At 44.4% G+C, this 115,343-nt stretch carries 96 protein-coding genes and 1 pseudogene (1 of these 97 only partly in view); 43 read left to right on the top strand and 54 right to left on the bottom strand.

Going from position 1 to position 115,343, the window contains the following annotated elements; translation table 11 throughout:
- Positions 1-256: 256 nt before the first annotated feature.
- From BLU80_RS08850 to BLU80_RS08760, 19 genes are all read right to left on the bottom strand, one after another.
- The gene (locus BLU80_RS08850; RefSeq protein ID WP_091396780.1) at positions 257-1,321 is read right to left on the bottom strand and encodes a phosphotransferase enzyme family protein; all 1,065 of its coding nucleotides are present in this window, start codon (positions 1,319-1,321) and stop codon (positions 257-259) included.
- A gap of 105 nt (positions 1,322-1,426) precedes the next feature.
- Positions 1,427-2,785 carry a Gfo/Idh/MocA family protein gene (locus BLU80_RS08845; RefSeq protein ID WP_091396777.1) on the bottom strand — a complete coding sequence of 453 codons (1,359 nt, stop codon included), beginning with the start codon at positions 2,783-2,785 and terminating at the stop codon, positions 1,427-1,429.
- A gap of 398 nt (positions 2,786-3,183) precedes the next feature.
- Complete coding sequence (locus BLU80_RS08840; RefSeq protein ID WP_091396775.1) at positions 3,184-3,588, bottom strand: hypothetical protein; 405 nt, start codon at positions 3,586-3,588, stop codon at positions 3,184-3,186.
- Between the two features lie 72 nt (positions 3,589-3,660).
- On the bottom strand, positions 3,661-4,452 hold the full coding sequence (locus BLU80_RS08835) for a hypothetical protein (RefSeq protein ID WP_091396772.1): 792 nt from the start codon (positions 4,450-4,452) through the stop codon (positions 3,661-3,663).
- 43 nt (positions 4,453-4,495) lie between these two features.
- On the bottom strand, positions 4,496-5,044 hold the full coding sequence (locus tag BLU80_RS08830; protein WP_091396770.1) for an RNA polymerase sigma factor: 549 nt from the start codon (positions 5,042-5,044) through the stop codon (positions 4,496-4,498).
- A gap of 104 nt (positions 5,045-5,148) precedes the next feature.
- Entirely contained in the window at positions 5,149-6,117 is a 969-nt protein-coding gene (locus BLU80_RS08825) for a transketolase family protein (protein ID WP_091396767.1), read from the bottom strand.
- Positions 6,118-6,185: 68 nt separating this feature from the next.
- A complete protein-coding gene (gene galE, locus BLU80_RS08820; RefSeq protein WP_091396889.1) occupies positions 6,186-7,247 on the bottom strand; it encodes a UDP-glucose 4-epimerase GalE in 1,062 nt (353 codons plus the stop codon).
- Positions 7,248-7,467: 220 nt separating this feature from the next.
- On the bottom strand, positions 7,468-8,802 hold the full coding sequence (locus tag BLU80_RS08815; RefSeq protein WP_091396766.1) for a Gfo/Idh/MocA family protein: 1,335 nt from the start codon (positions 8,800-8,802) through the stop codon (positions 7,468-7,470).
- A 61-nt stretch (positions 8,803-8,863) separates the two neighbouring features.
- On the bottom strand, positions 8,864-10,204 hold the full coding sequence (locus BLU80_RS08810) for a Gfo/Idh/MocA family protein (RefSeq protein WP_091396763.1): 1,341 nt from the start codon (positions 10,202-10,204) through the stop codon (positions 8,864-8,866).
- A gap of 6 nt (positions 10,205-10,210) precedes the next feature.
- Positions 10,211-11,572, bottom strand: coding sequence for a 3-keto-disaccharide hydrolase (locus tag BLU80_RS08805; protein WP_091396760.1), 1,362 nt, complete (start codon positions 11,570-11,572; stop codon positions 10,211-10,213).
- Between the two features lie 553 nt (positions 11,573-12,125).
- Positions 12,126-13,055, bottom strand: a complete 930-nt coding sequence (locus BLU80_RS08800; protein WP_091396758.1) for a DUF6624 domain-containing protein — start codon at positions 13,053-13,055, stop codon at positions 12,126-12,128.
- Between the two features lie 386 nt (positions 13,056-13,441).
- Positions 13,442-15,184 carry a glycoside hydrolase family 30 protein gene (locus BLU80_RS08795; protein WP_244518833.1) on the bottom strand — a complete coding sequence of 581 codons (1,743 nt, stop codon included), beginning with the start codon at positions 15,182-15,184 and terminating at the stop codon, positions 13,442-13,444.
- Between the two features lie 114 nt (positions 15,185-15,298).
- The gene (locus BLU80_RS08790) at positions 15,299-16,393 is read right to left on the bottom strand and encodes a glycoside hydrolase family 16 protein (RefSeq protein ID WP_091396755.1); all 1,095 of its coding nucleotides are present in this window, start codon (positions 16,391-16,393) and stop codon (positions 15,299-15,301) included.
- A gap of 112 nt (positions 16,394-16,505) precedes the next feature.
- Entirely contained in the window at positions 16,506-17,567 is a 1,062-nt protein-coding gene (locus BLU80_RS08785) for a hypothetical protein (protein WP_091396752.1), read from the bottom strand.
- A gap of 34 nt (positions 17,568-17,601) precedes the next feature.
- Complete coding sequence (locus BLU80_RS08780) at positions 17,602-19,155, bottom strand: RagB/SusD family nutrient uptake outer membrane protein (RefSeq protein ID WP_091396750.1); 1,554 nt, start codon at positions 19,153-19,155, stop codon at positions 17,602-17,604.
- A gap of 35 nt (positions 19,156-19,190) precedes the next feature.
- Positions 19,191-22,424, bottom strand: a complete 3,234-nt coding sequence (locus BLU80_RS08775; RefSeq protein WP_091396748.1) for a SusC/RagA family TonB-linked outer membrane protein — start codon at positions 22,422-22,424, stop codon at positions 19,191-19,193.
- 906 nt (positions 22,425-23,330) lie between these two features.
- Entirely contained in the window at positions 23,331-24,374 is a 1,044-nt protein-coding gene (locus BLU80_RS08770) for an inorganic phosphate transporter (RefSeq protein WP_091396745.1), read from the bottom strand.
- 35 nt (positions 24,375-24,409) lie between these two features.
- Entirely contained in the window at positions 24,410-25,027 is a 618-nt protein-coding gene (locus tag BLU80_RS08765; protein WP_244518831.1) for a DUF47 domain-containing protein, read from the bottom strand.
- Positions 25,028-25,320: 293 nt separating this feature from the next.
- Positions 25,321-25,923: an L-threonylcarbamoyladenylate synthase gene (locus BLU80_RS08760; RefSeq protein ID WP_091396738.1), complete on the bottom strand. Its 603-nt coding sequence runs from the start codon at positions 25,921-25,923 to the stop codon at positions 25,321-25,323.
- 63 nt (positions 25,924-25,986) lie between these two features.
- Between BLU80_RS08760 and BLU80_RS08755 the strand changes: the two genes are divergently transcribed.
- The 4 genes from BLU80_RS08755 (at position 25,987) to rfaE2 (ending at position 28,692) form a co-directional block, all read left to right on the top strand.
- Positions 25,987-26,793: a 2,3,4,5-tetrahydropyridine-2,6-dicarboxylate N-succinyltransferase gene (locus tag BLU80_RS08755; protein ID WP_091396735.1), complete on the top strand. Its 807-nt coding sequence runs from the start codon at positions 25,987-25,989 to the stop codon at positions 26,791-26,793.
- A gap of 10 nt (positions 26,794-26,803) precedes the next feature.
- On the top strand, positions 26,804-27,154 hold the full coding sequence (panD, locus tag BLU80_RS08750) for an aspartate 1-decarboxylase (RefSeq protein WP_091396733.1): 351 nt from the start codon (positions 26,804-26,806) through the stop codon (positions 27,152-27,154).
- A 163-nt stretch (positions 27,155-27,317) separates the two neighbouring features.
- A complete protein-coding gene (locus BLU80_RS08745; protein ID WP_091396731.1) occupies positions 27,318-27,764 on the top strand; it encodes a GNAT family N-acetyltransferase in 447 nt (148 codons plus the stop codon).
- Positions 27,765-28,191: 427 nt separating this feature from the next.
- Entirely contained in the window at positions 28,192-28,692 is a 501-nt protein-coding gene (rfaE2, locus tag BLU80_RS08740) for a D-glycero-beta-D-manno-heptose 1-phosphate adenylyltransferase (protein WP_091396728.1), read from the top strand.
- Between the two features lie 120 nt (positions 28,693-28,812).
- Here rfaE2 and BLU80_RS08735 read toward each other — a convergent pair whose 3' ends face one another.
- Positions 28,813-29,283, bottom strand: coding sequence for an SMI1/KNR4 family protein (locus tag BLU80_RS08735; RefSeq protein WP_091396726.1), 471 nt, complete (start codon positions 29,281-29,283; stop codon positions 28,813-28,815).
- Between the two features lie 227 nt (positions 29,284-29,510).
- Here BLU80_RS08735 and ppk1 point away from each other — a divergent pair, with 227 nt between their 5' ends.
- Entirely contained in the window at positions 29,511-31,637 is a 2,127-nt protein-coding gene (gene ppk1, locus BLU80_RS08730; protein WP_091396723.1) for a polyphosphate kinase 1, read from the top strand.
- 109 nt (positions 31,638-31,746) lie between these two features.
- Positions 31,747-32,625 (top strand): Ppx/GppA phosphatase family protein, encoded by an 879-nt coding sequence (locus BLU80_RS08725; RefSeq protein WP_091396720.1) that lies wholly within the window; start codon positions 31,747-31,749, stop codon positions 32,623-32,625.
- Positions 32,626-32,713: 88 nt separating this feature from the next.
- Here BLU80_RS08725 and BLU80_RS08720 read toward each other — a convergent pair whose 3' ends face one another.
- Both BLU80_RS08720 and serA read right to left on the bottom strand, forming a co-directional pair.
- A complete protein-coding gene (locus tag BLU80_RS08720; RefSeq protein ID WP_091396718.1) occupies positions 32,714-33,820 on the bottom strand; it encodes an NAD(P)/FAD-dependent oxidoreductase in 1,107 nt (368 codons plus the stop codon).
- Positions 33,821-34,000: 180 nt separating this feature from the next.
- Complete coding sequence (serA, locus tag BLU80_RS08715) at positions 34,001-35,233, bottom strand: phosphoglycerate dehydrogenase (protein ID WP_091396715.1); 1,233 nt, start codon at positions 35,231-35,233, stop codon at positions 34,001-34,003.
- Positions 35,234-35,724: 491 nt separating this feature from the next.
- Between serA and pckA the strand changes: the two genes are divergently transcribed.
- Complete coding sequence (gene pckA / locus BLU80_RS08710) at positions 35,725-37,344, top strand: phosphoenolpyruvate carboxykinase (ATP) (RefSeq protein WP_091396712.1); 1,620 nt, start codon at positions 35,725-35,727, stop codon at positions 37,342-37,344.
- 188 nt (positions 37,345-37,532) lie between these two features.
- Here the strand turns inward: pckA and BLU80_RS08705 are convergent, their stop codons facing one another.
- A complete protein-coding gene (locus BLU80_RS08705) occupies positions 37,533-38,060 on the bottom strand; it encodes a c-type cytochrome (RefSeq protein ID WP_211481800.1) in 528 nt (175 codons plus the stop codon).
- 353 nt (positions 38,061-38,413) lie between these two features.
- Positions 38,414-38,719 (bottom strand): YtxH domain-containing protein, encoded by a 306-nt coding sequence (locus tag BLU80_RS08700; RefSeq protein WP_091396710.1) that lies wholly within the window; start codon positions 38,717-38,719, stop codon positions 38,414-38,416.
- Between the two features lie 284 nt (positions 38,720-39,003).
- On the opposite strand from BLU80_RS08700, the gene BLU80_RS08695 reads away from it, so the two are divergent.
- The 4 genes from BLU80_RS08695 (at position 39,004) to BLU80_RS08680 (ending at position 43,906) form a co-directional block, all read left to right on the top strand.
- Positions 39,004-40,164, top strand: coding sequence for a sigma-54-dependent transcriptional regulator (locus BLU80_RS08695; RefSeq protein WP_091396708.1), 1,161 nt, complete (start codon positions 39,004-39,006; stop codon positions 40,162-40,164).
- 68 nt (positions 40,165-40,232) lie between these two features.
- Entirely contained in the window at positions 40,233-41,189 is a 957-nt protein-coding gene (miaA, locus tag BLU80_RS08690) for a tRNA (adenosine(37)-N6)-dimethylallyltransferase MiaA (protein ID WP_091396705.1), read from the top strand.
- 4 nt (positions 41,190-41,193) lie between these two features.
- A complete protein-coding gene (locus BLU80_RS08685) occupies positions 41,194-42,447 on the top strand; it encodes a 3-deoxy-D-manno-octulosonic acid transferase (RefSeq protein WP_091396703.1) in 1,254 nt (417 codons plus the stop codon).
- Between the two features lie 13 nt (positions 42,448-42,460).
- Positions 42,461-43,906 carry an APC family permease gene (locus BLU80_RS08680; protein WP_091396700.1) on the top strand — a complete coding sequence of 482 codons (1,446 nt, stop codon included), beginning with the start codon at positions 42,461-42,463 and terminating at the stop codon, positions 43,904-43,906.
- Positions 43,907-44,017: 111 nt separating this feature from the next.
- Here the strand turns inward: BLU80_RS08680 and BLU80_RS08675 are convergent, their stop codons facing one another.
- The 4 genes from BLU80_RS08675 to BLU80_RS08660 all read right to left on the bottom strand — a co-directional run bounded on the left by BLU80_RS08675 (position 44,018) and on the right by BLU80_RS08660 (position 46,773).
- On the bottom strand, positions 44,018-44,593 hold the full coding sequence (locus tag BLU80_RS08675) for an AAA family ATPase (RefSeq protein ID WP_091396697.1): 576 nt from the start codon (positions 44,591-44,593) through the stop codon (positions 44,018-44,020).
- A gap of 26 nt (positions 44,594-44,619) precedes the next feature.
- Positions 44,620-45,219 carry an NUDIX hydrolase gene (locus BLU80_RS08670; protein ID WP_091396694.1) on the bottom strand — a complete coding sequence of 200 codons (600 nt, stop codon included), beginning with the start codon at positions 45,217-45,219 and terminating at the stop codon, positions 44,620-44,622.
- A gap of 65 nt (positions 45,220-45,284) precedes the next feature.
- Entirely contained in the window at positions 45,285-45,866 is a 582-nt protein-coding gene (locus tag BLU80_RS08665) for a YfiT family bacillithiol transferase (protein ID WP_244518829.1), read from the bottom strand.
- Between the two features lie 145 nt (positions 45,867-46,011).
- The gene (locus tag BLU80_RS08660) at positions 46,012-46,773 is read right to left on the bottom strand and encodes an ABC transporter ATP-binding protein (RefSeq protein ID WP_091396691.1); all 762 of its coding nucleotides are present in this window, start codon (positions 46,771-46,773) and stop codon (positions 46,012-46,014) included.
- 178 nt (positions 46,774-46,951) lie between these two features.
- On the opposite strand from BLU80_RS08660, the gene BLU80_RS08655 reads away from it, so the two are divergent.
- Together BLU80_RS08655 and BLU80_RS08650 are read left to right on the top strand one after the other, a co-directional pair.
- Complete coding sequence (locus tag BLU80_RS08655) at positions 46,952-48,214, top strand: aspartate kinase (RefSeq protein WP_091396688.1); 1,263 nt, start codon at positions 46,952-46,954, stop codon at positions 48,212-48,214.
- Positions 48,215-48,356: 142 nt separating this feature from the next.
- Positions 48,357-48,716: a DUF4870 domain-containing protein gene (locus BLU80_RS08650; protein ID WP_091396686.1), complete on the top strand. Its 360-nt coding sequence runs from the start codon at positions 48,357-48,359 to the stop codon at positions 48,714-48,716.
- A 188-nt stretch (positions 48,717-48,904) separates the two neighbouring features.
- On the opposite strand, the gene BLU80_RS08645 is transcribed toward BLU80_RS08650, so the two are convergent.
- Complete coding sequence (locus tag BLU80_RS08645; RefSeq protein WP_091396683.1) at positions 48,905-49,861, bottom strand: hypothetical protein; 957 nt, start codon at positions 49,859-49,861, stop codon at positions 48,905-48,907.
- A gap of 307 nt (positions 49,862-50,168) precedes the next feature.
- On the opposite strand from BLU80_RS08645, the gene proS reads away from it, so the two are divergent.
- From proS to BLU80_RS08610, 6 genes are all read left to right on the top strand, one after another.
- Positions 50,169-51,647 (top strand): proline--tRNA ligase, encoded by a 1,479-nt coding sequence (gene proS, locus BLU80_RS08640; protein ID WP_091396680.1) that lies wholly within the window; start codon positions 50,169-50,171, stop codon positions 51,645-51,647.
- 150 nt (positions 51,648-51,797) lie between these two features.
- Positions 51,798-52,838 carry a Smr/MutS family protein gene (locus BLU80_RS08635; protein ID WP_091396679.1) on the top strand — a complete coding sequence of 347 codons (1,041 nt, stop codon included), beginning with the start codon at positions 51,798-51,800 and terminating at the stop codon, positions 52,836-52,838.
- 284 nt (positions 52,839-53,122) lie between these two features.
- Positions 53,123-54,379, top strand: coding sequence for an MFS transporter (locus BLU80_RS08625; RefSeq protein WP_091396673.1), 1,257 nt, complete (start codon positions 53,123-53,125; stop codon positions 54,377-54,379).
- A gap of 167 nt (positions 54,380-54,546) precedes the next feature.
- Entirely contained in the window at positions 54,547-55,815 is a 1,269-nt protein-coding gene (locus BLU80_RS08620) for a competence/damage-inducible protein A (protein WP_091396670.1), read from the top strand.
- Between the two features lie 70 nt (positions 55,816-55,885).
- Positions 55,886-57,280: a dihydrolipoamide acetyltransferase family protein gene (locus BLU80_RS08615; protein WP_091396878.1), complete on the top strand. Its 1,395-nt coding sequence runs from the start codon at positions 55,886-55,888 to the stop codon at positions 57,278-57,280.
- 107 nt (positions 57,281-57,387) lie between these two features.
- The gene (locus tag BLU80_RS08610; RefSeq protein ID WP_139188112.1) at positions 57,388-58,065 is read left to right on the top strand and encodes a DUF922 domain-containing protein; all 678 of its coding nucleotides are present in this window, start codon (positions 57,388-57,390) and stop codon (positions 58,063-58,065) included.
- A 213-nt stretch (positions 58,066-58,278) separates the two neighbouring features.
- On the opposite strand, the gene BLU80_RS08605 is transcribed toward BLU80_RS08610, so the two are convergent.
- Positions 58,279-59,469, bottom strand: a complete 1,191-nt coding sequence (locus BLU80_RS08605; protein ID WP_091396663.1) for an RNA-guided endonuclease TnpB family protein — start codon at positions 59,467-59,469, stop codon at positions 58,279-58,281.
- Between the two features lie 482 nt (positions 59,470-59,951).
- Between BLU80_RS08605 and BLU80_RS08600 the strand changes: the two genes are divergently transcribed.
- The 3 genes and pseudogenes from BLU80_RS08600 to BLU80_RS20210 all read left to right on the top strand — a co-directional run.
- Positions 59,952-60,236, top strand: coding sequence for a hypothetical protein (locus tag BLU80_RS08600; RefSeq protein WP_091396660.1), 285 nt, complete (start codon positions 59,952-59,954; stop codon positions 60,234-60,236).
- Positions 60,237-60,398: 162 nt separating this feature from the next.
- A complete protein-coding gene (locus BLU80_RS20090) occupies positions 60,399-60,881 on the top strand; it encodes a tyrosine-type recombinase/integrase (protein WP_139188111.1) in 483 nt (160 codons plus the stop codon).
- Positions 60,881-61,609: pseudogene (locus BLU80_RS20210) on the top strand (IS91 family transposase); the annotation flags it as partial. The gene BLU80_RS20090 and the pseudogene BLU80_RS20210, both read left to right, overlap by 1 nt.
- Positions 61,610-61,690: 81 nt before the next feature.
- On the opposite strand, the gene BLU80_RS08580 reads toward BLU80_RS20210, so the two are convergent.
- From BLU80_RS08580 to pyrF, 5 genes are all read right to left on the bottom strand, one after another.
- On the bottom strand, positions 61,691-62,359 hold the full coding sequence (locus BLU80_RS08580) for a type 1 glutamine amidotransferase (RefSeq protein ID WP_091396647.1): 669 nt from the start codon (positions 62,357-62,359) through the stop codon (positions 61,691-61,693).
- A 75-nt stretch (positions 62,360-62,434) separates the two neighbouring features.
- The gene (locus BLU80_RS08575) at positions 62,435-63,031 is read right to left on the bottom strand and encodes a hypothetical protein (RefSeq protein WP_091396644.1); all 597 of its coding nucleotides are present in this window, start codon (positions 63,029-63,031) and stop codon (positions 62,435-62,437) included.
- Between the two features lie 167 nt (positions 63,032-63,198).
- Positions 63,199-65,865 carry a S9 family peptidase gene (locus BLU80_RS08570; protein ID WP_211481799.1) on the bottom strand — a complete coding sequence of 889 codons (2,667 nt, stop codon included), beginning with the start codon at positions 65,863-65,865 and terminating at the stop codon, positions 63,199-63,201.
- 117 nt (positions 65,866-65,982) lie between these two features.
- The gene (locus BLU80_RS08565) at positions 65,983-66,528 is read right to left on the bottom strand and encodes a hypothetical protein (RefSeq protein WP_091396640.1); all 546 of its coding nucleotides are present in this window, start codon (positions 66,526-66,528) and stop codon (positions 65,983-65,985) included.
- Positions 66,529-66,705: 177 nt separating this feature from the next.
- A complete protein-coding gene (gene pyrF / locus BLU80_RS08560; RefSeq protein ID WP_091396636.1) occupies positions 66,706-67,512 on the bottom strand; it encodes an orotidine-5'-phosphate decarboxylase in 807 nt (268 codons plus the stop codon).
- Between the two features lie 207 nt (positions 67,513-67,719).
- Here pyrF and BLU80_RS08555 point away from each other — a divergent pair, with 207 nt between their 5' ends.
- Positions 67,720-68,988 (top strand): Lnb N-terminal periplasmic domain-containing protein, encoded by a 1,269-nt coding sequence (locus tag BLU80_RS08555; protein WP_170831186.1) that lies wholly within the window; start codon positions 67,720-67,722, stop codon positions 68,986-68,988.
- Positions 68,989-68,999: 11 nt separating this feature from the next.
- Positions 69,000-69,830 (top strand): alpha/beta fold hydrolase, encoded by an 831-nt coding sequence (locus tag BLU80_RS08550; protein WP_091396630.1) that lies wholly within the window; start codon positions 69,000-69,002, stop codon positions 69,828-69,830.
- A 35-nt stretch (positions 69,831-69,865) separates the two neighbouring features.
- Here the strand turns inward: BLU80_RS08550 and BLU80_RS08545 are convergent, their stop codons facing one another.
- Together BLU80_RS08545 and BLU80_RS08540 are read right to left on the bottom strand one after the other, a co-directional pair.
- Positions 69,866-71,128, bottom strand: coding sequence for a PQQ-dependent sugar dehydrogenase (locus tag BLU80_RS08545; RefSeq protein WP_244518827.1), 1,263 nt, complete (start codon positions 71,126-71,128; stop codon positions 69,866-69,868).
- 152 nt (positions 71,129-71,280) lie between these two features.
- A complete protein-coding gene (locus BLU80_RS08540; RefSeq protein ID WP_091396627.1) occupies positions 71,281-71,853 on the bottom strand; it encodes a DUF1572 family protein in 573 nt (190 codons plus the stop codon).
- Between the two features lie 254 nt (positions 71,854-72,107).
- On the opposite strand from BLU80_RS08540, the gene murA reads away from it, so the two are divergent.
- The 3 genes from murA to gmk all read left to right on the top strand — a co-directional run bounded on the left by murA (position 72,108) and on the right by gmk (position 74,772).
- Positions 72,108-73,424, top strand: coding sequence for a UDP-N-acetylglucosamine 1-carboxyvinyltransferase (murA, locus tag BLU80_RS08535; protein ID WP_091396871.1), 1,317 nt, complete (start codon positions 72,108-72,110; stop codon positions 73,422-73,424).
- A gap of 84 nt (positions 73,425-73,508) precedes the next feature.
- Positions 73,509-74,126, top strand: coding sequence for a nitroreductase family protein (locus BLU80_RS08530; RefSeq protein ID WP_091396624.1), 618 nt, complete (start codon positions 73,509-73,511; stop codon positions 74,124-74,126).
- Positions 74,127-74,178: 52 nt separating this feature from the next.
- On the top strand, positions 74,179-74,772 hold the full coding sequence (gene gmk, locus BLU80_RS08525) for a guanylate kinase (RefSeq protein WP_091396621.1): 594 nt from the start codon (positions 74,179-74,181) through the stop codon (positions 74,770-74,772).
- Between the two features lie 906 nt (positions 74,773-75,678).
- On the opposite strand, the gene BLU80_RS08520 is transcribed toward gmk, so the two are convergent.
- The 6 genes from BLU80_RS08520 to pth all read right to left on the bottom strand — a co-directional run bounded on the left by BLU80_RS08520 (position 75,679) and on the right by pth (position 80,404).
- Complete coding sequence (locus BLU80_RS08520) at positions 75,679-76,236, bottom strand: hypothetical protein (protein WP_091396618.1); 558 nt, start codon at positions 76,234-76,236, stop codon at positions 75,679-75,681.
- A 20-nt stretch (positions 76,237-76,256) separates the two neighbouring features.
- The gene (locus tag BLU80_RS08515) at positions 76,257-76,691 is read right to left on the bottom strand and encodes a hypothetical protein (protein WP_091396615.1); all 435 of its coding nucleotides are present in this window, start codon (positions 76,689-76,691) and stop codon (positions 76,257-76,259) included.
- A 3-nt stretch (positions 76,692-76,694) separates the two neighbouring features.
- Positions 76,695-76,898: a hypothetical protein gene (locus BLU80_RS19520; RefSeq protein WP_211481798.1), complete on the bottom strand. Its 204-nt coding sequence runs from the start codon at positions 76,896-76,898 to the stop codon at positions 76,695-76,697.
- Between the two features lie 87 nt (positions 76,899-76,985).
- The gene (locus tag BLU80_RS08505) at positions 76,986-77,228 is read right to left on the bottom strand and encodes a hypothetical protein (protein WP_091396610.1); all 243 of its coding nucleotides are present in this window, start codon (positions 77,226-77,228) and stop codon (positions 76,986-76,988) included.
- Between the two features lie 308 nt (positions 77,229-77,536).
- The gene (locus BLU80_RS08500; RefSeq protein WP_091396607.1) at positions 77,537-79,804 is read right to left on the bottom strand and encodes an FUSC family membrane protein; all 2,268 of its coding nucleotides are present in this window, start codon (positions 79,802-79,804) and stop codon (positions 77,537-77,539) included.
- Positions 79,805-79,816: 12 nt separating this feature from the next.
- Positions 79,817-80,404, bottom strand: coding sequence for an aminoacyl-tRNA hydrolase (gene pth / locus BLU80_RS08495; protein ID WP_091396604.1), 588 nt, complete (start codon positions 80,402-80,404; stop codon positions 79,817-79,819).
- A gap of 476 nt (positions 80,405-80,880) precedes the next feature.
- Here pth and BLU80_RS08490 point away from each other — a divergent pair, with 476 nt between their 5' ends.
- From BLU80_RS08490 to BLU80_RS08480, 3 genes are all read left to right on the top strand, one after another.
- Positions 80,881-81,687, top strand: coding sequence for a metallophosphoesterase (locus BLU80_RS08490; RefSeq protein ID WP_091396602.1), 807 nt, complete (start codon positions 80,881-80,883; stop codon positions 81,685-81,687).
- 222 nt (positions 81,688-81,909) lie between these two features.
- The gene (ypfJ, locus tag BLU80_RS08485) at positions 81,910-82,779 is read left to right on the top strand and encodes a KPN_02809 family neutral zinc metallopeptidase (protein WP_091396599.1); all 870 of its coding nucleotides are present in this window, start codon (positions 81,910-81,912) and stop codon (positions 82,777-82,779) included.
- 40 nt (positions 82,780-82,819) lie between these two features.
- The gene (locus BLU80_RS08480) at positions 82,820-83,584 is read left to right on the top strand and encodes a ThuA domain-containing protein (protein WP_091396596.1); all 765 of its coding nucleotides are present in this window, start codon (positions 82,820-82,822) and stop codon (positions 83,582-83,584) included.
- Between the two features lie 148 nt (positions 83,585-83,732).
- Here BLU80_RS08480 and BLU80_RS08475 read toward each other — a convergent pair whose 3' ends face one another.
- Positions 83,733-84,500, bottom strand: coding sequence for an SDR family NAD(P)-dependent oxidoreductase (locus BLU80_RS08475; RefSeq protein WP_091396594.1), 768 nt, complete (start codon positions 84,498-84,500; stop codon positions 83,733-83,735).
- Between the two features lie 123 nt (positions 84,501-84,623).
- On the opposite strand from BLU80_RS08475, the gene BLU80_RS08470 reads away from it, so the two are divergent.
- Complete coding sequence (locus BLU80_RS08470) at positions 84,624-86,387, top strand: ABC transporter ATP-binding protein (protein ID WP_091396591.1); 1,764 nt, start codon at positions 84,624-84,626, stop codon at positions 86,385-86,387.
- Between the two features lie 167 nt (positions 86,388-86,554).
- Complete coding sequence (locus tag BLU80_RS08465) at positions 86,555-87,067, top strand: TlpA family protein disulfide reductase (RefSeq protein WP_091396588.1); 513 nt, start codon at positions 86,555-86,557, stop codon at positions 87,065-87,067.
- A 175-nt stretch (positions 87,068-87,242) separates the two neighbouring features.
- Here the strand turns inward: BLU80_RS08465 and BLU80_RS08460 are convergent, their stop codons facing one another.
- The 3 genes from BLU80_RS08460 to ubiE form a co-directional block, all read right to left on the bottom strand.
- The gene (locus BLU80_RS08460; RefSeq protein ID WP_091396586.1) at positions 87,243-88,160 is read right to left on the bottom strand and encodes a sterol desaturase family protein; all 918 of its coding nucleotides are present in this window, start codon (positions 88,158-88,160) and stop codon (positions 87,243-87,245) included.
- A 226-nt stretch (positions 88,161-88,386) separates the two neighbouring features.
- A complete protein-coding gene (locus BLU80_RS08455; protein WP_091396583.1) occupies positions 88,387-88,731 on the bottom strand; it encodes a DMT family protein in 345 nt (114 codons plus the stop codon).
- A gap of 50 nt (positions 88,732-88,781) precedes the next feature.
- Positions 88,782-89,525, bottom strand: a complete 744-nt coding sequence (ubiE, locus tag BLU80_RS08450; RefSeq protein WP_091396580.1) for a bifunctional demethylmenaquinone methyltransferase/2-methoxy-6-polyprenyl-1,4-benzoquinol methylase UbiE — start codon at positions 89,523-89,525, stop codon at positions 88,782-88,784.
- 180 nt (positions 89,526-89,705) lie between these two features.
- Between ubiE and BLU80_RS08445 the strand changes: the two genes are divergently transcribed.
- From BLU80_RS08445 to BLU80_RS08430, 4 genes are all read left to right on the top strand, one after another.
- Positions 89,706-90,707, top strand: a complete 1,002-nt coding sequence (locus BLU80_RS08445) for an AAA family ATPase (protein ID WP_091396577.1) — start codon at positions 89,706-89,708, stop codon at positions 90,705-90,707.
- Between the two features lie 106 nt (positions 90,708-90,813).
- Positions 90,814-91,758 (top strand): DUF58 domain-containing protein, encoded by a 945-nt coding sequence (locus BLU80_RS08440; RefSeq protein ID WP_244518826.1) that lies wholly within the window; start codon positions 90,814-90,816, stop codon positions 91,756-91,758.
- 39 nt (positions 91,759-91,797) lie between these two features.
- Positions 91,798-92,820, top strand: coding sequence for a hypothetical protein (locus tag BLU80_RS08435; RefSeq protein ID WP_091396574.1), 1,023 nt, complete (start codon positions 91,798-91,800; stop codon positions 92,818-92,820).
- Positions 92,817-93,812: a vWA domain-containing protein gene (locus tag BLU80_RS08430; RefSeq protein ID WP_091396571.1), complete on the top strand. Its 996-nt coding sequence runs from the start codon at positions 92,817-92,819 to the stop codon at positions 93,810-93,812. The genes BLU80_RS08435 and BLU80_RS08430 overlap by 4 nt, the downstream gene beginning before the upstream one ends.
- A gap of 54 nt (positions 93,813-93,866) precedes the next feature.
- Here the strand turns inward: BLU80_RS08430 and nhaA are convergent, their stop codons facing one another.
- The 4 genes from nhaA to BLU80_RS08410 form a co-directional block, all read right to left on the bottom strand.
- On the bottom strand, positions 93,867-95,138 hold the full coding sequence (nhaA, locus tag BLU80_RS08425) for a Na+/H+ antiporter NhaA (protein ID WP_244518825.1): 1,272 nt from the start codon (positions 95,136-95,138) through the stop codon (positions 93,867-93,869).
- A gap of 107 nt (positions 95,139-95,245) precedes the next feature.
- Complete coding sequence (locus BLU80_RS08420; RefSeq protein WP_170831184.1) at positions 95,246-97,471, bottom strand: OstA-like protein; 2,226 nt, start codon at positions 97,469-97,471, stop codon at positions 95,246-95,248.
- A gap of 42 nt (positions 97,472-97,513) precedes the next feature.
- The gene (locus BLU80_RS08415; RefSeq protein WP_091396566.1) at positions 97,514-98,530 is read right to left on the bottom strand and encodes an MlaD family protein; all 1,017 of its coding nucleotides are present in this window, start codon (positions 98,528-98,530) and stop codon (positions 97,514-97,516) included.
- A 342-nt stretch (positions 98,531-98,872) separates the two neighbouring features.
- Positions 98,873-99,799 carry an N-acetylmuramoyl-L-alanine amidase family protein gene (locus BLU80_RS08410; protein ID WP_091396563.1) on the bottom strand — a complete coding sequence of 309 codons (927 nt, stop codon included), beginning with the start codon at positions 99,797-99,799 and terminating at the stop codon, positions 98,873-98,875.
- Positions 99,800-100,039: 240 nt separating this feature from the next.
- Here BLU80_RS08410 and BLU80_RS08405 point away from each other — a divergent pair, with 240 nt between their 5' ends.
- Positions 100,040-102,859 (top strand): putative LPS assembly protein LptD, encoded by a 2,820-nt coding sequence (locus BLU80_RS08405; RefSeq protein ID WP_091396561.1) that lies wholly within the window; start codon positions 100,040-100,042, stop codon positions 102,857-102,859.
- A 158-nt stretch (positions 102,860-103,017) separates the two neighbouring features.
- Positions 103,018-103,422 carry an RrF2 family transcriptional regulator gene (locus BLU80_RS08400; protein ID WP_091396559.1) on the top strand — a complete coding sequence of 135 codons (405 nt, stop codon included), beginning with the start codon at positions 103,018-103,020 and terminating at the stop codon, positions 103,420-103,422.
- A gap of 262 nt (positions 103,423-103,684) precedes the next feature.
- Here BLU80_RS08400 and infC read toward each other — a convergent pair whose 3' ends face one another.
- The gene (infC, locus tag BLU80_RS08395) at positions 103,685-104,356 is read right to left on the bottom strand and encodes a translation initiation factor IF-3 (RefSeq protein WP_091396557.1); all 672 of its coding nucleotides are present in this window, start codon (positions 104,354-104,356) and stop codon (positions 103,685-103,687) included.
- A 216-nt stretch (positions 104,357-104,572) separates the two neighbouring features.
- Positions 104,573-105,979 carry a D-alanyl-D-alanine carboxypeptidase/D-alanyl-D-alanine endopeptidase gene (gene dacB, locus BLU80_RS08390; protein WP_091396554.1) on the bottom strand — a complete coding sequence of 469 codons (1,407 nt, stop codon included), beginning with the start codon at positions 105,977-105,979 and terminating at the stop codon, positions 104,573-104,575.
- Between the two features lie 318 nt (positions 105,980-106,297).
- On the opposite strand from dacB, the gene BLU80_RS08385 reads away from it, so the two are divergent.
- Positions 106,298-106,669 (top strand): hypothetical protein, encoded by a 372-nt coding sequence (locus BLU80_RS08385; RefSeq protein ID WP_091396552.1) that lies wholly within the window; start codon positions 106,298-106,300, stop codon positions 106,667-106,669.
- Positions 106,670-106,688: 19 nt separating this feature from the next.
- Positions 106,689-107,534 carry an MBL fold metallo-hydrolase gene (locus BLU80_RS08380; RefSeq protein ID WP_244518823.1) on the top strand — a complete coding sequence of 282 codons (846 nt, stop codon included), beginning with the start codon at positions 106,689-106,691 and terminating at the stop codon, positions 107,532-107,534.
- Positions 107,535-107,569: 35 nt separating this feature from the next.
- On the opposite strand, the gene BLU80_RS08375 is transcribed toward BLU80_RS08380, so the two are convergent.
- Positions 107,570-110,716, bottom strand: coding sequence for a triple tyrosine motif-containing protein (locus BLU80_RS08375; RefSeq protein WP_139188110.1), 3,147 nt, complete (start codon positions 110,714-110,716; stop codon positions 107,570-107,572).
- Positions 110,717-110,995: 279 nt separating this feature from the next.
- On the opposite strand from BLU80_RS08375, the gene BLU80_RS08370 reads away from it, so the two are divergent.
- From BLU80_RS08370 to BLU80_RS08360, 3 genes are all read left to right on the top strand, one after another.
- A complete protein-coding gene (locus tag BLU80_RS08370) occupies positions 110,996-112,585 on the top strand; it encodes a glycoside hydrolase family 30 protein (protein WP_091396547.1) in 1,590 nt (529 codons plus the stop codon).
- 308 nt (positions 112,586-112,893) lie between these two features.
- Positions 112,894-114,300: a glycoside hydrolase family 30 protein gene (locus BLU80_RS08365; protein WP_091396545.1), complete on the top strand. Its 1,407-nt coding sequence runs from the start codon at positions 112,894-112,896 to the stop codon at positions 114,298-114,300.
- Between the two features lie 77 nt (positions 114,301-114,377).
- Positions 114,378-115,343 carry the 5' portion of a glycerophosphodiester phosphodiesterase family protein gene (locus BLU80_RS08360; protein WP_091396857.1) on the top strand. 567 nt of this gene lie beyond the right edge of the window, so the window shows 966 of its 1,533 coding nt (coding positions 1-966); its start codon is at positions 114,378-114,380; its stop codon lies beyond the right edge, outside the window.

The raw sequence follows: 115,343 nt of genomic DNA, 5'->3' as shown, positions 1-115,343 counted from the left end.
GTGGTGGCAGTAAAAGTATGTCATTAATTTTCCCGTCAGTTCCTGGTCAAATAAAAAATAATCATTGCTCATTTACTAAAAATGCAAAAAAAAGGCCCGAACCTAAACAGGCACGGACCTCCGCTCTCATTAAACAAAAAAAATGTATAATAAAGGATAATTCCTATCCCCTCTTTTCAATACTTTATTGTACTTTTCTTAGACCTTGTTCGTCCGGAAAAGTTTGAAGCGACTGGCAGATATTGGCTACGACCGCTTAACCCGGGACGTAGATTTTTGCCCGTTGACTTTGTCCTTCAACATAATCTATGATGAGCTCCAGCAACCTAAACTGGTTAGCTGCCCGGTCCAGATTCTGCTCGCTATAACTGATCTGATAATAGATATCGTCATTCAGATAGTCTGTCAAAAACCGCAGCGCCTGCATATACACGATCAGTTTACCGGACATATCTATTTGAGCCAGTTCCTCACTACTTAAATAGGCATGCATGGATTCCAGATAACCGGCCTTAATGGCCTCATAAAAGTCTCCCCGAATATCCAGGTCTTTCACATCCTGGTGATCTTCCGGCAAATTGGGTACCATGGAGCGTATCATATCTCCTATATCCGAAATAAACAACCCCGGCTGGGTGGTATCCAGATCAATGGGGCAATAAATCTTATCATCTTCGTTTTTAAAGAGGATATTGGCGATCTTGCAGTCATGATGCAGGATATGCAGCGGAAACAACCTTGGACTGGACTGAACTTTTGCGAAAAATCCGACTAACGCCTCATGATCAGCCGCTTTTTTAATCAAATCAGCAGCCGCCTTTTTTCGGGTATCTGACGCTCCGGCCAGCGCATCGGTAAATTGAATAAAACGTAGCCCCAGATCATGAAACCCGGGCAGTACGGTCTGGATATTTAAGGGATCCATATTATCCAATTTTGCGGAGAAATTCCCAAAACAGGCGGATACCAGGTAAGCCTGATCCGGAGTGGAAGACACTACCGGACTGTATGTATCCAGAATATATTCAAAACATCTCCAGACATGATCCGGTCCTTTAAATAATAGGCCTCCATCATGGGTTTTTAATATACCGGGTAACCGGTATGCATTTTCCTGCAGAAAATGGCGCTGGATTTTCAGATAATTGCGTTGCAATTTATCCGGGTCATCAAATACCTTGGTATTGATACTTTGTAATAAAAACACCTGCCCGTCCGGGAAAGTGGTTTTATAGGTATGATTAATAAGACCAGTAGAGAGTTTTTCCATCTCTAAAGGCTCCGGAAAATTAAATGCCTCCTTTACCGATGATTCTATCATTGGGTTTTAATTCTGTATTTTGTATGTCGGTCGCTCACACGGGTTCATGCAAACAGGTTGACAACCGATAATTAATATTTTTTTACATTGTATTGCGGCGCCAGATTAATAACTGTCATCTAAAGCAAAATCCTGTTTACGCAGCATCCATTTCCCACCGGTAAAATCAGGGAATTCCACGGTCTGATTACCCAGTTCAATGGAACGTTCGCTCAGTGGCGTAATAGCACTCCAGGCCGCTGCATCATAAACATCCAAAGGTGTCGGTGCCGCTCTTTTTATAGCTTCCACAAAGGCGTGGATGACGAAAAAGTCCATACCGCCATGACCGGCTCCTTTGGAATCTTCCCCATATTTTTTCCAGAGTGGATGATCATATTTTGCAAGCCAGCTATCTGCTTTATCCCAGCTATCATAATTAGGAGATACCCCGTTCACATAAATGGTATTACTTACATCCATCCAGAGTCCTTCTGTTCCCTGCACCCGGAAACCAAGGGAATAAGGTCTGGCCACAAAGGTATCATGCTGCAATAAGATGGTCTCCCCGTTCGCACATTTTATATTGGTGGTAATCATATCACCGCATTTAAAACGAACATTGGTACCTGTCCCGTGTTCACCGTTCACATCGGCGGTATATTTATGCAGCCCTCTGGCCTTGGAATCAAAGCTGGATAAAGACAGAAAACGGTTACCCCGGTTAATATCAACCATCATGGCACAGGGCCCGATACCGTGGGTGGGATATAAATCGCCGTTTCGGTGCACAGAGTGTGCTGTGCGCCACTGCGCTTCAGAAAATGCTTTTTCCCCGAATATATAATCGCCGCTTTGTTTATCTTTTGTAAACAGTACAGAGCGCAGATTATGCTGATATCCGCCTTGCAAATGCACGAGTTCACCAAAAACATTCTGACGCACCATATTCATGACGGCCATTACATCTCTGCGGTAACAGACATTTTCCAGCATCATTACATGAGCACCACTGGCCTCTGCTGCTCTGACGACCTTCCAATGATCTTCCAGCGTGATACCCAGCATTACTTCGGTTCCGACATATTTAATTCCGGCAGCGATGGCATCCAGAATCATCGGGCAATGCCATTCCCAGGGCGTTGCAATAATAACACCGTCCAGATCCTTTATTTCAAATACTTTTTTATAAGCCGTATTGTCCCCCAATATAATCTGAGGCATGGCTCTGCCAGCTTTTTTGATAATGCCCTTAGCCCGGTCCATCATCTGACTGTTAATATCAGATAAGGCAACAATTTCTACATCGTCCCTGTTACAGGCGAGCGCCACATGACTCTCCCCTCTTAGTCCGACACCAATAAAGGCCAACCTTACTTTCTCATTCGCTTTTTTAGGTCGGGCAAATAAATGACCCGGTAATACGGCAGCTCCGGCAGTTGTCACAGCGACAGCCTTCACAAAGTCTCTTCTGGTTGTGTTCATTTGCTAAATTTTGCTCGTTAATAAAGTGAAAGTTAAAGATGCGCATTTTTTTTGGCAAATGAACACACAATCGTTTGCCCTAGTTTTGATTCTGTTAACGTCAACGATCTCACCTATACACAAAAAAAAACAGCCATACGTAGAAACGAGCGGCTGTTGCTAACCTATGAAAAACACCTAAAAGTTGAAGTACGCTAAAACGTGTTGATTTTACGCACTTATAATAAGGTATATAATTTTAATCTTTTTAAAAACTGATGTAAAACAGTTATATACAAGTTCTTTTTACAAATATTCAAAGAATTGCACCCGAGCGCTGATGTGAATTGCTTTGTGTTTTCCGGGTTCAGTTGTTGTATGTCAGTTTTAAAGTTCTTTCGGCTTGGACCTTTTGCTTATTAATTTTTAGTCTTAGCCGGTGGTTGTTGTTTTCTGTTTTTGAGTTCCTCTTTCAGCATTTTCCGATACGCTTTTTCTGCCTTAAAAACATCCTCCGCTCTTTCATGGGAATGAAGTATGTGGACAAAATTATCTCTGTACTGATCCTTTAAAGCAGAAGCCTTCTCATCAAAAGCCGGACGGTTACCTATATTAGAATGCCATGCATTTTTTAATTTTAAAAAATAACTGTTATATACAGGCCAAAACTCTTTAGATTCTGATGCAGTTAAATTAAGCTGTTGGGTAAAAAAAGCAATTTTTACCTTCTCAACTTTGTCGCCGTTTCGGGATCCGTTAGTCTGTGCAAGGCAAATATAACTATGAAAAAACAAAATCCCTAAAAAAAATATAATTTTTTTCATTCCTCTTTCATTTTTTATACCCCAAAAAATCAAAAAATTTAAGATATAAACGATAATATATTATAATTTACCTTAATAAGTAGCCGGCGTTCTGTCCAAATAATTCTCCAATTCCTCATTTGTCATGTTACTGATTGCTTTTTGCGTTTCCTCATCAGCTTGCTGACTCATAGAATCTTTTTGTGCAGGATCCGGTGTACTTAAATACCCCATAATTTCTTCATCAGACAATTCAGAAAGTCCTGCTGCAAAACTGTCATTATTTGTAGAAATCTTGGAGGCAAATTGATTATTGCTTACCGGAAGTACCTTAGCATCATGGTGATTGGTAAAAAACCGTTGTCCGCTAAACAATACCACTACCACAGCAGCAGCTGCTACTGCGGTGCGCCAGATACGCTTTCTGGGCGTCAGCGCAATTACTTTTCCACCCTGAGCATCTGCAGTAGTCTGTATCTGTAGGTCCTGTTCTTTATAACCCAGTGGACTTAATCTTTCAAAATACCCGGCTGGAACCCTATAAACATTCTGATTACCAATTTGTAATAAAAAAGGCGCAATTTCATTTAGTTCTGAGGCTACAGCGGCATTCTGAAAGGAATTCAGGGACTGCCTGCCACCGGCGTCCGTATGTTGCTCGCTTAAAATCCGGTGCATAATCTGATCCGCCAGTCCGGCAAAATACCCTTCCGGCACCTGAAAACCCAGATGTCCGGACAGATTACCCAGTCTGATTTTAGTCATGATTTCCTCTGCCAACCCTTCAAAATAGGCAACCGGCACTTGATAGAGCCGTTCCATTTTGTTGATGGTCTCCAGTAAAGGGGTACCTTCGGGGCCAGTATATCTCAAATTCTTTTCCATTTTAGTATTAACTTATCATTCGACAGGCTGAGAAGCCTTTCGTTTAATCATTATTTCTGATAAATTCCTCTATTTTTTTGGCCGCATGGTGATAACTGGCCTTTAATGCGCCTTCGCTGGTATCCAGCACCCGGCTCATTTGCTCGTAGGGCATCTCATCATAATAACGTAAATTAAATACAAGTCTTTGTTTCTCTGGTAGTTGCTGAATTGCCAACTGCAATTTCCATTCCAATTTTTTCGCATCAAAACCGTCATCCGCCTTGATTTTATTGGAAAGTCCGCTTTCTACGTCATCAAAACTGACGGAACTTTTTCTTTTCTGTTGTTCTAGAAAAGTCAGGGATTCATTTGTAGCAATCCGGTAAAGCCAGGTATAAAGCTGGCTATCTTCACGGAACCCTTCCAGTGCTTTCCAGACTTTGATAAATACATTTTGCAAAACATCATTGGCGTCTTCATGGCTGACTACCATTCTGCGAATATGCCAATAGAGTTTTTCCTGATACTTTTTAATAATATCAGTAAATGCTTTTTCTCGGGTTTTTTCTTCCCGGAAAAGCCGTAGAAGCTCCTGGTCGTCTAAAATCATAGATTAATGCGGCTAATGTCCTTAAATTCAAAACTCCGGTAAAAATAGGAAAACCTGCCTTAATCCAAGCAGGTTCCTATTTTTTTCTGTAAATGGTTCACACTTTAAGCTTTTTTACGTGCAACGGCTTTTTCAGCGGCTGCTACGATAAAGCGAGGTGTCAATCCGTATTTATCTAATAAATCAACTGGTTTACCACTTTCTCCAAAGGTATCTTTGGTGCCGATAAACTCAATAGGTACCGGGTTATGCTGAGCTGCCACATGTGCAACGGATTCACCCAGGCCACCCCAGATATTATGTTCTTCACAAGTTACCGCACAACCTGTTTTATTGATGGAACGGATAACTGCTTCTTCGTCAAGTGGCTTAATGGTATGTAAATTAATAACTTCTGCACTGATTCCTTTTTCTTTTAATGCGCGGGCGGCTTCAATCGCGTACCAAACCAGGTGTCCGCAGGCAAATAAAGAGACATCAGCACCTTCAGCCATCAGCTGTGCTTTGCCAATCACAAAATCACTGCCGTCTTCGGCAGTAAAGTTTGCCCATTTTGGACGGTGGAAACGCAGATAAACCGGACCGTTATGGCTGGCGATAGCCTTGGTAGCCGCCTTGGTCTGGTTATAATCACAAGGATTGATCACCGTCATGCCCGGCAGCATTTTCATCATGCCGATATCCTCCAGAATCTGGTGCGTTGCACCATCCTCACCCAGGGTTAAACCTGCATGGCTCGCACAGATCTTTACATTTTTACCGCTATAGGCGATACTTTGACGAATCTGGTCATAAACACGTCCTGTGCTGAAGTTCGCAAAGGTGGTGGTATATGGAATCTTTCCGCCGATGGTCAGACCAGCTGCAGTACCCATCATATTGGCCTCTGCGATCCCCATTTCATAATAGCGGTCAGAAAATTCTTTAATAAAGGGGCCTAATTTGAAGGAACCGGCCAGATCTGCTGTCAATACGACAACATCTTTATTCTCTTTTGCGATCTCATAGATGCCGTCTCCAAATCCCGCACGGGTTTCTTTTTCGTTTTGAAGCTTGATATCCTCTAATTGCATAATACGTTTTTAATAATTTTGTTTAAAATGAGATAAGCTGCAAGATAAACAAATACATTGATTTATTTTTAATTTAATACAGATTTCTGCTGATTGGTATACCCGCCGTCTACCGCCATTTTCTTTTCCCAGGCCCAGGCCGTACGCATCATTTCATCCAGATCATATCGGATATCCCATTTCAGGCTGTCAACGGCATGCTGGTTATTGGCATAAATAGCGACAATATCTCCCGGGCGGTTAGGTCCGACAACATAATTAAGCTTCTCTCCACTCACTTTTTCAAAAGCCTTAATGGCTTCCAGCACCGTTACACCGTTACCTGTGCCTAGATTAAATACATCACAAAGCGATTGATTTTTACCTTCCAACAGGTAATTCAGGGCCAGTGTATGGGCATGGGCGATATCGGAAACATGGATAAAATCACGCAGGCAGCTACCGTCTCTTGTATCGTAGTTTGCGCCGAACACGGTCATTTGCGGTAATTTACCGATGGCTGTCTGTGTAATGGCAGGCACCAGGTTCTGCGGTTTACCCAGTGGAATTTCTCCGATTTCAATAGACGGATGGGCTCCGACAGGATTAAAATATCTGAGTAATATCGTCTTTGTGTCATGAACTTTGGCAAAATCCTGAATAATCCGCTCTCCCATTTGCTTGGTGGCTCCATAAGGAGATTCGGCGTCCTTGATGGGCGAGGCTTCTGTAACCGGCATGCTGTCCGGGCTGCCATAAACGGTACAGGATGAAGAAAATACGAACTGCGCCACTTTAAATTCAGCAACACATTTTAGCACGTTTATCAGCGATTCCAGGTTATTTTCATAATACTCCAGTGGCTGACTAACGGATTCACCTACAGCTTTATAAGCTGCAAAATGTATCACTCCTTCGATATCAGGATTCTCCTGAAAAACGGCGCGGGTATCCTGCCAGTTTTTAAGATCCACCTTATAGTTTTTAAGCGTTTTACCTGTAATCCTTTCAATACCATCCAGTAACAAGGTGGTAGATTTTGAGTTATCATCAATGGAAATCACTTCAAAATCATTGTCCATCAGGTCGACTACTGTGTGAGCACCAATATATCCGCATCCGCCTGTAACCAGAATCTTCTTTTTTGCCATATGCCAGTTTTTTAATTTGAGCCGTAAAAATAACCCAGTTTTTACAATTATCCGTTCGCTTATCGGCCTAAACTGCGCAAACGATTTAAATTCCATCAGCAATAGACCTTTTTCCTTATTTGACAGGCCGGCAGCTATAGACCTGTAAGCCCTCTGCCCTACCCCCAAAATAAAAGACAGCAAATGCTGTCTTTTATTCATTAGTATGGTACATACCGACTTATACTTTTGGAAAACTGATGCCGTTATGATATTCACTTTTCAGATACCCATTACTTTCTTTATCCGTAAACTGAAGGGCTTTACTGTCCCAATGAATGGTTTTACTGACCCGTTGGGCAATATTACCCATACAGCAGTTCATGGCTACCTGGCAACCATCCTGAATCGGCGTTTTTAAATCCGCCAGGTTCCTAGACTTAATAACCTCCACAAAGTTTTTGGTATGCAGGTCCAGTCCGTTATCCACTGACTTTTGCATAGGCACTGCTTCCATCAGCGGCCCTTTGCTCTTTTTTTCTGCAATCACTTCCCAGCCGCTTCTATCCAGCACCAGGGTGCCGTTATTGCCGATAAAAGCTACCCCATGACCTCTGCCATAAGGGCCACCTCCGATGCCCATGGCCTGTTCCCAGACCATATTAAAATCCCCGAAATCATAAATCGCACTCATCGTATCGGGCCACTGCTGGGCATCATCAGGGTACCCGGTCTTGCCGCCAATGGCAGAAATAGCCAGGGGAAAGCGGTCTTTGGCCTTCATGCCTAACATGGCGTAATCAATCATATGCACCCCCCAGTCGGTCATCAGGCCACCGGCATAATCGTAAAACCAACGAAAGCTAAAATGAAAACGGTTAATATTAAAAGGGCGTTTGGTAGCAGGCCCCAGCCACTGGTCATAATGGACTCCGGGAGGTACGGGACTGTCCGGTTCCACTGGAATGGAATCCTTCCACCCAATATAAGCCCAGGTTTTCACAAGCCTTACCTTGCCCAGTTTGCCGGAATGGACAAAATCCACCGCATCCTGAAAATGCTTTTGCGAGCGTTGCCACTGCCCGACCTGTACCACATTACCATACCTTTTTTGCGCAGCCATCATTGCCTGACACTCTGCAATACTGTGACCGGTTGGTTTTTCACAATAAATATGTTTACCAGCCGAGGAGGCATCCACCATCATTTTTGCGTGCCAGTGATCCGGAGTGCCGATAATCACCGCGTCAATATCTTTATCCTCCAGTACTTTTCTATAATCCGTCAGTGTCGTCACTTTATGACCCTGAGCTGCCAGCTCCGAGGCTCTTTTGGATAAGACCCGCTCATCCACATCCACAATACTTTTGACCTCGACATCCGGATTTTTAAGAATGGAATTTAAATCAGAAAAACCCATTCCGTTAACGCCAATGGCCGCTACCCGAATCTTATCGGAGGCCGCTATTTTCCTGCGCGCAGCCATCAGACCACCTGGCATAAGCGCCGCCACACCGGCACCAGCCGCCAAAAGGGATCCATTCTTTATAAATGTTCGTCTGCTATGATTTGTCATGATATCTTTTTCTTTTAAAGTGTCCTAATCTGGTAACAAAGCGATTACTGTCCGAGGCCGTTTACAGCTTCGGTTGCCAGCCGCTGGCATACTGTCTGCCCCATAGCTTTTGAACCTCAGGATCCTTTACATGACCGGTTGTAGGATCTACGGCAAAGCCTTTGTTTGTTCTGAAGGCCATATTGGTATAATGTACCATGGCCATAGAAATAGACGCATCGGCAATAGGTGCATGTAAGGAGTCTTTGCCCCGGATGGTGTTTAAGAAATTAATCATATGACCGGTAGTGGTATCTCCGCCGCCGCCCAGTGTATTACCCGCTTCATGGGAGTTGCTGTCAAAATTCTTGATGAGTTTACCGGAACGGTCCATCAGGCGGTATTTATTTCTGTCTACATACACTGTCCCTTCAGAACCAAATATAATGGTACCTCTGTCAGAACCATAAGTATTATAACCGTTACGGCTCTTGCCATCCCACTGAATAATCTTATTGTCCGGAAACCGGAAAGTGGATAAGATGGTATCATACATTTCCCAGCCATCATTCAGGAAATGTCTTTTAGCCCCTTCCACTTCGGCAAACTCAGGATAATCCACTCCCAGGGCCCAGCGCGCTACGTCCAGTTCATGGGTGGCGTTATTGCCGGCCTCTGCCGTACCATAATTCCAACCATACCAATGCCAGTTATAATCCCAGGTATTATCCGTGTAGTCTCTTCTTACGGCAGGCCCCTGCCAGAGCTCCCAGTCCAGCCCTGCCGGCGGCTGTGCCGCTTTCTGCTTAGGCACTTCACCCCTTGCATTGGAATAGAAGGCAACAGCCTTATAAGCCGTTCCTATAACACCCTTATGGATCTGGTCAATAATATCAATCGTGTGTGCAGAGGATCTTTGCTGGTTACCCATCTGAACGATTTTTTTGTACTTTTTGGCTGCCTGCACCAGCCACTCATTTTCCTGCATATCGTGGCTGCAAGGTTTTTCTACATAGACATTTTTACCGGCCTGCATGGCCAGGATAGAGCCCGGGGTATGCCAGTGATCGGGGGTAGCATTGACCAGGACATCTACATTTTTGTCTGCCAGTACTTTTCTGATGTCATTTTCCAGCGTCGGCGTATTGCTGATATGTTTAGATATTTCTTTAAGACAGCGCTCCCTTTGGCTTTTCATGACATCACACAAATAGACCACTTCTACATTTGCTTCCTTCTTACCCATGGGGTCGTAATAAGCGCCTACCCTTCTGCCAAGCCCGGCCAGGGCTACATGAATACGGTCGTTAGCACCGATAATTCGGTTATAACTTCGGGCAGACATACTCATCACTGATTTTCCCAGCATAAGTCCGGCACTGCTTAAAACGGTCTTCGTGATAAAATCTCTTCTGGTTGTCATAAGGATTTAATTTAAGGCTTTGATTTTGATGTTTCTGAAATAGACTTTGTTTCCATGGTCCTGTAAGAGGATATACCCTCTTTTAGCCAGTCCAAAGTTTGGCCATACCTTATATTTACTTTCTTTGACCAGACGTTCAAATTCTTTGCTGCCTCTTTCATATTCCAGCACTTTAACTCCGTTAAGCCAGTGTTCCACATGATTATTTTTACTGACGATATAAGCTGTATTCCACTCACCGACCGGATTAATGGGCTTGTCGGGGTTGGCCCGGATCATATCGTATAAAGAACAGACCGTTCTACTGCCCGGCTGAGCACCCAGTTTGGCATCGGGGTGGTTTTCATCATCCAGAATCTGGTATTCCAGGCCAATGGCGGAACCTGATCCTTTATTGAGCTCAGGATCCACATAATATTTAACGCCACTGTTGGCTCCTTTAGTCAGTTTAAAATCAACTCTGAGTTCAAAATCTCCGTATTGGTCATCCGTTATAATATCGCCGCCATCAGCAGATTCCTTCCCATCGGCCGCATTGACGATAAGTTCTCCATTATCGATAGTCCAGCCTTTATCAGGAAAATGATCCAGTTTAGCGCCTTTCCATCCGTTGGTCGTTTTACCGTCCCAGAGCAGTTTCCAGCCATTTTTCGCTTCTTCTGCAGTCAGGGTATTTTTGGTATAAGTCGGTTTTGCGGTTGTAGCCGTACTATACTTAGCCACGTCTTTAGTGATAATGCGTACGTTTTTCCACATAATCTGTCTACCTGCGGAATCTTTATCTCCAATCTGGTGCACCTGCAAGGCTATGAATCCGTTTGGAGATTTATCATCAATCAGATTAGATGCCGCCACTCCGTTTATCCAGGTTTTGATCGTATCGCCTATCGCCTCAATGCGGTAATGGTTCCAGTCATTTTGTTTAAAAGCATGTCCTGCAGTTGGATTATCGGTTAAAGGAACCAGCCATCCGCGCTGTGCCTCTTCATATATACCAGCACTCCAGGCGCGATCAGAAGGATCTATCTCCACCTGATAGCCGTGTACTCTCCCGTTTTGGTATACCGCCGTGCTATGGCTTCTGATTTGAATACCGGAATTCATGGACGGATCCACCTTATAATCCAGTTCCAGAATAAAATCCCCGTAATCCTTATCGGTACAAATAAAGGAATTAGGCGTATGATGGACCGTAGTTCCCACAACCATGCCGTCCTTGACCTGGAATTCAGCTTTGCCCCCCTTTTGGGTCCAGCCGGATAAATCCTTTCCATTAAACAGGGGCTCCCATGGTTCCTTTGTCTTTTGCTCGCCAGCCGAGCAGCCGACAGTGGTCAAAAGCGCCAATCCAAATAAAATCGTTTTCATATCCTTTTTATTTTTTGATGGTGTAAAATTTATCTTGCTTATTTACCTCGTCCACAGAGCGCTCCGTCTAAAAATTATTCCCGCACGCCACTTTCCATACTTACGTTCGTTTTTTACGCAAAGACGAGCCGCGTCTGTTCTTTTTTGATCTAAGCTTAAACCGTCCGCGGGAGGCTGTTAAAATTGCTGTTTTTAAACCTGCTGTAAGACTGCATCCCCACAAATCGGTAGTTCCAACCCAGTAGCTTACCTAAGGGAGACTTAAAGGTAAGGTTAATTTTAATGTACCATTCTACAAATTCTATCATAAATTGGCTTATTTGTCTCATATTTTAACGGTCTTACAGGCCAAATTACAATTTGTCCTGTAAGACCGTTAAAATATGAGCAGGATCGATCTATTTTGAATGAAGCAGGAGGCTAATGAAAAACTCATTGAAATTTCAACCTTTTGAAGTAACCTCATTTTTTTTCCTGTCATTCATTAAAAAAGTAGTTAACTCACTTTCACCAGTAGCCATTCATCTAAGGACATCAAAAAAGATCCTTCAAATCACCAATTATGTATATAACGATCTAAAGTAACAAGCCCCACTTTGAATCTTCTACAATCTACAGTACCAGAATCCTGAATTGGAAATGCCTTAGAAAAATCCGAATTAAGCTGAGTCCCGTATAATTGTTTCTTTTTTTGTCGTAATCGCACCCTGTCCACCAGGAATGCCAGATCACCTGACGATGCTAAATTATCCTGTACTGCTTTTTTCATAACAGGCAAATATTTTAATTGCACCTTCAAAGGGGCGTGCTGAACAACCAAAAATACAGTTTTATTGCCATCAAAGCCCACAAGCCGGGGACCGGGCCACCCATATTTTTCAATAATTTCCTCTATCTTAATCATATCAACAGAATCTTGAATAGTTGCATTCCTCCATACCTTTTTAATTGTACTTTCATCTGCTTTTTGTTGATTAAGTTGTACAACCTCACTTCTATATTTTTGATCATTATATCTAATCTTTTCAAGGATTCTAACGAGCCCACTATCTATGCTTTTTGAAAAATCCCCAAACAATGAATCCCCCTTTTTAATTAGATCATGCCATCTCTCATCAGTGTGTAAATTCAAAAAATCATCGTCAGATTGCATTTCTCTGAACAATGGAAGAAATAAATCATCCTTAATAACATAATTCAATTGTTTGAAAGCGGAATCCTTTTCATTTAGCAGCGACCAGCAGCAAGCCGTATTATACACCGTAATATATACCAACTCATTTTTGATATTTTCTTCACTACATCTTTCCCAAAAGCATCCGGCTGCTTTCGCCGCCTTTAGGTAATTTTGCTGATTGTATTCGCTTTGAACTTGAGTTGGAATTAAATACAGCGATGAATCACATGTTCTATGATGCATCTGACCAAAAGAACTATTGATTGCCAGTAAAAGAATAATCAGAGAAAAAGATTGAATCGACATTGCTACTTATATTAAGTCTTAATAATTACCCCATGGTCATTTTCTTATTTTGATGTTTTAGCTAAAACATTTTACACATTTATACATGCACTGCAATGTATACATAGACAAATTCACATTCTTTAGGCACCTCAATAGCTGCCTCTTAAAAACTATAATTGTTTGAAGTTACTAAAAAAGCTTCACCTCAGCAATTCATTCAAAGTTATTATCTACTGAATTTTAGTTTTCCAACTATTTTATTGCATTGTTGGCAGATCAACCTTCGCAGGTTGGAATAAGAGCGCAAAAAAGCCACACTTGTTTTTTTGCGGCCAAGTGTGGCTGAGAAAAATAACTGCATTAAATTAAATCAACCCAAAAAGCAGGGATATCCGGCAGGTGCTTTACCAGATAAAAGAGCCTACCGCTCCCGCAGGCAACGCTGTCGTAACCATTTTACCCCCATACTGAATATTGAAACTTTGAGCCTGCGAGGCCTTATTTAAAACAATCAGCACCTTCTTATTCTCAGGCGTCAAAAAAGCCACACTTAACAGATTGCTCACCTCAGAACAGTCAATACGAGAGGATCCTGGTCTGACAAACTTGGAAGCGTGGGCAATGATATAATAACTTTGATTTCTTTTCGTGACACTGTTGCCACTGATGGTGAGGGCACCCAGACAATCAGAGCAGCCTCCCTGCAAATGCGGTTGATTCTGAGCATCTGCTGCCAGATTCCATTCCAGCACATTGCGACTCCAGTTTTTGGTGGCACCTATTATCAGATTCTGAATATGCCAGTTAAGATCTCCTCCAAAATCACCGGTAGCAGAGGTATACTGCTCCGTAAAATACAGGTTCTTATCCGGGAAAGCCTCATGAATGGAAGACATAGTACTGATATCTCCGGCATATAAATGAAAAGCGGAGCCGTCTACCATTTTGTAAGTATCAGGGTCACTTAAAACGTACTTAGCATATTCAGGATGATCCAGATTGTGATCATAGACGATGATTTTTGTATCAATTCCGTTTTTATTAAAAGCAGGCCAAAGATAATTTTTGATGAATTCATTTTCCGCTGTATCGGTCATTAGCATGGAAGGGTTATTGTAGGAATTGAGCGGTTCATTCTGAACCGTCACGGCATCAATAGGCACACCGGCTGCCTTCATCGCCTGGATATACTTTACAAAATAATCGGCATATACGTCGAAATACTTAGGCAATAATATACCAGGCTGATCTCCGCCGCCATAAAGGCTATTATTGGATTTCATCCAGGCCGGGGCACTCCAGGGCGTCGCCAGGATCTTAATATCCGGGTTTAGGGCGAGAATTTTTTTAAGCAGGGGCAGCAGATCCTCTTTCTCCTTGTCAATACTAAAGTTTTTTAATTCACTGTCTCCGGGGCTGTCGTCATAGGTATAGGCCGAACTGCTCAGATCAGAAGCTCCGATACTGAGTCTTAAATAACTGATGCCAATGCCGGTACCATCCGTTAAAAACAATTCCTTTAATAAATTATCTTTCGTCTGCTCATCCAGTCCGTTGATTAATTCAGCGCTGCCACCGGTTAACGTAAAACCAAAACCATCAATAGACTGATATTTTTTCTGGTCATTTACGGTAATGGTCGAATAGCTGTTGGAAGTCGTCACAAAATTTAATGCAGTATTTTGCTTGCTGAACAAAACCGATTTATCCGGTGTTGTCAGCCAGAAATCGACATCCGACTGAAGTGCTGCAAAATACACCTTCACGGAAAAGCTCGTATCCTTGTGTGCGGATCCGTTATAGGCGATTACCTGAACCGGGAAAGTGGCCGTAGTATTGGGACTGCCGGAAAAAGTATAGTTGGCCTGCCCTCCCGAAGGAGTATTGATCGTAAAGGTTTTATTATTTTCTGTTGGAAGGATTACCTGATAGTTCGTGGCATTTTGAGCCGACACCTCTATGCTTACGGCTCCTGACCCGTCCCCGTCAGGCATTTGGGCAGTCGATCCTTGGACCGTCACCTTTACCTTTAAGTTGGCAGGTGTCCGTTCGCTGCCCGAAGGCGTATCATGCTTGGAACAGGCCATACTACACCACAGTAAACTGATGCATAATACGATCAATGTGTATTTTTCTAGGCGCTTCATATTGTACATTTTTTTAACACTCATCTGCTTTTAATATCAACCTTTCTTTTAAAGGCAAGCAACCGGCCACAAACTAAAAAGGAAATAAATTTCATATTCATACAAAGTAAATCCCTAATTATACACCCTTACATAATCCACATACATGGTGGAACCAGATTTCAGATTAATGTTCGTGCCTCCCATATTACCTCCGACTGCCACATTAAAAATGAAAAAGAATTTTTGATTAAAAGGCATACTGCTGGTGTTGGCCTGGCTATAGAGTAAGGTACCGTCATAATAAAAGGCGATATGATCCGCACGCCAGTCCATTGAATATTCATGAAAATCCGTTGTAGAACCGCTCACTTTTCTGGACTGCATCATATCTTGGGGGGATGCAAGGGTTCCCCAGTGCAGGGAAGATAAAATATTTTCAAAGCCGGTAACGGTTCCTTCTTCCATCAGATCAATTTCTCCGCATGCAGGCCATCCAACAGCGTTAATGTTACTACCCAATAGCCACAGTGCAGGCCAGGTTCCGTCGTCTCCAGGGATCTTTGCCCGGATGACCACTTTGCCATAGGTAAAGCTAAACTTATCCTGGGTATTGATTCTGGCGGAGGTATAATCCCAGCCGCTGTTATTATAGTTGGCAGATTTCAGGGCGGTAATTTGCAGATAACCGTCTTTCACCTGCAGGTTGTCAGCGTCTTTTGTATAATATTCAAGTTCATTATTGACTCCCAGATTGCCCGTTTCATAATTCCAGACATTGGTATTCAGAGCCGTACTGTCAAACTCATCTGACCAGACAAGAACGGTGCCCGGCGTTTCAGGTTTACTTACATATACGGAGGCATACAGCGTCGTATCTGCTTTTACGGTATTACAGTAGGCACTGATATTTATGGGATATTTGGTGGTAGTACCTGCCCCGGAACTAAATACGATGTCAACAGTACCGGAAGCTGCAGTAAGTGAATAAGTTTTGTTTTCTGTAGGTAGCGACACCGCGTAAGAAGTCACATTTTTTCCCGATAAACTCAAATGCACCACCCCCGACCCGTCACCTGCAGGATCACCGGTCGTTGCACCTACAATCTCAACATGATAGGACAGGTTAGTTGGAGTCGCCGGCGGCTGATAGCTACTGCCTTTACTACAGGAGAGTAAAATCAGTAAGGGGGCCGCAAAAAAAACAAAACCTGGATTGATTCGTTTCATTGTAACTTATTTAAAGACATACAAATCCCGCATAAAATTCCTTATAGAACTCCCCGGATCCTTTGCAGGATTTGTATGACTGTTGTTTTTTTAAAGGATTCTGAGATAAAGGCTAGCGGTCAGATCGCAACATAAAGGTAAATACATCACCACTTGCGTCATAATGTACCCCAATGGAAAGTACATCATAGTGGACGCCGTTGTCATCTACCTTGTCGGTATCTATCTGTAACACGTCATAGGTGACCGAACTGGCCGTTGGTGTCACTTCTTCCGCTCCGTTGATTTTATCGGCCAGACCAAAATGTCCGCCTTTACCTTTAATGGTTATGGTACCCAGTTTCATCTCCCCTGCAGGTGCCGCAGACACGGCGTATCCGAACGTGCCGCTACCCCAGGGTTTTAAGGCCGGAACCAGGTCATATAAAGCAGTGGAAGAGGTCGTTCCCTGAAAACTGTTCCAGGGTGCAGGCAGCGCTTTTGTCCAGCCGGAGCCCCCGTTATCCAGATACACTGTATTGTTGTCATCATAGATCATCTGACCTGTTTTACCAAATGTAAAGGTGAATTTATCGTCAAAATACCCATCCCTGCCGCTGCCGTCAGTAGCGATTTCTCCGGGGCCAAAAGCCCACCAGGCGCCGCCGCCCCCGTTGATCTGTCCCAAAGCATTGGCATAGGTATCCCATACAATCACGGTACTCAGCACTCTGTCCGGAACCCAGGTCCGTTCTTTTTTGCCGAGTCCTGCACCTGACAGAATACCCAGAAGCGTTGTTGAACCAACAGCATAGGTGTTATCCTGGGCAATATGAACGGACTGCTGCACAGTGTCAGACAACCCGCCAGGACCGCCGGCAGCCATTTTAACCGTATAGTCTCCGGCAAAGGTCAGCGCCAGTCTTACAGTGTCTCCAACATATTCGCCCACACTAGCCCCCTGATCATCCAGCACCGTCCAGTAGGCCTTCATGGAACCCGTGCTGGTGCTGATCAGCTCCAGGTTATCGGCACTCGAGGCACTGCTGGGTGTCAGTTCATTATAAATGAAGCTGGCCGTCGGAATCCCCGCATTCAGAGAAGCCGTGTCTTGCTTAGAACAGCTGCCACCCATAAGGCATCCGGCTAAAACAGTGCTTACAATCCAGCCCCTTGTTATCATTATATTTCTCATAAATAAAAGTTTTTAAATAATAGGTTAAGTGATATTAATAGCCACTGTTTTGTACCATCTTCGTATTGGTCAGTTCAGAAAGAGGAATCGGCAACACCTCATTTTTGCCGGTCACAAAATTCTTGGAATATCCTTTCTCCATATGATTGAGTACTTTATCGGCATCTCCCCAACGTACCAGATCAAAGAACCGGTGACCTTCTGTAGCGAGCTCCAGATGTCTTTCATTTTTAATGGCATCCATAGAAACCGTGACAGGACTCAGGCCCACTCTTGCCCTTACAGCGTCCAACAATGCCTGTGCCCTGGATTTATCGCCGCTGCCTTGCACCAGCGCCTCTGCTTCCATCAGGTAAGTATCTGCCAGACGGATCTCTATATAATCCACTCCGTAGTTCAGATAAGGGTCTCCGCCAGAGCCCTTGAACTGCTGGAGCGGCGCAAATTTGGCGATATTATATCCTGAATAAGGAAAGCTTACACTATACGCAGTAGCAGAATAAGCACATAAACCCGCATTGGCCATACTGTCGATATTATAAATGGTATATGGATATCTGGGATCATATTTACCATCTACCACCATGGCATCATGCAGGTCGTAAGAGACAGGGGTAAAGCCCCAGCCAGTAACGATGGTAGGTGCAGGGTCCGATTTAAAACTATAGTTTCTGGGACCGCACATGACCGCATACAGGTTACCGGTAGCGGTGCCGCCACCCCAGTCGCCATAGTTCTGTGTCTGGGAATGCTGGATCTCAAAAATGGACTCTGCATTAAATTTCTGGGTAAAAATATCTCCATAGTTCGCCATCAGATGATAACCATAAGGGCTGGTGCCTCCGGGCGTACCATTGACCTTGGCCAGCTCTGTTGCCGCCTGACTGTATTTTTTATCATACAGATAGACCTTCCCCAGTAAAGCCAGGGCAGCGCCTTGGGTGGCCCGGCCATTTTCTGAGGCATCTACCGTTTTAGGCAGATCTGGTGCTGCATCATTTAAATCCTTTTCTATTTGTGCATAGATAGAATCCGGAGAGCTCTGCGTGGCCGCATAGATTTCATCCAGGGTAACGGCTGAGGTAAACAAGGGCACCCGGCCAAACCAGCGAACCAAATGAAAATAATAATAAGCCCTTAAGAACTTGGCTTCACCTGTATAGCGTTTTAAGGTTGCGTCATCCAGTGAAGCGCCGGGTAATTTGGATAAGATCAGATTACAGGCGGATACCCCCTGCAGGTTTACAGACCATAAACCGCTGGGCATCTGTGCAGGCGTCAGTAAGCTCATGTCATTCATCGCCGTCCAGGTAATCTGGTCATTGACGCTACCGCCGCCTGAATAACATTCATCGGAGGCCGCATTGGCCAGCCCTTCCTGAGAGACATAACTGCCGGTATAAGTTACCTGACTGGGACCGTAAGCAGCCACCAGCCCGGCCAGCGCTTCTGCGGGTGTTGAATAATAATTACTTTCCAGAGACTCTCCTTTTGGCGTCGGTTCCAAAAAAGACTTGGAACAAGCAGATAAGCTTAGCAAAGCCCCCAGCGCCAGACTACTATATAATAATATTTTATTTCGTTTCATATACAATTTGTTTTTGTAGAATTCCCTTCTAAAAATTAAAGTCCAATGTTCAAACCAATAATAAATGTCTTTGCCTGCGGGTATAAGCCCTTATCCACTCCACCTGCTATTTCAGGGTCATAACCGGTATACTTAGTTAGTGTAACTAAATTCGTGGCACTCGCATAAATCCGGACAGTCTGTGCTTTGATTACATTGAGTAAAGACTTAGGCATCGTATAGCCGATCTGCAGAGTCTTTAATCTGAAATAAGCACCACTCTGCAGATAAAAATCAGAGGGATTGGCAAAGTTATTATTAGGATCCGCATCCGTAATACGCGGATAATTGCTGGTAGGATTGAGCGTTGTCCAGGCATTCAGCGCTTCCACCTGATAGTTCGCGCCGCCTGCATAACCACCTACGCCCACATCTCTGCGTCGATAGGCCTGAAAAATCTGATTGCCCCAGACGCCCTGACCAAAAGCCAGCAGGTCCCAGTTTTTCCAGGAAAAATTCAGGTTAACGCCATATAGCCAGTGCGGGTTAGGATCACCCAGGAAAGTTCTGTCTCCCTGGCCGATCACGCCCTTACCTGCGTCATCCGGATTATCAGGATTCTTCCACCATTTTAAATCACCGGGCTTGGCATTGGGTTGAAATAGCTGAAAATCGCCACCCGCATCCGTATAACCATAAGCATCAATTTCTGCCTGAGATTTAAAGGTTCCTAACTGTTTAAATCCGTAAAAGGCATTCACGGGCTGTCCCACGGCTGTACGTGTCAGGCTATACAAGCTGGCCTGCCAACTGGCTCCGCCATCTAAATAAGCTTTTCCGTCTCCCAGATAAGTGACGCGGTTTTGATTATAAGAGATATTACCATTCAGTCTCAGATGGATATCCTGACTGAAGTTTTTATTCCATCCCAGCTCCAGTTCAACCCCTTTATTACTCATATCACCCACATTGGCATAGGGCTGGCCCAGATAACCGGCAAATCCCGGAATCTGTACCGTTTGCAGAATACCACTGGTTTTCTTATTATAATAATCAAAGGTTACAGAAAAGCCTCCTGACAGCATCATATCAAAGCCGGCGTCCAGCTGACTGGTCTGCTCCCATTTTAAAGCAGGGTTGCTGGGCGCAGAAGGGCTATATCCTACCAGCAGCATGTTATCCCCGAATACCGCATTTCTACGGCCACCGCCGTTAACTACGGATTGAAACATAAAATTATCAAGGGACATTTCATTACCGGTTTCTCCATAGGAGAAGCGGAACTTTAAATTATTAATCGGGGTGTTTTTAGGAAAGAAGTTTTCTTTGGTTGCGACCCAGCCTAATTGCACGGAAGGAAATGTTGCCCACCGGTTATCAGAACCGAATTTAGAAGAAGCATCTCTACGGACAATACCCATCAAAAGGTATTTTTCCGCATAGTTATAACTCAGACGTCCGAAAAATGATTCCAACGTATACACCTGGTTTTCATAACCCCAGCCGGCTGTTGAATCCTGGGAAACACCCCAGTTAAAGGAGGCGTCCTGATAGGACGTAACCGGTTCGCCATAATGCGTGGCATTTACCCCCTGGCCCGTCTGCTTGGTGGCACTCATGCCCGCCAAGAGTTCAAAACTATGCAGTCCGACTTCTTTGCTATAAGAAGCCGTATTATCCCAGTTCCAGGTCAGATTATGTTCGGCGTCTCTGTAATGAGAATTCTGGGTGCCATTAGGCGGCGTGTGGTCGTTGGTCGTATTCATATAATAAAAGGACCCAAAAGATTCAGATCCCCAGAACCCGCCTTTGGCACTGAACTGAGAACGCAGATTCAGTCCTTCAATGGGGTTAATATTAATATAACCGCTTCCGATAAAGTTATTGGACCAGCCGTAATTGCCTTTCTGTGTCTGGATAAAAGCAAGTGGATTGGTCATCTCCTGCTGCACCCTGGGAGAGATCGCATAATACTCACCATTACCTGCTTGAATCAGATAGGGAATTCTGCTTGTCGGATACGTGCCCGGATTTGCCGTAACAAAATCGCTGTTAACGGTAACAGGAGTAATCGGATCCAGGTTCAAGGCGTCACTTAAAGGTCCGCCGTACTCAGAGTTCGTATTCAGGCCCGTATTGTTTTTCTGATTGGTAAAACTAAAGTTTTCCCCTACTTTCACGTATTTGCCCAGTTTAAAACTGGTATTGGTCGTCAGAGAAAATTGTTTATTAAAGGCAATAGAAGGTGCGATAATACCTTGCTGACCTCTGTAGCCGGCGGAGAGATAATAAGTCGCCTTCTCTGAGCCACCGCTTATACTTAAGCTATGGTTCTGGTAAATGGCATGATCACTGAAAATCTCATCCTGCCAGTTGGTTCCGGTGCCATAAATGCCAGCCGCCGGATAGGGCAGTGAAGCGCCGTCATTTAAGGCTGCCTCATTACGCAGCTCGGCGTATTGGGTCGCATTGGCCATTTTGACCTTGGTAATAGGCGCCTGCCAGCCGTATTGTCCGCTATAATTAACGCGGTTGGTTTCGCCTAATCTCCCCTGCTTGGTCGTGATAATGATTACACCGTTGGAGGCTCTGGAACCATATACTGCCGCAGAGGCGGCGTCTTTAAGAACTTCTATGGAAGCGATATCATTAGGATCCAGATAATCAATCCCCCCATTCCCGGTTTGTACGACTCCATCAATGACGTATAAGGGCACACTATTATTAATAGAAGTTACCCCACGTACATATACGGCAGGAGCTGAACCCGGTGCGCCATTACTTTGAATGACGGACACACCCGCTGCCTGTCCTCTTAAGGCATCATCCAGTCGGCCAATCTGCTTATTGGCGATATCCTTGGAAGTGACCTGTGCGATGGCGCCGGTCACCAGACTTTTTTTCTGGGTACCATAACCAATCACCAACACCTGGCTCAAATCCGTGACATCCTGCACTAACCGGATACGGACGGGCTCCGTACCGTTAACCGTCAGTTCCTGCGTAATATAGCCTACGTATTGAATGACCAACACATCATTTTGGCCTGCCTGAATGGAAAAATTACCGTTGTCATCCGTCAGTGTACCAGTGGTCGTACCTTTGATTTGAACGGATACACCGCCCAGTCCATGACCTGTACTGTCGGTAACCTGACCGGTTAATAACTGCTGCTGATAGGTCAGCTCCATCTTCCCCTGCCCTGCTTTCACATTATATGCCCATAAAAGGCAGATCAATAGTGTCAGTAAAAAGGGCATTCTAAAAAACCTTGGTTTCAGCTTGCTCATATACTTGATTTTTGGTTTTGTTTACAACCATCAGCAGGTTTCCTGATCGCTGACCGGTCGCTTGGTTTGTAATTTTGCGTTTATGAATAATTGGTTGCTTTCCTTGCAGATATAATGGAACCAGCCCGGAGGTATTACCCTTCTTTTTTGCGGTCTCCTTTCAAAAGACCGGAGTCTGGCTTCTTTGAAAAAACAGTTTTTAGCATATTATTGAATACATAATCTTTCATAACATCACACAGAAATCTCTTAATGGTCTATCCGGTCTTTAATTGTCTCTAAGTTGTCATCCATTTATTTCTATTTTTGAACAGCAGGATTTTCTAAGCTCGCCGGTAAGCCGTTAATCAGCTTCCGTACTGGAAGCCAAAAAATATTTTTAAGGTTTTTTACCAAACAGATTTTTTTTTGTTAAAACCATGAAACAAAGTTTTGCAAAATGAGGCCCCTAAAAAAATAAATACCCACTACAAGACCACTACAAAACAAAATAGTATTATTGATAATCAATCAGATAATACACACAAAAAATTAAATGTAAATTTTTGATGATTTTTCTTAAAGAAAATTGAAATTTGTTAATAGCAATTCTGCTCTTTAACGCGTCTTAATTTTAACGGTACAACTTGGGCTGATTTTTCGTTTACCTGTCATGAACAAGACAAGAAAATAATTACATTAATAATAATTAAATATTTTAAAAATTGTGATTAGTTTCCTTCTATTCACACCCTTTATAACATTCAAAACACTTAATATATTTATTTAATATGTACGATGGACACAAAAAAACTGAGGTTCTGTTTTAACCTGGCTGGTTAAAACAGAACCTCAGTTTTTTTGAATATCTTTTATTTTCTGGCCGGCACTGAAAAATTAGGGCCGGCGAAGATCAGAACTTTCTTACTAGGCCGGCAGATTAAAAATATGCCTTAATATCCAATACATGATGGCGGCCATTATAGCGCTGACCGGGATTGTCAGAATCCAGGCCCATACCAGGTTAATGGTTACCCCCCAACGAACAGCGGAGAGTCTCTTGGTAGCTCCTACCCCCATAATGGCACCGGATACTGTATGGGTGGTACTAACCGGGATACCCATCGCCTCAGTCAGAATCAGCGTAGATGCGGCGGCAGATTCAGCCGCAACCCCTTCAATGGGTGTTACCTTGGTGATTCTGGACCCCATGGTTTTAACAATTTTCCAGCCTCCGCTCATGGTACCAAGACCTATTGCGGTATAACAGGCAAAGGGTATCCAGCTGTTTTGTAACATAGTTTCCAAAATAGGCGCATTCTCTGCGAGTGGAGCTCCGCCATTTCTGTCTAAAAGTAAGGCTACCGTAATCAGCCCCATTACTTTTTGGGCATCATTGCCCCCGTGTCCCAGACTAAATGCGGCGGAAGAAACCAGCTGCAATCTTTTAAACCATCTCTCCGCTTTATAAGGATGCGACTTTCGGGCAATCCAGTTAATCAGAACGGTAATCACAAAGGCCAGGAACATACCGATGATGGGTGACAGAAATATAAATAATACCGTTTTACCCAGATTCACCATTTCTATCACATCGAAATGACCTACTTTGGCCAGTGCCGCCCCGATAAACCCGCCGATTAAGGTATGCGAGGAGCTGGAAGGAATCCCAAACCACCAGGTGATCAGGTTCCAGACGATGGCCGCAACAATCCCTGCCAGGATAATGGTCATCGTAATATATTCAGGATGAATGGTTTTAGCCACCGTATTGGCGACCTTATGTTCTTTAAAGACAAAATAGGCGACAAAATTCCAGAGTGCAGCCCAAAGAACGGCCTGAAAAGGCGTTAAAACTTTAGTTGATACAATTGTAGCAATGGAATTGGCAGCATCGTGGAACCCGTTGATATAATCAAATATCAGGGCCAGGACGATTACGACAATTAATAATGCGGAAAATCCGAACATAGCCTGCTTTTTATATTAGAAGTGTAGGTTTAGCATTAAGAGTATTTGATAATAATGGATTCTACCGTATTGGCAGCATCTTCCATTTTATCCACTACTTTTTCCATTACCTGAAACACTTCTCTTTTCTTAATCAGACTTTTAAAATCCTCTTCTACCTGGAAGAGCTTTTCAATACTCAGATCATAGATATCATCTGCCTGATTTTCAATACTGTTAATCCGGATCAGCGACTCCGTCATCTTTCTTAAATGCTTCATATCCCTGAGGCAATTAACGGCCACCTGAATTTCTTTGGTTCCCAATTCGATCAGCTCGGCCATTTTCTGGATGCTGGTTTCGTTAGGATTAACATTATAAAAATGAATTTTTTTGGCGGAAGCATATATACAATCGGCAATATCATCTAAAGACATGGCTAGCGCGTGAACATCCTCTCTGTCAAAAGGCGTGATGAAATTACGACCCAGTTCTGTAAATAACTGATGGGTAGCTTCATCATTTTTATGCTCCAGGTCTTCCAGCCTGGAAACCACTACTGCCCGCTTATCCCTGTCGGACTCTTCTACCATACGTTTGAGCTCTTTACCCATAGTGGCCAGTGTTTCTGCCACACTTTCGAACAGGTCATAGAATATTCTGTTCTTCGGCATAAAAATTTTCCCAAAGTTGTTTAGTCCCATAACTTATATATATATTTTGTGCAAAAGTAACCTGCAATAGCCTTTTGAGTACCCTATCTTCTGTAAGTTAATACAAAATTAATATTGGTCCGCATAAAATTTACAACAAATTGATTATAAGTATTTTTAAAAACAATACACCCCTCATATAATTGATTATAATATTAGCTTAAAACAGGAGAATATCGAAAAATCCAGCTAGAAAAACCTGTTTTACCCCAACATGATCATCTGGTCGCAAACCGCTTTCCAGCACCCTGTATTTACAACCGGATGACTTCCACCGGACTAGCCAGGCCGCTGCCTGATTCAAAAAACGCAGGATGCCATTTAATAATGGTGGAAGGCTCGGCAGGGCTTAGCTGCTCTCTTTTATATTGTACCACATAATCCACTCCATTTTTAATAACGGAGTTGATTTCACTGAAAATACCGGGCGTTGCTTCTCCGCTTAGGTTCGCAGAAGTGCTTAGTAGCGGTTTTCCAGACTGTAGCAACAGCGCCTGGCAAAAGGGTTCTCTGCAAATCCGGATGGCCACCGACTGGTCTGTTGCCACGGCCGTGGGCGCCAGCCCATGGGCCGAAGGGTAAATAACCGTAGTGGGTTTTTTAAAATGCGCCAGATACTCAGTAATCCTGGGATCTATATTATCCACATAACCAGCCAGTTGCTGTTCATCTGCCACTAAAATAACAAAACTTTTATGGGCGGGCCGGTTTTTCAGTTTCATAATACGCTCAGCAGCAGCTTCATTGGTCGCATCGCCTCCCAGTCCCCAGACCGTATCGGTGGGATATAGAAATATCCCATCACCATTCAGACATTCCAGACATCGATCCAGGTCAAATTCAAAGTCTTTTCCCATAATTCAAAATTAGTCCTTGTGATACATTAATTTTGCAAAATCCATTAAAAATTAAAAACTATAATGAAAGAACTTATTGAAGCCGCCTGGCAAGACAGGTCCTTACTGGAAGATCAAAAATATGTGGATGCTGTCCGTAATGTGATTGAAGAGGTCGATAAGGGCAGATTACGTACCGCTCAGCCCTCTGATAATGGCTGGCAGGTCAATGAATGGGTAAAGCAAGCGATCTTACTCTATTTTGGTATCCAGAAAATGCAGACCTGGGATCTGGCGCCTTTTGAGTTTCATGATAAAATGTTACTTAAAAAAGATTATGCCGCCATGGGTGTGCGTGCCGTGCCGCATGCCGTTGCCCGTTATGGCGCTTTTTTAGGCAAAAACGTAGTGCTGATGCCTAGCTATGTGAATATCGGTGCCTATGTCGATGAAGGAACCATGGTAGATACCTGGGCTACAGTCGGCAGCTGCGCACAAATCGGAAAGGGTGTACACCTGAGTGGTGGTGTAGGCATTGGCGGTGTGCTTGAACCACTGCAGGCCTCTCCTGTTATTATAGAAGACGGTTGTTTTGTGGGTAGCAGATGTATTGTTGTGGAAGGTGTGATCGTGGAAAAAGAAGCTGTACTGGGCGCAAATGTTGTTCTGACCAAGTCCACCAAAATAATCGATGTCAGCGGAGAAACTCCTGTAGAGTTCAAGGGCCGCGTTCCTGCCCGCAGTGTGGTTATCCCGGGAAGCTATCCCAAAACTTTCCCTGCAGGCACTTACAATGTGAACTGTGCACTGATTATCGGTCAGCGTAAACCCAGCACAGATCTTAAAACAAGTCTCAATGATGCCCTGCGTGATTTTAACGTAGCCGTCTAAATAAATAAGTATGTTAATTGAGGTATTAAAATCCAAAGTCCACCGGGCAGTTCTGACAGAAGCCAATTTAAACTATGTTGGCAGCCTGACCCTTGACGAGGCACTTATGGAGGCAGCCGGGATGATCGAAGGCGAAAAGGTTCAGATCGTGAATGTCAATAATGGGGAGCGTATAGAAACCTACCTGATCAAAGGCAAAAGAAACAGTGGCACCGTCTGTTTAAACGGACCGGCTGCCAGAAGAGGGGCCGTAGGTGATATCATTATCATTATCTCCTATGCCTTAATGGACTTTGAAGCCGCCAAGACATTTCAGCCAAAAGTGGTCTTTCCCAAAGAAGGAACCAATAAGCTTCCTTAGAGGAGAAAAAATAAACGTCTGAGGTGTGCTTACACCGGAGCGGAAAAAAGCAGCACCCTGGAGCGGTTCTATTGAACCCATCATGCTCCAGGGTGCTTATTGTTTATGAAACCCTGTGTTCTTTTCTTTTCCGGGAAAATATCCACATAAAAAAAGCAATAATATGAAAATTAAATACCTGGTAAAATCATTTGAAAATCTTAGCAACAAGGAACTGTATCGGATATTAAAACTTAGAGCTGACGTGTTTGTTGTAGAACAGCAATGTATTTATCAGGACTTGGATGATAAAGATGAAAGCAGCTATCATTTAATGTTGCTAGTTGATGATAAACTTGCCGGTTACACGCGATTATTGCCGGCAGGAATCTCCTACCCTGAGCCGTCCATCGGAAGAGTGATTATCGGCAAGCCATTCAGAGGCCTGAAATTAGGCAGACAGCTGATGGAAAAATCCATTCAGGCCTGTCAGCAGCAATACCATACTTCCACCATTCGAATTGGAGCACAATTGTATTTGAAAAACTTCTATAACTCATTGGGATTTGTACAAGAGGGTCAACAGTACGATGAAGACGGAATACCTCATATACAAATGGTCCGAAAATAATAAGTGCTATATGAATTCTAAAATATTTTTAATAATGGGATCCGGATCCTCCCTGCGGTAATGAATAAACAAATCCGTAAGGATGCGCGAAGCTAACATCCCAGAACAGCCTCGCAGACCGCACCGAAGAGCAGGGTTATAGATATTGTTTTTGCTTTTGGAGGGGGGGGTGTTTAATATTCCTTGCCATACTCATCACCGAATTAAAATGGAGGACGTTTTTTGGTAAAAAGTAAAAATTGTCCGTGATATCAACAGTCGCTACATACAATTAGCTAAACAACAATACCTTAAATGTATTGTCATTCAGATGAGCGCTAAAAGGTAGAAGAATTAAAAAAAGGAAATGCTCCGATTGAAAAACATAATTTTTATTTATGATTGGTTTGTAATGATTTTATGGTAAATTACCTGCTAAACACAACACATGAAAATTACAGCGTTTGCAGGTAGCAAGGTTTACAGTTTGGAAGATTTAAAAAGAGTGGTTGCCGGCTGGCGCTTAAAAGGGAAAAAAGTGGCTTTTACCAATGGCTGTTTTGATATTTTACATGCAGGCCATCTGGTCTCATTAAATGAGGCCGCCGCTCATGGGGATTGCCTGATTGTAGCCGTCAATTCCGATGCCAGCATCCGACACAATAAGGGCGAGGGCCGTCCCATCAACAAAGAGCAGGACCGCGCCTTATTACTAGCCTCCATGACCATTGTAGACGCCGTGGTGATCTTTGATGAGCCTACTCCCCTGTTGACCATTCAGGCCCTGATGCCTGACGTTCTGGTCAAAGGCGGCGATTATACTATTGATCAGGTAGTTGGAGCAAAAGAAGTTCAGGCAAATGGCGGAACGGTTATTATTAACCCCATTTTAGAGGGCTATTCCTCTACGGCCACTCTGAAAAAATTAAAGGGATCTCACTTTTCATAAAGGCCCGTCAGATACTGTTTCGGGAGAATGCGCACCGGGCAGAATAGCTGAAAACCTTACGCAAAGCATATCACAAGGCCATCTTCAAAGGCTGTCTGTATAAAAGCGATCCTAGACACTTTAAAAATACAGCGCTTCATTATCCTCCAGATATAAATCTACGAACTGCGTAAAACTCTCAGCGATGGGATGATAGTCCCCTCCGCAGATAACGTAAATCTCGTTTTTTTCTGCTGCTTCCGAATACAGCCTAATGCCATAAGCATACAGATGGTTACTGAAATTGGCAAATACATAGACCTGTTGATGGTTTTTTAAAGTACTGGGAATCAAGCCATAATCAGGAACTCCCTCCCAGTCATCATATAACTGTCTGATGGGCACAAAAGACTTGAGTTCATAAAACTGAAACATATGACTATCATATAATTGCTGGGTACCATTGAGTTGCTTAAAATAATCCCTTAAATCCGGTGGCAGCACCACCTGGTTGCGTTGCTCAAATACGTCCAGGGAAACATCACTTGCCAATTCAAATAATGAAATCCCTTCAAAAGACCAGATATGCTTAATTTGTCCTAGTTTGCCCATATCTCGTATGCAAAAAGCCTTTAGCTGATATTGTACCGATCCTTACAACCAGGGAATACCAGTAGCTAACTAATGAATTAAATATGTAAATAAAACAGTTACAATTATTTAACGCATTAATTATCCCTAAGTACCTCCCAATTCCTAACTTTAAAGGTAAAACTTATTTTACAAATATAATTTTAAAAACATATTTAGGCTGTTTAGTTGGCTATAAAATTTATCTCATGAAACCCATTCAGAATATACCGCGTGACATCAGCTGGCTTAGTTTTAATGAGCGGGTCCTGCAAGAGGCCAGTGATCCTACGGTACCGCTGGCTGAAAGGATTAAGTTTTTAGCCATCCATTCCAGTAACCTGGAAGAGTTCTTCCGGGTACGGGTAGCAGCCCTTAAACGCATGGTGCTGTTAAAAGGTAAAAAAGCGAACTTCTACTTCGAGCAACAACCGGAAGCCATTCTGGAAAGAATACAAACAATTGTGCTGCGTCAGCAAAGTGAATTTAATTCGATCTGGCAGGGTATTGTGGACCAAATGTCGGCACAGCAGGTCTATTTAAAAGACGCTTTATCGCTGTCGGCCAGACAGAAAACCTTTGTCAGAAATTATTTTGACCAGGAGGTGGCCTCCAGCGTCATCCCCTTACTGATTGAGGATTTGCCCGCCCTTCCTTACCTGAGAGATAAAAGCCTGTATTTAGGCGTGGTCATGCACAAAAAGCTGGATCCCATGGATCATAAGCTGGCACTGATAGAAATCCCTTCGGACATTCACGGGCGTTTTTTAAGATTACCCTCCAAAGCCAGTGAGACACATATCATATTATTAGAGGATGTGATCCGGTTCAATCTGCCCTTTATATTTTCCTTTTTTGATTATGACCAGTTTGAAGCCTATATATTTAATGTGACCAAAGATGCGGAGTTTGACATCGACAATGACCTTTCCAGCACCCTGGTCCAGAAAATAAAAAAAGGACTGAAAAACCGCCGTAAGGGCAAAGCTGTCCGCTTTGGTTATGACAAACAGATGCACAGTGGCCTGTTACAGTTTTTGATTAAAAACCTTCATCTGAGTCAAAAGGACAATATTATACCGGGTGAAAAAATCCACAATTTCAGGGATTTTACAGAACTGCCCGGACTACTCCCCTTTAAGTCTACCAGGAACCAGCCCCCTTTTACTCATCCGGATGTCTTTGGTAAAAGAAGGGTCACGGATGTCGTGTTAAAAAAAGATATTTTACTAAGTCTTCCTTACCATAGTTACGTAACGGTCATAGACCTGTTAAGGGAAGCTGCTATGGATCCCGATGTAGAGACCATTGAACTGACCGCCTACCGGCTGGCCTCTAATTCTAAAATCATCAATGCGCTGATCAATGCCGTACGTAATGGCAAGCAGGTCACCGTCATGATTGAACTCAGAGCCAGGTTTAATGAACAGGCCAATCTGGAATGGAAAGAAAGACTCGAAGAAGAGGGTGTAAAAACCCTGATCGGCATCCCGGATAAAAAAGTCCATGCCAAGCTCTGTGTCATAAAAAAAAGGGTCCATAATAAACTGATCAGCTATGGCTTTATCGCTACCGGCAATTTAAATGAAAAGACGGCTAAAATATACGGAGACTTTTACCTGTTGACCTCCAACCAGGCAATCATGTCCGATATTTCAAAGATATTCAGGTACCTGGCCAGTGCTGAGCTCAAAGATGAATCCATTCTATTAAAGTGCAAACATCTTATTATAGCGCCTACCAATATGCGGGAGCATTTTATTACCTGCATCGACCAGGAGATTGAAGCGGCAAAGGCTGGAAAGAAATCAGGAATCACCTTAAAACTCAATTCCTTAAGTGACGATGTTTTAATCCAGAAACTATACGAGGCGGCCTATGCAGGCGTACCGGTCAGAATGATTGTTCGCAGCATCTGTTCAGCCAATACACACTTTAAAAAATTCAAAAAAAATATGTTTGCCATCAGTATTGTGGATGAATATCTGGAGCACGCGAGGGTCTTCATTTTCCACCATGGCGGCAAGCATGCCACCTATATTTCCTCCGCCGACTGGATGGTACGTAACCTGCAACACCGGTTGGAAGTCGCCGTTAAAATTCAGAATCCCACGCTCAAAAAAAGACTCCGTGATATTCTGGAAATACAACTTTCTGATAATGTAAAGGCAAGAATTCTGGATAGTTCGCTGGAAAATAAGTATATTCATAGCAGCGAAAAACAAAAGGAGGTGCGTTCACAGATGGAAATCTATCACTATCTGAAAGAACAGGCGGATAAAGCGCTTGTCCGGCCGGTAGAGCCGGATGACCAGTCGAGGACTATTGAATCATAAAGTGAATGATCACCCTGAACAAATATTAAACGGAAACCGGACTTTTTTTCATGAGGGCATAGCCTTCTGAGCCATTAAAGTCCGGCTGCCGAAACGAAAATAAAACAGTATGGTATTAGCAGCGATTGACATAGGAAGTAACGCCTCCCGCTTACTCATTGCCGATGTAAAAGGTAAGGGAAAAAATGTGGAGTTCAGTAAGATGAATCTGGTGCGGGTACCGCTAAGGCTTGGCATGGATGTTTTCAAACTTTCTAAAATCGGCCCTAAAAGAGAAGCCATGTTGATCAATACCATGCAGGCATACCGCCACTTAATGAATGCCTATGGGGTAGAACAGTTCCGGGCCTGTGCGACCAGTGCCATGCGGGATGCCCAGAACAGCAAAACCATTATCGCTGATGTAAAAAAGAAAACAGGCATACCCATTGAAATCATTACCGGTGCCCAGGAAGCCTCCCTGGTCTTTAAAAACCATATCGCAGAAATGCTCAGTAAAGAGCATGCTTATCTATATATTGATGTAGGTGGTGGTAGTACGGAACTCAATTTTTATGTCAAGGGAAAACAGATCTTTAAAAAATCCATTAATATCGGTACCATCCGCCTTCTGGAAGGTCAGTGGTCTGAAAATGACTGGAATCAGCTAAAAAAACTGGTAGAAGAAAAAATCGTCTGCGATCTGCCGATAACAGCCATCGGTTCAGGGGGCAATATTAATAAAATATTCTCCCTGAGTAAGACAAAAGAAGGCAAACCGCTTTCGATTCGAACCCTTAGAAATTACTATAAACAGTTTGAAGCCCTCACGGTGCCACAAAGAATGCATCAGTATAATTTAAGAGAAGACCGGGCAGATGTCATTGTACCGGCCCTTCAGATTTATTTACAAATTATGCGCTGGACCGGGGCTCAGGAGATTTACGTTCCAAAGATAGGGGTCGCTGATGGTCTGATCCGGGAACTATACACCCACGTCAAAAAATAATCTGAACTGTTTTTAGTGGCGACGCCGCTTTCGCTTTAGGTAAGGCCGCCTTGATCATATGGTTGACATTCATTATCGGAGCGGTTAATTAATGCCGGTCAGCATCCAGACTGAGTTCCGGATCAAAGTCCTTACCCAGGGTCAATAAATCCCGCCAGCCAAGGGCCAGATATGGAGCTAAAGAGCAGCCTTTTGTTCCCAGACCATTTAAAACCCCAAGTTGCGGATAATCCTCGTGAAATCCCGCAAAGGGCCGTCGGTTAATACTGGCTGGTCTGACGGCCGCCAGATGATCTTCCACGCTATAGGGCAGTAAGAGTTCTTTATCTAAAAATTCAAGCACGTTTTCTTTAAAAGCATCGCTTGGTTGATCATGCTCAAAAGTCCACTGATAGGTAGATCCCACCCAAAATAGATTTTTTGAGGCGGTCATTGTATCCCCTTCCCAGGGAACGACACTATACCTGAGCTTATAAATATATTCTCTGGACAAGCCGGCTATATCAACGATTAAAGCCTCTCCTTTATTATAGCGAAAAGCAAGCTGCTTAAAATAAGGATTACTCCCGGCCTGCCAGCCGTCTGCTGCAATTATCCATTTTGCCTGTATCTTCTCCTCTGGGGCAGCCCCGTACGGGTAGCTCACGGCTCCGTACTGCTGGAGTCTGTCCTGATCCAGTTGTAGCGCGGACCAGTCCATCTGACACGCCATCAGACATTGCTTGCTTTGTAAATAAAGTCTGTAACGGTCCAGCAGTCCTTTGATATCGATCAACAAAGCAGGTGTAATAACGCTTGCGCCGTAAGGGTGGTTAAAAAACCGGCCCGGTTTATCTACATTTATCTCCCGGATATAGGCGCTGCCAGCCTCCATCCTTTTATTAAAAGCATCCCGCATCTGTTCACTTCCGTGAACAGAGAGGATTTCCACTGCCCTGGCAACGGGAGGCATCTGCAGTCTTAGCGCAATCCGGTTATAACTATCCAGGGCCAGGGGTAATAACGCACCAATTTTCCAGGTTTCCACCACCCTGCGACCGGTAACCGGATTGATCACGCCAGAGGCAACCCGACTGGCGCTACCACCCTGTTGGTTATCGATGACCATCACAGAAAAACCCGCCTCCATCAATTCAAAACTCAGAAAAGTACCGGCTATCCCCTGCCCGACGATCAAGACATCCACTTGTTTCATAACTGCAAATTTAATCACTGAGCGACAAACCCGCCAGTTTATATTTCAGGGCTGGGACCAGGCATCTGTCAGTGCGATCCTTTTACTACAGGCAAAAAAAAAGCCTGTTCTCCTCTGCGTTGAGCGCAAAAAAAGAGAACAGGCTTTTTAATTGTATCTTTCTGTAAACCCTGTAGGCGATTAATAAACCGTACGCACTTTGATGGTACCTTTTACGTCCTTGAGTAATTCCACTGCTTTTCCGGACAGTTTTTTATCCAGATCAAGTACCACATAACCAATGGTATCATTGGTACTTAAGTATTGGCCCAATACGTTGATTTTATTTTTAGACAATAAAGTATTGATTTCACTAAGCACACCCGGCTTATTTTCATGAATATGCAAAATGCGGTGTGCATTGGGATGCGCCTGTAATACGATAGATGGGACCGTAATACATTGATTGGTCACCCCGTTTTCCAGGTAGTCAAATAGTTTTTTACTGACATCATCCCCGATATTCGCCTGCGCTTCTTCTGTGGAACCACCGATATGCGGTGTAAGCAGCACATTGCTTAAGCCTCTGAGCGGGGTTTCAAATGCATCGCCGATTTTTTTAGGTTCAACCGGGAATACATCGATTGCCGCTCCGGAGAGATGACCACTTTGCAGGTGTTTTACCAAGGCCTCTATGTCTACACAATGCCCTCTGGCATAGTTGATTAAAATAGAGCCGTCCTTAAAGGATTTCAATAATTTTTCGTTGACAATCTCTTTGGTGTCCGGTGTTTCGGGTACATGCAGAGAAATAATATCAGATTTGCTGACCAGCTCTTTCATGGATTTGGTAGAGGCCGCGTTCCCTAAAGGTAATTTAGTCGCTACATCATAAAATAACACCCTCATACCCAACGCTTCTGACAAAATACTCAACTGGGTGCCGATATTACCATAACCAATTATCCCCATGGTTTTGCCACGCAGTTCATAGCTTTCTTTAGAATCTTTCAGCCAGATACCGTCATGCGCCGCTTTATTCTTATCTAATATCTTACGGATTAACAAAATAGAGGTTGCAATCACTAATTCAGCCACACTTCTGGTGTTGCTGTAAGGTGCATTAAAAACAGCGACTCCCGCATTTTTAGCGGCATCCAGGTCTACCTGATTGGTTCCAATACAAAAACAGCCGATGGCCTGTAATTTTGTGGCGGCTTTTAAAACCTTTGCAGTTATTTTAGTTTTCGAGCGGATCCCAATTAAATGAACATCTTTAATAGCCTTGGCGAGTTCTTCTTCGTTTAAAGCACCGGTCAGTTTTTTCACATTCGTATAACCTGCGGACTTAAAACGCTCAACGGCTTTGTCACTGATATTCTCTAAAAAGAGAATATTAATTTTTTCCTTCGGATAACTGGTTTGCTCTTTCATGCAATTTTCATTTGTTTAATGAGTATTTGAAAATAATGCAAATTTTACATAGCTGCTTCAATATTTTTGCATAGAATCTAATTAATTCCGATAAAAAATACAGCCTGTATTATTTAACATTTGCGAATTTAATCGAATCTAAACTAATAGATGTTAATGGTCACCGGATGTATTTTTCACAAACGGCTCATTCATTATCCTAAATGGGGGGATTTCACTAAGGTCTGCAACCAGCACATAAAATATTGTCTGACAATATTTTATATATTGTCAAGAGAGCGATAATACTCTATTAAATTAATAGGCTTTAGAAAAGAAAATGTCTGACAAAAAATCATAAAAATATTTTTTCAGGATTTATAAGGAGGGTTCTGTCAATGTTTTAACAGTGAAATTATTCACGCAGAAATACTTTGTTCTCAAGAATTTATTCCTACCTTGCATTAACTAACAAATGTACGTTCATAAAAATAAAAGTTTTTAAACGCGTTATGCAAACTTTATCCGACAACAGCACCGCAGCACCCAAGGCGGCGCCTAATCTCTTTGATGCAAAAAAAATCTACTACAACCTGCTGCCCGACCAGCTGGAACAACAAACCCTCCAATTAGGCCAGGGCAGACTCAGTGAAGAAGGCGCTTTATGCGTAAACACGGGGAAGTTTACCGGCAGGTCTCCCAAAGACAAGTTTATTGTAAAAGACGCCATCACCACCAGTGCAGTGGACTGGGGGAATGTCAATATACCGATCAGTACAGAAGTCTTTAATCGCTTGTATGATAAAGTGATCGCCTATCTGGCTGATAAGGAAATCTGGATCAGGGATGTGAGTGCGGCCGCATACCCTGAATACAATCTGAAGATACAGGTAATCAATGAAACGCCCTGGGCCAACTTATTTTGTTATAACCTTTTTATTGATCATAGTCTAAAGACCCCTGCTACCGATTCCTCCCATCAGGCAAAGTGGCAAATTATTCAGGCGCCCGGCTTTTTAGCCGACCCTTCAACCGATGGTACCAGACAGGCCAATTTTACGATTATTAATTTTACCAAAAGAATCGTTTTAATCGGTGGCACCGCTTATACCGGAGAAATAAAAAAAGGCATATTCAGCGTTTTGAATTTTCTTTTACCGCATGACCATAAAGTGCTTTCCATGCACTGCTCCGCCAATGAAGGGCAAAAGGGCGATGTGGCCCTGTTTTTTGGATTAAGCGGTACCGGCAAAACCACCCTGAGTGCCGCTCCCGACAGAGCCCTTATCGGAGATGATGAACACGGATGGGCGGAACATGCCATCTTTAATTTTGAAGGCGGCTGTTATGCCAAATGTATTAACCTGAGTCCGGAAAAAGAACCCGAGATAGCCGCCGCCATAAAAAAAGGAACCCTACTAGAAAATGTCAGTTTTTATCCGGGGGAAAACCGGATCAATTACGCTGACGCGTCTATAACAGAGAATACCCGGGCAGCTTATCCACTCAGCTACATCAAAAACGCCAAACATCCTTCCTTTGGCAACCTGCCGAGCAACATCTTTTTTCTGACCTGTGATGCCTTCGGCGTCCTGCCCCCCATCTCAAAACTGACCAGAGGGCAGGCGATGTATCATTTTGTCAGTGGATATACGGCCAAGGTAGCCGGAACGGAAGTAGGCATCAAGGAACCTCAGACAGTATTCTCCGCCTGTTTTGGTCATGTTTTTTTACCATTACATCCGACGGAATATGCAGAATTATTAGGACGTAATCTGCAAAAGCACCCACAGATTAATGTCTGGCTGATCAATACTGGTTGGAGTGGCGGCGCCTATGGTACAGGAAAACGAATTGATCTGAAATACACCAGAGCCATGGTTCTGGCCGCTTTAAATAATCAACTGGAAGATGTGCCTTATATACCGCATGATGTTTTTGGGGTGTTAAAACCCCAGTATTGCCCGGGTGTTCCATCAGACATCCTCAATCCGAGAGCAGCCTGGCCGGATAAGGCAGCCTATGACCAGCAAGCAAATAAATTGGCTTCTTTGTTTATTGAAAACTTCAAATTATATGAACAAAAGGCCAGTGCCTCTACCAGAGCAGGCGGCCCCAAAATCATCCGCTGATTGCCTTTTTTAAGCGAAGAGATCACGATGCAGGTTAACCTATAAAGGTATAACAATAAGAAAGCGCCGTATATGCAGGCAACTACCTGCATATACGGCGCTTTCTTAATTATCGTTTTATATCCTGTTCAACCCTCTTTTTGGAGGGCTGCCAGCCCTTACTGTTTTTGAAGTAGCCGGTCTTGTTATTAACTGGCTTTTTGGTTGACTGGTGGTGGAGGGGGCGGCGGCATACCGGGAGCACCGTCTTTACCTGCCGGACGCATACCGGGTCCCATTTTCTTAAAATGATCCGGTCCCATATCCTCCATACTGCTGACGGGATGCTTACTACCGTGGTGGCAGGTGACACAGGTCACCACCTGAATGGTATCCGGACGACTTGAATTGCGGAAATTAAAATAGTCCTTATTGATGGAGGCGGTCATTTCCATCATGTGGCGGGCAAACTCCTTATGCTTTAGTTCATCACTGGCAAAATCCAGTTTGGTAGAATCCAGTTTACTCTTAGCGTGACAAAAATCACATTTAACGCCCAGTGCCTTATTGAATCCATGCATGATTCCCATCAGACTGTCCCGGGTAATGTCTTGTGGTAACACCTTAAAATTGTGCTTAGGCTGTGTAAATGAAAAAGACATCAACACGCCTATGAACAGTGCTCCCAAAATAACAAGAACACTGCCTTTGTTTTTATTGGCTTTAATTTTCAACATATCACTTCGAATTTGAATAGAATTTATAATAAGTACATATCCACTTATTATTTATACCGTAAATATAAATAACTGAAAACTACTTTCAAAATAAAAAATTCGTTACCGTTTGCTGCAGGTGGCTACAATAAAAAAAGAGCGCCTTCAGTGTTAACCTAACAGTTAATCTGAACAGCACTCATTTGTATGTTGTGTTGTTGAAGTAAAGGGTTATAATTCCTGGTATATATTCTGGCCTGGAAAATTAAAACCGGCCGCCAAATATCTCGGTATTATAACTTCAAAACTTTGTTGGGTGATCCTGAGGGCAGCATGAATTCCTGTCAGAAGGGCCCCTGTTAAGCAAATGCATTTTATGCTTCTGCTACCTCCTCAGAGACATCGTTTGCAGAACGTTTAACTTTCTTAATCAGTTTAAGTACACGTTCACGGATGTCATCACTGACGCCTGCCACCTCTGATTTAAACACATCTTGTAAATCATCCAACTCTTCCATGGACTTCTCCGTCCATTTATTAAATTTATTTTTCAGATCTCTGGTAGAATCTGCGAGCTGTTTACGGGTTTCTTCACCTGACTGAGGCGCCAGCATTAAGCCCACAACTGCCCCGGCCACAATACCGGAAATCGTTCCAACCAAAATATGTTTTGCACTCATAATGAATAGTTTTAAATGTTATTAATAAGGATTAATCTAGAAGATTCAACAACCTTGCCAAGATCATCAAACTCAATGTTAAGATAAGAAACTCAGGTGACTATACCAAATCTGAGGGGATTTATTTTCCCCGCTACGGGTAGCTTCGGCTACCATCAGCGCTAAATTTTTAAGGACCGCTTAATATCACCGCACACAAGGCCAGATTTAGGTAAAAAAAACTATATTCGCAGGTAATTATTACCCTTAAAAACAAACAACTTTAAGCGATTAAGTAAAAAGTTATGGCAAAAATATTAGTGATTGATGATGAGAAGGCCATCCGCAAAACCCTTCAGGAAATTCTGACCTTTGAAGGTTACAAAGTGGATGAGGCAGTCGACGGTGAGGACGGCTGGAAACACTTCTCTGAAAACACCTATGACGTTGTTCTCTGCGATATAAAAATGCCCAAGCTCGATGGTATGGAATTTCTGACCAGAGCCATGGAGCTAAATTCCGATACCCCCATCATCATGATCAGCGGCCACGGCAATATTGAATCAGCTGTGGAAGCGGTTAAAAAAGGCGCTTTTGATTTTATTAGTAAACCTCCGGACTTAAACCGGTTACTGATTACCATCCGCAATGCTACGGACAAAAATGTCCTGAGTAAAGAAACGAAGACCCTCAAAAAAAGAGTCGCCAAGGTCCAGGAAATGATTGGTCAGTCGGAAGAGATTAATAAAATCAAGGCCACCATTGACAAAGTGGCGGAGACGGATGCCCGGGTGCTCATTACCGGAGAAAACGGAGTGGGTAAAGAACTGGTAGCCAGATGGATTCATGCAAAAAGTAACCGGGCCGGCAAACCGCTGGTGGAAGTCAACTGTGCAGCCATCCCTCAGGAACTTATTGAAAGTGAATTATTTGGACACGAGAAAGGCTCCTTTACCTCAGCCGTTAAACAGCATATCGGTAAATTTGAACAGGCCAGTGGCGGCACCTTGTTTTTGGATGAGGTCGGCGATATGAGTCTCAGCTCACAGGCCAAAGTCCTAAGGGCGCTGCAGGAAGGCAAAATTCAGCGCGTGGGCGGTGAAAAAGAAATCAATGTGGATGTCCGGGTAATTGCCGCCACCAATAAGGATCTGCTCAAAGAAGTGGAAGAAAAGAACTTCCGGCTGGACCTTTATCACCGGCTGGGCGTCATCTTAATACATACCCCCTCTTTGAACAACCGCAGGGAAGATATTCCCCTGCTGGTCGAAAAATTTCTGGAAGATATTGCCCAGGATTATGGCCAGCCTATCAAAAAAATTGATAAAGACGCGCTCAAGGCTTTACAGGAACATAACTGGCGGGGAAATATTCGTGAGTTAAGAAATGTGGTGGAAAGACTCATTATACTGGCAGGCGATAAGATCAAACTGGAAGACATCCATAATTATGTAATTACTAAATAGGATTACCTCATTTTCTAAAGCTGCCGGGTCTTATGGATCTGCCTCTACTATAAAAACAGACGGATCTTATGAAAAAAACCGATGCGCCGAATTTAAATGCCTCACAGCCGCCTGCCTTGTCAGGGAAAACACTGGTTGTCCTGGCCGGGCCTACGGCTTCGGGAAAGACGGCCTTAGGTATCTGGCTGGCCCGACAGTTTCAAACAGAAATACTGTCGGCAGACTCCAGGCAGTGTTACAAACAGCTAAATATTGGCGTAGCCAGACCAAGCCCTGAAGAACTGGCAGCCGTCCCCCACCACTTTATCGCCTCGCACGATATTCAGGAAAACCTGAACGCGGGTTGGTACGAGTCCTATGGCCTCAGGGAGTTGGATCAACTTTTTAAAAAGCATTCTGTGGTACTGGTTGTCGGCGGCACGGGGTTATATATTAAGGCGCTGACAGAAGGCATGGATATTATGCCGTCCATTCCACCTGAGCTCAGAGAAGCAGTCACACTCGCCTATCACACTTCCGGACTCAGTTGGCTGCAGGGGGCCGTTCAAAAGGAAGACCCTTTATTTTGGCAGTCGGCCGAACAGATGAATCCCCAAAGGCTCATGCGTGCGCTGGAATTTATCCGCGCTACCGGTGAGTCTATTATGACTTATCGCAAGCAACAAAAGCAACCAAGGGACTTTCAGGTCATCAGTATCGCGCTGGATTTACCCAGGGAAGTTTTATATGAACGCATTAATGACCGGGTAGATATCATGATAAAAGAGGGGCTGGAAAAGGAAGTTCAACATCTTTATCCCATGCGTCATCTAAACGCTTTGCAAACGGTGGGTTATAAGGAATGGTATCCCTATTTTGAAGGGGCTTGTACGCTGGACCAGGTGCGGGAAAAAATTCAACAGAACACACGTCATTACGCCAAAAGGCAGGTGACCTGGTTTAAAAAGCAGCAAGATTTTCTCTGGTTTTCCCCGGCAGATAAGGAAAAAATCCTAAATTGTATTCAATCTCGTATTAAACATTAATTGAATGGGACTTATTCTGTACAGAATATTATTATTTTTATATGCCTCAGGCGTAGAAATCGCTTCGGTTTTTAATAAAAAAGCCCGGCTATGGTATCAGGGGCGCAAAAGCATCTTTAAAAGGCTCTCCAAGGCTTTTAAAGGAAATACAGCTCCCGTTATCTGGTTTCACTGCGCCTCTTTAGGGGAATTTGAACAGGGCCGGCCATTACTGGAAGCCCTAAGAGACCGCCATCCGGATCATAAGATCCTACTCAGCTTTTTTTCTCCTTCCGGTTATGAAATCCACAAAAACTATACAGGCGCGGACTGGATCTTTTACCTTCCGCTGGACAGCCACTATCATGCAAAGCGCTGGCTGAGTATCACAAAACCCAAACTGGTTGTTTTTGTAAAATATGAATTCTGGTATTTTTACCTGAAAGCAGTCCATGACAGAAAAATCCCGTTAATATTAGTGAGTGCCTTGTTTAGAAAGGATCAGCCCTTCTTTAAGTGGTACGGTTCTTTATTGCACATCAAAATGCTCAGGTTTTACCGTCATATCTTCGTTCAGGACGACAACTCTGTCCGCTTACTGGAATCCATCCACATCCAGGCGGTAACCAGGACGGGTGACACCCGGGTGGACCGCGTATTAGCCGTCAGAAATAACTGGACGCCCATCGAGAAAATAGATCAGTTCTGCCAGAGCAGTCCTGTAATAGTAGCCGGCAGTACCTGGCCGGAGGACGATAATGAAATCAGGCATTACGCCGCCTCTCATCCGGAGATCAGATTTATTATCGCCCCTCATGAAATTCATCCGAACAGACTGGAAGATTGCCTGGAGCTTTATCCGGGCAGTATCTTATACAGTCAATATCTTTTACAACCGGAAGCCTTCGCCGACAGGCATATACTTATCATCGACAATATAGGTAAACTCAAAAGGCTGTATCATTATGCCAGGATCTGTTTTGTAGGTGGCGGATTTGGCAAAGACGGGATTCATAACACCCTGGAAGCTGCCGTTTATGAAAAGCCTGTTGTTTTTGGGCCCGTTTACGAGCACTTCAAAGAGACCGTTGAAATGGAAAAAGCAGGGGCCGCCTTTCCTGTAGATAACGTACTGGAGCTGGAACAAACCTTTAATGACCTGCTCAGTGACCAGCCGCTCTATCAAAGTGCCTCCAGGGCCGCCGCAGATTTTATCCGGCAAAGTGCAGGCGCAACCAATAAGATTCTTACATTTATTGATCAAAACCTTATTCCTTAATTTTCTAAGCAATATGCAGCAACAAAAACCGGCTTTTAAACATTCTTTGAACCTGATGGATGCCACCATGATCGTGGCAGGCTCTATGATTGGTTCCGGTATTTTTATTGTATCCTCAGATATTACCCGCCACGTCGGCAGCGCCGGCTGGATGATTCTGGTCTGGGTGATCACTGGCGTTATGACCATCCTTGCGGCCGTCAGTTACGGTGAGTTGAGTTCCATGTTTCCAAAGGCAGGCGGCCAGTATGTGTATCTGAAAGAAGCCTATAACCCGCTGGTCGGTTTCTTATATGGATGGAGTTTTTTCTCGGTCATTCAGACCGGCACCATTGCCGCTGTCGGCGTGGCTTTTAGTAAGTTTACGGCTTACCTGTTTCCTGAAGTAGGCGAAAATGTCATTATGCTGACCCTGGGGCAATTTCAGATCAGCGCCGCTCAGGTGCTCTCCATTGCCATTATCATATTACTGACCGTTATTAATTCCAAAGGTATCCGCAACGGAAAGATTATTCAGACCTTCTTTACCATTGTAAAAATCCTGTCTTTAGCGGGACTCATCTTATTTGGCTTCATGGCTTTTAAATCCGATGTCTGGACAGCCAACTGGCAAAACGCACTGGACCTGCATATGTTGAATGCCGATGGCAGTTTCAGTGAATATACGATGATGGCCGCCTTTGGAGCGGTAGCGGCGGCCATGGTCGGCTCCGTGTTCAGCAGTGTGGCCTGGGAAAACGTCACCTTTATCGCAGGTGAGGTCAAAAACCCTAAAAGAAATGTAGGACTCAGTCTATTTTTAGGCACCCTTATGGTAACCCTGCTTTATCTGGCCGTAAACGTCGTTTATCTGGCCGTACTACCCTTACATGATATCGCTTACGCCACCAATGACCGGGTAGCCGTTGCGGCTTCCTTGCAGGCCTTCGGTCCGGCTGGTACCCTGATTATTGCCGTCATGATTATGATTTCTACTTTCGGTTGTAATAACGGGCTGATTCTGGCCGGTGCCAGAGTCTATTACACCATGGCCAATGACGGTCTGTTTTTCCAAAAAGCCAGACGCCTCAATAAACATGAAGTACCGGAGTTCGGTTTGTGGATCCAGTGTATTGTTGCCAGTCTGCTTTGCCTGAGTGGTAAATACGGTGATCTTTTAAATATGGTCTCCTTTGTAGTGGTATTATTTTATATGCTGACCATCATCGGTATTTTCAGGCTCCGCAAAAAAATGCCGAACGCTGATAGGCCTTATAAGGCACCCCTATATCCTGTGCTTCCGGCCATTTATGTATTAATCAGTGCGGCCTTTTGTATCCTGCTTGTTTTTTACACCAGAGATTATGTGATTGGTGGTCTGATTATCGTAGCCATCGGATTCCCGTTATATTATATGGCCAGAAAAAACAATGTCCTTCAACCCGCATCCTCCGACAAGCAGCAGCAGGAAGAAGGCTAACCGCTCTTCGTCTGTTCCCTGAAGGCAGGTATTATTTCCAAAGCCTTTACAAAATCAAAAGTGCCCTGTTGATCAAACAGGGCACTTTTGATTTTGCAGGCGACCAGTCAGTTATCCTTTATATAAGTCCGGACCGGCCTTTAGCACTTCCCTGTCTACTACACCAATGGCCTTATGTAAGCGCGCTGCTCCCTGCCCGTTTATGATACTAAAAGGTGTCTGCTGATGCATTAACAGGTCCAGGTAATGATTAAAAAGGTTTTGCCGCATTGCCGGATCAGGGTATTCTCTTAAAGGGTCCGGCGCCCAGGGCAGATCAATATCACATAAAAGGTAATAATCATAATGACGCACTGCTATCTGCTCCAGAATCCAGTGATCACAGTGCTGAAAGGCAAATTCGCTCCATATCTTCATGACATACATATCCGTGTCAATCAGCATCATTGCATCCTTCAGCTGCCTGGCCTGGCTGTCCACCAGATCCTCTGCCTTCAGCTGCCCTTTTGCAATCGCCAGCAGATCCGCCCGGGTGTAATGGCCATCCCTTTGATTTTGTTCCAGGTAACTACGTGCATATTCCGGACACCATAAGGCACCATAATGTGTGGCCAACTGCTGACAAAGAACAGATTTGCCCGTACTCTCCGGACCAATCACCACAATTTTTAAGGGGGTATGCAACATGTACTTATAATCGGATAAAAACGGCGCTAAGGATTCAGGCTTAATTTTCCCAAGTATCGCAGTCCATATAAAATAGTGGAGATGTGCATCGCCTGGTTAATTCTTTTTTCTTCAATTAAGGTAATCAGCTGCTCAAAACTCAGTTCCAACACCTCAATTTCTTCATTTTCATCGAGCTCCTGCTCCTTAATCTTTCTTCCGCCCGTAGCCACAAACATATGCATCAGGTTGCTGTTGGTGGAAGGATTCGCGGAGATCTTGCCCAGATAATGAGCCGATTCAAATGCATATCCGGTCTCTTCCAGCAATTCTCTGCGGATGGCATCCTCAAAGTTTTCATCCGTGTCATCCACACATCCTCCGGGTAGCTCCAGGCCTACCTCTCCCAAAGCATGGCGATACTGACGGACCATTAAGACTTTATCCTCGGCCGTAACAGCCAGGGCTGTCACCCACTCCGGAAATTCAAATACATAATAAGGATCTATAATTTTCCCGTCTGCTCTTTCACATGTATCCTTTCTGACCGTAAACCAGTTCTCTTTAAATAGATAACTTGAGTCCAGTACTTTCCATTTCAGGGGATCGTCGATTGCCTGTTCTTTATTTTTATCGGGTGCTGCCATTTGCGTCTAAAAATAATGATGATATAAAAAAATTCAAATTCAAAAATAAGTCATTTTACAATCTGCTAGCTCCAGCCCATCCGGTCCTTTAACTCCATGATATGTGCCAGATGGTGTCTGCCGTGCCAGCTATATAAGCCTAAATGTTCCCACAGATCCACCTCTTTTTGATCCTGAGGATAGATCATGACTTTATCCCAGTCCGTCTCTTTGAGGGATTCATAAATCTTGGCCCATCTCAAATGCAGGCTATGTAGTAAGGTAAGGGAAATATTTACGGGAAGTGCCTTGGTATCTTCCAGTTCCGCCCATAAATGTTCCTCATAGGATTTTATAACGGGACGATGCTCCGTCAGCGCCATTTTAAGTCTGATATACGCATTCATGTGACTGTCTGCCACGTGATGAACCAGTTGATGAATCGTCCACCCGCCCGGACGGTAGGGTGTATGCAGGGCCGGAGCATCCAGGCTCTGCACAGCCAGTTCCATAAGCGCCGGCAAAGACTGAATATCAGAAATCCACTTCATTTTCTGGGTCTCACTAAAAGGCCTTTTTTCAAACTGCCCGATAGGATACCGTAGTTTTTCCAGATCAGGATCAGGCACTTGGCCATTTGTTGAAAGGATATTTAAAGTAGGCATCATCCAGGGTTTTATATGATAGGTTTAGATAATTCAATAGTGACCGCACGGGCATGGTAGCCCTGATGCTTTCAAACCAATTTCATGCCGACTGGCCGTATAATTACCCAGGCAGGTAATGTAAAAAGCATGCGTCCTGCTTTTCCTGCTATATATCTCTGAGCGTTTTACCGGTCAGGTGTAAAAAGACATCTTCCAGATTGGCCATTTTAACCTGTTTAGGTCTTTCAAAACCGGTGGCCACCAGATCATCTATCATCTGATCCGGCGTATCCAGGGAAATAATATTTCCTGCATCAACAATCGCGATCCGGTCGCATAAAAACTCGGCTTCATCCATGTAATGCGTGGTCAGAATAACGGTCGTCCCCTTGGACTTGATCTCCCGGATCAGTTCCCAGAGATTGCGTCTGGCCTGCGGATCGAGTCCCGTTGTCGGCTCATCCAGGAAAATAATCTTGGGCTTATTAATCAGTGTGGTAGCAATGGAAAATCTTTGTTTTTGTCCTCCGCTGAGCTGTTTGAACTTATTTTTTGCCTTTTCTCTTAATTGCACCGTGTCCAGAAGCACTAAGGGGTCCACTTTCTGGTTGTATAATCCGGCAAACATTTCCACCAATTCCTGCAGGTTCAGCCCCGGGTAATACCCGGCAGCCTGCAGCTGAACGCCAATGATTTTCTTGATAGCCCCCGGATTCACATCCAGGTCGATGCCATCCACCACTACTTTACCACTGGTTTTAGGGCGCAGGGTTTCAATGATTTCCAGGGTCGTTGACTTGCCGGCGCCATTAGGCCCCAGCAGTCCGAATATTTCTCCCGGCATTACGTCAAAGGAAATCCCTTTAACGGCATTAAAATCACCGTAATTTTTCACCAAATCCCGCACTGAAATAATAGGCTCTACCATGGGCGCAAATTACTTGATATTTTTGGAATGCCGACTGCTTTAGGCCTTTTTAACGCTTGTTCGTAATAGATTTTGCCGCTATTGACAGCTTTGCTGCTGTAAATTCATCAAATAGTCCGCCTCATCCTGTATTTTTGCCAGCGATACAATTATCATCTCAAAGTTCATACATCAAATCATGCGGGTATATAAATTTGGCGGAGCCAGTGTCCAGGACGTAGACCATGTAAAACATGTCGGAAAGATATTAGAACAATCCGGGGAAGAAAAGACCCTGATTATTATTTCTGCGATGGGCAAGACCACCAATGCACTGGAAACGGTGGCCGAAGCATTTTTTGAAGGCAGAAAAGAAGACGCGCTCAGGCTTTTCGCAGATATCCGTAAACAACATCTGACGCTCGCTAAATACTTACTGGTGCTGGAATTTAATCCCTGCATTGCCCAGTTGGCTGATTTTTTCACCGAGGTAGAATGGTTATTGCATGATAAACCCGTCAGAGAATTCAGTTATTATTATGATCAGATTGTAAGTGTAGGAGAACTGATGAGTACCTGTATTATCAGCTATTTCCTCAAAGAATTTAAAATCCCGAATCATTGGCTGGATGTCAGAGATGTCTTAAGGACGGACAATCATTTTCAGGAAGGAGTTGTAGATTGGGATTTCACCACTCAGGCTACCCAGACCGCACTGTTACCGCTGTTTGAAAGCAACAACTTTGTCCTTACCCAGGGATTTATCGGTTCTACCGATCAGTGTGAAAATACCACGCTGGGCAGAGAAGGCAGCGACTTCAGCGCCGCCATATTTGCCAATATATTAAATGCCACAAGCCTTACCATCTGGAAAGATGTGGAAGGAATTATGAATGCGGATCCCAAACAGTTTCCGGAAGCTGTCTATCTGCCACAGCTCAGTTACCGGGAAGTCATAGAAATGGCCTATTATGGTGCACAGGTCATCCACCCCAAGACCATTAAGCCACTGCAAAACAAAAGCATTCCTCTTTATGTTAAATGCTTTTTGGACACCGGATTACCGGGCACCGTCATTAATCAGCATACGACCACGGGCCTGCCGCCGATCTTAATTCATAAGCACCACCAGGCGCTGATCCATTTAAGAACCCTTGATTTTTCTTTTATGGAAGAAAAGCCCATGAGCCGGTTATATAAAATATTCAGGGAGTTAAAGATTAAGCCAAGTCTGATCCATACGGGCGCCATTACCTTACAGGTTGCCATTGATGACCACAGTGATAAAATTGAACAGTTTGCCACGAAGGCCAGTGAAATTTTTGATGTGCAGGTGCAAAAAGATTTGAACCTTTTTACCATCCGTCACTTTACTGAGGAGGCTAGAGCCCGGTATCTGACCGGTAAACAGCCGGTTCTTTATCAGCAAAATGAAGCCCATTTACAGGTGCTGTATAAATAAAAAAGAACCAGGCGCCCATAGCCATCCTTATAGCCACTCAAATTCAGCGGACGGCGATCTCCCCTAAATCCGGTATTTTTTCCAGGAATTAGGGGCAGCATCCATATTTATGCTAACTTTAATTCAAATAAAAGCTTAAATTATGGAAAATAGCTCTATCCTGGGTCATGATACCCAACCGGCCACGCCGCCCACACAGGACGAAAAGACCCTGGGACTTCTGGCGCATATCATTACATTTATCAGTGCCTTTTTAGGGCCTTTAATTATTTATCTGGTAAAAAAAGATGAATCGTCCTTTGTTAGTGAACATGCCAAGGAATCACTCAACTTTCAGATTACGCTGGCCATTGTCAGCATTATTCTGTTTATCTCTATTGTAGGGATCCTGCTACTCTGGGTCATTGGAATCATTGATGTCGTATTGGTGGTAGTAGCTACCATCAAGGCCTCAGAAGGCAAACTCTATCGGTACCCCTTTGCCTTAAGACTTATTAAATAAAAGCAGGCCTGATTGTGTGCACCATTGCATCTGCTTCAGCTATTTCGTTTACCTGGTGTTTACAGCAGGCGTAATGGCTGGGAGTGCCTGATAAAAAAGCGCATGCCCGTTATCCTTCTCTGGTAACGGGCATGCGCTTTTTTATCGTTTTATATTTTATTCAGGCCTATCTATAACCTGAGTTACAACTATCTGCTTCTGCCAGAGCTTCTCGTAGCTCCGCCACCACCACCGCCGCCACCGCCGCTGCTTCTGCTAGGGGCAGAGTAACTTCTTGTTGCCGGTGTATAACTCCTGGTCGGAGGTGTATAGCTTCTCGTGGAAGGTGTCGTATTTCTGTTGGCAGGCGTGTAACTCCTGGTTGTAGGTTCGGTACGACGGATGGTATTACCACTTCCGTTTTGTGAGTAAGTCCGGTTAGCGGGCTCATATCTTGAACGGCTGTTGCTCGCATCTCTGATAGACGGCTGATAAGAACGAACACCTCTTGTGTTGCTGACATTCATATCCCTGTTGGAAGACCAACGACTTGCAGCAGAGGTTCTGGCAAAGGTCTGACCATCTCTTGTGACCAGATTGGAATGCCGGGTGGCCCTGCGTACTATATAAGGAGAATACCCCCAGCCACCGCCATAATATCCACCCCCGCCGTAGTAGGGATATCCCCAATAACCGCCATAGTAACCTGGCCATCCATAGAAGCCGCCCCAACCGGTGTAAATACTACCCCAGCCGTAATAACCGCCCCAGCCGTAGCCGATGCCTATCCCCCAGCCCCAGGGTGAATAGCCACCCCAGCCCCAGGGAGATCCCCAGCCCCAGCCACTATACATGCCTAATCCCCAGAAAGGATTACCGGCATAGAAGTTAGCGCCGAAATAAGCCGGATTATATACATAGCCATTATCATAGGCTCCACTGTTAAAATCTATTTTGGGCTCTTCTCCGGCAGAGGTATCTGCATCCCAACTCTCATCATAGCCATCCAGGTCATCCCCCTGATCATTAGGATTATAATACTGATCGCTATTATACTGATTGGGATTGTTACGGGCATAACTATCCTCAGGTCTTGCCTGATAGACAACCGTACAACTTCCCATTAGAAGAGCCACAATACCGACGGTTAATAATTTAGTTTTCATTGTTCAATATTTTAATGCACGGGCGCTTTTTTCATTTTTGCTTGTCAGTTGCCCGGTTGCTTTCATCGACTTTAATAACGTAAATATCAGTCATTTTGCTACACAAACTGCTTAAATTTAAGCTATTTTTGTCAAATTCAAAACTTTAAACCTTAGGTTGTTAAATTACCTGCGAAGTTAGTACTTTTGCAACCTATTTTATTAGACTTTTTATTAGACAAGTAGTTAATCTTTAAAACTTAATAAATCGTTAAATAAACTACAGTAAACCAGCATCACATTAATATATTATTGAACACAAAATAAGATGAGTAAAGAAATAACATCCCGCAGTGAGGATTATTCCCAATGGTATAATGATTTGGTAATCAAAGGAGAACTGGCAGACTACAGTGCAGTCAGGGGTTGTATGGTTATCAAACCCTACGGATTTGCACTTTGGGAAAATATGAGGGATGTACTGGACAGGATGTTTAAGGAAACCGGTCATGTGAATGCTTATTTTCCATTGTTTGTCCCCAAAAGCCTTTTTGAGGCAGAGGAAAAAAATGCGGAAGGATTTGCTAAAGAATGTGCCGTGGTCACCCACTACCGTTTAAAAGGAGATCCTGAAAACAAAGGTAAACTGATGGTGGATCCGGAAGCCAGGCTGGAAGAGGAACTGGTCGTGCGCCCTACCTCAGAAGCTATTATCTGGAATACCTATAAAACCTGGATTCAGTCTTACAGAGACCTCCCGCTGCTCATCAATCAATGGGCCAATGTTGTCCGTTGGGAAATGCGGACTCGTCTGTTTTTACGGACAGCTGAGTTTTTATGGCAGGAAGGTCATACGGCCCATGCTACCCAGGAGGAAGCCGTAGCGGAAGCCGTAAAAATGCTGCATGTATACGGAGACTTTGTTGAACAATATATGGCTGTGCCCGTTATCAGAGGCGTTAAAAGTGAAAGTGAGCGATTTGCAGGAGCAGTCGACACCTATTGCATAGAAGCCCTGATGCAGGACGGTAAAGCCCTGCAGGCCGGCACCTCACATTTTCTGGGTCAGAATTTTGCCAAGGCCTTTGACGTTAAATTCTCCGATAAACAAAATAAACTGGATTATGTGTGGGCCACAAGCTGGGGCGTATCCACACGTTTGATTGGCGGTCTGGTTATGGCGCACAGTGACGATGAGGGACTGGTTTTACCTCCCCGAATCGCCCCTATTCAGCTGGTCATTGTTCCTATTTTTAAAGGTGAGGAGCAAAAGCAGCAAATCGATGCAGTTATCGTTCCCTTTATCGACAAATTAAAATCCAGGGGCGTCCGGGTGAAATATGATGATGCGGACAATCAAAGACCGGGCTGGAAATTTGCAGAATACGAGAAAAAAGGCGTTCCCCTTAGAATTGCCATCGGCATGCGTGATCTGGAAAACAAGCAGGCAGAGGTAGCCCGCCGGGATACCAGAGAAAAGGCAACCTACGCTTTGGAAGGGCTGGATGAACAGATTGTCACCCTGCTGGATACCATTCAATCCAGCATCTTCAATAAGGCGAAGGCGTTTCAGCAGTCAAGAATCACTCCGGTTGACTCCTGGGATGAATTTGTCCGTTTACTGGACGAAAAACCGGGTTTTCTGGCAGCCCATTGGGACGGCACCGCTGAAACCGAGGAAAAAATCAAAGAGCTGACCAAGGCCACGATCCGCTGTATCCCCTTGGACAACCCGCAGCAGGCCGGCACCTGTATCCTCAGTGGCAAACCCAGTACACAGCGTGTATTGTTTGCCAGAGCTTATTAATGTAGATGCTACTGTTACAACCTGTTGCATTTTTGCTTCAGCCTATAGCATCCTCAATGCAAGGTATTATTTATCAGCCGTTTCTCTTAGAACCAATAAGAGAGGAACGGCTGAATTTTTTATTGCAGAACAAATAATTATTTTTGCCTCATGAAATATCAAGTTGGCGACGAAATACTGGTCTTACAAACAAATGAAGAAGGACGTGTCTTGGAAATCATGGACGACCAGATGGTCATCGTAGAAGTACGCGGCGTTAAATTTCCCATCTATATCGATCAGATAGATTTTCCATATTTTAAAAGGTTCTCTCAAAAACCGGTGGTTCCGGCTCCCAAAAAAGACAAGGTTTTTATCGACCAGATACCGGTAGAGAAAAAAAGCCAGACCAATCATATCAAGGCGGAAAACGGTGTCTGGCTGACCCTGCTTCCCAAATATGCCCTGGATGAATTCGGGGATGACATTGTAGATTATTTTAAGGTCTACCTGGTCAATCAGACCAGCGATAATTTGTTATACTACTATCAGTATGAGAAAAACGGACAGGTCAGTTTTGAACTAAAATCAGAAGTACTGGCCCATAAAGATGTCTATATACACGACATGGACTTTTCCGATTTAAATGACTATCCTCATTTTTCCGTTGAATTCTCTCTGAGTAAAAAAGACGATAGCCGGGCAGAATACTTTGAGACGCAATTAAAATTAAAACCCAGACAGGTTTTCAATAAGGTTGAAGAGATTAAAGACAAAAACGAACCGACTATTTCCTATTCTTTACTGGAAAAATACCCGGCGAGGGAAAAACAGGTGAAAGCATCGGATAATATGGATCTAAGCTCCTTAACTAAGCTGGGATACAAGGTAGTACCCGCCAAAAAATTTAAGGAGACCCTGCCAGCCGTCAGAAGTGTGGTGGATCTGCATATTGATAAAATTACGGATAATCCAAAAGGATTGTCTCATTTTGAAATGCTGCAACTCCAGCTACGAGAGTTTGAAAAATGGTATGAGATCGCCGTTATTAACCGTCAACCTAATCTCATTGTGATTCACGGCGTAGGTAAAGGAAAACTCAAGGAGGAAATTCATCAGTTACTCAAAAACAGAAAAGAAGTAAAAAGTTTTGTCAATCAGTTCGACGCCCGTTTTGGCTTTGGTGCAACTGAAATATTTTTCCAGTATTAATCACAAAAGTCCTGCTCTTAAGGAGGCCATGTGCCTGTGCTTTGAAAAAGAACAACCTTTTTTGATGCCACTTCCCGTAACCGGACTTTTTTAAATAGATAATTTCTTGCGCATACCCGGACTCCCGTCCGGGTATTTTTTCTAATACCAAAGCCGGCACCTCCCTCCCACCTTGCTGCAAGCCTACCTGTTCAGGAACATAAATCCTGCAAGTCGGTGGAAGTTTTTCCGGAAAATACCCAGCAGTATTTAAATTACGAGGTAAATTTGGAAAATTTTCTTTTATGACTGCAAGTCCGCTACAGAACAATAGCAACAAAAACATCATTTTACTGGTCCTGGTAGCCTCCCTGGGGTATTTTGTAGACATCTATGATTTACTGATTTTTTCCATTGTCAGAATTCAGAGTTTAAAGGATATCGGTGTTTTAGAAAGAGAAATGCGCCAGATGGGAGAATATATCCTTAATATGCAGATGGCCGGGCTCTTGATCGGCGGTATCATCTGGGGTGTTATGGGCGACCGCTACGGCCGCTTAAAAGTACTTTTTGGGTCTATTCTGTTATACTCTATCGCCAATATCTGTAACGGGTTTGTCCAGGATGTAAATATGTATGCCTTTATCCGGTTTATTGCCGGCATAGGCCTGGCAGGGGAACTGGGAGCCGGCATTACCCTGGTTGCCGAAACCATGCCCAAGGAGAAAAGAGGTTACGGTACGATGATGGTGGCTGTGGTCGGTTTATTCGGGGCGGTAGCGGCCAAAGAGGTCTCCCATTATTTTGACTGGCGCAACGCCTATTTTGTAGGGGGCGGGCTGGGCATCGTATTACTATTTTTAAGGCTGGGGATTTTTGAATCCGGTATGTTTGAGCAGACCGCTAAAAACAGTCAGGTCAAAAAAGGCAGCCTTGGCATGCTGCTTGGCAATAAATCCAGACTGGTCAAATATATCCATTGTATACTGATCGGTTTACCGCTGTGGTTTGTCGTAGGAATTTTACTGACCCAGGCCCCGGAAATCGGCAGGCATCTGGAGGCTAAAGGGGTGCTGGACGCGGGCAGCGGCATCATGTTCGCCTATATTGGCATATCCTTTGGCGATTTGGTAGCCGGACTGTTGTCTCAGCTACTGAAATCCAGAAAAAAAGTCATTCTGATCTTTTGCCTGTTTACCCTGGGCAGCTGCACCTATTACCTGAATTACAAAGGCATCACTCCCACACAATTTAACTATTTGGCTTTTATTATTGGTCTTGGAGTGGGCTACTGGGCTAATTTTGTCACCATTGCAGCTGAACAGTTCGGGACTAATTTAAGAGCCACGGTGACCACCACCGTCCCGAATTTTGTCAGAGGCGCCCTGATCCCCATTACCTTGCTTTTTGAGGTATTTGTCAAAAAATTCTCCCTGATTCCGGCAGCTTATATCATGCTATTTTTGCTGGTGGCCATAGCCCTTTTTTCACTCAGCCGCCTAAGGGAATCCTTCCACAAAGACCTGGACTATATAGAAGAAGATGCGGTACCTGCAGTATAGTCTGCCCCAAAAAAGTGATATCAGCAGCATGCCAGTTGCGCTTTAAAAAGCCGGCATCTACAAATAAAATAATATACATATACGTATCTATCTTATTAACAATTAATCCATTCTCATTTTCATAAACCCTATTTTTTAGTAAATTGCACCCAACTAATAAGTCATCTATGCAGCGTGTAACCGCTACGATTCTAACGATTGGGGATGAATTACTAATTGGCCAGGTCATCGATACCAACGGCGCTTGGCTGGGCCAGGTACTCAATAGTATTGGGGTCTGGGTGAGCCGGCGCGTGCTTATCGGCGATAATGAAACGGATATTTTACAGGCGCTGGATGAGGCTTCCGCCAGTTCAGACATTATCATTATCACGGGAGGTCTGGGCCCCACCAAGGATGATTTAACCAAGGGGATTCTAAATGAATACTTCGGAGGTAAACTGGTGCTGCATGAACCTTCCCTGGAAATCATCAAAGGGATATTTGAAAAATCCAACCGCCCCATGCTGCCGGTCAATATTCAGCAGGCCGAGGTACCGGATGTATGCACCGTTTTACTGAATTCACGTGGAACAGCGCCCGGCATGCAGTTTGAAAGAGCGGGCAAGCTCTTTTTCAGCCTTCCCGGTGTTCCCTATGAAATGAAAGGGCTGACAGAACAGTATGTTTTAAAAGCGATTCAAACAAAATTTTCCTTAGGGGAAGTATCCCACCGGACCATGACCACCATGGGACTGGGAGAATCCTTTGTGGCAGAGCGCATTGCAGATATTGAAGATCATTTACCCGGCAATATCAAATTAGCGTACCTGCCTGGTCATCAGGCAGTCCGGTTAAGGCTGACTGAAGTCCTGCAGTCAGGCGATTCCAGCCTAATCGATACGTATTTTCATCAGATTAAAGAGCGTTTAAGCGAGATTGTCGTGACCGATCAGGATATCAGTCTGCCGGAACTAATCGCCGCCCTGCTTATAAAGTTTAATAAAAGAGTGACCACGGCAGAAAGCTGCACGGGCGGTTATCTGGCGGCAGGGTTAACAGCCCTTAGCGGCGCCTCCGCCTATATTCATGGCAGCGTTGTCAGCTATGACAATGCCGTTAAAGAAAATTTGCTCAAAGTTCCCGCCTCCGTCCTAAAGACGGAGGGAGCCGTGAGCGAACCGGTCGTCATACAAATGGCCAAACAAGTCCGTATACTGATGCATGCGGATTATAGCATAGCCGTTTCCGGCATACTGGGACCTACGGGCGGCACTGAGGATAAGCCCGTTGGCACCGTCTGGATAGCAGTAGCCAGCGAGCGGGAGGTGGTGACTAAGTTATGCCATTTCAGGTATGACCGGCTTCATAACCGGGAAGCCACTACCCTACAGGCGCTTAATCTGTTACGCAAACTGATTGAAGCGGAAAACCCCTTACCTGAATTTCCAGGTTAGCAAACTTAATCGTACTTTTCCAGGCCCGGAAAAAGCAACAACTGCTATATCCAGGCACAAAAAATTATTTATGGCGTTAATTGAACTGAAAATGCCGGCTCTCGGCGAAGGTATAATAGAAGCAACGGTCCTTAAATGGCTAAAACAACCAGGAGATCAGGTCCAGGAAGAGGAAATGGTCCTGGAAATTGCCACCGATAAGGTGGACAGCGAAGTGCCTTCTACCGTGAGTGGTATATTAAAAGAAGTATTATTTGAAGAAAACCAGGTCGCTCCGGTAGGGGCAACCATTGCGCTGATTGAATCAGATGCGACAGCCGATCTGACAGATACAGCAGATTCAGAAACGGCCAAAAGAGAAATCAGCGAAAAAATACCGCAAGACTCCTCAAAGGACACTTTTAAGGATGAAGATAACGCCTCCGAGACACCGGCACCGGGCGCTGAACTTACCGTGCCTTATCTGCCCGTAGTCGACTCCTCGAGCCTTCCAACAACCCATAACCAGCAGGGCAATAACGGATTTTATTCTCCCCTGGTCATGAGTATTGCCGCTAAAGAGGGCATAGATCCGATGGAACTTGCCCGTATTACCGGAACCGGTAATGAAGGTAGGCTCACTAAAAAAGATTTACTGAATTATCTGGGAGCAAGAGCTGCTGTGCCCGCAAGCACCCCGGCTACAAGTGCAGTCTCCCCTCCCACGGCTTCTAAGCCGGCTGGCAGCAGCACATCCGCAATGAGTAGTTTCAGCGGAGAAACCGAGGTCATTGAAATGGACCGGATGCGTAAACTGATTGCCAAACACATGAAAGACAGTCAGAATACCTATGCCACGGTCACCAGTTTTGCGGAAGTGGATGTTACCCATATGGTGCAGTGGCGAGAAAAAGTCAAAAAGGACTTTGAAGCCCGGGAAAAGACGAAAATAACGTTTACCCCTCTGTTTGTGGATTGTGTGGCCAGAACCATCAAACGCTTTCCACTCATCAACAGTTCCGTAGACGGCAACCAGATTATTATTAAAAAAAGTATCAATATTGGTATGGCTACCGCCCTGCCTTCGGGCAACCTGATTGTTCCGGTCATTAAAAATGCAGATCATCTGAACCTGGTGGGGCTTAGTAAAGCGGTTAATGATCTGGCCTTTAGGGCACGTAATAACCAGTTGAAGCCGGCTGACACCCAGGAAGGCACTTTTACGCTGACCAATGTGGGCAGCTTTGGCAGTCTGGGAGGGACGCCCATTATCAACCAGCCCCAGGTGGCCATCCTGGCCATTGGTACTATTAAAAAAAGACCGGTGGTGATAGAAACGCCTATGGGAGACACCATTGGTATCCGTCATATCATGATTTTATCGCTCAGCTATGACCACCGCATTATTGACGGGGCAATGGGGTCCATGTTCCTGGATGCAGTTGTCAAGGAAATTGAAAATTGGGACTTAAATAAAAAATATTAACCTAAATTATTATAATTTTTTATATATAAGTTCCTAATTCGACCGGGGCCGGTTCTGAGATGTGGATTTTGCATGTAACTTGCGGTAATAAACTTAGTCTAATAGCTATGTCCATCATTACTAAAAGAACCCATCCATCTATAAAAAAAGGCATTTTATATTGCATGGCAGGGTTATTTTTAACCCTGCTGCTGTTTAATACGGGCAAGGCCCAATTCACTGATTCGACGCGTGACGTAAACTGGAGCCCTTCCGGGCTGACTTTTGATAATTTCAGGGTCGTCCAGCCGGCCAGAAAAAAACAGACCTTATCCGTAGGTGCCGTTACCAGCAGCCAGCCCGGTGTAGAGGTCAGCGTCAGCAATACGGATCTGCAAAGAGTGCTGAAAATTTCCATGACCAACCGGTTCAGTTATAACAAATCCTGGGTTTCGGCGGACGCCCTTCAGGACAGCGGGTTATTAAAGCATGAACAAGGACATTTTGATCTCAACGAGATATATACCAGAAAAACATATCAGCAATTAAAACAGATCAGGTTCACCAATAATTTTCAGGCGGAAATAGCAAAGGTCATGACCATTATGAATAAGGAACTGTCCAAAGTCCAGCAGATTTATGAAAGACAGACCCTGCACGGCCTCCTCTTAGCCAACCAGGCAAAATGGAATGAAAATATTCAGGCAACCCTGTCGGCGCTCCCGCCCTATGAAGGGCAGTATATCTCTCAAACCCTGCCACCGGAGGATGACGCGCCAAAAGCCAGTGATCTGAGGTACCAATAAATGCGCAGGATAGAAAAGCCAAAGATAGAGAGAGAAAGAAAGAAATAGCTATTATAACAACCAACGATTTAAAATACGTTGCAACAGCTGATTACAGGCTCTAATATTACCACTACCCGCTACAATTTCTTCCGGGGTCTGAATATAGGATGTATTGTACTAAACCTACGGCAGCTTATCGAGTATAAATAATTATACTACAATAAGTTATACTCAAGGTTTTTCAGGGGTCATAGGCTCTTCCAACGAAGGCGTCTCACCCTGTTTTTGTTTATTGTCCGAGTGCGCACCGCACACAGACAGGTCTTTTAATTTTTTCAAGCCTTCAGCCAAAATATTTTTGGCTGCGTTAATATCCCGGTCATGATGTGAGTCACACAGCTGACAAGTCCACGCTCTATCTTTTAAAGTAAGGTCCTCTTTAATCCACCCACAGCTGGAACAGGTCTTACTGGATGGGAAAAAGCGGCCCACTTTTAAAAATACACGGCCATGCCACTCAGCCTTGTATTCCAGCTTGGCGCCAATGGAGCCCAGGCTTACATCTGATAAGGATTTGGCTAACTTATGGTTTTTGACCATGTTTTTAACTGCGAGATCTTCACAAAAAATCTTATCGTTGTTCTTAATAATATCTGTTGTCAATTTCTCTATATGGTCATGCCTTAAATGCTTAATCTTTTCATGGAGAATGGCTACTTTTCTACGTTGCCTCTCTTTTGCCTTACTGCCCTTTTGTTTCTTAGACAGTTGTCGTTGTGCGTATTTTAATTTCTTTTCAAATTTGCTCAGTGTTTTTATATTCTCATAACGGGTCCCGTCAGACAGGATTGCCGCGTCTTTGATCCCGAGATCCAGGCCAATACTTTTACCGGTTGGGGCAAATGTTTCATTTGTCCCGGAAACAGTAAAGGATACATAGTATTTACCGGTTACTGTCTTAGAGATATGCAGGTACAGAATCTTACCGATAACTTCCCGGCTGACTTTTACTTTTATCCAGGTCTTCAGCTTAGGTAACCATAATTTACCATTCTCAAACTTAAAGTCCTGAGCGACCTTAAAACATTGGCGGTCATGCTTGGTTTTGAAGGTTGGCCTTTCGCTTTTTTTATCAAAAAAACGCTTAAAGGCGGTATCTAAATCCTTGACAGCAAGTTGTAGTGACTGGGCATTTACTTCTGCCAGCCACTTGGTCTGCTCCTGCTTTTTTAATGCAGGCAGCAAGGCGGTCATCTCAAAATAGCCTAAATGCTTTTTCTCCTCTTTGTATAATGTATTATTATGTTCCAGCATGTAGTTAAAAGCAAACCTGTTACAGCCAAACTGCCTGGCAAAAAAGGTCCTCTCCACCTTATTGGGGTAGATCCGGAACTTAAATGCTTTTAAACATGGTTTAGTCATAATCAATAATCTTTCAGGGTAATAAATTACCTGCTGGACTCCATAAGAGCATAGGTTACTCTTTATGGCACCACATGATTTAATCTGTTTTTATAGTGCTATTGCTATTGGCAAAGCGGCAAACTCTTATTCAGTGAAGCATCTTTTTCTTCTAGGCAAATACTTAACTGAATGACTACTACAAAGGTGCAATAAAGAAATGAACGAGCCAAATTATTTGAGTAAAAAATAATTATTTATTTAGTATTATCTATTATTTTTTGCTAATTAAATTCAATCTACTGAAAGTCAGCTTGTTAAAGTCCTAATAGTGACAATTGATACAAGCATTACAAGTCTTATGTTTTATTTTTTTTCTGAATAACTTTTTCTATTGTAAATCTTTGATGAGCTAAGCGAGTATTAATATAATATGGATATTGCCACTCGTGTAAAGCATTCCATAAAATACGTAGTGCTTTTTTAAAACTCAAACTTTAATAATGCAAAATTCCACTACGGTTAGGCCAGGAAGGCCTAAAAGAGCTACTATTATTGACAGAGCTGTGGCGATTGTAGGCGGTTTTAAGGATTTACAAGTCAGACTTGAAAAGTATGTAGTGATTAACGGCAAGTCCGAGAGTACATATGGAAATCATGTTCGGCATCTGGCCCATATCGCTTTACATTTTAACGAAAACCCACTCCGCCTTTCATCGGAGCAAGTGACCGATTATTTGTTCTTAAAGAAAAAATCTGAGGGCGTTTCCAAAACATTTATTTTTTGACTGTTCATGCCCTGCGCGCCGCATGCCGGATTTATGACCTTCCTTACGAGCAGTTCAAACTGCCGAAGCTGCCCAATGAGAAAAAATTACCGACCGTTCTTAATATAACAGAAGCTAAGGCTCTGCTTACTGCAGCCTCTCATTCCTAATAAGGTCTATGCTTTGGTAATTGCATTGATGCTGGGTTGTGGCCTGCGGATCATCGAAGTCCCTGCACTGGAGGTTAGCGACATTGATTTGGAGCGGTCTAGATTGCACGTTCGTTGTAGTAAGCGGAAAAAGGATCGCAGTATCCCAATTGGTAAGGGTGTTCTCAGCAGGCTAAAGACGCATTTTGAATACTGGAACCCCACGAAATTTGTATTTGAGTGTTTAACATGTTCGGGTATCCCTATTTCCATTGCAAGCATCAATCGTGTCCTAAAAGAGGCTGTAAAGGCTGCTAGCATTGCCAAAAATGTGTCGGCTCATAGTCTTCGCCATAGTTATGCAATGCTACTTGTTGAGAGTCATGTCCCTTTACCTGTAGTACAGGAATACATGGGACATTCTGACATCAAAACCACTATGGTTTACCTTAAACTGGTATCGATACCCGCCCAGAAAATCGTAACTCCTGTGGATCAATTGTTCAATGTAAGGTAATGGCTCCTAAATATGAAGTAGCCGACATTCTAAATGAATGCTGGGCACAGTTGCAGCATAGGTATAATAGCTGGCAGCTAAGGACGCTTAATGCAATCAGGCGATGTAGAACTAGTGACTTAGGTGGTCATGTCGATGGATGTACCAGTTGTGGGCACATACAGGTATCCTACAATTCGTAGAGGAACAGGCACTGCCCCAGGTGTCAGGGGATAAATAGAGTAGAGTGGATTCAGGCCCGGGAGGAGGAACTCCTCCCGGTGCCCCATTTCCATGTAGTATTTACCCTCCCAGATACTTTAAATCGGCTTTGCTTACACAAGCCTAAAGTGGTATATGACATTTTGTTTAAAACCGCTTGGAGTGTAATAACTACCTTTGGACATGACAAAAATTGGCTGGGTGCGCAGACGAGCATGATCTCCATTCTGCACACATGGGGACAGACCATGAACTTACACCCGCACCTCCATTGCATAATACCTGGAGGTGGGCTTACGAAGGACGGAAGATGGGTGTCTACTAAAAATAAGGGGAAGTACCTATTTTCTGTCATAGCCATGAGCAAGGTCTTTAGAGCTAGGTTTATTGAAGAATTGGAAGCTGCGCTGCCAGAGCATGTACCGAAGGAATTGAAGAATGAACTCTTTGGCAAGAATTGGGTGGTGTACGCAAAACGGCCATTTAAATCAGTTCATTCAGCTATTGAATATCTGGGAAGGTATACCTTTGGGTGATCGCAACTGTAAAGTTACGCAGAATCCTAGGATTACTGCTGAACTTTGAGCCATGCTTTTCTTACATATTTACTATATATTAGCGGTCAAGACAGGATGTACCGGCCATTCATTAGCTCCATGGCTAAGCATTCCACGTAGTGATTGAGGGGTTACTTCCAGATGAAACTGTAGGGCCAGTACTTGATTTTTATAGGTAAAGGCCTGATTGGCGTTGGCCTCTGTCCGCAGTGCTCCCTGGCAACCGGGCGGCAAATCAAACTGATCACCATGCCAGTGAAAGACAACCGGGCCGTCCGTAAACACAGTTTGCAACAATGCGTGCAACAAAGAATCTGCTGCATTTTGAGCAGTGTTATTCAGTGATGGGCTGTAATCCGGTTCAATCTTAAACCAGCCGATTTCCTTATTGGGGGCCGCATGCACACCGGCACCCAAAGCGTCCGCTAACAGCTGCGCCCCCAAACAGATACCCAATATCTTTACCCCTTTATTTAAACAATCTTTTATAAAGACTTTCTCTTTGGTTAACCAGCAATAATGCGCCTCATCGTATATACCCATGGGGCCGCCCATTACGACTAATATGTCCAGATCAGCTGGGTCCGGCAGCTGGTAAGCAGAATTAAAAAATTCAGTACCAGTCAGCTCAAAATTATTTTGAACCAACCACTCCTTGATATAACCCAGCCCTTCAAAGGCTACATGTTGCAGATAATGCGCTTTTTTTGCAGTCGACATGCTAATGATGAATCAGGTTTTTATTACCAGGGTAAAGCGGGCAAGGGACCCGGTCTTTGAAATTTTACAAAACACTTATGCTTTACTTACCAAATAATCTTTAGCGATGGCTACTGCCATGGACTGTAATAAATATTTAGCTTCGGATTGTGGCAGGATATCGGTAGCCAGTATGGTAAAATCACTTTCTAAATGATGATTATTGAGCTTATTTTTCATTTGCCAGGCCACCACCGCAGACTCCATAAAAGCTGCCAGATCTTCCGGTGCCAGTTGTGCGTAATTGGCCCAGTAATGTGTGCCTTCTACATTCACCGGAGGGAATACAAACCCCGTAATCACTTCCTTCCCGTTTTCCATTTTAAAGCCGATGACCACTTGTTCTGAAGGAATAAATTCCGCAATGGTAGAGATGACCTGAATCGCAAAATACCCTTCCTTTCTGACAAAGGAAAAGGAGACCACCCCTGAACTGCCGTTTTGGTCTTTTCCGGCTAAAATAACCATATTGTTTCTCTCGGAACCAATGGTTTCAATGATTCTTAAACCTTCCTTATCATCTGCACAGGTGATGGTATCCAGAAACTTTTTACGTCCCGGACGGATCTCAGAGCTGTCTGCCCCATGACTGAATTTTTCTATTGCCTGCTGTAATAATTCCTGTGTTTCCATGGTATAAAGATATTGGTCAAAAAATCAGGTTCTATACGGGTAAAATTACAATTTAAATGCCAATTGTCTACGGTTCATCTCCTTTATTGGCCCCCTTTTAACGACTAAAAAAGGAGGCCATTTAGGATCTCCTTTAAATATAATTGTTCTAACGCCTCATGGTGCTGCTAATCATCACTGAGTGCTTTATCCTGACTTGCCTCCAGCATATCCACCTGAGCGGAATGGGAAAAATCGCCAATCAGCCACTGGCTGTAATAGTCTGCCAGACGCCAGAAAAAATATTCTTCCATATCACCATAGGCATGCCTTTGTCCGGGAAGCACCACCAGATCAAAGCGCTTATTGGCTTTAATTAAAGCATTGACCACCCGTATTGTATTGGCGGGGTGGACATTGTCATCCACATCCCCTGTGGTCAGCAGTAAATGCCCTTTCAGATGAGCCGCGATCTCTGGATTAGTGGCAATTTTAAAGACAAAACTGGTATCTCCTTTATCATTTATTTTTTCGGTTATTCCGTGATGTTTCTCGCTCCACCAGTTGTTATAGATTCTGTTATCGTGGTTCCCGGAAGAAGAGATCCCTACTTTAAAGAAATCCGGATAAGTAAACAGGGCTGCCGCTGTCATAAAACCGCCTCCTGAGTGACCATGGATCCCCACCCGGTTAATGTCAATATAAGGGTAACGGTTCGCTATTTGTTCCGCCGCCGCTTTTTTATCCGCCAGCCCATAATCTCTTAAGTTTCCATAGCCGTAATTATGATACCATTTAGAGCGCATCGGGCTACCTCCTCTATTGCCTACCGTTAATACGACTACGCCAATCTGAGCCAGCCTGTCTGTCCGGTCGGCTACCCTGGTAAAAGTCGTCTGGACAGCTTCGGTCTGCGGTCCGGGATAGACGTATTCCACGAGCGGGTATTTTTTAGTACTGTCAAAATCAAAGGGCTTATAGAGTACCCCATACAGATCTGTGATACCATCGGCGGCTTTCAGCTTTACTAATTCCGGGAATTGATAACCGGCAGCAAATAACTGATGCAGATCAGCGGAGTCCAGTTCCATAATCTTTTTACCCTGGCTGTTTTTAAGCACGGCGTTAGGGACCGTATTCACCCTGGAGTAATTGTCCACAAAAAACCTTTTGGAGTCGCTCATGCTGATATCATGGTCAAAGTCCCCTTTATTGAGTAACTGTAATCCTGAACCGTCAAAATTAATCCGGTACAGGTGCATATAATACGGATTCTCCCCTTGTTCTTTGCCATTAGCGGTAAAATATAATACACGAGCCGCCTCATCAATTTTTTCTATATCATTACAATGGAAGCCGCCCGGCGTGATCTGGTTTTTCAGATGCCCCTCACCGTCATAGAGATAAAACTGGGCCCAGCCGCTGCGTTCGCTCCACTCTATTAGTTCCTTACCGCCGTCAATCACCCCAACATTTTTGGCTTCCTGGGAGGTATTCATTCTTTCTTCAATCAGGGTTTTAACCTGACCCGTGACCGCGTCCACTTTTAGCACATCAATTTTTTTCATATCCCGGCTCTGACGGGTTACAAAAAAATGCGTGGCATCTGCTGACCAGATCAGCGGCACATAGGGCTTATCCCTGTCTGAGGACTGATAAGGCTTCCCCTGAATGCTAAGCGTCTGATCCTTATAGGCATGCGCATCAATTTCTTTTTGCGTTTTACTGGTCATGTCAAAAACCAACAGATGATATAGTGAAAGCGCCGTATCTCCCGGCATTGAATAGGCGTAGGTCTCCAGGGTCGGGCGGGGTTCTTTAATATTATGAACGACCCAGAGTTTACTTACCTTGCGGTCATCCTCCCTGGTCATGGCGAAATACCTGGAATCCGCCGACCATAATAAATAAGGCCTTGACCGCTTATCCTTATCCTTTTCCATCTCTACATTATCCGTACCGATATTACTGGAATTCCTGCCATAGGTAAAATACAGTTCTCCATCTGTTGTCAGGGGATGTTCAACAATGGTGCTATCCTTATCATCGATCAGCGCTTTTTCAAAATTCGCCCTGTCCATCCAATACAGGTTGTAGTGTTTGACAAAGACCACTGTCTTGCCGTCTGGGGATATATTGGCCCAGGACTGGGTCTCTTTTTTCCGTTTAAAATCCTTCAGCTCCGTCAGTTCGTCACGGTCAATATCATAACGAAAATAATAGACTTTTTTATGGGTCTTCTTATCCTTGCTCTGGTTTTCCTTATTATCTTTCCGGTGCTTATCTGACACGGATGTTTTCACCTCTGTAGTGTCCTCATCCGTTACTTCTTTTTTAGACTGTATCTGAAAGCGGATGGCATGTTCCTTCTCCAGAAATTCTACACTATCGATGGGGAAATGCTGGGCAGTAAAAGGTTCCTGTACGACTTCGCTTACCTTAGCAATCACTTTATCTTCATTAAACAAGGGGCGTTTAGTGGCCGCAGCCGCGTCCACCAGGTACCATTTTTTTCCCTGGCTTGTTTCAAACTGATACCAGAAACGGTCACCATTTTCCAGCCAGTGGGGATTTACACTGGTTGAGAACACCATCTGTTTTTGCCTTTCGGGAGAAAATTTAGCCGCCAGCTGATAATTGGCCCTGGAAACAGACTGCGGCTGCGCCCCAGAGGCGACCGGCCCCTGTGCCCGCAGCTGACCTATGGAAAGAGCCGCCATTAAAATCAGACTCAAGCCGTACACCTTTTGTTTTCTTTGCTGCAGTGCCTGGAAAACGCCCGTGCGCTGTTTTTTAGAATAACCTCCTTTTAGTCCGGATGGAATCACGCCCGCGTCCTTGCCCTTCATAAGCATAAAATACTGTATTTTAGTTATTATTATATTGCACACTTTAGAAGTATTGTGACTATACCCATTGGCACAGTACTTCCAAAGTGTATATTTCTTTTTTTATCCGCTTACTTCTACTTCTTATTGAAGTTTTAGATAGATAACCACCGGTCCTTTTAAGATGCCATCGGCCATATTATCTTTGCCCAGCATCAGGGTATAGTCTCCGTCAAGACGGGCCCTGTAATGCAGTTCTCTGCCAAAAGGACCGTCCAGCGTTCCGTCCGGTAACTGAATCTGGTTAAAGCGCAGGTTCCGCTGATTACCCGGTGCGTGCAGGTTGGCTATCAGGGAATCCTTTCCCTTTACGTTTAAAACCTTTACGTGCAGGCGCTGATAATTATAATCCAGGTTTAAGACCATGGAATCCGGAATGGAGCCTTGTTTTACGGTGACTTCAATTAATGAGTCATTGTGAGACCTGATGATCTGCAGCTCCTGATGAACATGGGTCCTCGTTTCAGAAAAAGAGGTACCAGAGGGCCGCTTTGCAGTAGCGGAACTGTCCTGAACTGAGCTTTCCCGTCTATTTTCATCCTGGCCCTGACAACCTAATAAGGCCGCGGCACCGAGGGAAATGATCAGCACCCAAGCCATGCTTAACTTATAACCTGTACTTTTTATCATTACATTTAGCATTTTAATCCATTGTATAGCAGACTGCCTTCCCTGATTTTTTTGACACCTGAACCTGAGAAAGCTGTATGCACATTTCAGAGGAAGTATACCCTGGAAAGGAAACCATTAATGTGAGAGGCCCGTTTTTTTAGCCGGCGCTTTTAAAACAGCCGGCTACTGCTTTCATTACTTGAATGCGGAGGCCATTTGCTCCTGATACCCCTTAGCCGCCAGTCGGGCTGCCTGCAGATAATCGTCCTCCTTAGAGGCGTAAATCACCCCTCTGCTGACATTAATCAATAAACCGCAGTTTGGGGCCCAACCGGCAGCGGCCACCTCCTCAACGGTACCGCCCTGCGCTCCTACGCCAGGCACCAGTAAAAAATGTTCAGGAATCAGCTTTCTGATATTTTGAAGGGCAGCGGCTTGCGTAGCCCCTACCACAAACATTAAGTTATCCGGACTTCCCCAGCCGGCTACCGTGGTAAGCACCTTTTCATAGAGCTGCTGTCCACCTGTCAGTTGTAAGCGTTCAAAGTCATCCGCTCCCTTATTAGAGGTCAGTCCAAGAACAATGGTTGTCTTATCGGTATAATCTAAAAAGGGCTGAATGCTGTCTTTGCCCATATAAGGCGCAACGGTAACTGAATCAAACGGATAGGTCTCAAAAAAGGTTCTGGCATACTGAGCGGCCGTATTGCCGATATCCCCCCTTTTCGCATCCGCAATACTAAAATGCGTATCGGGAATGGCGGCCAGGGTCTCTTCCATAATCTGCCAGCCTTTAATGCCCATGGCTTCATAAAAAGCCGTGTTGATTTTATAAGCAACTGCATGATCAAGCGTCGCCTCAATCATTTCCTTATTAAAACGAATGATATCCTGCGCAGTATTTGCGAAGCCGGCAGGCAGTTTATCAGGATCTGTATCCAGACCTACACATAAAAAAGAACGTTTCTGATAAATCGTTGCCGCGAGCTGTTTTATATTCATGAATCTTAGTTAAATGAACCCAAAAATAAGAAAGACGCCCTTAAAAAAGGACAATCTCCCCCAGAATTTGCATCTTTGTATCTGAAATCCATTCATGATGAGAACAGAATCATTGTTAACAGCAAAGAATCGCTGTTATGGAGCGGCTAAGGTCCTGATCATTAAAAAATGGAGTTTGCTACCGGATTTTTGGTCAAAAATACACGCATGACACAAAATAGTACATTTAAAAACGCCCTTTCTAATTACTGGAACAGACTGATTCTATGCTGCGCGCTGGCCTTTGGCCTGCTTATAACTGCAAACAAAGTGCATGGGCAGATTAAACCTACCGCCGTCCGGCTGGCCGGAATGGTCAGTGATTCAGCCATCCAGGCCAGTCCACTGACGGTAAGTCTGCTTACCTGCTCTCCGGGCGCGGATCTGTATTCCAGTTTTGGCCATACGGCCATCAGGGTTCAGGACAGGCTGCTGCATACGGACTTTGTCTTTAATTACGGTACTTTCCAGTTTGATCAGCCTAATTTTTATTTGAAATTTACCAGAGGGAAACTGGAATTCATGCTCAGCATTTCCACCTTTGAGGAGTTTATGTATGAATACAAAGTGACCCAGCGCAGTGTCACCGAACAGGTACTGAATCTAAGCAATGAACAAAAAGACGCCATTCTGGGCTTTCTAAAGAACAATTATCTGCCACAGAACAGGTATTATAAATATGATTTTCTTTATGATAACTGTGCGACCAGAATCCGGGATATCCTCTTTGGTTTAGTGAAAGACACCAAAATAAATGGACAAATCGTACCTGATCAAACCAGCTTCAGGGATTTGATTTATCATTATCTGGATAAAGGCGGACAACCCTGGAGCAAACTGGGTATTGATATCTTACTGGGCAGCAGGATCGATATCCCGGTAGATAATAATACAGCCATGTTTTTACCGGATTATCTGTCGCGGGGTGTGGACTGCGCAACCGTTGTAAACAAGCCTTATGTTCTTTCTGAGAAGAAAATTATCGATCTGCCTGCTGCCATTTCTCCCAGCGGCAAATACCTCCCGCTTGTCGTCGTTTCTATTTTCACTTTGCTACTTTTGACACTGTACTATCTTGGAAAAAACTGGCCGAAGCTGCATTTAATCCTGGATAGCCTGTTACTATATATAACCGGTCTATTAGGTATCCTGCTGCTGTTTATGTGGTTTGGGACAGACCACCAGGCCTGTAAAAACAACTACAATTTACTGTGGGCCATGCCCTTTAATTTAGTGGCAGGATTTTTCATTTATAAGCCCCGCAAATGGCTGCAGAAGTATTTTATGATCCTATTGATTATAACGGCGCTGTTGCTGGGCTTCTGGTGGGGACTGCCTCAACATTTTAATATTGCCATTCTCCCGTTCTGTATCCTGATGCTAATCCGGTACGGAGCCCTGGCCTCCAGAAAAATAATAAAAAAGGATTCCTTATAAAAGTAAAAGTCATGGAGCCATCCGTCTACACCCTACCGTTGAAAGGAAAGCCAGTCCGGTATCTAAGCCTGAACCGGGAAGCAGCTATGACCGTTATACTCCTACACGGCTTCCCGGAGAGCGGTCGTATTTTTGACGCTCAGATAAAGGCACTTGCCCAAGACTATCATCTAATTGTCCCGGATCTTCCAGGCTCGGGCAACTCTGATTACAATCCACAACTGACCAGTATCGAAGATTTTGCGGAAATTATTAAACAAATCATTGATACAGAAAAAAAAAGCCAGGTAGTACTCATCGGTCATTCCATGGGTGGATATATCGCTCTTGGCTTTGCCGCCAAGTATCCGGCGTTTATAGCAGGTCTCGGGCTATTACATAGCACTGCATACGCCGACAGCCCGGAAAAAAAAGTCAACCGGATAAAAGCGATTCAGACCATGGAACAATACGGGGGGCCGTCCTTTTTAAAATCCATGATTCCGGCCCTGTTTGGAAGTAGTTTTAAGAGCCGACACCCGGAAATCATCCAGAATCTGATAGAGCAAGGCGCTCGGTTTGACACCCGCGCACTCCAGCAGTATTATCAGATCATGCATGACCGGACGGATAGAACGGAACTATTTAAATCCCTTAGCGTCCCTTATCTGTTTATTTCGGGGACGCAGGATCAGGCAGCTCCGAAAGAGGATTTAATCCATCAATGCAGTATGGCTGACGTAGCCTTGATCGCCATTCTTGATGAGGCAGGACATATGGGTTTTATGGAGCAGCCGGATCAGGTCAATTTGCAGCTGATCCACTTTTTACTACTGGTAAAAACCTTGCAAAGCCACGTTTAAAACGATCTGAGCGTACCGACAAAAGTTCTAGTCCCTTATTTTTTAGCGATCTTATATAGATTGCCTTGTTCACTGACCACATACAGTGCACCGTTTTCGGCCTGGGTGATCGCCCGGAAGCGTTGTCCCATATCCTGCAACAGCCACTGCTCCGCAGCCACACGGTTACCATCCAGTACGAGTCTGGTAACATGAGAGCTGCTCAGACAGGCAATAAATATATTCCCTTTCCATTCAGCGATAGTGTCGCTATTATAAAAGGTCATACCGGAAGGTGAAATAACCGGATCCCAGTAATAAACGGGTTGTTCCATGCCCTCTTGTTGCTGGATACCTGCTCCTACCGCTTCCCCGCTATATTCTCTGCCGTAGGTAATCACCGGCCAGCCATAATTTTTCCCCGGGCGCACAATATTAAGTTCATCGCCGCCTTTGGGGCCAAATTCAACTTCCCAGATATCCCCGGTAGCGGGATTTATCGCCATGCCCTCCGGATTGCGAAATCCGTAAGCATAGATTTCCGGCAATGCACCGGTTGAATCCACAAAAGGCCCACCTGGCACCGGTTTACCGTCTTTTGTGATGTGCAGCACTTTACCGATGGCTGCGCTCAGATCCTGCGCTTTTGTCCGGATTTGCTTGTCAGAGCGTTCTCCTGTACTAACAAAGAGATTGCCGTCCTTATCAAATAATATTCTTGAACCATATTGCAGGGTCCCTTTCCAGGCCGGCTCTGCCCGGTAAATAACCTGAATATTTTCCAGGTGCGTCTCATCCTTGGATAATTTCCCTTTGGCCACCGCCAGTAAATTACCGGTAGGCCCGGGTTCCGCATAATCAAAGTACACCATCCTGTTGTGCGCGAAGTCCGGATCAATGTTAACATCCAGCAGCCCCCCTTGCCCATCGGCATTGACTTTAGGTAGTCCTGTTATTTTTTTGTCCAGTTTACCATCCAGGGTTTCAATGCGCATGGTTCCCAGTTTTTCCGTAATCAACAGTCTGCCATCCGGCAGGTTGCAGATAGCCCACGGATATTTAAGCGTGCTGTCCAGTAAAGTAACTTCAATGGGTGTCTTGGTCGTCGCACCTTTTACTCGGGTCTGTCCCTCAAAAGCCGGTTTATAATTGCTATTGGGGGCTTTTGTTTCTACCGGCGGCAGACTGTCCGCAACGCCTGCTACCGTATCCTGACTTGTTTTTGACTGAGAATTGCTGTGGCAACTAAATAGCGCACCTCCTAATAAAATCCCGAGAAGAGAGCGCATGGCAAAGGTATTCACCTGTGAATGATGCATAGGATTATGGTTTTTCAATGTGAATTTACTGCTTTTAATGGGCAAGACCAGTATGCTTAACACTTTATTAGCAATACAACCGTTCTTCTCAAAACGCCTGGTCAAGGTCATTTCCGTGCCGAACGCTGGCCCCAGGCTTTCTGTACAGAATCTTAGTGTTTTTGCTTTGTAAAGCCAATGGACTCATTATATGCCTGACTTTGATTTTTAGCAATAGTCAGCGGCTGCCAGTCCTCCTTTTTCAACATTTTAGCGATATATACGATTTGTCCCACGTGTCCGCTGTAATGCATTAACTGTCTGATTATGGCGTCATAGGCCTTCATCTGTTCTGCCCTGATTGTAATATTTTTTTCCAGATCAGCCGGTTTTAGGTTTCCAAGGGCCCCTAAAAGACAGGCCCAGCCTTTCTCCCAAAGATCCAAAATTGCTTTTTCATTGGCCAGTTGCGCATCCGGCTGTTCAAACTCCTGATCCCGGTTGCGCCAGGTCTTCTCTCCGTCTTCTGTCAGAAAATTTGTCCAGCGGCTCATCATGTTACCGCCCATATGTTGCATAATCACAGCGATACTATTGCTGCCGGGACTCACAATGGAAAATAATTGTTCCTTTGTAAGTTGTCCGGTAGCTTTATCCGCCATCAGCTTATACCCTTCGAGTCGTATTATACTTTGGCGAAGAAAGCCCGTCCCTAATGAATCAAAGGAGTTGTCATTTTCAGTCATCACTTTTTCGTTTATTTTCTGGTTGGTTAAATTGTAAATCAGGCAATAAAGCTAATCAAATCCGTTCAGACTTGAGCCGCCAGTAAACAATTTCAAGGTTCGTTCACAGGGAATAAGCCGTGGCTAAAAATTTGCCTGCGCTGCTTTTTGGGGATTATAACAATCAACTTGGGGCTATTCGGGTTCAGATCATTAAATTTGCGGTTCAAACCCGGGATTCAAACACAGACAAACAAAATAAAAATTATTATTATATGGCTTCATTTGAAGTAATAGGTGGCAAAAAGCTTAGTGGGAGTATTCAACCGCAGGGGGCTAAAAACGAAGCCCTGCAGATTATCTCCGCCGTGCTTTTAACCAATCAGGAGGTTCGTATAGAAAACATCCCCGATATATTGGATGTCAATTTGTTGATCGAACTGCTTTCCGATATGCAGGTGCAGGTTAACAGAATTGATCGCCACACCTGCATTTTTAAGGCGGATCAGATTCAGACAGATTACCTGAACTCGCCGGCCTTCAGAGAAAAAGGCAGTAAATTAAGAGGCAGTGTCATGCTGGCAGGCCCCATGCTGGCCCGCTATAAAAAAGCCTATATCGCCAAACCAGGGGGGGATAAAATCGGCCGCCGGGGTGTCGATACCCATATTTTAGGTTTCCAGAAACTGGGCGCCGAATTTGTATATAACCCGCAGACCTCCTGCCTGGAATTTACCACCTCCGGTTTAAAGGGCTGCTATATGATGCTCGATGAGCCTTCCGTTACCGGTACAGCCAATGTGTTAATGGCCGCCGTTTTAGCTGAAGGCGAGACGCAGATTTACAATGCGGCCTGCGAACCTTATATTCAGCAACTCTGCCGCATGCTTAATAGCATGGGGGCCCGGATTACCGGAATCGGCAGTAACCTGTTAACCGTACAGGGCGTTAAGGAACTATCCGGCACCACCCATACCATGCTGCCCGATATGATTGAAATTGGCAGCTTTATCGGTCTTGCAGCGATGACCTCCAGTGAACTGACGATTAAAAATGCAGGCATTGAGCATTTAGGCGTTATCCCGGATAAGTTCAGAAAACTGGGGATTCAAATGGAATTCAAAGGAGATGATATTTATATCCCGCAGCAGGATCATTATGAGATTGCGACTTATATGGATGGCGGGATCTTAACCATTTATGATAACCCTTGGCCGGGCTTCACTCCGGATCTGATCAGCATTGTGCTGGTCACCGCCATTCAGGCCAAAGGCAGTGTACTCATTCATCAGAAAATGTTTGAAAGCCGCTTATTCTTTACCGATAAACTCATCGATATGGGCGCTCAGATTATACTTTGCGACCCCCACCGTGCCACTGTCATTGGGCTGGACAGAAAACATCCACTCAGAGGCATTACGATGACCAGCCCGGATATCAGAGCGGGACAGGCTTTGCTAATCGCTGCTTTAAGTGCAGAGGGCAAAAGCACCATCCAAAATATTGAACAGATTGACAGAGGTTATCAGCAAATCGATCAACGTTTAATTCAGCTAGGGGCTGATATTCGAAGAATTGATAACCAGAAATAAAAGAGCAGTTCAGTGGTACTGCCCTTTACCATTCAATCACTCATACCACTATTTATCTATCCACAAAAACAGAATTCAATTTACATGTCTAATCCAACTACAGATAATCATACAGCAGAGGCGGCCTCTCAGGTAGAATCCGCCATTAAAAACAGAAGATCCGTTAAACCTCAGGGGTATAATGGTAAAGTTATTGAAAGCGCCCTGATTGACCGCCTTATAGAAGCGGCCAACTGGGCACCCACTCACGGTCTGACAGAACCCTGGCGCTTCATCATATTTGACGGGGATGGCATCAAGCGCTTTTGTAAGGACCATGCAGAGCTATATAAAGCCCATACGGACCCGGAAAATTTTATGCAGGCCTCCTATGATAAATTAAAAAACCAGGGAGACAATGCCTCTCATATCATTGCCGTCTTTTCTAAAAGGGGACCAAAGTCCAATATCACAGAACTGGAAGAAATTTGTGCCACTGCCTGCGCAGTTCAGAATATCTTACTCACGGCGGAAGCGCTGGGTATATCCAGTTTTTGGAGTACGGGCGGTCAGACCTTAAAACCGGCCATGAAACAATACTTTCAATTATTACCGGAAGACCAAATGATTGGACTGATATATTTAGGATATACAGAACAGACGCCTGCAGCAGGCAGAAGATTAACCCCTATAGAAGAAAAGGTGATGTGGTATCACCGTTAGTCTTTTTTGGCAGTTTAAAAATTCCTAATCACTCACCAAGCACTAAAGTTATATGGCAACGTCGGAACAAATAGGCAAACATCATGGCAAAATGATTATTTTAACGGCTCCTTCCGGAGCCGGTAAAAGCTCCATTGCGCATTACCTGCTGGATAAGCATGCGGACAAACTTTCATTCTCCGTGTCTGCCACTACCCGCAATGCTAGAGGAGCAGAAAAAGACGGTGTTGATTATTATTTTCTGTCCGTAGATCAGTTTAAAGCAAACATCCAAAACGATGCTTTTTTAGAATGGGAAATGGTCTATGAAGGTAAATATTACGGCACGCTAAAATCCGAACTCAACAGAATCTGGGATAGTGGTAAACTACCCATTATGGATATTGATGTCAAAGGAGCCATCCATGTCAGAAAACAATTCGGGGAGGAATGCCTGTCTATATTTATTCAGCCACCATCCGTAGAGGCACTGGAAGAAAGATTAAAAGGCAGGGGCACGGAGACCCCTGAAAGTATCCAGACCCGGTTAAATAAAGCTAAGTACGAATTATCCTTCCAGCCCCATTTTGACAAGACCGTCATTAATGAAAACCTGGACGATGCACGCAGACAGGCAGAGCAGTTAATTATGGATTTTATTAGATAAACAAATACTAGATGGATGGTGTAGGTTACCGAACAATTTAAAGTAGCGCCCTAAAAACGGGCCTTTAAATGTCAATGATTCAAACTAACCTCAACGCAGGTAAATATGCCCTTTAACATCCCCAAAAGATTTTAACAACACAGATTGCTTAGGAGATGTAAGCCCATGATCTGCAGAGCTGTTGCAAAAAGGGAGGGTTAAGTTGCACTGGGCTTTTAAAAGTGCAATTGAGTTTTCGGTACATCTCAGATTGCCTGGATAAGCATATGGCCAATCCGCATCCACAGGCAATAATTCTTGTAATTATTAAAGGAGTTTCTGGAGAACTATGAACTAAATTAAAGCCCCCGTTCTTCTGAGGATTAAATTCTTGATTTTCTATCTCCCAACACATGCAGCCGGCTTCGCATATTTGGAGGATATTCTTTCTATTGGGCTTCTGATCTGTTATGAAGTTAAACCGTTTTTATTCAGGGTGCGGTGTCTGCTCTAATCTTTTTATGTACTTAGAGAAGTCAAGAGGTTATTTAGCCAGCTTTAGGAGTCCTATGCTAAAGTCTGCTAAATGGCCGCTTGCTAACCGATACACCTAATTCCATTATAAAAGTAAGGTATCAATAGTGTTTTGAATGGTGCTATCCAATTTGGAGCTAACGGTATGAAATGCTATTTCTATACCAGCGAACCAACTACATTTATTAAAAGATAAACCTTAAAACTATAGCCCATGGCTAAGATAAGAGCGTAATATTAATCTTTATGCGAATGGTCGAAAAACCTGATTTCATAGCGGTTATAGACCTGAATTCAATTTCATTGAAGAAATAAAAACATCAGGCAGAATTGATTTGATAGCCAAAGATCAGTTTCTATTCCTTTCTATTATTACCATCTTTTTCATAATTATCAGCAATCCTTAATTTCATCGTTTAATTTTTTGGCCCCCATAAGGCTGAACCAGCTCATGGCTTTGATCTGTCCGTTATAGCTGTCCGTGGCGTACGTGCCGGTATTGACCCCTTTGGGAAGATTTATGCCTGTACGTGTTTTTTTGTAATCATTGGCATAGTAGTCCAGTACCATACCGAAGGCATCGGGCAGAAAGCCGTTTGCCCCATCGCCCCCGGGGTCTTTGGTCCTGTCACTGATGCTGATCGCCTTTAAGGAACCGTCCAGCAGATGGGTGTAGTCCAGCCCCTGTAGCTGGCTGCCCAGCTTCATGCGTTTTACCTGCCCCGTGAGGCTGTATACGTAGTGCGCCTGTAGCTGTCTGGTCGTCGTGTTGTCTACGGTATTGCTGAACACGGAGTCAATCCGCTGGTTGTCGTTGTAGGTATAGTACTGTACAAAGGTTTCTGCTGCATTGCCTTTCTGGTAAATAGTCTTGGTGAGTTTGCCGGATATATCGTAGGTATAGCCCATCCTCTTGTAGCCCAGTCCGGTGATATATCTGAAAAACGCCAAGCTGCTGCCTGACGTTGATATTATTCTGTTAATTCGTTTTCTAACTCTATCTTTCGTTTGAAGTAAATCCGTTGGGCTTCTTCATCAAAATCTACCAGTTTTTCATAGTGATTATCATCAAAAACTAACTCGTAATAGCCCCAAATGGCTTCCTGATAGGGATAGTTTTCATCTGTGTTTTTTAAAGACTTAAAAAACCAACTGGAAGGTAGTTTATTATCAATAACTTCAAAAAGAGGATACGGATATGCAGAAACATACCCGCCATCGTCTATTAAGTAATCCAGACACCCTTCGCCTAAGAGCATTCCCATTACTATATATTCCCTACCAATTATCAAACCAAATTCAGTATGTCCCGTAGCCCCAAACCTCCCTAACTCATCTTTGCTTAAAGACTTATTTTCATATACCCTTAGTGCGTCTCCTGTATTATTGATACAACGAATTTTCATAGACTATTTGAATTTAAAATCATCAACGGCTTTTAAAGCACCGTTACTCCATTGACCAATATAGTGAATGATTGTCTTGCTGCCGTCCAGTCCGATATGCTCATATTGCATTTTTCTCCAACCTGACCAACGGGGATCTGTAAGCGGTTTCATTCTTTGAATAATTTGACCAGCTGCCGGATTTGATAACGCTTCCTTCATTGCCAACTGCTCGGTAAGGTTTTCCGCTGCCGTTCTACCCGTAGAACCTAAGCCTAAAGGTTTGAGTACCCCCTTAGCGGCAACTTTGATAACCTACCAAACATTCCATTTTCCCCCTGTTTCAAGTTGAAGCATTACAGCTTCTGCACAATTTCTATCTTCAGACTTCAAAGACACAAAGAGTTCGGTCTCGGTTTCAAATCTAATCGTAATTATTTCTTCTTTTTCATCTTCATAGGCCGAACTGATTTTTTCACCCATCAACATACACAATGTATCATAATAACCGAAATCTTTTGAAGTAATAATTTTACTTTTAACTTTTATTTTCGGCAAAGTATAAGTATTTAAAACCGGCCCATCAAATTAGAATTGTATATAGCCCCTGATAAAAGTTATTCCTACCAATTCAAGGTTTTCTAAAAATTTCAATATCGGCTTATTTAAATTTTGCTTTTTCATAATAAAATTATTTTGCAAGAGTATCTAGAGCATCACAGAAACGGCCCCAACGGGGAACAGAATTTTATTCTGGAATAGTTTTAATGAGCTTTGGCTTAAATTTTTTAATTGGCTTTAGCCAAGTCCTTCATGGCTTTAGCCATTCAAATCAACCTATGGACTTTCACTCCATAGTGTTTTAGTTAGCTTTTTGCCAGTTCTAAAACTATTTTTTTCTGATCCGCCACTACCCCATTAATCAAATTAAAAAGACTGTTTATCGTTTTATAGTCTGTCAGGAACTTCCTGATAGAGGTATTATGTGGCCCGTCCTGACTTACCTGTAATTCTTTTTTGCGTTGCTCCAGTAACTCCAGGAGTTTCTGATTGACAGGCAACTGCCTTAGTACAGAACCCGCATCCTCACTCGCGGGCCATGTGAGTGCCTGCTGAACCGTTTCAAAGTTCTGTTTAATTTGACTGAAGACCAGAGTAAACTCTTCCGATACAAAGCGCTTGTCTTCCTGCTGCGCATAATAAGAAAGAGAAGCGATATAGGAACAAAGCATATTGCTGGTAACGACAAAATGATGATATTCCTGCAACTTCACCTGTTGTCTTTTGGGGTCCGATAACATTCTTTGAAAATTATCGGACAAATTTGCCAGTGCAATAAAGGCATTTTTCCGGCAGAGCTTAAAATATTCCACATCCAGTGGCTTGCCGATAAAATATCCCGCAACAGCAATAAAATACGCTTTATTGGCATCCATCATCTCTGAGGCATACTGATTCTTTTGTTCATGCTCCCAGGTGGGCAGTACAAATAAAGAGGCCACATAACCAATCGCACACCCGATCCCGCTATTTAAAATCCTTTGCATCAGCACATCGCTCATAATCTTTGCACTGATAAAGTCATAAGACAAGATTACCATCATGGTCATGCCGATTGCATAAATAAAGTAATTGATGCGCAGCATGGAGCAGGACAGCAGGGTCGCAAAGCAGATCACCACGAATATGGCGTCCACATCACTGATAAAATATATCGTCAGAAAACTGATGATCCCACCTACAATTGTTCCACCGATTCTGTCAATATTCTTTTGTCTGCCCAGGCTATAGGAGGGCTTTAGAATAATGATAATCGTCATTAGGACCCAATAACTATGATGTCCCAGATTAAACATTCTGGAGACGACCAACCCTAAGACCAGTGCCACCGTCACCCGGATGGCGTGCCTGAACTGTCCTGATTTAAAGGAGATATTTTCAACAAATAATCTAAAATCATATTGTTGCTTAGGCGTGAAAGGATCAAAATCCCGGATACTTCTTTTTTCCTTTACCGGCTCTAATGATGCCCCGATAGTTATTTCAGCAGAAATGTCCTTTTTGCTTTTGGTCAGCAGATTGATTTTTTTAATCCTGTCCGTCAGATCCTGCAGACTATACAGAATTTGACGCAGCATGATAAAGTCCTCCATATTGGACGAATCCATGGCTCTTTCCCTGAGCTGATAAAAAGCACCTCTGCATTTTTCAAATGCCTTATTGAGTTCTCTTTTGCTATGATACTGACGGCCCTGCTGCAGCGCCAGCCCCACCTGTTCCAGCTCAAAAGCCAGAATATTTAAATAACGACCATAGACCTGCAAAATATGTTTGCCGTCAAAAGCCTTATGGAGCTGAACATAATCCTGTTGAGAAAGTAAAATACGCTCATACAGATCCACGCTATCCATAAAAATCACCAGTAAGGAGCGGCTCTTAACGGTAGACTCCTGGACTATCTGCCGGGTTTTAAAGAGCACTTCTCTTAAATTTTCCTGCTGTTCCTTTAAGATGACCTGCTTTTTGAGCATCTGATCCATGATATGATCATAATCCACCTTCGGAGCATAATAACTGCTTCTGAGGTTAAGCAGGGAAGCCAGTTCAATCAAATGCTCTCCCAGCATCTGTTGAATCAATTTATAGGGACGAAGCCGGTAAAAAAGGATAAACAGTACAAAATATAAAATCCCGCCCACGGTCATGTACCAGGCATTGATGAGGATATCTCCGGCCACAAAATTCCGGTCAGAAAAGAATATAAAGCACATTAAAGCGCTGGTACCGATGGAAGACATCCTGGTCCCATAGATACCCGCCAGCGATAGTACAATGGCAAATATCAATAGTTCCGCAATGGATAGCCACATATAATCCCTGGACCAGCCTGCAATGACCGACACCACAAAATAAGCCACAATGGCAATGATATTGGCATTGACCCGGTGTTTAAAAGATCCGGGCGAATCTGCAAATCCCACATTAATAACCCCCAGGGGCACAAGTATATATTTCACCAGTAATCCCTGCTGAAAAAACACAATGGAAGGCACCAGTACGGCAAGGGTAATCAAAAGACCCGCATACAGGTGATGCCCAGAAACAAACTTGCGGAAAGCTGTTATATTGTTCAAAGTGCTTACTGGTTATTTTTTTACAACGCCAAAACTCTGTTTATTATAATCATTCATAACGCGTGAGATACCGGCTACGGCAAACTGTTCAATCATCTCCACACATTTTATTATTTTAGCCTGGATCACCTCCCTTTCTTCGGGGAACCATTTACCCAGCACAAAATCAACCTGCATACCTTTGGGAAACTGATTGCCAATCCCAAATCTTAACTTCGGATATTCCGTGGTACCCAAAATTTGCTGAATATCCCTCAGACCGTTATGGCCGGCGTCGCTGCCGCCGGCACGGATACGTACCTTATCAATGGGTAACGCCAGGTCATCTACCACCGTCAGCGTTCTTTCCAGCGGTATTTTTTCCTTATCCATCCAATATTTAAAGGCCTTGCCGCTCAGATTCATATAAGTGGTCGGTTTAATACATACAAAGATTTTACCTTTCCACTTCACTTCGGCCACTTCCGCCAGACGGTCCGTCCTGAAGCTGCCTTCATGGGCAGCCGCAAAAGCCTCCACCACATCAAAACCGGCATTATGCCGGGTACCGGCATATTCTGCACCCGGATTCCCAAGTCCGATAATTAAAAATTTAGACATATTTATTACGCGTTCTACGACTTTGTTACGGATTCAATATAACAATCAATAACAATAATATGCAAAATTAATGCATATTCATGGGTTATCTGGATAAGTTATGGATGTCTCATAAAAATTGCAGTCCTGGATGCGCCTCAAAAAAAATCCAGGCGGGTATCTTTGTATTATTAAATACTACCCGCCTGGTCATTATTTGTACAAACCACATATCAGGTTTGCGATAGGGCGCACTTACTGCGCTTGTAGCTTAAAGGTAAAATATTTAAAACAAACGGGCAAAAAAAATTACGTCGCCAATGCGTTCTTTTTTAAGACCTAAGCCCCCCTACCTGCAAGTGCCCTGCAATTAATTCACAATCAATATTTATTACGCCTGGTTTCCCGTTTAGATTTTTTTATTTCCACCCATTTTATAGAAAATGCCGGATATTTGTAATGGTAAAGCCAATAATTGTCCATAAAATAATGTCGCCATGCGAACCTTTGTGATGGGTGATATTCACGGTGCCTATAAAGCCTTTGTCCAGTGTCTGGAGCGCTCGGGGTTCAATCCGCAAACGGATCAGCTTATTCAGCTAGGGGATATCGTGGACGGTTATCCCCAGGTGTATGAAGTCATGGAACACCTGTTGTCCATCCCTGATAAAATACTGATTAAAGGCAATCATGACGACTGGCTGGAACGTTATATGGCAACCGGCATCCATCCATCGAGCTGGAGCCACGGTGGGGAAGCAACGATGATTTCCTACCTGCAGCATGCCGGAAAGCCCAATCAGATCATCCGTACTTTTAGTGGGTTTAAAAATAATATGACACCAACAGATATTCCGCAGACCCATAAAAAGCTGCTGGCCAGTCAGCATTTATATTATAAGGACGCTTCAGGGCGTTTATTTGTACATGGGGGCTTTAATAGAAAACTACGGCTGACCGATCAACATCCCACCGATTTTTTCTGGGACAGAAATTTACTAAGCACGGCCCTGGAAATCAAATCGGCCTTGGGGGAAGACACCCCTCCGGAAGACTTCTATGAACAAAGCGACATCTCTGCTGTTTTTATAGGTCATACCCCTACCACTCATCTGGGTAGACGCCTGGCAACGGATACCCCCGTGCAGGCATTAAATATCCTGGATCTGGACACCGGCGCCGGTCACCATGGCAGATTAACGGTCCTGGAATTAACTGCAGATCCCGGCGGATCTGAACTCAGCCGTTATCCCTATTGGCAGTCGGATCCGGTCGGTACGTTATACGACAGATCCTACCGGTAATCCAGGCTTGAAAATAACAGCATACCTCCCTGCAGTCACTTATAAATAATTGATTAATATTTGATTAAAGCATTTTTCATCACTGAATACTTCCTGAGCTGGCCTATTTAAAAAACTTACTGTATATTTATGATAGGTTTTTATTAACACTTGGCGCAAAGAGCCGATAATTGGATTATTATTGCGCGAGTATCAGAACACCTTTAACATAAACATGAACACATGAAATGGATCAATCCTGATGACAGTACGGATGGCGTAGAAGTAAGAAAAGGCGGTGCCCGAAGAGTGGGGAAAATAGGCGGCCTTGGCGCTGTGGTGGTGGTCATCATCTCTCTTATTTTAGGTAAGAATCCCCTGGAAATGCTGGGGTTTGTCAACAACGTGATGCCTACCCAGACGACCTCCCAGAGTACCGGCACTGTTACCAATACGAACGCCAACAATGACTCTACTTTTACCGTCCGGGTATATAACAGCTGTAACAGCGTATGGAGCAGCGTACTCAGGGATAAATTCAATAAATCCTATACCAAACCCACGCTTGTCATGTTTGAAGGCAGCGTGCAGACAGCCTGCGGCGGTGCCAGTGCGGCCTCCGGCCCTTTTTACTGCCCGGGAGACAGAATGGTATATATCGACCTGAGCTTTTTCCAGGAGCTCTCCCAGCGCTTTAATGCACCGGGGGACCTGGCCAAGGCCTATGTGGTGGCCCATGAAATGGGACACCATATCCAAAACCTGCTCGGGATGACCGACCAGGTGGATGCAGCCAGAGCCAGACTCAGTGAAGAAGCGTATAATAAACTCTCCGTCAAACTGGAACTTCAGGCAGATTTCTATGCCGGACTCTGGGCTCATTATGCAGAACAGCAAAATATCATCCAACTGGATCAGGGGGATATAGAATCTGCGCTGGGCGCTGCAGGAGCCGTCGGAGATGACCGGCTGCAAAAAGAAGCAACCGGCACGGTAAACCCCGATTCATTTACCCATGGGACGTCCGCTCAGCGTATCTATTGGTTCAAAAAGGGCTATACCACAGGCGACTTTAGTCAGGGAGATACTTTTAACGACCCGAGTTTAAATTAATCCAGGTATTTTTCAGTTTTAATATTTTTACGCTATACCCATGCAGCAAAACACTTTTCCGTTAAGGCGGCTTTTTAAACCGCTGGTGCTTTTAGCAATATTATCCCCGCTGATGCATACTGTCCGTGCGCAGACAAAGGCCAGGGGGCCGCTTAAAAAGATTCTGGTCTTTTCTAAAACGGCAGGTTTCAGGCACAGTTCTATTGGTGCCGGTAAAACCATGTTTTTATCCCGGAGTGCCGCTGCAGGTTACCAGGCAGATACTACTGAGGACGCCGCCATATTTACCACTAAGGGGCTCGCTCCATATAAAGCCGTGGTCTTTTTAAATACCACCGGTGACGTGCTGGACAGTCTGCAACAAATAGCTTTTCAGGATTTTATCCATAAAGGCGGCGGTTATATCGGTATTCATGCGGCCACCGATACGGAATATGACTGGCCCTGGTATAATCAACTCTCCGGCGCTTATTTTGACAATCATCCAAAGCCGCAGACAGCCACCTTCCATGTACTGGATAAGAAGTTCATAGCCACTGAACATTTACCGGATTCTCTGGTACAAAAAGAAGAGATCTATAATTTCAAGTCCGTTCAACCAGGCCTGCATTATCTGATTACGGTAGATGAATCCACCTATCAGGGAGGTAATATGGGCAAATTCCATCCCATCAGCTGGTATCATACATTTGAAGGCGGCCGTGCCTTTTATATTGAATGGGGACATTTTGACAGCACCTTCTCCTCCCCCGTTTTTCAGAAACTCATTTATAAGGCGCTGGACTGGGCTACCGCTAAAAAATAATATAATCATCCAGCCCTTCAGCCATACCAAAGGGGCAAAGCGTGCCTGAGAGCGGGACATTTATTTTATCCGGATTTGCGGCACACTTTGCCTTTACCTTTACCTTAGTTTGTCATAACAGATGCTCCGATAGCTGCGACAGTCTTTACTACCCTTCTTTATGCGTAAAAAAGGCATTTGCCTGCGCCGTACAGGTAACGACCAGATCATTGATGCAGACATGCTTTGGCAGTGTCGCAACGTAATAAGTGATGTCTGCTATATCAGTAGCTTCCAGCGCCTGGTAGCCTTTGTACACCTTGTCACTTTCTGCCTGATCCCCCTTGAAGCGAACCAGGGAAAACTCAGTGGCTGCTGCTCCCGGATGAATGGCCGTGACTTTTATTTTTTTGGATAACAGATCAATGCGCTGTGCTTTGGAGATGGCCTCCACGGCACTTTTGGTAGCGCAGTACACATTACCCATCGGATAGACATCCTTGGCCGCAGTGGAACCGATATTAATAATATGCCCTTCGCCTCTTTTTTCAAAATACGGCAACACAGCTCTGGACACATAAAGCAGCCCTTTTATATTGGTATCAATCATTGCTTCCCAGTCGTCCATACTGGCCTGATCAAATAAGTCCCGGCCAAGTGCCAGTCCCGCATTATTGACCAGGACGTCAATCTCCCTCCAGTTATCCGGCAACTGCCCCAGCTGTTCGTTGACAGCCACTTTATCTCTGACATCAAAATGCAAGGGAAGCACCCGGACACCATAGCCTCCGGTCAGCTTTTGTGCCAGCTCCTTTAAACGCTCTTGCCTTCGACCGGTAATAATTACATCCCATCCTTTTGCCGCAAAGGTTTCGGCAATGGCTTTACCAAAGCCTGCCGTGGCGCCTGTCACCAGAATTATTTTTGAATCTGCCATTATTCGCTGTTTTTAGAAGGGCAAGGTAGTAAAATTCGACAAATTGAATGCTGGGACCACCACCCGAACTAAAATACAATTATCTAATTCCGGTTGGTTAAAAAAGATTGCTTAAATTGGCTTATGGAAACACTCTGGAAATACCTTAAACCGCATAAGACTCTGATTTTTATCGCACTGCTACTCGCAACCGCTGCGCAGTTGCTCAGTCTGATAGATCCGGTTATCTTTGGGAAAATCATTGATGATTACGCCACCCACCCCGTTGTCAGTACGGAAAAAGGCCTGGTAAAGGGCGTACTGTTCTGGCTGCTGGTGGCAGTGGCAGTGGCACTGCTTTCCCGGCTGGCAAAAGCCTTCCAGGATTATTTTATCCGGCTTGCCACCGCCAGATTCGGCGAGAAAATCTTTAATGACGGCCTCAAACAAACCCTCCGGTTAAATTTTCAGGAGTTCGAAGAAAACAGAAGCGGTGAGACCTTATCTATTTTGCAAAAAGTCAAAACCGATACGGAGCGATTTGTCACCTCTTTTATCAATATCTTATTTTCCTCCGTTGTCGGCATTGGTTTTCTCATCTGGTATTCCATCACCAAAAACTGGATGCTCATCCCCGTATTTTTAATCGGTATCGTTCTGCTGGGTTCTCTGACCGGCCTTTTGAGTAAAAAGATAAAGACCATACAGCGTTCCATCAATAAAGAGACCTATGCCATGTCGGGGATTATTACAGAAAGTCTCAGAAATATTGAGCTGGTGAGATCCCTTGGGCTTACCTTTCCGGAGATCAGACGACTCAAAGGGCTGACGGCCTCCATCTTTGATCTGGAAATGGAAAAAGTAAAAAAGGTCCGGACCCTTTCCTTTTTACAGGGCACGACCCTAAACGTGCTGAAACAATCTATTTTATTTATCCTGTTATGGCTGATTTTCAGAAAGGTCCTTACGACCGGGGAGCTGATTGCCATGCAGTTTATTTCCACCACTATTTTCGGGCCCTTGCAGGATCTGGGCAATATTATCCTGCAGTACCGCGAAGTGGACGCTTCTATCCGGAGTTTTGACAGGCTAATGGTAAAACCCATTGAAACCCGGCCTGCCGCCCCTACGGATCTGGGAGCGCTGGACAGTTTAAGATTTGACAATGTTGTCTTTAAACATAAATCCGCTGACTATAACAGTATAGACCACCTGTCCTTTGAGGTCAGAACCGGACAGACCATCGCCTTTGTCGGGCCCTCCGGTTCCGGTAAGTCGACCCTGGTCAAACTTCTGGTAGGTCTTTACAGGCCTCTGTCAGGCAGTATTCTGTTTAATGAAATCGACTCTTCCGCCATCCGCTATAACCAGTTAAGAAGACAAATCGGCTTTGTCACCCAGGATACCCAGCTATTTGCCGGCACCATCCATGCCAACCTGCAGTTTGTTAAAAGCGATGCCACCGAAAAAGAAATGCTGGATGCCATGCAAAAAGCATCCGCCATGCATCTGTTGGAAAAATCCCCAAACGGCCTTAAAACCATACTGGGCGAAAATGGCATGAAGCTGTCGGGCGGAGAAAAACAAAGGTTATCCATCGCCCGGGCCCTGCTTAGAAAACCTCGGCTGCTGATCTTTGATGAAGCGACCTCTGCCCTGGACTCCATCACAGAGCAGGCCATTACTGCTACCATCAAAGACATCTCATTAGATAAGCAGCAGATTACCATTCTGATTGCCCACCGGCTTTCCACCATTATGCATGCAGATGTTATTTATGTGCTGGAAAAGGGGAAATTCGCAGAAATTGGCAGTCATCAGGAGCTTTTAGAACAAAAGGGACTTTATTATGCCATGTGGCGTCAGCAGGTGGGAGAAAGACTGGAAAGAAATACTGCATTTTCCTAACAAACTTTGCCACATTAAACCTTAATTTTACTGCGGCATCTAAACCTGGATAAGTAAAGGATACGGATGATTATGTTTAAAACCAATCGCCTTATAAAAGGCGGTGATTAGCCGGCTTTACTTTACCTGGGAACGATGATGTAATTCAAAAATAAAGCACAATCAACATGAAGGTTAAAATAGTATTATCGGCGCTACTGGCTGTATTTTTATTGGGTTCACTGCAAACCAAGGCCCAGAATGATTATGACAGCCTCCCTCCATACAGAAAGGATTCTTCCCTTCCTAATTTTCTATTACTCAGGCAAGACAGCAGCTGGCTTAACGTTGCTCAAACGCCGAAAAAAACAGCCGTCGTCATTACTTTTTTCAATCCGGATTGTGAACATTGCCAGCATGAGGCTACCAGACTTGCAAGCGCCATGGATAAATTGAAAAAAATCGACTTTATCTGGGCAACATATGCCGCCTCTTTTGAAGAGATCGACGCATTTGCTAAAAAGTACCACCTGGATAACCTGCCCAATGTACATTTTGTAAAAGATGTCAATTATGCGATCCCCAGCTTCTATCATTTAGAAATGACCCCTTATATGGCCGCTTATAATAAGAAGCGGGAACTGGTCAAAACCTTTCCGACGGGGGCTAGTCCGGAGGAATTGATTAAACTGTTAGAATAAAAATTCTAATCATATCGCTACTAAAATGGTTGGCTGCTGCCTTTATCATATTCTAAACACAATAAATTCATTTATTTATAATCCAAAGCCCTTATTTTCCTGAAAGGTATGTGGTTGATTTCAGGCAAGTTCACTATTATAATTTGAAACTTTGATCAACAATAAACACAAAATGTCAAGACACCGATTTCCCTTTTTTCTCCAGGTCAATGGCGACCGGGCTCCCAAATAAATAAAACCATTTCTTTCGCCAACCTTTAGCTTTTCTGACATCCTGCCAAATGTCTTTTAACTCATGAAAGTTAAGGTAAATGGGGTTCAACCTGTTCCCGATTTTAGTAGTGAGACCATAAACCGGTGGTTCTTCTTCTTTTTGATACGTCCTAAAAAGGCGATCCCAGAAAATAAAAGTGGCCGCAAAATTTTTATCAAGGTATTTTTCCTGTGATCCATGATGCACCCTGTGATTGGAAGGGGTGGCTAAAATGTACTCAAATATCCACGGAAGTTTTTTGATATATTCGGTATGTACCCAAAACTGAAATAGCACACTGATTTGGCTGACAACGAAAAATACCAGCGGATGAAATCCGCATAAAGCTACCGGAATAAAAAATATAATCTTTATGTTTTGAATCCAGCTTAACCGAAAAGAAACCGTCAGGTTATAGCTTTCCGCTGAATGGTGGACCACATGTGTCGACCATAAGAACCGCTGGGAATGAGAAAAACGGTGTGCCCAGTAACTGCAAAAGTCAAACAATATATAACAGGGAATCAGCGTCCACCATTGCAACTCCATACGCCAAGGCAGCACATTATATAGCCATACAAAAAAATACAAAAGACCCACCTTTAATAATAAGTTAATCAGCACATTACCCAGCCCGACAAGTGTCGAACCAATACTTTCCTTTACCTTATATAACTTATGTTTTTCACGCCAGGAGACCCACATTTCAAGAAGTGTAAAAAAAGCCATAAACGGGATCGCATATACGATCAGGTTAGGAGCTTTGTTTTCAAGATGAAGGATTTGTTCATAGGGTATTTTCGGTGCAGCGAACAAGCCGCAGACGGTGTTTAATATCATGTATTAACGAATATAACGAATTTCCACTGGCTTGCCAAGCCTATATTGTTAATATCACTTTATCAGATATAAATAAAACCTCATTTACTTTTTAATGGCGCGTGAAAATACGACCTATGGAAACATAGCCTATGAGTTACGGATTTCGAAAGACCTGATATGAACAGTTCTAAACCCAGTGCCTATGGTTGTATTTTTTCATCCCTTACGCTATTGGTTGGCAATATTATTTTTTAAAAGCAAAATAAACAGCCGCCAGCACACATAAAAAACTGATCAGATATTTCCAGTGAAAAGGTTCTTTCAGATAAAAAATCGCAAAGAAGGTAAAGACCACCAGCGTCACTACTTCCTGGATAATTTTTAATTGAAAGGCGCCTATCCCCCACTCCCTGCCGTAGTGATTGGCCGGCACGGTCAGACAATATTCAAAAAAGGCAATCCCCCAGCTGATTAATACAATTTTCCAGACAGGCAGACTAGCCACGCCCGGTTTAAGATGCCAGTACCAGGCGGTCGTCATAAAGATATTGGAGCAAACAAGTAATAGAATAATCCAAATAGTCTTCATAGAAAACGGATTTTAAGTAACCGGTGTAATGCCGGCGTCAAATGACCTGCTTATTTTACGCCTTCATAAATACAGCAGATTCCCAGGGTCAGCGGCTTAAATAAGGTATCTTTAAAGTGAACGCCATTTAAAATCCGGATAAAGTCATTTCTTTCCGGGAATGCGCGGGCGGATTTATTTAAATAACTATAAGCCTCCTTATTTTTAGAGAATAAATTACCCATGGCAGGCGTCACAGAATTCATATAAAAATTATATAAACCTTTAAAAATAACATTACGGGGTCTGGAGAATTCCAGAACGATTAATTTGCCACCCGGCTTCAGCACGCGCCGCATCTCTGCCAGCCCTTTTTCCAGTTCCTGAAAATTGCGGACACCAAAGGCTACGGTAATAGCATCAAAACTATCATCTTCAAAAGGAAGGGCCACGCTATCGGCCTGCCGGAGGTTGATTTTATCTGCCAGGCCTGCTTTCGCTATTTTTTCCCTCCCGATCTGCAGCATGCCCTGAGAGATATCCACTCCCACAATTTTTTCAGGACGAAGCATATGATAGGTCATAATGGCCACATCTCCCGTACCGGTAGCGACATCCAGGATTTGTGTGGGCTCCAGCGCCTTTAACCTTTTGATGGCTTTTTTACGCCACTGCACATCGATTCCAAGGCTTAAAAAGCGGTTCAGAAAATCATATTTAGGGGCGATATCATCAAACATATGCTCCACCTGGTGCTTCTTATCCTGCTCACTGCCATCGAAAGGCAGAATCTCATCATGTGCGTACTTTGTCATAGCTGCAAAGATAAAGGCTTTTAACTGGTTTCCATTCAGGTAATTCTATGGGTTCGCCCAAGTCCTAAACAGGAATAAAGGCGCTGTTAACACCCGCTGCTTATAACTATTTTTTTTAAAATATAATTAACCAATCCAAGCATTATACTTCGTACATTCACGCTCTAATTTTCTCCAAAAATGAGTCTAGAAGAAGAAATTTTACAGGTTAACGAACAAGTAGAGCAGAAATCCTCTTTTATAGAAAGCATAAAAAAAGAATTATCTGAAAAAATTGTCGGTCAGACCTATATGATTGACCGTTTACTAATCGGCCTGCTCTCCAACGGTCATGTGCTGCTGGAAGGGGTGCCTGGTCTGGCTAAAACCCTGACCATTAAATCTTTGGCCTCCGCTGTGCAGGGACAATTCAGCCGTATACAGTTTACACCGGATCTATTACCGGCAGACGTGATCGGAACGATGATCTACCACCAGCAGAAAGCAGAATTTGTGGTACGTAAAGGTCCGGTCTTTGCCAACTTTATCCTGGCCGATGAAATCAACCGTGCCCCCGCCAAAGTTCAAAGCGCCCTGCTGGAAGCTATGCAGGAAAAGCAGGTCACGATCAGCGATCAATCCTATCAACTGCCTGAACCGTTCCTGGTACTGGCAACGCAAAACCCGCTGGAACAGGAAGGGACTTATATGTTGCCGGAAGCCCAGGTGGACCGTTTTATGTTAAAGGTAGTCGTTGGCTATCCGACCAAACAGGAAGAGCTGCAGATTATCCGCCAGGAGGCCTCCCGGTTAAACGGCAAAAAAGCCATCCAGCCTATTATCACCCTGCAGGCCATCAAGGAAGCCAGAGACCTGGTCAGCAAAATCTATATGGACGAGAAAATCGAGAAATATATTCTGGACATCGTCTTTGCCACCCGTTATCCTGAACAGTACGGTCTGGATAAACTCAGACCATTTATCAGTTATGGAGGCTCTCCCAGAGCAAGCATTAACCTGGCGCTCGCCAGTAAGGCGCATGCCTTCATGCAGAGCCGTGGGTATGTCATTCCGGAGGATATCAAGGCGATTTGTAAAGATGTCATGCGTCATAGAATCGGCATCACCTACGAAGCAGAAGCAGAAAATACCAGCTCGGAGAATATCATTGATGAGATTTTAAAAACCATCCAGGTACCTTAGGTCTATAAACTGGGTCTATAAACCAGGATAACTACCTGATTTATAGCTAAAATAAGCCTATTAGCGGCTGTTCATCACCTGCGTCACTGATAAATTCAATGTTCCCGTGTTTTCTTTAAGGAAAAATAAATACAAGTCATCACAACATAATAATATCAATACCCCGTTAATCACGGAAGATATTGATAATGAGGCTTCTATTGCCAGCAGGGTCCGAGAACTGGAGATCAAAAGTAAACGGCTGACCAATCATATGTTTTCCGGAGAATATCACTCAGCCTTCAAGGGCCGGGGGATGGCCTTTAAGGAAGTCAGAGAATATCAGCCGGGGGACGATATCCGTTTTATTGAATGGAACGTGTCTGCCAGGATGGGCCACGCCTATAGTAAATTATTTGAGGAAGAAAGGGAACTGAGTGTCTATTTGCTGATAGACACCAGTGCCAGTAATCTGTTTGGCACTTACAAACAATCCAAAAAAGACCTGATAACAGAAATATCGGCGGCTATTGCCTTTTCTGCTGTCAGCAATAACGATAAAATCAGCACCATCTTATTCAGTGACCGGATTGAAAAATACGTGCCGGCCAAAAAAGGCCGGCAGCATGTACTAAGGATCGTCCGGGAACTGCTGAGCTTTAATCCGCAGTCAGGTAAAACCGATTTGGAAAGAGCCCTGCGCTTTTTATCCAGTACCGCCAAACATAAATCCATTGTCTTTATCTTAAGCGATTTTGTTGCGGATAGTTATGATCAGGCGCTGGGCGTTGCCGCCAAAAAGCATGATGTAATTGGCATACAGGTCTTTGACCGCATGGATATGCAGCTGCCCCGCATCGGACTTGTAGAAATCAGCGATCCGGAATCGGGCGACCATTTCTTATTTGACAGTAATAATAAAAATGCCAGACTCCGGTACAGCAAACAGTTTGATGAAATTACCGCTCAGGCCCGCAGTCAGTTTAAAAAAGTGGGTGCAGATTTACTCCAAATTGAGACGGGCCAGGATTTTGTAGGTATTTTGCAACAGTTTTTTATTAAAAGAAAATAGCGCCTCCGGCACCCAATAATATTATATCGAAAGAAAGATATGCAACAAAATCATGTACAAAGCTCGCTATGCTTTCCTGAAGACTTTTTCCGTTCCCGCCCAGGCAGGTCCACGGCCGGTCTTTGGAAACTTTCTGTTCTTTTACTGATATTACTTGCCGCAGTACACCCCCAGATGACCAGGGCCCAGCAGGCCGTTGTTACCCTGGACCGGGATCAGATTGTACTGGGTGAACAGGTCACCTTACAATTAAAAGTAGAAAACCTGACAGATCCCGCACAGACCCTGCATTCCTGGTTTAAGATCGAAGATACGGCCGGCCATATCCAGGTGGTAAAGCAAGGCAAGATGGATACGATTTCCGTAGACGGTCAGACGACCTATATGCAGAAATTAACCATTACTTCTTTTGATTCCGGCAGCTGGCAGATCCCGGTGATAGAGCCGGTGGTCAGTGATATTAATCATCAGCAGTATGCCCTTACCACCCGGCCTGTAAGCTTACAGGTCCTGCCGGTGGATGTAAGTCAGCTCAAAGACTATCATCCCTTAAAAGAGATTCTTCCGGTTAATTACACAGATTATACCTGGTTATATATTGTGGCGGCCATCCTGGTGTTGGCGCTTCTGATCGTCTTACTGATCTGGTGGCTCAGAAAAAGAAAAAATAAACCCAGGACCGGTAGACCGGTGATCAAAGGTCCCCCGCTTACCTGGGCCCTTGGACAAATAGACCAATTGGAAAAAGAGGGTCTTGTGGAAGCAGGCAAATTCAAAGAGTTTTATACCCGGCTGCTGGATATCTGCAGAGCTTATTTTGATCAGCGATTATCCACCCACGCCTTCCAGGCCACTTCTAAGGAAATGGTCTTAAGTCTGCAAAATTATCTGGTACGTCACCAGGAAAGACTGGATCTGGAGTCTTTCACGAATCTGAGTGATTACGTGAAATTCGCCGAACACAGCCCTGAAGTGGATCAAACAAAAGAGGCGGTTGGTATCGCCCGTAAAACTTTACAAAGCATAGAAAAACAAATTCTGGAAACACAAACTAAAAAATGATCGTCAACTGGTTCCAACAAACAGATTTTGCGTACCCCTGGCTACTGGTGCTGTTGGCCACGCTGCCGGTACTGGTACTGCTGCACTATAGAAAACAGCAGGTTAAATCTGCGTCGCTGGCGCTGTCTACCACCCGGGAGATTAAAAAATCAAGGAGCTGGAAGTCTGCCCTGATGCCGGTACCCTTTTGGCTCAGAATCCTGGCCCTCGGCGCTTTGATTATCGCCATGGCCAGGCCCAGAAATAGCTTTACCGAAACCTCAACAGACGGTCAGGGCATCGATATGGTCCTGTGCCTGGATATCAGTGGTTCCATGACTGAAAGAGATTTTATCCCCAACAGGCTGGAAGCTGCAAAAAACGTGGCGATGGATTTTGTCCGTAGCAGAGAAGGAGACCGGATCGGCGTTGTGATTTTCAGCAATATCAGTTTCACCCTCACGCCCGTTACGACGGATTATAATATGGTGCTCCAGCAAATCAGCCAGATCAACAGCGGTTACCTGGAAGAAGAAGGGACGGCTATCGGCTCCGGTCTTGCCACCAGCATTGACCGTTTAAGGTATAGTAAGGCCAAGAGCAAGGTTATTATCTTACTGACAGACGGGATGGACTTTGGCGGTAAGATCTCTCCGGATATTGCCACTTCCATGGCTAAGACCTATGGTATAAAAGTCTATACCATCGGTATCGGCAGCAATAAAACCGTAGATGACAATGATCCCTTAGGACAAGGAACCAGACAACTGGACTTTAATCCGGAGCTGCTGAAAAATATCGCCCGTCAGACCGGCGGTCAGTATTTTCAGGCAGCAGATAATAAGACCCTGACCAAAGTTTATGAGAGTATCGGCAAACTGGAAAAATCAGATGTAAAAATCACTTCTTTTAATCGCTATGAAGAAAAATCACTGCCCTTTATTATGGCGGCTGTTTTTCTGATGGTCATAGAACTGGTGTTGCGCTTAAGCGTGCTGCGTAAGTTTCCTTAAAGGCCTGCCCGGCAAGGACGAGTTTCAAAAGCGGCACGTCTCCCCCGGCCCCTGCTACTCAGATAATGCCGGCTTCTTTTTACCTGTACTATACAGCCAGATAAAACCCACCACCATGGCCAGTGAAGAGGCCAGTAAGACGGCGATTTTAGCATCCGCCTGGAAGGCAGGGTCACTATAGGCCAGCGTGGTCACAAAAATAGACATGGTAAAACCAATACCTGCCAGGATCCCAATCCCTATAAACTGCTTCCAGGTGCAGCCCTTGGGCAGCTTAAACCATCCGGCGCGAATCACCATAAAACAAATAAGTCCGATTCCCAGCGGCTTACCAATAAAAAGTCCTAACAGGATACCCCAGGATAAAGTAGACGTAAATACGCTGCTCCAGGATGCCGGTAGTAGGATACAGGTATTGGCCAGGGCAAATAAAGGTATGATGATAAAATTTACCGGCACGTGCACCTTTTTCTCAAAAATTGCCAGCTCTCCGGTAGGTATCATAAACGCAAACAGGATGCCTGCAATGGTTGGATGAATACCGCTTTGCAGGACACTATACCACAAAATCATGGCGAGCAGGATACGGAGCGTCTGTTTAAAATACCCCTTTAAATATTTACCCGTCATCCACAGTAGTGGCAGACAGGCCGCTGCAATACCCAGCCACAGACCTGCAATCTGTCCCCCATAAAATAAGGCAATGATCAAAATGGCACACAGATCATCAATAATAGCCAGCGCCGTTAAAAAGACTTTTAAGGAATATGGTACTTTAGGGCCCAGCAGCGCCGCCACGCCCAGCGAAAAAGCAATATCCGTAGCCGTAGGAATCCCCCAGCCATGCCCAAAATCAGTCCCTCTGTTTAACAGTAAAAATAAAACGGCCGGCAGGGCGACTCCGCTAATGGCGGCAATAACGGGAAGCCCCGCTTTTTTAGGGGAAGACAGTTCGCCTTTTATGAGTTCTCTTTTGATCTCCATGCCGGCCATAAAAAAGAAGATGGCCATTAAAAAATCATTGATCAAATGAATAGGACTCTCTGGCAAATGCAATCCATACTTGCTGGCGACAGCTGTCAAAAAAGGGATATCCCTTTGCCAGACATCCATATAGGATTGACTGATAGCGGCACCGCTATTACTGATCATCAGGGAAATCAGCGTACAGACAATCAGCAGTAACCCCACACTTCGGCTGTCATGAATAAAGGCCCGGAGGGTATAGGTCAGTTGCCTGGCGAGTCCCTCCTTGCTTTTCATTTTGCTCCGGCCAAAAGCCTCTGTTCTATGCAGCTCCTTGTCCTTATCTAATTGTTGACTCATATGCTCTAAGAGAGATTCGGGGCTCCCTTATGGAGCCCCGTTAAAATAATGTAGGTTAAGCGGCTGGTATTTACATCCTGCCCACCAGGCTAAAGCTACGCTTTTTATTAATGTGCCAATAAATCATATTTGGATTTGGGCCGTTTATCCTCCAGCCACTGAAACCCTTTTAAGCGGATTTTTTCATGATCCACCTCTCCCATCGGATATACTCTTCCAACCACATCTGACTTACCGACGATTCTTTCCAGCTCCTTATTGACAAAATAAAAATTCAGCACCCTGGAATCCTGCTGGGTTACGCCGATATATTTATTCTTATCATCCAGACTGTAGAATATACCATGGGCATTGCCCTGGGCCGACAGGCTGTCTATCTGCCCGTCCGTGAACCAGGCCTCCAGTTTCTTACCGGCCATCTGGTTAAAGAACTGACTGGTATTTTTCTGATGCAACGTGTCTGCCTGACTTAACATAATGGCATTATCCGCTACCCGGATATACTGAGGCTTGTTGTTGGCCGTCTGCACCAAAATGGTATCCCCGCTCACCTGAGAAATCTGATGATTGGAGGTAGTCCAGATCGTAGGCTGTTTAAACAGCTGAATTAAAGAATCCCTGCCTGAGTAATACAGGCTGTCTCCGATCCCCTGCAGCGAATCACTATAGATTCTTACGTTAAAATAGGCCTCTAAAAAACGGTTCTTTTTATCTTCCGGCGGTAAAGAATCTTTACCACTCTGAGATTTAGAGACGGAGAAATCCAGGCCAGGCTTGCCTTTAGCCGTGGAATCCGCCACGGACTCCGGTTTGGCAGCCTTTATACTGTCAATGATACCCGGCTGGCTTTTGCCTTTATTGACGTCTTGCTTCTTCTTATTGAAAATGCCTAAAATAGATTTTTTCTCTTCTTTTTTAGATGCCTTATGTTGACCCGTCACCGGATTTTTCACACCGGGATGCGTCGTATCTGTTTTTATATCAGAGGGATCCCGCGCTTCTTTTTTAGACTTGAAAAAGTCAAATAAGCCTTTATGTTCCGAGGGCTCTTCCTGCTGTTCCCTGGTTTGCGCCTGCGCCTGGGTGGCGGAATCCGGTTTACTGGTATCCGAATCCCAGACAAATACCTTCCCTACTTTATGAAACCCCTGCTGGGCCTTTGGTAGCGTCGCCGTGTCTGCAGCGTTCCTTGCCGTGTCTGCAGCCGACACCGTCGCCGCGTCATAAGGGACTTGCTTTGTGGAATCCGTGGATTCTGCAGGTGCCTGGTTGGTAATATATCTGTCCGCACTAATAACGGACGTATCGCCGGTCTGTCCGGACTTCTTTTTTGAATGTACGCTGCTGTCAGCTCCCTGGACGGACAGGCTGTCGTCCTTGCTATATCTGGCAGAATAGAGGGTATCAGCCGCAATAAAAATAGAATCCGTCTGCTGCTTAATAATTGCAATCGGATTTACAGTGGCTAAAAAAGAAGCATTTTCTCTGCTGGATTTTAAATCGTTGCATAAAACCACCATACCCTGGGCTGTATCTTTAAAAACCACGGTTCCTCTGGCTTCCGCAAAACCGCTGCTGTCATCAGCCGCTACTTCATCGGCTACCAGTACGGAGCTGCTGTCAATAATGGTAGGTCGCTTACCTAAGTAGGCCGTTTTGTGTAACAGATCATAATAACCGTCCGTGGTCTGCACTTGTTTAAAGGGTCCTTGCTGAATCAGGGTAGGAACCGTAAAAGTGGCCACTCTGGTGACTGTATTATACAGTAAGGTATCGGTAGTCATGGTATAATCCGGATCCACCAGTTTTACATCTTTGGTAAACTGTGCATCTTTTGTATCCCCGTAGTATGTCCCGGACTGACTGGTTAAGACGGTCTTGGCGTTCACCAGTTTGCCTTGCTGACTATAAACGGCAATCTTGGTGTTTAGGTCATAATCCAAGGCAGAAGTAGTCAGCGTTCCCGTACCGTCGGTCAGGCGCACATTATTTTTTAAAAATGCAGTTCTGTCTGCGCCTTTGTAACGCATAAAATCAGCATAAATATGAATGGAGTCGTTATCATTGATATGCACATGACCGTAGGCCTCGGTTATCTGCGTTTCCGGATTAGCCGCCACGCTGTCGCAATAAAATAAAGTGCTGGATTGCCTGACAGCGACATTACCGCTGGCAAAACGGATCATGGTACTGTCAGAAAATTTTTTAAATCCGGTGCGGTCTGCGTGAATGATCTGTATACGGCCCTGAGCAGCAGAATCCGGACTGGTCTTGGGTGCTACCTGCGCCTGCAGACTGCTGCCCATATACAAGGATAACAGACAGCCCAGCATGCGCAAGCCCGATTTTATATTTTTTCTCTTTAATATCTTCATTTATCGATTCCGGAAGTCAGCATGTGTACTGTCTTGCGGCAGGGGTTTTTCCAGGTAATTACCCTTATCCTTTCTGCCAAACACAGAAATATTTACATACCGCTTAGGGTGTACCCGAAGATCGTCCAAAAGGGTCTGTAAACTCTTTGCTGTACGGTTAAAATTGTTATATAATTCCTTGTCATTTAACAGGGCTCCCAAAGAGCCGTCTGTAGAGTTCGCCTTTGCTAAAATAGCTGATAACTGCTCCATGGAGCCGTTCAGTTTATTTAAGGTCGTGGCCAGATCCACCTGGGCAAACTTGGCGGTCGCAACATTTAAGTGATTCATTACAGAATCAAATTGTTGATTGTTATCCGCCAGATTCTTGGTAAAACTATTGATATTTTTAATAGAACCAGCAAAGGCTCCTGTCTGCAAATCTAATGCCTTATTTAGCAAAGCGGTGGTCTGGGTCAAATTTTTTGTAACCACGCTCAGATTAGCCACAATATCCTGAATATCCCCCCTGGCACTGGAGTCCATGACCTGGTTGATATTTTGCATCACCGTATCAATGTGTTGCAAGGTATTTTTAGCCGATTCTGCCAGTGGACGGATCTGACGGCCCATCTGCCCCAGTAAACCGGGCGTAAGGACGGTCAACAGCGTATCTCCGGACATCATCAGGTCCTTGGAATCTCCAAGCGTCACCTCCAGGCTGGAAGCGCCCAAAGGATTACTGGAAATATTGGCCGTGGAGTTTTTAGGGATATCATAAGCCTGGTTGAGTTTAACCTCCACATCAATTTCTTTCAGATCTTTGCTGGCCGATATCTTGGATACGGTGCCTGCCTGGAATCCGTTGATGGTCACCACATTGGATGCTACCAGCCCGTTGGATTCCGGAAATTTGGCATATAAATAATACCCGGTTTTAAATAAACTCTTTCCTTTCAGAAAATTAAATCCCAAAAACAGCAGTACAATGGCGATAATCGTAAGTGCTCCTATTTTTGTTTCATTAGATATTTTCATACCTGCTTTTTTAAATTATTTTATGGGGGCTTATCCAACGCTCGAACCATGTCGCTACTCCTAATTTCAACGGTTGTGATACACCCGACCGGGTCCAGCTCACTGCAAAAGGCCCGTCCGCAAAGATAACCATATTAACCTTTGAAACTTAAATTGTTACGTTTAAAAATAGCTAATAATCAGACGACATCCACATTTGGCGGCCCCGTACGCCCCGGTCCCTTTGTGCGTATTACGGTCAGCTAAAATTAATCAAATCAAACAACACTGCCCTATTTTCATCTAAAAATACCAAAAGGCAGATAATTTATTAAAGATCAATGCTTTTATAGCAGGTTTTCTTTAGTGCACCTGTCCGCCGTCCAGCAACTCCTTGTATTTGATGATGGCCTGCAAAATATTGGAGGCAATTTGCTGCTGTCCGCCCTGGCTGTTCATATAATCTTCCTCACTGCGGTCGGTGATGAACCCGATTTCCGTCAGAATACTGGGCATGGCCGTTGCATGCAACACCCAGATACCTACTTCATTGCGTTGTTTTACTCCTCTGGAGAACCTTCCGTTTTTAACGTATTGGTCTTCAATTAGATTAGCCAGTAATAAACTTCTGGAAAAATATTTTTTGGTTCTGAGGGTAGCCAGAATCTTTTCTTCTGTGGAACTGAACATAGGCACCGTGCTGTCCCCTTTTTCTCCATAAAGTTCATCCGGGTTATTATTTTGGACAAAATCCTGTTTGGAATCATTTTTATTAACCGCCCAGACATAGGTTTCCGTCCCATGCGCGCCACTCGGTTCCTTATAATATTCATAGCGGGGCTCTTTTCTGGTATGCTTGCGTCGTTTACTGCCTTTACCGGTATAATACACCCGGGTTCTGTACCCGACGACTTTTTTATGCGTGATGGAAGGAGCATCATTGACATGGATACAGACAAAAAGGTCTCCATGGTTCTCATTGGCAAATTTTGCCCGCCAGCGGTTGGCCTGTGCGGCATTGGTCAGGCCCGCAGGTAACTGCGGGTTATTACGGGTCATTAAAACTCTGACGCCCGGCAGTGAATCCCTTAATTTATCCACGAGTTTTTGCGCAACGGCCAGTGTAATGGCACTTTCATTACTGTAATGTCCTCTGGCGCCCGGGTCCGGCAGCCCATGTCCCGGGTCCACAATAATTGTTTTAAGCGCAGAAGTCTGTGCCTGGACAAATCCAAATACGCCAATAACTAAAAAAGTAATCCCTGTAATTCCCCTTAAAATCCCTTTCATTTATATAAAAATTTAACGCCGTAACGTTTTATTTGCAATAATAACGGGATATTTTTTGAATCCCATTTTTTTTTCGCACAAAATATGTTATAATTGACGAAGGGTAATTTTTCCATTATTATATAGTTATTACATTTGCACCCCAGGTCTATATAAATTATACAGTTTCTCTCTATTTTATGATGGCGCATAACGACTTTTAGAGTATTATTGCACTGTCATTCAACAGGCACTATTGGTATGAATCTTAGTTATCCGGCACAAAATAAATACTTTTTAAGGGCCTGTCTGGGCGCTGTGTTTTTATTTTCCGGGATAGGTACTACCATGGCTACTGACACCCGGTTTGCCACCGGCACGCCTAATGTACATGTGCCCCGTTTGGGCCAGTCCCTTAGCTGCCTGTTATCCGGACAGTGGCAGGATAACAGCATTCATCAATTACGGATCTTAAGCCGGCTTTCCACGGCAGTAAGCCTTACCAGGCGGGCAGCCATGATCACTGCCAAAAGTGCAACAGACTCCATACCAGCCAGTTTTGCAGACTCCATTCGGCCCAGAACGGCTAAAGATGCCTTTAGCTTCAGTAATTTACCTCCCCGGGATCTGTCCTACCTTTCCCAGGATTCCATCCCGAATGTGTTTGATTTTAAAGCCAGCGACTCTTCCGTTATCTATATCAAACAAAATACCTTTTCCTTACATAAAGAGGCCAATGTAAAAAACCCGGAATACGAGATCTCCGCCGATGATATCAATTACAATAAAAACACCGATGTCATCCGCGCCTTTGGCAACAAAGATACCACAGATAATATTTATGGCAAACCGACCATTGTTCAACAAGGCAGTAAATCCATTATGGACAGCCTGAAGTTCAATGTAAAAAGTAAAAAGGGGATCCTGAAAAATACCTTTTACAATGAAGGCGAAATCTTTGTCAAGGCAGAGATCGTCAAAAAGATCGACAGTAACGCTCTTTTTGCCAAAGATGCCCGTTTTACCACCTGTAACCTGGAACCGCCCCATTTTGATTTTCACGCTTTTAAAATGAAAATGATTACCGGGAAACTGGCCGTATCCGGACCTGCCATCCCGGAATTTGAAGGGGTGCCTATGCCGGTGATCATCCCCTTTGGCATCTACCCCCTGACCAGGGGACGCCACTCCGGATTCCTGCCGCCTACTTTTGAACAAAACAACGCCTATGGTCTGGGCTTTAACGGACTGGGTTATTATAAGGTCATTAATGATTACTGGGATGTGACCACCCGGGCCAATATTTATAGTTATGGCGGGTACATGATCAGCGTCAATCCCAATTATTATAAAAGGTATAAGTACAGAGGCTCCTTAAACCTGCAGTATCAGTTTACCAAAATCCTGAATACCTCCGGTATCTCAAGAGATGAATATACCAAGAGTACCACCATCCATATCGGCTGGAGCCATTCCATGGATAGTAAGGCAAGACCCGGCGTGAGCTTCTCGGCCAATGTCAACGCAGGTAGTACCAAATACAACAGTTATCTGACCAATAACCTGGAAAATATCCAGAACCAGCTGAGTTCCTCCATCACCTGGGCCAAGACCTGGGATGAAGGAAAATACAACCTGTCACTGGCAGCCAACCATAATCAGAATAACAATACCCATTTGATTAATGTCCAGTTGCCGACGGCCAACTTTTCCATGGCCACCGTCAACCCTTTCCAGAAAAAGGAACAGGTGGGCAAATCCAAATGGTACGAGAATCTGGGCATCTCTTATAACAGTACGATCTTAAACCAGTTTTCCTTTTACGATACGGCCTTTTCTGCCAGTCAGCTAAAGGACACCATGCTGTGGGGTGCACAGCATCAGGTGCCTATTACCCTGACCCTGCCGGCTGTAGGCCCCCTACTCTTCACCCCTTCTATCTCCTATTCCCAGAACTGGTATAGCCGTAAAATGCACCGCTGGTGGAATGCGGACAGCGCACAGGTCGATACCACCATCCAGCGCGGCTTCTTTGCCGCCCAGCAGATGTCTTTCGGTATTTCCATGAACACCAGGATATTCGGGACCGTTAACTTCAAAAAAGGTAAAATCAAGGCCATCCGCCATGAGATCCGCCCCACCATCAGTCTTAGCTATCAGCCAGACATGAACAGCCAGAATTATGAGTACCTGAACACCACCGCCGACACCTCCCTTAAAAGAAGGGTATCCATGTTTGAGGGCAATATCGTGGGCGCCTTCGGGGAAGGCAGCTTCGGAGGTATTAACTTCGGGCTGGACAATATACTGCAGATGAAAAAGGTCAACGATAAGGATACGACCGGCGATCCGGAGAACGCGACCAAAAAAGTGAATTTAATTGACGGGCTCAGCATCAATACCTCTTATAATATGATGGCTGACTCCCTGAAATGGTCCCCTATCAGTATATCCATGCGTACGGCCCTATTTAATAATAAGATGAATGTCAACGCCAGCATGACGGTCGACCAGTATGAATACGAGCGGGGCATACGCGTCAATAAACTGCTGTGGAAAGAGGGTAAAATCGGTAATATTACCAGCGGCAATATCTCCATGTCCACCTCCTTTTCCAGTAAAAAGACCGACCAGCGGTCTGACCAGCAAAGAATCCAGGCAGACCCCAATATGCCTTATGATCAACAGCAAAGACAGTTACAATACGTCCGGGATAATCCGGCAGAGTTTGTAGACTTTAATATTCCCTGGAACCTGCAGGCTTCTTTTGCCTTAGGCTTTTACCGGACCTTAAAACCTGATTATAGCGGCTATACCCATCAGGTGACCTCTTCGTTAAATCTGAATGGAGATTTTAGCCTGACACCAAAATGGAAAGCCGGCGGCAGCATGTATTTTGATGTCGGCGCCCAGGAAGTAAGAATGCTCAGCCTGTTTTTATCCAGAGAAATGCACTGCTGGCAGATGTCTATTAACGTATCTCCTATCGGCCGATATAAATCCTTCAGCATTATCCTGAATCCTAAATCAGGTATTTTAAGAGATTTAAAGATCAACCGTTCCCGGTCTTTTTACAACTAATCACCTGACATAAAACGGGTAAAAAACAGGGACACCTGCATAATTCCAAGCAAAAAATAGGGTTTTTCTATAATTTGAATTACTTTTAAAGGAGTATCTTTGCAAGTTGTTGGTAGCGGAAAACCCTCAACAGCAATATTCGAAGGAAAAATATAATTATGTTATCAAAGAAAACACAATATGCATTCAAGGCTTTGATGTATCTGTCCCAACAGGCAAAACAAGGGCCCGTTTTAATTGCAGAAATATCCCGCAAAAAAAAGATTCCCCTTAAATTTCTGGAAAATATCCTGCTGGAAATGAAAAAAGAAGGGATACTGGACAGTAAGAAAGGAAAAGGCGGCGGTTATTTTCTGGCTAAAAAACCGGAAGATATTGTGCTGGCCGAGGTCATGCGACTGATTGAAGGGCCGATTTCTCTGTTGCCCTGTGTCAGTCTGCATTTTTATAAAAAATGTGAGAACTGCAACGAGGAAAGCTGCGGTTTGAGAGATGTACTGATTCAGGTACGGGATGCCAATCTGGCCATTCTGGAACACCGCACCGTGGCTGACCTGACTTAAAAATAAAGCCGCGTATTCGAATAAGTGGAATAAAAAAGTAAATGCGTTACTAACTTAAGTACTTTAAGTCTAGTAACGCATTTACTTTTATGGGAATAAAACCAACCGCTGACTGGCAGGCTATTTCATCCGCCAGGGTTCAAAAGGTGGTCAAAGTTCAAAAGGTTCTCAGGCTTCTTATTTTCTGCCTTCTTTTCTCGGGACTCCTGTCATAGGAATCAGCACTACAGAGAATGGCAGAAATATTCAACCGCGACCTGTTTTATTCTGCTTCTTTACCAGCAACCGGCGCCTTGGCAGCGGGTTGTTTAGGCTTATCTGCTTTTTTCTCTTTGCCTTCCTGCTGGGCTCCTTTGTCCTTAGCGCCGGTTTCCTTCTTCTTGGTCACTTTCGGTGCGAACATGGCCAGCATTCTGCGACCTTCCATTTTAGGCATACTTTCCAGAGAACCGACTTCTGCCAGTCTTTCTGCAAATTTCAGCAGTAAAAGTTCCCCGCGATCCTTAAACATGATAGCGCGACCCTTGAACTGTACATACGCTTTCACCTTATTGCCATCTTGCAGAAAACGCTCTGCATGTTTGGCCTTAAAGTCAAAATCATGGTCGTCGGTATTGGCCGTAAAACGGATTTCTTTCAGCTCACTTTGTTTGGAGTTCGCCTTCATTTCCTTTTCCTTACGCTTTTTCTCGTAGAGGAATTTCTTATATTCAACCACCCGGCATACCGGTGGATTTGCATTGGGAGAAATTTCCACCAGATCCAGTTCCAGATGAGCAGCAATCTTGCGGGCTTCCTCAATCGGGTAGACCCCTACTTCGACATTATCTCCCACCAAACGCACTTCAGGAACCCTGATGCGCTCATTGATGCGATGTTCCGGCTCTGCCTGCCTTTGAAAACGTCGATTATTTTTTCTGTTTACTAATGCCATTCACAATTTTTTGGTGAATTAATGTTTAAAACAAACGGTTTTTACCGTTCTTTTAGAATCCTAAATTTAAAAAATTACTGCAAATATTGTACAATAGTTCCAAACCACAAAAAAAGGCTGCCATCTTCTTGCTTTCTTTTTGTAAATACAGACGCTTTGTCAGTCTTTACCGCCATAACCCCTGTTTTAAGCGCTCTTTGACAGCTTAGCCTCCTACTACTTTAGGACATTCAATACCCGGTACATTTTGGGAAGCAGGCTATACTGGCTGCCATAATAATTGTTAATAATAATAGAAAAGACGTAAGTATGCCCGTCTGCTGATTTCTGGTAGCCGGCGTAAGCCTTACATGCATGAATGGTTCCGCTTTTCATTCTGGTATTATTATAGGTCGGCAATGCCTCATAAAAATCATTGTACCAACTCTGAGATCTGGCATAGAGCAGCGCCTTTACCTCTGCATAAGCCGATACGTAGTTCTGGGGAGAAAGGCCGCTGCCATCCATCATTTCCAGCTCACTTTGTGCAATCCCCTGCCCCTGCCAGAATTTACGGATTTCTGCTACTCCGTCTTCCGTAGTGCCACTGTTTTTATTCTGGTAACCAATGGCTTTTGCAAAGGCTTCCCCGTATAAATTGACACTTTTACGTAAAAAATGAAAGACAATACTAGACAGTACCGGTGAACCGTAGGTCTCTATTTCCTTGGACATCCTTGGAACGTCCTCCCCTTTAATTTCCAGGGCACCGCCCGTTTTAACCGTGCCGGTAATATAAATCTGGTTGTCTTTCAGCAAACGCTGGATATCCTGCCCCAGTTGTAAGGGCGGATTGGGCATGGATCCGGTCGCCATTCTATTGGTCCCTGCAGGCACCCGGCCGTCAATCCAGGCAACGGGGCTGTAAGGGGCCGTAAAAATCCGGCTTAGATCGGAAGAACCGGCAGGACCGGTCGTCATTTTATTGAGTAAAGTAGCTCCTGCCAGCTCCGGATCCACTTTGGTAATTTTGACAGAGCCACCGGGGCTGCCGCCCCGGTAACTGATATTCACCTGGTTTTCCATCCAGTTGACACCCCAGTCTCCGGCGCCGTAATAATTACCCATATCATTCCAGGGCCAGCCACCGGGTGTGGGGTTAAAACCAAAGGCCGTTTCATCTATTAACAGGTCCCCGTCAACGGCCCGGATACCGGCATTTTTTAAACTCGCGAGCAGTTTATTTTTAAAATCTTCCGGTTTATAGCCCGGATAACGCCAGCTGCCAAGGGTCGGATCCCCATAACCCTTCACAATAAGGGTTCCTTTTAATACGCCACTCTCTATTTGCCCTTTATAGCCCAGAACGGTCTTAAAGCGAAAGTCCTTACCCAGCTGATCAAAAGCCGCAATAGCCGTAAAGATTTTCTGGCTGGAGGCGGGTGATAAGCCTCTATGACCGCTATACTCATAGACAAGATCGCCGGAGGCGGCATCGGCTACATACAGGCTTAAGGAAGCGTTTTTCATCTGCACATCCTCAAGCAGCCTTTGCGTCTGAGCCCCCAGGCGGCTTTTAAGGGTTTGTGCGGTTAACGAAACGCTGGTTATCAGTGTTAATAAACTTACATATAATAGGCGCATAGATATATTTATTTTCTAATCTTCTTCTTTGACTCCTTGCGAAAAACAGCTAAGATTCCTTTCAGGTAATGCCCAGGCTACTTCATTGCAGGCTGTTCATACTTTATAAAACTTGCACTTGTCACGCACCGGCACAGTCCGTTAAAAGGGACATTGGATCTGCCGGTGATGTATAAGCAAAATAAAGCAATTTACCCTGAATTGCCCAGCCTGGTGGAAAAATCAGTTGCCTTACGGACGACAACCCACAAATTCACTGAAATATCCACGAATATCCCGTAAATTGCTGCTGTTATGTAGCTACATAAAATGACACCCATGAAAAAGTTTGTGACTATCACCATCCTGATACTCGTCGTCTTTACCGGGCTTTTTGTATACGTAAAATACTATTACGTATTTGCCACCGGCGTAAAATCAGGGGTATTAAATTATGCCGTTTACAAAGGAAATGTCTTTAAGACCTATGAAGGAAAATTAATTCAACAAGGTTTTGGCCGGCAAAACAACGGCAGTTTTCAGAGTTATGAGTTCACATTTTCTGTAGACGACCCGGTTATTTTCCAGCAGCTGGAAAGAAATAGTGGTAAGGTCTTTGATTTACATTATAAAGAATTTCATGGCCGGCTGCCCTGGCGCGGACACTCCGTTTATATGGTAGACAGCATTCTGGCGATGCGCGATCAATAAGCATTAAACATTTTGAATTTTGGAAACAACGCTTCAATCAACCCATACAGATACGACTTCTTTAGAAATTACATTTTTAGGTACCGGCACCAGCAGTGGCGTCCCCATGATTGGCTGCCACTGTGCGGTTTGCCGTTCAAAGGATTCAAAGGATAAAAGACTACGCAGCAGTATTTTATTGCGCGTGCAGGGTAAAACGATTATCATCGATACGACACCTGACTTCCGCCAGCAAATGCTGCGCATTGAAAATGACCGGCTGGATGCGGTCTTATTTACCCATGCGCATAAGGATCATATTGCCGGACTGGATGACATCCGCGCCTACAACTATTTTCAAAAGAAGCCCATGCATGTTTTTGCCACCAAGGCAACGCAAAAAGAACTGGTCCGGGAATTTTATTATGCCTTCTCTGAATTTAAATATCCGGGTATCCCGGAAATTCTGCTGCACAGTATCGAAGCGGAGCCTTTTGATGTGGAAGGTATTACCGTCACGCCCATCCGGGTTTGGCATCATAAGCTGGAAGTCGTCGGATTCAGAATCGGTGATTTTACCTATATAACCGATGCCAATAAAATTGATCAGCCGCAGCTGGAACTGATAAAAGGCAGTAAGGTCCTTGTATTAAATGCCCTGCGTAAAGAAAAACATATTTCTCATTTTACCTTAAGTGAAGCGCTGGAACTAATAGAGAAGCTACAGATTCCGGAGGCCTATTTAACCCATATCAGCCACCAGATGGGTCTGCATGAGACCATTTCCGGTCAGCTCCCCAACCATGTCAGGCTGGCTTATGACGGCCTGGTCCTGCGCGTACCCTTTAAAGGCGATCAGGCGCCGAAGACCGCTACTGCTTTCTAAAATGTAAGCCTGATAAGATAGCCTAAACAGCCGGTTTAACTTTCCCCGGTCGGTTCGTTTTCCGGTGAAAACTGATCTGATGATAAATGGCCGCCCGGTAAGCCTACCGCCATATTTCCGGTGACGCTGCTCAGAAAATCATACAAACTGGTCTGGGCGCCCGGGATACCGAGTTTTTTACGCAGCCGGTATCTGGCCACTTCTACTCCCTTTAAAGAAATATTAAGCAGCTGCGCCATTTCCTTGGAAGAGAGATTCATTTTGATATAGGCACAGATCTTTAGATCAGCCGGCGTAAGCTCCGGATACTGACTTTTAAGGTTTGCCAGAAAATTATTATGGACTTCATCAAAATGGATGGCAAACTGTTCCCAGTCGGCATCCTGCTTTTCGGCTTCATTAATCATTTTCACCAGCTTCCCAAAATCCGCATGATTATTATGATCGGGTAAGGCCTTAATGGCCTCCAGCAGCTCTTCCTTTAATTTAGCCAGCAGCTTCCCTCTTTTAAACAGATGCATGGTGGTGGAGGCCAGCTCCTGATTTTTGAAAGACACTTCCGCCTGGAGTTTCTCTTTTTGGAGCTGAATGATTTCCCGCTCATTGTGCTCTATTTCCAACTGATGCAGATAGCGCATCTTTTCCTGCTCCTTTTCAAATTTAATTCTCTGTGCCTCAAATTTCCTTTGCATTACATATCGCCCGTAAATCAGCGCCATAAAAAACAACAACAGATAAATTAAATAAGCCAGTTTGGTCTGATACCAGTGCGGCAAAATCACAAACTGATATTGCACCACCTGAGATTCCACTCCAAAGCGGTCTTTAGCGCGCACCTTAAAAGTATAGCTTCCATAAGGCAGGTTGGTATAATCCTTCTCCTTTTTGGCATTCCAGCTGCTCCAGCCCTTATCAAAACCTTCTAATTCATAACTATATTCAAACTCCCTGGGCGGCCGGTAGGACGTAGCCGTAAAGGTAAAATGAAATGAATTATACCTGGCCGGCAATTGCGCTATCTTGTCCTCAGACTGAGATTTCACCACCCTGTTGGCTGTGGTAAAATAGCCGTTAAACAAACTGGAATCTGTTTGTGCGGTGGCCGTTACCCTGGTCAGCAGTAACTGTACTTTTTGTCTGCCGGCCTGGTATTTATCAATATTGATATGAATCAGACCGTCATTAGACCCCACCAGTACATTTTTATCGTTGACCGGTAAGATAAATTCAAATCCGGAAATCAGTTTACCGGTCAGTTCCGGAAAATACTGAATTGTCCTATCCTTTAATACCACACCAAGTTTCTTATGACTAACAAACCAGATCCGCCCCGCGCTGTCCTGCTGTACCAGTCTTAAGGACATCTGACCAAAAATGTCCTGATAGCTGCTGTCCGGGAAAAACCGGTCTCTTTCCGCGTCATACTGATAGAGTCCGTTGTCCGTACAAAAAACAATTTTCCCGTGTAAGGTATAGACGTAATTATTCAGGGTACCTGGCAAGCCGTCTTTTTGCGTATACAACCGTACCGCATTAACGGTTTTCATATCGCTAGTCATCTGCAGCCCATAAACCCCTCTGTAAGGATGGGAAGCGAAAACAACGTGCCGCACCGTATCCATGGCCATAAAGCGAAGGGATTCAAACGGGCTGCCGGCCACTCTGCCCCCGTCTACCATGCGGCCGGCAGAATCCTTGAGCAGTTCCATGCCGGCATAGTTACCGGAAATCCAGGGACCGTCCTGAATACTGCCATGAGGCAATACCTGAAACAGCCATACCCCCTCCTGTCTGTAAATGGGTTCAGCGCTGTTACCCTTGATCTCAAAGGCGCCTTCATTGTGCCCCATCAACAAATGCTGCCCGGTACTATACAGCCCCCATACCTGTCCGGAACTTCCGGATACCTTAGTGAATGCGCCCCTGCTATAACTAATATCACTGGCGACGGGCACGCTTAAGTCCGTCTTATACAGCCCGTCGGAGGTGCCGATAATTAGCTGATGATGATCAATTATTGCCGTATAACAGGCGGCCGGTGTATTGTGTACCGGACTGATGGTCTGGATAAAAGAATTATAATCCACCAGGTCAATGCCTTTATCCAGGCCCAGCCAGAGATTATGTTCCTGATCCACAAACAAACTCAGCACGTTGTTGTTCTGCAGTCTGGACTCACTGGTAAAATGCCGCACCACCATGGCCTGCGGTTTACCAGATGGATTTTGTGTAAGCGATATGATATACACGCCTTTGGAAGTGGTTCCCAGGACAAACTGCGTGGGCTCACGCTTGATGCCCGCTGCCGCATAAATATGCGCCTGCGGTATTTCAGCAGGGAGGGTAACAGCGGTTACCCGACCGGCCTCTAACAGATAGACACCGTGTTTGAGCGTTGTGATCAAATACCGGTCCCGGCCCATGGTCAGGATAGCTGTGATCACCTGATCTTTAAAGGCGGTAGGCGCAATCACCGTCCATTTCCCCCGGCTATACTTCAATAACCCCTGTTTTTTATCCTGGGCAAGGATGCCATCCTGAACACAGGCCATATACAGCCATTCGCTGGGCGCCGGATATACGACCGAGCGCCGCTGACCAAGGGCGGTATCAATGGCCATGATCCGGTCGGTGCATCTAAAATATATGCGCCCCTGCGCGGTGCCTGTATTCCAGACATCCGCAAAACTCTGTTGATTTTTAGGCAGGTAGCTTTTTAAAGAATGGTAGCCCAGCTTCCCGTTTGCGTCAGGAAAATAATACCCGATCTCATCCTGGCCGCCTGTAAAAATACGTCCCCCACTACTCACATGGATGGAGCGAACCAGTGTTTTATTGGGCAAAGGGAATAAATGCCAGTCATTGCCATTGTAGGTTAACAGGCCTTCTGTATTGGCAAAATAAAGAATACCCAGGCTGTCTTGCGTGATCATCCAGTTTTGTACACCGGCCTCAAAATCCTTTTCTGAAAAGTGAACGACTGCAGGAAGCCCGATCGTGCCTGCGCCCATGGAAACATCCGCAGGCCCACCACTGTATGTGGTACCGGTTTGTCCCTTACCACTCACAACCCCTAACAAAAATAAACAGCCCATCACCAGGCGCCATCCGTGGAGCGTCCTGCGGCTATTTGTTAAGAGAAAGACCCTCTTTAAGATGTTATTTAGAAAGTTCAGCTTCACGTCCTAAAATTGAGATTTTTGACCCATAAATCTTCAAAATTAGCCAATCCAAGGTCTAGTTTGGTCATAAATAACTGATTATCAATAAAACCATTTTTTATTGTAGTGGTATTGTAGTGGCTAATTGTTTGGCAAGGCAGCCCTAAAACGCAAACTTTACCTAAAATTAATTAACAAAGAGTCGTGGGTTTTATAAAAGTAGTGCAAAAGAAATTTAAAAATCTCTGCCCGCAGTAAGAGGGGCTCAGGATCCGACTTTTTAAATAATATCATCATTATATGCAATCCGCACCTGAAAACATTCAAGAAGATCATGTCGCATCCACTGCGATCATGGATTCCTCCAGGCCCCTGCTCCTTCATTGGGGCTTTCTGGCAGCAGCCTCGGTCATGACACTCCTACTCATGGCCGGTTGCGGGCCGGGAACCGGCAAGACACCGGACCAGGCAGGCGCGTCACCGGATACCGGCAGTCAGCATGGTCACACAGCTATTATCTACCGGCCAAAACAAGATCCTACCCAGTATATGACCGCTAAAAATACCACATTCAGGATCAGTGCCGTGGATACCTTGAGCTGGTCGGCCAAAGCTCAGCCACTGGAAACGGATATCTGTGTATTTATAGACCCGCTGCACCAGTTTCAGCAGATGATCGGTTTTGGGGGAGCACTGACAGACGCCGCAGCAGAAACACTGGCCAGGCTTCCGGAAAATCTGCAGGATAGCGTCATCAATGCCTATTATGATCCGGGTACGGGTATCGGCTATAATTTTGGCAGAACGACCATTGGAAGCTGTGATTTTTCCAGTGCAAGTTATATGTATGTGGCAGAAAATGACACGACCCTATCTACTTTTAGTGTAGCCCATGATGAAAAATTTAAAATACCCCTGATTAAAAAGGCGATGGCAGTTGCCGGTAAGGATTTTAATTTGTTTGCCAGCCCCTGGACGCCACCTGCCTGGATGAAAGACAACCACAACATCCTGCACGGCGGCCATTTACTTCCACAGTATTATTCCCTTTGGGCGGCTTATCTGATCAAGTTCATTCAGGCCTATCATCATGAAGGCATTGACCTTTGGGGACTGTCTGTACAGAACGAGCCCATGGCCAATCAGACCTGGGAGTCCTGTATCTATAGCGCTGAACAGGAAAGGGACTTTATAAAAACAGCCCTGGGCCCCGCGCTGCATCAAAACGGGTATCAGGACTTAAAATTAATTGCCTGGGATCATAACCGGGATTTGCTGCCCCAAAGAGCCAGCGTTTTATTAAACGACAGCGCGGCGGCCAAGTATATCTGGGGTATCGGTTTTCACTGGTATGAAACCTGGTCCGGCACCCAGCCGCTATATGACAATGTCAAAGAAGTACAGCAAAATTTTCCAAAGGTCCATCTCTTGTTCACGGAAGGCTGCCAGGAGAAGTTTGATTACAGCAAAGTAAGCGACTGGGCGCTGGGCGAACGATATGCGGATAATATGCTCCATGATTTAAATAGCGGCATCACGGCCTATTGTGACTGGAACATCCTGCTGGATCAGACGGGTGGCCCTAATCATGTGGGCAACTTCTGCTTTGCGCCCGTTATCGCAGACATCCCGCAAAAAACCCTGCATTTTACCAGTGCCTTCTGGTATATTGGTCAGTTCTCTAAATTTATACATCCCGGTGCCAAAAGAATCAGCAGTAACAGTAACCGTTCAGATTTACAAACCACGGCTTTTATCAACACGGATGGCAGCATTGCAAACATCGTCTTCAACAAAACGGATAAAGCCATTGCCTTTCATATATGGCTGAACGGTCAGTGGGCGCCTGCGACCGCGCCGGCTCATAGCTTAAGTACTTTTATACTGTAAAGTGATATCTGGCAGGCAATTGTCAGCACTACAGGTATGGCAGTAAGGGATGGCAGCCTTTGGGTGTAAGGAGATCTTAAGCAACCTCCAGCTTGTAAAAATCAGGGCATCATATATAATGTAAGCCAAAAAAGTAACCGGCAGCACCTCTTTTGATAACGGTGTTTTGCATGCCGGTTATTTTTTGGGAAAGCTGGTGGCTGCAACAACATTTTAATATGTAATGTTCTTTAAATATCTTTAATCTTTAACAGGCCGGGAGCTCCGCTTACATTTTATTATTTGACCCTACTCATCCATATGATCCCATGCAATCCATAAAATTCGTTATCCTGCTAACCTTACTGCTAAGCAGTAGGGTCTGTACCGCTCAAAATAAGGTGGCACAGGTTTTTCTGACCTCCGGCGATCAAAAACATCTCGTGGAAAGGCAGCCTCCTCTACCCTTTCATACCAGGGAGCGCGTACAGCCGGCTTATCAAGGCCGGACGGTTACCGTAGATGCTTCTAAAAAGTATCAGACCATAGACGGTTTTGGTTATTGCCTGACAGACGGCAGCGCCCGGCTGATAAGTTCCCTACAAATGGAGGACAGAAAGGCGCTATTGCAGGAGTTATTCGGAAATAAACCGGGGCAGCTCGCCATCCGTTATCTAAGGATCAGTATCGGCGCTTCCGATCTGAGTGACAGTGTATATAGCTATGATGATATGCCCGAATCTATGACGGATATCCAGCTGGAACATTTTTCCATTGACAAAGCCAATATCCATCTGATCCCCTTGTTAAAAGAAATCCGGACGATTCAGCCTTCCATTAAAATCCTGGCCTCTCCCTGGTCCGCCCCCAGCTGGATGAAATCAAATGACGCCACCAAAGGCGGGCGTCTGCTTCCCAGGTATTACGAGGCCTATGCCCACTATTTTGTCAGATACCTGAACGCCATGCTAAAAGCGGGCATTCCCATTGATGCCATCACCATCCAAAATGAGCCGCTGAACCCCAACAATAACCCCAGCATGTACATGTCTGCTGAAGCTGAGCTGGCATTTATCAAGAATTATTTAGGTCCGGTTTTTAAATCAAATGCCATCAAAACCAAGATCCAGATTTATGATCATAATGCCAACCGTCCGGACTATCCAATGACAATTCTGGCAGATTCGGTGGCGGCTGGTTTTGTGGACGGCTCTGCCTTCCACCTGTATGAAGGGGAGATTACCGCACTGTCCAGGGTGCATGATAGCTACCCGGATAAAAATATATATTTCACAGAACAATATACCCCTTCTGGTGGCAGCTTCAAAGGTGATTTTCTCTGGCATACACAGCAGCTGATCATCGGCGCCGTTCGCAACTGGAGTCGGAATGTCATTGAATGGAACCTGGCCGCCAGCCCTGAGCTGGGGCCGCACACACGGGGAGGATGCACGACTTGCCTGGGTGCGCTGACAATCGAAAAGAAAGTCATCTCCAGAAATCCATCCTATTATATCATTGCCCAAATATCCGGATTTGTGCCCGCCGGCTCTGTAAGAATAGCCTCCAATCCCTTAGAACAGCTGCCCAATGTCTGCTTTCTGACACCGGGTGGACAAAAGGTCTGCCTTATTTTAAATACCACAGAGCAGCCGCAAACCGTTACTTTGAATGATCAGCAGCAGACAGCAGCAATAAATATACCGCCTGTTTCTACGGTCACCCTGATCTGGTAGTGCACCTATATTTAAAAATGCGGATTTAATTTTGCCCCAGCCTTATGACCATAAAAAATATAAACCCAGTAGTTCTTATGAACCGACTTTCTCTATGGATAGCCATAGCCCTGCTATCTTCTACGTTGAGTTATGCCCAGCGGCCCCGAAGACAGACACCTGTTTTCAAAAAGGTGGTGGCGCACAGAGGCGCCTGGAAACAGGCAGGTCTGCCTGAGAATTCTATTGCATCGCTAAAGGAAGCCATCCGGCTTGGATGCATGGGGTCAGAATTTGATGTACAACTGACAAAAGACGATTCTCTGGTGGTCAATCATGATCCAGTATATGCAGGTGATACGATTGAAAAGACGACCTACCGGCAACTGCTGCAAACCCCGCTTAAAAACGCAGAGCCGCTCCCTACGCTGTACCGCTATTTGTCTGTCCTTTGCAAGGATGGGGGCCGACCTACCACCGCCGTTTTGGAAATCAAGCCTTCCGTTATCAGTAAACAAAGAGCCATAAAAACAACCAAGGCAGTGCTGGCCATGGCAGAACAATTTGATGCACTGGATAAAATCATTTTCATCAGTTTTGATTATGAGGTATTAAAAGAAATCCACCGGCAGGTGCCGGGTGCACACACAGCGTATCTGAACGGGGATAAAACACCTGAACAGCTGAAAGCGGATGGCATAACAGGCGCAGACTATCATTACAGTGTATTTAAAAAGCACCCGGACTGGATGGAGGCTGCCAGAAAAAACAATATCATCCTAAATGCCTGGACCGTCAATGACACGGCCACCATTGACTGGTTACTCGTACATAACTTTGATGCCATTACCACCAATGAGCCGGCACTGGTAGCCGATCGGGCTGCCCGCCATCAACGGATTTATGGCAATAAAAAACTGGTTTTTTCTGATGAATTTAATCTGGATGGATCTCCGGATGAAGCTATCTGGCGCTATGATACCGGCAGCCACGGCTGGGGCAACCATGAACTGGAGAATTATACAAATGGGGATACGGCCAATGTATTGATTAAAAACGGGCTG

This window comes from Arachidicoccus rhizosphaerae (genome assembly GCF_900107765.1).
Taxonomy (GTDB): Bacteria; Bacteroidota; Bacteroidia; order Chitinophagales; family Chitinophagaceae; genus Arachidicoccus; species Arachidicoccus rhizosphaerae.
The sequence above is the reverse complement of the archived record's forward strand: the minus strand, read 5'-3'. Positions and strand labels throughout refer to the sequence as shown.

Bases quoted from the DNA above. Each gene is read 5' to 3' on its own strand.
- BLU80_RS08850 (WP_091396780.1), bottom strand. From the start codon at position 1,321: ATGATAGAATCATCGGTAAAGGAGGCATTTAATTTTCCGGAGCCTTTA.
- BLU80_RS08845 (WP_091396777.1), bottom strand. From the start codon at position 2,785: ATGAACACAACCAGAAGAGACTTTGTGAAGGCTGTCGCTGTGACAACT.
- BLU80_RS08840 (WP_091396775.1), bottom strand. From the start codon at position 3,588: ATGAAAAAAATTATATTTTTTTTAGGGATTTTGTTTTTTCATAGTTAT.
- BLU80_RS08835 (WP_091396772.1), bottom strand. From the start codon at position 4,452: ATGGAAAAGAATTTGAGATATACTGGCCCCGAAGGTACCCCTTTACTG.
- BLU80_RS08830 (WP_091396770.1), bottom strand. From the start codon at position 5,044: ATGATTTTAGACGACCAGGAGCTTCTACGGCTTTTCCGGGAAGAAAAA.
- BLU80_RS08825 (WP_091396767.1), bottom strand. From the start codon at position 6,117: ATGCAATTAGAGGATATCAAGCTTCAAAACGAAAAAGAAACCCGTGCG.
- galE (WP_091396889.1), bottom strand. From the start codon at position 7,247: ATGGCAAAAAAGAAGATTCTGGTTACAGGCGGATGCGGATATATTGGT.
- BLU80_RS08815 (WP_091396766.1), bottom strand. From the start codon at position 8,802: ATGACAAATCATAGCAGACGAACATTTATAAAGAATGGATCCCTTTTG.
- BLU80_RS08810 (WP_091396763.1), bottom strand. From the start codon at position 10,204: ATGACAACCAGAAGAGATTTTATCACGAAGACCGTTTTAAGCAGTGCC.
- BLU80_RS08805 (WP_091396760.1), bottom strand. From the start codon at position 11,572: ATGAAAACGATTTTATTTGGATTGGCGCTTTTGACCACTGTCGGCTGC.
- BLU80_RS08800 (WP_091396758.1), bottom strand. From the start codon at position 13,055: ATGTCGATTCAATCTTTTTCTCTGATTATTCTTTTACTGGCAATCAAT.
- BLU80_RS08795 (WP_244518833.1), bottom strand. From the start codon at position 15,184: ATGAAGCGCCTAGAAAAATACACATTGATCGTATTATGCATCAGTTTA.
- BLU80_RS08790 (WP_091396755.1), bottom strand. From the start codon at position 16,393: ATGAAACGAATCAATCCAGGTTTTGTTTTTTTTGCGGCCCCCTTACTG.
- BLU80_RS08785 (WP_091396752.1), bottom strand. From the start codon at position 17,567: ATGAGAAATATAATGATAACAAGGGGCTGGATTGTAAGCACTGTTTTA.
- BLU80_RS08780 (WP_091396750.1), bottom strand. From the start codon at position 19,155: ATGAAACGAAATAAAATATTATTATATAGTAGTCTGGCGCTGGGGGCT.
- BLU80_RS08775 (WP_091396748.1), bottom strand. From the start codon at position 22,424: ATGAGCAAGCTGAAACCAAGGTTTTTTAGAATGCCCTTTTTACTGACA.
- BLU80_RS08770 (WP_091396745.1), bottom strand. From the start codon at position 24,374: ATGTTCGGATTTTCCGCATTATTAATTGTCGTAATCGTCCTGGCCCTG.
- BLU80_RS08765 (WP_244518831.1), bottom strand. From the start codon at position 25,027: ATGCCGAAGAACAGAATATTCTATGACCTGTTCGAAAGTGTGGCAGAA.
- BLU80_RS08760 (WP_091396738.1), bottom strand. From the start codon at position 25,923: ATGGGAAAAGACTTTGAATTTGACCTGGATCGATGTCTGGAATGTCTG.
- BLU80_RS08755 (WP_091396735.1), top strand. From the start codon at position 25,987: ATGAAAGAACTTATTGAAGCCGCCTGGCAAGACAGGTCCTTACTGGAA.
- panD (WP_091396733.1), top strand. From the start codon at position 26,804: ATGTTAATTGAGGTATTAAAATCCAAAGTCCACCGGGCAGTTCTGACA.
- BLU80_RS08745 (WP_091396731.1), top strand. From the start codon at position 27,318: ATGAAAATTAAATACCTGGTAAAATCATTTGAAAATCTTAGCAACAAG.
- rfaE2 (WP_091396728.1), top strand. From the start codon at position 28,192: ATGAAAATTACAGCGTTTGCAGGTAGCAAGGTTTACAGTTTGGAAGAT.
- BLU80_RS08735 (WP_091396726.1), bottom strand. From the start codon at position 29,283: ATGGGCAAACTAGGACAAATTAAGCATATCTGGTCTTTTGAAGGGATT.
- ppk1 (WP_091396723.1), top strand. From the start codon at position 29,511: ATGAAACCCATTCAGAATATACCGCGTGACATCAGCTGGCTTAGTTTT.
- BLU80_RS08725 (WP_091396720.1), top strand. From the start codon at position 31,747: ATGGTATTAGCAGCGATTGACATAGGAAGTAACGCCTCCCGCTTACTC.
- BLU80_RS08720 (WP_091396718.1), bottom strand. From the start codon at position 33,820: ATGAAACAAGTGGATGTCTTGATCGTCGGGCAGGGGATAGCCGGTACT.
- serA (WP_091396715.1), bottom strand. From the start codon at position 35,233: ATGAAAGAGCAAACCAGTTATCCGAAGGAAAAAATTAATATTCTCTTT.
- pckA (WP_091396712.1), top strand. From the start codon at position 35,725: ATGCAAACTTTATCCGACAACAGCACCGCAGCACCCAAGGCGGCGCCT.
- BLU80_RS08705 (WP_211481800.1), bottom strand. From the start codon at position 38,060: ATGTTGAAAATTAAAGCCAATAAAAACAAAGGCAGTGTTCTTGTTATT.
- BLU80_RS08700 (WP_091396710.1), bottom strand. From the start codon at position 38,719: ATGAGTGCAAAACATATTTTGGTTGGAACGATTTCCGGTATTGTGGCC.
- BLU80_RS08695 (WP_091396708.1), top strand. From the start codon at position 39,004: ATGGCAAAAATATTAGTGATTGATGATGAGAAGGCCATCCGCAAAACC.
- miaA (WP_091396705.1), top strand. From the start codon at position 40,233: ATGAAAAAAACCGATGCGCCGAATTTAAATGCCTCACAGCCGCCTGCC.
- BLU80_RS08685 (WP_091396703.1), top strand. From the start codon at position 41,194: ATGGGACTTATTCTGTACAGAATATTATTATTTTTATATGCCTCAGGC.
- BLU80_RS08680 (WP_091396700.1), top strand. From the start codon at position 42,461: ATGCAGCAACAAAAACCGGCTTTTAAACATTCTTTGAACCTGATGGAT.
- BLU80_RS08675 (WP_091396697.1), bottom strand. From the start codon at position 44,593: ATGTTGCATACCCCCTTAAAAATTGTGGTGATTGGTCCGGAGAGTACG.
- BLU80_RS08670 (WP_091396694.1), bottom strand. From the start codon at position 45,219: ATGGCAGCACCCGATAAAAATAAAGAACAGGCAATCGACGATCCCCTG.
- BLU80_RS08665 (WP_244518829.1), bottom strand. From the start codon at position 45,866: ATGATGCCTACTTTAAATATCCTTTCAACAAATGGCCAAGTGCCTGAT.
- BLU80_RS08660 (WP_091396691.1), bottom strand. From the start codon at position 46,773: ATGGTAGAGCCTATTATTTCAGTGCGGGATTTGGTGAAAAATTACGGT.
- BLU80_RS08655 (WP_091396688.1), top strand. From the start codon at position 46,952: ATGCGGGTATATAAATTTGGCGGAGCCAGTGTCCAGGACGTAGACCAT.
- BLU80_RS08650 (WP_091396686.1), top strand. From the start codon at position 48,357: ATGGAAAATAGCTCTATCCTGGGTCATGATACCCAACCGGCCACGCCG.
- BLU80_RS08645 (WP_091396683.1), bottom strand. From the start codon at position 49,861: ATGAAAACTAAATTATTAACCGTCGGTATTGTGGCTCTTCTAATGGGA.
- proS (WP_091396680.1), top strand. From the start codon at position 50,169: ATGAGTAAAGAAATAACATCCCGCAGTGAGGATTATTCCCAATGGTAT.
- BLU80_RS08635 (WP_091396679.1), top strand. From the start codon at position 51,798: ATGAAATATCAAGTTGGCGACGAAATACTGGTCTTACAAACAAATGAA.
- BLU80_RS08625 (WP_091396673.1), top strand. From the start codon at position 53,123: ATGACTGCAAGTCCGCTACAGAACAATAGCAACAAAAACATCATTTTA.
- BLU80_RS08620 (WP_091396670.1), top strand. From the start codon at position 54,547: ATGCAGCGTGTAACCGCTACGATTCTAACGATTGGGGATGAATTACTA.
- BLU80_RS08615 (WP_091396878.1), top strand. From the start codon at position 55,886: ATGGCGTTAATTGAACTGAAAATGCCGGCTCTCGGCGAAGGTATAATA.
- BLU80_RS08610 (WP_139188112.1), top strand. From the start codon at position 57,388: ATGTCCATCATTACTAAAAGAACCCATCCATCTATAAAAAAAGGCATT.
- BLU80_RS08605 (WP_091396663.1), bottom strand. From the start codon at position 59,469: ATGACTAAACCATGTTTAAAAGCATTTAAGTTCCGGATCTACCCCAAT.
- BLU80_RS08600 (WP_091396660.1), top strand. From the start codon at position 59,952: ATGCAAAATTCCACTACGGTTAGGCCAGGAAGGCCTAAAAGAGCTACT.
- BLU80_RS08580 (WP_091396647.1), bottom strand. From the start codon at position 62,359: ATGTCGACTGCAAAAAAAGCGCATTATCTGCAACATGTAGCCTTTGAA.
- BLU80_RS08575 (WP_091396644.1), bottom strand. From the start codon at position 63,031: ATGGAAACACAGGAATTATTACAGCAGGCAATAGAAAAATTCAGTCAT.
- BLU80_RS08570 (WP_211481799.1), bottom strand. From the start codon at position 65,865: ATGCTTATGAAGGGCAAGGACGCGGGCGTGATTCCATCCGGACTAAAA.
- BLU80_RS08565 (WP_091396640.1), bottom strand. From the start codon at position 66,528: ATGATAAAAAGTACAGGTTATAAGTTAAGCATGGCTTGGGTGCTGATC.
- pyrF (WP_091396636.1), bottom strand. From the start codon at position 67,512: ATGAATATAAAACAGCTCGCGGCAACGATTTATCAGAAACGTTCTTTT.
- BLU80_RS08555 (WP_170831186.1), top strand. From the start codon at position 67,720: ATGACACAAAATAGTACATTTAAAAACGCCCTTTCTAATTACTGGAAC.
- BLU80_RS08550 (WP_091396630.1), top strand. From the start codon at position 69,000: ATGGAGCCATCCGTCTACACCCTACCGTTGAAAGGAAAGCCAGTCCGG.
- BLU80_RS08545 (WP_244518827.1), bottom strand. From the start codon at position 71,128: ATGCATCATTCACAGGTGAATACCTTTGCCATGCGCTCTCTTCTCGGG.
- BLU80_RS08540 (WP_091396627.1), bottom strand. From the start codon at position 71,853: ATGACTGAAAATGACAACTCCTTTGATTCATTAGGGACGGGCTTTCTT.
- murA (WP_091396871.1), top strand. From the start codon at position 72,108: ATGGCTTCATTTGAAGTAATAGGTGGCAAAAAGCTTAGTGGGAGTATT.
- BLU80_RS08530 (WP_091396624.1), top strand. From the start codon at position 73,509: ATGTCTAATCCAACTACAGATAATCATACAGCAGAGGCGGCCTCTCAG.
- gmk (WP_091396621.1), top strand. From the start codon at position 74,179: ATGGCAACGTCGGAACAAATAGGCAAACATCATGGCAAAATGATTATT.
- BLU80_RS08515 (WP_091396615.1), bottom strand. From the start codon at position 76,691: ATGAAAATTCGTTGTATCAATAATACAGGAGACGCACTAAGGGTATAT.
- pth (WP_091396604.1), bottom strand. From the start codon at position 80,404: ATGTCTAAATTTTTAATTATCGGACTTGGGAATCCGGGTGCAGAATAT.
- BLU80_RS08490 (WP_091396602.1), top strand. From the start codon at position 80,881: ATGCGAACCTTTGTGATGGGTGATATTCACGGTGCCTATAAAGCCTTT.
- ypfJ (WP_091396599.1), top strand. From the start codon at position 81,910: ATGAAATGGATCAATCCTGATGACAGTACGGATGGCGTAGAAGTAAGA.
- BLU80_RS08480 (WP_091396596.1), top strand. From the start codon at position 82,820: ATGCAGCAAAACACTTTTCCGTTAAGGCGGCTTTTTAAACCGCTGGTG.
- BLU80_RS08475 (WP_091396594.1), bottom strand. From the start codon at position 84,500: ATGGCAGATTCAAAAATAATTCTGGTGACAGGCGCCACGGCAGGCTTT.
- BLU80_RS08470 (WP_091396591.1), top strand. From the start codon at position 84,624: ATGGAAACACTCTGGAAATACCTTAAACCGCATAAGACTCTGATTTTT.
- BLU80_RS08465 (WP_091396588.1), top strand. From the start codon at position 86,555: ATGAAGGTTAAAATAGTATTATCGGCGCTACTGGCTGTATTTTTATTG.
- BLU80_RS08460 (WP_091396586.1), bottom strand. From the start codon at position 88,160: ATGATATTAAACACCGTCTGCGGCTTGTTCGCTGCACCGAAAATACCC.
- BLU80_RS08455 (WP_091396583.1), bottom strand. From the start codon at position 88,731: ATGAAGACTATTTGGATTATTCTATTACTTGTTTGCTCCAATATCTTT.
- ubiE (WP_091396580.1), bottom strand. From the start codon at position 89,525: ATGACAAAGTACGCACATGATGAGATTCTGCCTTTCGATGGCAGTGAG.
- BLU80_RS08445 (WP_091396577.1), top strand. From the start codon at position 89,706: ATGAGTCTAGAAGAAGAAATTTTACAGGTTAACGAACAAGTAGAGCAG.
- BLU80_RS08435 (WP_091396574.1), top strand. From the start codon at position 91,798: ATGCAACAAAATCATGTACAAAGCTCGCTATGCTTTCCTGAAGACTTT.
- BLU80_RS08430 (WP_091396571.1), top strand. From the start codon at position 92,817: ATGATCGTCAACTGGTTCCAACAAACAGATTTTGCGTACCCCTGGCTA.
- nhaA (WP_244518825.1), bottom strand. From the start codon at position 95,138: ATGAGTCAACAATTAGATAAGGACAAGGAGCTGCATAGAACAGAGGCT.
- BLU80_RS08420 (WP_170831184.1), bottom strand. From the start codon at position 97,471: ATGCTGGGCTGTCTGTTATCCTTGTATATGGGCAGCAGTCTGCAGGCG.
- BLU80_RS08415 (WP_091396566.1), bottom strand. From the start codon at position 98,530: ATGAAAATATCTAATGAAACAAAAATAGGAGCACTTACGATTATCGCC.
- BLU80_RS08410 (WP_091396563.1), bottom strand. From the start codon at position 99,799: ATGAAAGGGATTTTAAGGGGAATTACAGGGATTACTTTTTTAGTTATT.
- BLU80_RS08405 (WP_091396561.1), top strand. From the start codon at position 100,040: ATGAATCTTAGTTATCCGGCACAAAATAAATACTTTTTAAGGGCCTGT.
- BLU80_RS08400 (WP_091396559.1), top strand. From the start codon at position 103,018: ATGTTATCAAAGAAAACACAATATGCATTCAAGGCTTTGATGTATCTG.
- infC (WP_091396557.1), bottom strand. From the start codon at position 104,356: ATGGCATTAGTAAACAGAAAAAATAATCGACGTTTTCAAAGGCAGGCA.
- dacB (WP_091396554.1), bottom strand. From the start codon at position 105,979: ATGCGCCTATTATATGTAAGTTTATTAACACTGATAACCAGCGTTTCG.
- BLU80_RS08385 (WP_091396552.1), top strand. From the start codon at position 106,298: ATGAAAAAGTTTGTGACTATCACCATCCTGATACTCGTCGTCTTTACC.
- BLU80_RS08370 (WP_091396547.1), top strand. From the start codon at position 110,996: ATGCAATCCGCACCTGAAAACATTCAAGAAGATCATGTCGCATCCACT.
- BLU80_RS08365 (WP_091396545.1), top strand. From the start codon at position 112,894: ATGCAATCCATAAAATTCGTTATCCTGCTAACCTTACTGCTAAGCAGT.